At 72.1% G+C, this 112,364-nt stretch carries 109 protein-coding genes and 2 pseudogenes (2 of these 111 cut by a window edge); 68 read left to right on the top strand and 43 right to left on the bottom strand.

What is annotated here, in order from left to right; genetic code table 11:
• From ACWC5C_RS23575 to ACWC5C_RS23560, 4 genes are all read right to left on the bottom strand, one after another.
• Window positions 1-1,928, bottom strand: partial view of a Tex family protein gene (locus tag ACWC5C_RS23575; RefSeq protein WP_450878190.1) — the 5' portion only. 460 nt of this gene lie to the left of the window's left edge; 1,928 of the gene's 2,388 nt are visible here — the first part of the coding sequence; it begins with the start codon at window positions 1,926-1,928; its stop codon lies beyond the left edge, outside the window.
• Between the two features lie 117 nt (window positions 1,929-2,045).
• Complete coding sequence (locus tag ACWC5C_RS23570; protein ID WP_450878188.1) at window positions 2,046-2,189, bottom strand: LPFR motif small protein; 144 nt, start codon at window positions 2,187-2,189, stop codon at window positions 2,046-2,048.
• Window positions 2,190-2,379: 190 nt separating this feature from the next.
• Complete coding sequence (locus ACWC5C_RS23565) at window positions 2,380-3,243, bottom strand: SCO6745 family protein (protein WP_385442576.1); 864 nt, start codon at window positions 3,241-3,243, stop codon at window positions 2,380-2,382.
• Between the two features lie 79 nt (window positions 3,244-3,322).
• On the bottom strand, window positions 3,323-4,081 hold the full coding sequence (locus tag ACWC5C_RS23560; protein ID WP_385442579.1) for an enoyl-CoA hydratase/isomerase family protein: 759 nt from the start codon (window positions 4,079-4,081) through the stop codon (window positions 3,323-3,325).
• Between the two features lie 243 nt (window positions 4,082-4,324).
• Between ACWC5C_RS23560 and ACWC5C_RS23555 the strand changes: the two genes are divergently transcribed.
• Window positions 4,325-4,903, top strand: a complete 579-nt coding sequence (locus tag ACWC5C_RS23555; protein WP_450878185.1) for an ATP-binding protein — start codon at window positions 4,325-4,327, stop codon at window positions 4,901-4,903.
• Here the strand turns inward: ACWC5C_RS23555 and idi are convergent.
• From idi to galE, 3 genes are all read right to left on the bottom strand, one after another.
• Window positions 4,836-5,447, bottom strand: coding sequence for an isopentenyl-diphosphate Delta-isomerase (gene idi, locus ACWC5C_RS23550; RefSeq protein ID WP_450878183.1), 612 nt, complete (start codon window positions 5,445-5,447; stop codon window positions 4,836-4,838). The two genes, ACWC5C_RS23555 and idi, sit on opposite strands and share 68 nt — an antisense overlap.
• A 55-nt stretch (window positions 5,448-5,502) precedes the next feature.
• Complete coding sequence (locus ACWC5C_RS23545; protein ID WP_450878181.1) at window positions 5,503-6,414, bottom strand: cation diffusion facilitator family transporter; 912 nt, start codon at window positions 6,412-6,414, stop codon at window positions 5,503-5,505.
• A 98-nt stretch (window positions 6,415-6,512) separates the two neighbouring features.
• A complete protein-coding gene (galE, locus tag ACWC5C_RS23540; RefSeq protein WP_450878179.1) occupies window positions 6,513-7,499 on the bottom strand; it encodes a UDP-glucose 4-epimerase GalE in 987 nt (328 codons plus the stop codon).
• A gap of 269 nt (window positions 7,500-7,768) precedes the next feature.
• On the opposite strand from galE, the gene ACWC5C_RS23535 reads away from it, so the two are divergent.
• From ACWC5C_RS23535 to ACWC5C_RS23450, 18 genes are all read left to right on the top strand, one after another.
• Window positions 7,769-9,688: a DUF5941 domain-containing protein gene (locus tag ACWC5C_RS23535; protein ID WP_450878299.1), complete on the top strand. Its 1,920-nt coding sequence runs from the start codon at window positions 7,769-7,771 to the stop codon at window positions 9,686-9,688.
• On the top strand, window positions 9,685-10,422 hold the full coding sequence (locus ACWC5C_RS23530) for a phosphocholine cytidylyltransferase family protein (protein ID WP_361479031.1): 738 nt from the start codon (window positions 9,685-9,687) through the stop codon (window positions 10,420-10,422). The genes ACWC5C_RS23535 and ACWC5C_RS23530 overlap by 4 nt, the downstream gene beginning before the upstream one ends.
• Window positions 10,410-11,483 carry an iron-containing alcohol dehydrogenase family protein gene (locus tag ACWC5C_RS23525; RefSeq protein WP_450878176.1) on the top strand — a complete coding sequence of 358 codons (1,074 nt, stop codon included), beginning with the start codon at window positions 10,410-10,412 and terminating at the stop codon, window positions 11,481-11,483. Before ACWC5C_RS23530 ends, ACWC5C_RS23525 begins: the two co-directional genes overlap by 13 nt.
• A complete protein-coding gene (locus tag ACWC5C_RS23520) occupies window positions 11,449-12,240 on the top strand; it encodes a CDP-alcohol phosphatidyltransferase family protein (protein WP_450878174.1) in 792 nt (263 codons plus the stop codon). The genes ACWC5C_RS23525 and ACWC5C_RS23520 overlap by 35 nt, the downstream gene beginning before the upstream one ends.
• A gap of 11 nt (window positions 12,241-12,251) precedes the next feature.
• Window positions 12,252-13,124 carry a glycosyltransferase family 2 protein gene (locus tag ACWC5C_RS23515; protein WP_450878297.1) on the top strand — a complete coding sequence of 291 codons (873 nt, stop codon included), beginning with the start codon at window positions 12,252-12,254 and terminating at the stop codon, window positions 13,122-13,124.
• Window positions 13,125-13,203: 79 nt separating this feature from the next.
• Window positions 13,204-14,139 carry an ABC transporter permease gene (locus tag ACWC5C_RS23510; RefSeq protein WP_385442593.1) on the top strand — a complete coding sequence of 312 codons (936 nt, stop codon included), beginning with the start codon at window positions 13,204-13,206 and terminating at the stop codon, window positions 14,137-14,139.
• Window positions 14,132-14,938: an ABC transporter ATP-binding protein gene (locus ACWC5C_RS23505; protein ID WP_450878172.1), complete on the top strand. Its 807-nt coding sequence runs from the start codon at window positions 14,132-14,134 to the stop codon at window positions 14,936-14,938. Before ACWC5C_RS23510 ends, ACWC5C_RS23505 begins: the two co-directional genes overlap by 8 nt.
• A 333-nt stretch (window positions 14,939-15,271) precedes the next feature.
• Window positions 15,272-16,012, top strand: a complete 741-nt coding sequence (locus ACWC5C_RS23500) for a TetR/AcrR family transcriptional regulator (RefSeq protein WP_450878170.1) — start codon at window positions 15,272-15,274, stop codon at window positions 16,010-16,012.
• A gap of 396 nt (window positions 16,013-16,408) precedes the next feature.
• Window positions 16,409-17,278, top strand: a complete 870-nt coding sequence (gene hpnC / locus ACWC5C_RS23495; protein WP_450878296.1) for a squalene synthase HpnC — start codon at window positions 16,409-16,411, stop codon at window positions 17,276-17,278.
• Window positions 17,275-18,225 carry a presqualene diphosphate synthase HpnD gene (gene hpnD / locus ACWC5C_RS23490; protein ID WP_450878168.1) on the top strand — a complete coding sequence of 317 codons (951 nt, stop codon included), beginning with the start codon at window positions 17,275-17,277 and terminating at the stop codon, window positions 18,223-18,225. Before hpnC ends, hpnD begins: the two co-directional genes overlap by 4 nt.
• Before the next feature lie 55 nt (window positions 18,226-18,280).
• Window positions 18,281-19,810 carry a hydroxysqualene dehydroxylase HpnE gene (hpnE, locus tag ACWC5C_RS23485; protein ID WP_450878166.1) on the top strand — a complete coding sequence of 510 codons (1,530 nt, stop codon included), beginning with the start codon at window positions 18,281-18,283 and terminating at the stop codon, window positions 19,808-19,810.
• Window positions 19,807-20,904, top strand: a complete 1,098-nt coding sequence (locus ACWC5C_RS23480; protein ID WP_385442606.1) for a polyprenyl synthetase family protein — start codon at window positions 19,807-19,809, stop codon at window positions 20,902-20,904. Before hpnE ends, ACWC5C_RS23480 begins: the two co-directional genes overlap by 4 nt.
• A 124-nt stretch (window positions 20,905-21,028) precedes the next feature.
• Window positions 21,029-22,972, top strand: a complete 1,944-nt coding sequence (shc, locus tag ACWC5C_RS23475; RefSeq protein ID WP_450878164.1) for a squalene--hopene cyclase — start codon at window positions 21,029-21,031, stop codon at window positions 22,970-22,972.
• On the top strand, window positions 22,972-23,721 hold the full coding sequence (locus ACWC5C_RS23470) for a phosphorylase family protein (RefSeq protein WP_450878162.1): 750 nt from the start codon (window positions 22,972-22,974) through the stop codon (window positions 23,719-23,721). Before shc ends, ACWC5C_RS23470 begins: the two co-directional genes overlap by 1 nt.
• On the top strand, window positions 23,672-24,697 hold the full coding sequence (hpnH, locus tag ACWC5C_RS23465; RefSeq protein ID WP_450878160.1) for an adenosyl-hopene transferase HpnH: 1,026 nt from the start codon (window positions 23,672-23,674) through the stop codon (window positions 24,695-24,697). The genes ACWC5C_RS23470 and hpnH overlap by 50 nt, the downstream gene beginning before the upstream one ends.
• A 9-nt stretch (window positions 24,698-24,706) precedes the next feature.
• A complete protein-coding gene (dxs, locus tag ACWC5C_RS23460; protein WP_450878158.1) occupies window positions 24,707-26,617 on the top strand; it encodes a 1-deoxy-D-xylulose-5-phosphate synthase in 1,911 nt (636 codons plus the stop codon).
• Window positions 26,614-28,014 (top strand): aspartate aminotransferase family protein, encoded by a 1,401-nt coding sequence (locus ACWC5C_RS23455; RefSeq protein WP_450878156.1) that lies wholly within the window; start codon window positions 26,614-26,616, stop codon window positions 28,012-28,014. Before dxs ends, ACWC5C_RS23455 begins: the two co-directional genes overlap by 4 nt.
• Window positions 28,015-28,034: 20 nt before the next feature.
• Window positions 28,035-29,249, top strand: a complete 1,215-nt coding sequence (locus ACWC5C_RS23450) for a serpin family protein (protein ID WP_450878154.1) — start codon at window positions 28,035-28,037, stop codon at window positions 29,247-29,249.
• A 14-nt stretch (window positions 29,250-29,263) separates the two neighbouring features.
• Here ACWC5C_RS23450 and ACWC5C_RS23445 read toward each other — a convergent pair whose 3' ends face one another.
• Complete coding sequence (locus ACWC5C_RS23445; RefSeq protein ID WP_450878152.1) at window positions 29,264-30,079, bottom strand: tyrosine-protein phosphatase; 816 nt, start codon at window positions 30,077-30,079, stop codon at window positions 29,264-29,266.
• Between the two features lie 173 nt (window positions 30,080-30,252).
• On the opposite strand from ACWC5C_RS23445, the gene ACWC5C_RS23440 reads away from it, so the two are divergent.
• Both ACWC5C_RS23440 and ACWC5C_RS23435 read left to right on the top strand, forming a co-directional pair.
• Window positions 30,253-32,385: an alpha-galactosidase gene (locus tag ACWC5C_RS23440; protein WP_450878150.1), complete on the top strand. Its 2,133-nt coding sequence runs from the start codon at window positions 30,253-30,255 to the stop codon at window positions 32,383-32,385.
• A gap of 66 nt (window positions 32,386-32,451) precedes the next feature.
• Window positions 32,452-33,246, top strand: coding sequence for an SGNH/GDSL hydrolase family protein (locus ACWC5C_RS23435; RefSeq protein WP_385442625.1), 795 nt, complete (start codon window positions 32,452-32,454; stop codon window positions 33,244-33,246).
• Window positions 33,247-33,295: 49 nt separating this feature from the next.
• On the opposite strand, the gene ACWC5C_RS23430 is transcribed toward ACWC5C_RS23435, so the two are convergent.
• Complete coding sequence (locus ACWC5C_RS23430; RefSeq protein ID WP_234364982.1) at window positions 33,296-33,739, bottom strand: ATP-binding protein; 444 nt, start codon at window positions 33,737-33,739, stop codon at window positions 33,296-33,298.
• A gap of 136 nt (window positions 33,740-33,875) precedes the next feature.
• On the opposite strand from ACWC5C_RS23430, the gene ACWC5C_RS23425 reads away from it, so the two are divergent.
• The 3 genes from ACWC5C_RS23425 (at window position 33,876) to ACWC5C_RS23415 (ending at window position 35,931) form a co-directional block, all read left to right on the top strand.
• A complete protein-coding gene (locus ACWC5C_RS23425; protein ID WP_450878147.1) occupies window positions 33,876-34,742 on the top strand; it encodes a helix-turn-helix domain-containing protein in 867 nt (288 codons plus the stop codon).
• 3 nt (window positions 34,743-34,745) lie between these two features.
• Complete coding sequence (locus ACWC5C_RS23420) at window positions 34,746-34,997, top strand: DUF397 domain-containing protein (protein WP_385442628.1); 252 nt, start codon at window positions 34,746-34,748, stop codon at window positions 34,995-34,997.
• 190 nt (window positions 34,998-35,187) lie between these two features.
• Window positions 35,188-35,931: an SAM-dependent methyltransferase gene (locus tag ACWC5C_RS23415; protein ID WP_450878295.1), complete on the top strand. Its 744-nt coding sequence runs from the start codon at window positions 35,188-35,190 to the stop codon at window positions 35,929-35,931.
• Here ACWC5C_RS23415 and ACWC5C_RS23410 read toward each other — a convergent pair.
• The 6 genes from ACWC5C_RS23410 to ACWC5C_RS23385 form a co-directional block, all read right to left on the bottom strand.
• The gene (locus ACWC5C_RS23410) at window positions 35,904-36,779 is read right to left on the bottom strand and encodes an STM4011 family radical SAM protein (RefSeq protein WP_450878145.1); all 876 of its coding nucleotides are present in this window, start codon (window positions 36,777-36,779) and stop codon (window positions 35,904-35,906) included. The genes ACWC5C_RS23415 and ACWC5C_RS23410 overlap by 28 nt on opposite strands.
• Before the next feature lie 17 nt (window positions 36,780-36,796).
• Window positions 36,797-38,143, bottom strand: a complete 1,347-nt coding sequence (locus ACWC5C_RS23405) for an STM4012 family radical SAM protein (protein WP_450878143.1) — start codon at window positions 38,141-38,143, stop codon at window positions 36,797-36,799.
• Complete coding sequence (locus tag ACWC5C_RS23400; protein ID WP_450878293.1) at window positions 38,140-38,943, bottom strand: STM4013/SEN3800 family hydrolase; 804 nt, start codon at window positions 38,941-38,943, stop codon at window positions 38,140-38,142. Before ACWC5C_RS23400 ends, ACWC5C_RS23405 begins: the two co-directional genes overlap by 4 nt.
• Before the next feature lie 67 nt (window positions 38,944-39,010).
• Window positions 39,011-40,177 (bottom strand): STM4014 family protein, encoded by a 1,167-nt coding sequence (locus ACWC5C_RS23395; protein ID WP_450878141.1) that lies wholly within the window; start codon window positions 40,175-40,177, stop codon window positions 39,011-39,013.
• Window positions 40,125-41,102 carry an STM4015 family protein gene (locus ACWC5C_RS23390; protein WP_450878139.1) on the bottom strand — a complete coding sequence of 326 codons (978 nt, stop codon included), beginning with the start codon at window positions 41,100-41,102 and terminating at the stop codon, window positions 40,125-40,127. Before ACWC5C_RS23390 ends, ACWC5C_RS23395 begins: the two co-directional genes overlap by 53 nt.
• Before the next feature lie 54 nt (window positions 41,103-41,156).
• Complete coding sequence (locus ACWC5C_RS23385; RefSeq protein ID WP_450878137.1) at window positions 41,157-42,119, bottom strand: STM4015 family protein; 963 nt, start codon at window positions 42,117-42,119, stop codon at window positions 41,157-41,159.
• Window positions 42,120-42,292: 173 nt separating this feature from the next.
• Here ACWC5C_RS23385 and ACWC5C_RS23380 point away from each other — a divergent pair, with 173 nt between their 5' ends.
• From ACWC5C_RS23380 to ACWC5C_RS23345, 8 genes are all read left to right on the top strand, one after another.
• Window positions 42,293-42,619 (top strand): hypothetical protein, encoded by a 327-nt coding sequence (locus ACWC5C_RS23380; RefSeq protein WP_450878135.1) that lies wholly within the window; start codon window positions 42,293-42,295, stop codon window positions 42,617-42,619.
• A gap of 34 nt (window positions 42,620-42,653) precedes the next feature.
• A complete protein-coding gene (locus ACWC5C_RS23375; protein ID WP_450878291.1) occupies window positions 42,654-43,757 on the top strand; it encodes a DUF6745 domain-containing protein in 1,104 nt (367 codons plus the stop codon).
• A 100-nt stretch (window positions 43,758-43,857) separates the two neighbouring features.
• The gene (locus ACWC5C_RS23370) at window positions 43,858-44,772 is read left to right on the top strand and encodes a glycoside hydrolase family 19 protein (RefSeq protein WP_385442646.1); all 915 of its coding nucleotides are present in this window, start codon (window positions 43,858-43,860) and stop codon (window positions 44,770-44,772) included.
• 53 nt (window positions 44,773-44,825) lie between these two features.
• Complete coding sequence (locus ACWC5C_RS23365) at window positions 44,826-45,692, top strand: GNAT family N-acetyltransferase (RefSeq protein WP_450878132.1); 867 nt, start codon at window positions 44,826-44,828, stop codon at window positions 45,690-45,692.
• Between the two features lie 144 nt (window positions 45,693-45,836).
• Window positions 45,837-47,051 (top strand): MBL fold metallo-hydrolase, encoded by a 1,215-nt coding sequence (locus ACWC5C_RS23360; RefSeq protein WP_450878130.1) that lies wholly within the window; start codon window positions 45,837-45,839, stop codon window positions 47,049-47,051.
• Window positions 47,052-47,150: 99 nt separating this feature from the next.
• A complete protein-coding gene (locus tag ACWC5C_RS23355) occupies window positions 47,151-47,999 on the top strand; it encodes a chitosanase (RefSeq protein ID WP_450878128.1) in 849 nt (282 codons plus the stop codon).
• Window positions 48,000-48,057: 58 nt separating this feature from the next.
• Window positions 48,058-48,366 (top strand): trypco2 family protein, encoded by a 309-nt coding sequence (locus ACWC5C_RS23350; RefSeq protein WP_450878126.1) that lies wholly within the window; start codon window positions 48,058-48,060, stop codon window positions 48,364-48,366.
• Between the two features lie 38 nt (window positions 48,367-48,404).
• Window positions 48,405-48,572, top strand: coding sequence for a hypothetical protein (locus ACWC5C_RS23345; RefSeq protein WP_450878125.1), 168 nt, complete (start codon window positions 48,405-48,407; stop codon window positions 48,570-48,572).
• A 102-nt stretch (window positions 48,573-48,674) separates the two neighbouring features.
• On the opposite strand, the gene ACWC5C_RS23340 is transcribed toward ACWC5C_RS23345, so the two are convergent.
• The 3 genes from ACWC5C_RS23340 to ACWC5C_RS23330 all read right to left on the bottom strand — a co-directional run bounded on the left by ACWC5C_RS23340 (window position 48,675) and on the right by ACWC5C_RS23330 (window position 51,734).
• Window positions 48,675-49,364 (bottom strand): gamma-glutamyl-gamma-aminobutyrate hydrolase family protein, encoded by a 690-nt coding sequence (locus tag ACWC5C_RS23340; RefSeq protein ID WP_450878123.1) that lies wholly within the window; start codon window positions 49,362-49,364, stop codon window positions 48,675-48,677.
• 16 nt (window positions 49,365-49,380) lie between these two features.
• A complete protein-coding gene (gene eat, locus ACWC5C_RS23335) occupies window positions 49,381-50,850 on the bottom strand; it encodes an ethanolamine permease (protein ID WP_450878289.1) in 1,470 nt (489 codons plus the stop codon).
• Window positions 50,851-50,978: 128 nt separating this feature from the next.
• Entirely contained in the window at window positions 50,979-51,734 is a 756-nt protein-coding gene (locus tag ACWC5C_RS23330) for a FadR/GntR family transcriptional regulator (protein ID WP_450878121.1), read from the bottom strand.
• A gap of 130 nt (window positions 51,735-51,864) precedes the next feature.
• Between ACWC5C_RS23330 and ACWC5C_RS23325 the strand changes: the two genes are divergently transcribed.
• The 4 genes from ACWC5C_RS23325 (at window position 51,865) to ACWC5C_RS23310 (ending at window position 56,511) form a co-directional block, all read left to right on the top strand.
• Window positions 51,865-53,232: a glutamine synthetase family protein gene (locus tag ACWC5C_RS23325; RefSeq protein ID WP_450878119.1), complete on the top strand. Its 1,368-nt coding sequence runs from the start codon at window positions 51,865-51,867 to the stop codon at window positions 53,230-53,232.
• 14 nt (window positions 53,233-53,246) lie between these two features.
• Complete coding sequence (locus ACWC5C_RS23320; protein WP_450878117.1) at window positions 53,247-54,653, top strand: aldehyde dehydrogenase family protein; 1,407 nt, start codon at window positions 53,247-53,249, stop codon at window positions 54,651-54,653.
• A gap of 1 nt (window position 54,654) precedes the next feature.
• Window positions 54,655-55,449: a 3-oxoacyl-ACP reductase gene (locus tag ACWC5C_RS23315; RefSeq protein WP_450878115.1), complete on the top strand. Its 795-nt coding sequence runs from the start codon at window positions 54,655-54,657 to the stop codon at window positions 55,447-55,449.
• Between the two features lie 93 nt (window positions 55,450-55,542).
• Window positions 55,543-56,511 (top strand): DUF2510 domain-containing protein, encoded by a 969-nt coding sequence (locus tag ACWC5C_RS23310; protein ID WP_450878287.1) that lies wholly within the window; start codon window positions 55,543-55,545, stop codon window positions 56,509-56,511.
• 22 nt (window positions 56,512-56,533) lie between these two features.
• Here the strand turns inward: ACWC5C_RS23310 and ACWC5C_RS23305 are convergent, their stop codons facing one another.
• Window positions 56,534-57,730, bottom strand: a complete 1,197-nt coding sequence (locus ACWC5C_RS23305) for an amino acid deaminase/aldolase (protein WP_450878113.1) — start codon at window positions 57,728-57,730, stop codon at window positions 56,534-56,536.
• 495 nt (window positions 57,731-58,225) lie between these two features.
• Here ACWC5C_RS23305 and ACWC5C_RS23300 point away from each other — a divergent pair, with 495 nt between their 5' ends.
• Window positions 58,226-59,182 (top strand): hypothetical protein, encoded by a 957-nt coding sequence (locus ACWC5C_RS23300; RefSeq protein WP_450878111.1) that lies wholly within the window; start codon window positions 58,226-58,228, stop codon window positions 59,180-59,182.
• A complete protein-coding gene (mycP, locus tag ACWC5C_RS23295; protein ID WP_450878109.1) occupies window positions 59,179-60,381 on the top strand; it encodes a type VII secretion-associated serine protease mycosin in 1,203 nt (400 codons plus the stop codon). Before ACWC5C_RS23300 ends, mycP begins: the two co-directional genes overlap by 4 nt.
• Before the next feature lie 26 nt (window positions 60,382-60,407).
• Here the strand turns inward: mycP and ACWC5C_RS23290 are convergent, their stop codons facing one another.
• On the bottom strand, window positions 60,408-61,385 hold the full coding sequence (locus ACWC5C_RS23290; protein ID WP_450878107.1) for a serine hydrolase: 978 nt from the start codon (window positions 61,383-61,385) through the stop codon (window positions 60,408-60,410).
• A 132-nt stretch (window positions 61,386-61,517) separates the two neighbouring features.
• On the opposite strand from ACWC5C_RS23290, the gene ACWC5C_RS23285 reads away from it, so the two are divergent.
• Window positions 61,518-62,252 (top strand): SseB family protein, encoded by a 735-nt coding sequence (locus ACWC5C_RS23285; RefSeq protein WP_450878105.1) that lies wholly within the window; start codon window positions 61,518-61,520, stop codon window positions 62,250-62,252.
• A gap of 130 nt (window positions 62,253-62,382) precedes the next feature.
• Window positions 62,383-63,177, top strand: a complete 795-nt coding sequence (locus ACWC5C_RS23280) for an MIP/aquaporin family protein (protein ID WP_450878103.1) — start codon at window positions 62,383-62,385, stop codon at window positions 63,175-63,177.
• 29 nt (window positions 63,178-63,206) lie between these two features.
• On the opposite strand, the gene ACWC5C_RS23275 is transcribed toward ACWC5C_RS23280, so the two are convergent.
• On the bottom strand, window positions 63,207-63,569 hold the full coding sequence (locus tag ACWC5C_RS23275) for a DUF1844 domain-containing protein (protein ID WP_385442679.1): 363 nt from the start codon (window positions 63,567-63,569) through the stop codon (window positions 63,207-63,209).
• A gap of 421 nt (window positions 63,570-63,990) precedes the next feature.
• Between ACWC5C_RS23275 and infC the strand changes: the two genes are divergently transcribed.
• The 8 genes from infC (at window position 63,991) to pheT (ending at window position 71,715) form a co-directional block, all read left to right on the top strand.
• Entirely contained in the window at window positions 63,991-64,620 is a 630-nt protein-coding gene (gene infC / locus ACWC5C_RS23270) for a translation initiation factor IF-3 (RefSeq protein WP_450878285.1), read from the top strand.
• Window positions 64,617-64,766, top strand: coding sequence for a hypothetical protein (locus ACWC5C_RS23265; RefSeq protein WP_450878101.1), 150 nt, complete (start codon window positions 64,617-64,619; stop codon window positions 64,764-64,766). Before infC ends, ACWC5C_RS23265 begins: the two co-directional genes overlap by 4 nt.
• 8 nt (window positions 64,767-64,774) lie before the next feature.
• Window positions 64,775-64,969: a 50S ribosomal protein L35 gene (rpmI, locus tag ACWC5C_RS23260; protein WP_385442681.1), complete on the top strand. Its 195-nt coding sequence runs from the start codon at window positions 64,775-64,777 to the stop codon at window positions 64,967-64,969.
• A 105-nt stretch (window positions 64,970-65,074) separates the two neighbouring features.
• The gene (gene rplT / locus ACWC5C_RS23255) at window positions 65,075-65,458 is read left to right on the top strand and encodes a 50S ribosomal protein L20 (RefSeq protein WP_385442683.1); all 384 of its coding nucleotides are present in this window, start codon (window positions 65,075-65,077) and stop codon (window positions 65,456-65,458) included.
• A gap of 406 nt (window positions 65,459-65,864) precedes the next feature.
• Entirely contained in the window at window positions 65,865-66,698 is an 834-nt protein-coding gene (locus tag ACWC5C_RS23250) for a TrmH family RNA methyltransferase (protein ID WP_450878099.1), read from the top strand.
• A gap of 41 nt (window positions 66,699-66,739) precedes the next feature.
• Window positions 66,740-67,930 carry a sensor histidine kinase gene (locus tag ACWC5C_RS23245; RefSeq protein ID WP_450878097.1) on the top strand — a complete coding sequence of 397 codons (1,191 nt, stop codon included), beginning with the start codon at window positions 66,740-66,742 and terminating at the stop codon, window positions 67,928-67,930.
• A 153-nt stretch (window positions 67,931-68,083) separates the two neighbouring features.
• Window positions 68,084-69,205 carry a phenylalanine--tRNA ligase subunit alpha gene (gene pheS, locus ACWC5C_RS23240; protein WP_450878095.1) on the top strand — a complete coding sequence of 374 codons (1,122 nt, stop codon included), beginning with the start codon at window positions 68,084-68,086 and terminating at the stop codon, window positions 69,203-69,205.
• Window positions 69,205-71,715, top strand: coding sequence for a phenylalanine--tRNA ligase subunit beta (pheT, locus tag ACWC5C_RS23235; RefSeq protein WP_450878093.1), 2,511 nt, complete (start codon window positions 69,205-69,207; stop codon window positions 71,713-71,715). Before pheS ends, pheT begins: the two co-directional genes overlap by 1 nt.
• Window positions 71,716-71,802: 87 nt before the next feature.
• Here pheT and ACWC5C_RS23230 read toward each other — a convergent pair whose 3' ends face one another.
• Both ACWC5C_RS23230 and ACWC5C_RS23225 read right to left on the bottom strand, forming a co-directional pair.
• A complete protein-coding gene (locus ACWC5C_RS23230; RefSeq protein ID WP_450878091.1) occupies window positions 71,803-72,795 on the bottom strand; it encodes a DUF6207 family protein in 993 nt (330 codons plus the stop codon).
• An 8-nt stretch (window positions 72,796-72,803) separates the two neighbouring features.
• Window positions 72,804-73,616, bottom strand: a complete 813-nt coding sequence (locus ACWC5C_RS23225; protein ID WP_450878089.1) for an XRE family transcriptional regulator — start codon at window positions 73,614-73,616, stop codon at window positions 72,804-72,806.
• A gap of 723 nt (window positions 73,617-74,339) precedes the next feature.
• On the opposite strand from ACWC5C_RS23225, the gene ACWC5C_RS23220 reads away from it, so the two are divergent.
• The 3 genes from ACWC5C_RS23220 to ACWC5C_RS23210 all read left to right on the top strand — a co-directional run bounded on the left by ACWC5C_RS23220 (window position 74,340) and on the right by ACWC5C_RS23210 (window position 77,240).
• Window positions 74,340-75,254: a PP2C family protein-serine/threonine phosphatase gene (locus tag ACWC5C_RS23220; protein ID WP_450878087.1), complete on the top strand. Its 915-nt coding sequence runs from the start codon at window positions 74,340-74,342 to the stop codon at window positions 75,252-75,254.
• A gap of 26 nt (window positions 75,255-75,280) precedes the next feature.
• On the top strand, window positions 75,281-76,618 hold the full coding sequence (locus tag ACWC5C_RS23215) for a transcriptional regulator (RefSeq protein ID WP_385442697.1): 1,338 nt from the start codon (window positions 75,281-75,283) through the stop codon (window positions 76,616-76,618).
• A 91-nt stretch (window positions 76,619-76,709) separates the two neighbouring features.
• Window positions 76,710-77,240 carry an NUDIX hydrolase gene (locus ACWC5C_RS23210; protein ID WP_385442699.1) on the top strand — a complete coding sequence of 177 codons (531 nt, stop codon included), beginning with the start codon at window positions 76,710-76,712 and terminating at the stop codon, window positions 77,238-77,240.
• A gap of 50 nt (window positions 77,241-77,290) precedes the next feature.
• Here ACWC5C_RS23210 and ACWC5C_RS23205 read toward each other — a convergent pair whose 3' ends face one another.
• Window positions 77,291-77,548: a hypothetical protein gene (locus tag ACWC5C_RS23205; protein WP_385442702.1), complete on the bottom strand. Its 258-nt coding sequence runs from the start codon at window positions 77,546-77,548 to the stop codon at window positions 77,291-77,293.
• A gap of 246 nt (window positions 77,549-77,794) precedes the next feature.
• Between ACWC5C_RS23205 and ACWC5C_RS23200 the strand changes: the two genes are divergently transcribed.
• Window positions 77,795-78,577: an MgtC/SapB family protein gene (locus ACWC5C_RS23200; RefSeq protein ID WP_450878084.1), complete on the top strand. Its 783-nt coding sequence runs from the start codon at window positions 77,795-77,797 to the stop codon at window positions 78,575-78,577.
• A gap of 19 nt (window positions 78,578-78,596) precedes the next feature.
• Here ACWC5C_RS23200 and ACWC5C_RS23195 read toward each other — a convergent pair whose 3' ends face one another.
• The gene (locus ACWC5C_RS23195; protein WP_385447712.1) at window positions 78,597-79,457 is read right to left on the bottom strand and encodes a 3-hydroxybutyryl-CoA dehydrogenase; all 861 of its coding nucleotides are present in this window, start codon (window positions 79,455-79,457) and stop codon (window positions 78,597-78,599) included.
• A 142-nt stretch (window positions 79,458-79,599) separates the two neighbouring features.
• A complete protein-coding gene (locus ACWC5C_RS23190) occupies window positions 79,600-81,876 on the bottom strand; it encodes a xyloglucanase (protein ID WP_450878283.1) in 2,277 nt (758 codons plus the stop codon).
• Window positions 81,877-82,133: 257 nt separating this feature from the next.
• Here ACWC5C_RS23190 and ACWC5C_RS23185 point away from each other — a divergent pair, with 257 nt between their 5' ends.
• Window positions 82,134-83,369 carry a glycoside hydrolase family 10 protein gene (locus ACWC5C_RS23185; protein ID WP_450878082.1) on the top strand — a complete coding sequence of 412 codons (1,236 nt, stop codon included), beginning with the start codon at window positions 82,134-82,136 and terminating at the stop codon, window positions 83,367-83,369.
• A gap of 24 nt (window positions 83,370-83,393) precedes the next feature.
• On the opposite strand, the gene ACWC5C_RS23180 is transcribed toward ACWC5C_RS23185, so the two are convergent.
• Entirely contained in the window at window positions 83,394-83,600 is a 207-nt protein-coding gene (locus ACWC5C_RS23180; protein ID WP_450878080.1) for a DUF1918 domain-containing protein, read from the bottom strand.
• Window positions 83,601-83,714: 114 nt separating this feature from the next.
• The gene (locus ACWC5C_RS23175; protein WP_450878079.1) at window positions 83,715-84,683 is read right to left on the bottom strand and encodes a DMT family transporter; all 969 of its coding nucleotides are present in this window, start codon (window positions 84,681-84,683) and stop codon (window positions 83,715-83,717) included.
• Between ACWC5C_RS23175 and ACWC5C_RS23170 the strand changes: the two genes are divergently transcribed.
• From ACWC5C_RS23170 to ACWC5C_RS23160, 3 genes are all read left to right on the top strand, one after another.
• Window positions 84,682-86,127: an aminotransferase-like domain-containing protein gene (locus ACWC5C_RS23170; protein WP_450878077.1), complete on the top strand. Its 1,446-nt coding sequence runs from the start codon at window positions 84,682-84,684 to the stop codon at window positions 86,125-86,127. The two genes, ACWC5C_RS23175 and ACWC5C_RS23170, sit on opposite strands and share 2 nt — an antisense overlap.
• Before the next feature lie 53 nt (window positions 86,128-86,180).
• A complete protein-coding gene (locus ACWC5C_RS23165) occupies window positions 86,181-86,762 on the top strand; it encodes a histidine phosphatase family protein (protein ID WP_450878075.1) in 582 nt (193 codons plus the stop codon).
• A gap of 100 nt (window positions 86,763-86,862) precedes the next feature.
• On the top strand, window positions 86,863-87,393 hold the full coding sequence (locus tag ACWC5C_RS23160) for an allene oxide cyclase barrel-like domain-containing protein (protein ID WP_450878281.1): 531 nt from the start codon (window positions 86,863-86,865) through the stop codon (window positions 87,391-87,393).
• A 6-nt stretch (window positions 87,394-87,399) separates the two neighbouring features.
• Here the strand turns inward: ACWC5C_RS23160 and ACWC5C_RS23155 are convergent, their stop codons facing one another.
• The 5 genes from ACWC5C_RS23155 to ACWC5C_RS23135 form a co-directional block, all read right to left on the bottom strand.
• Window positions 87,400-87,888, bottom strand: a complete 489-nt coding sequence (locus tag ACWC5C_RS23155; RefSeq protein ID WP_450878073.1) for a nucleoside deaminase — start codon at window positions 87,886-87,888, stop codon at window positions 87,400-87,402.
• Between the two features lie 36 nt (window positions 87,889-87,924).
• Window positions 87,925-88,428: a GNAT family N-acetyltransferase gene (locus ACWC5C_RS23150; protein WP_450878279.1), complete on the bottom strand. Its 504-nt coding sequence runs from the start codon at window positions 88,426-88,428 to the stop codon at window positions 87,925-87,927.
• Between the two features lie 34 nt (window positions 88,429-88,462).
• The gene (locus tag ACWC5C_RS23145; protein WP_450878071.1) at window positions 88,463-89,704 is read right to left on the bottom strand and encodes an RNA polymerase sigma factor; all 1,242 of its coding nucleotides are present in this window, start codon (window positions 89,702-89,704) and stop codon (window positions 88,463-88,465) included.
• 42 nt (window positions 89,705-89,746) lie between these two features.
• Window positions 89,747-90,103 carry a YciI family protein gene (locus tag ACWC5C_RS23140; protein ID WP_450878069.1) on the bottom strand — a complete coding sequence of 119 codons (357 nt, stop codon included), beginning with the start codon at window positions 90,101-90,103 and terminating at the stop codon, window positions 89,747-89,749.
• Between the two features lie 149 nt (window positions 90,104-90,252).
• The gene (locus ACWC5C_RS23135; protein WP_450878067.1) at window positions 90,253-91,791 is read right to left on the bottom strand and encodes an MFS transporter; all 1,539 of its coding nucleotides are present in this window, start codon (window positions 91,789-91,791) and stop codon (window positions 90,253-90,255) included.
• Between the two features lie 108 nt (window positions 91,792-91,899).
• On the opposite strand from ACWC5C_RS23135, the gene ACWC5C_RS23130 reads away from it, so the two are divergent.
• On the top strand, window positions 91,900-92,889 hold the full coding sequence (locus ACWC5C_RS23130; RefSeq protein ID WP_450878065.1) for a helix-turn-helix transcriptional regulator: 990 nt from the start codon (window positions 91,900-91,902) through the stop codon (window positions 92,887-92,889).
• 53 nt (window positions 92,890-92,942) lie between these two features.
• Window positions 92,943-94,943 carry a helix-turn-helix domain-containing protein gene (locus ACWC5C_RS23125; protein WP_450878063.1) on the top strand — a complete coding sequence of 667 codons (2,001 nt, stop codon included), beginning with the start codon at window positions 92,943-92,945 and terminating at the stop codon, window positions 94,941-94,943.
• A 144-nt stretch (window positions 94,944-95,087) separates the two neighbouring features.
• Here the strand turns inward: ACWC5C_RS23125 and ACWC5C_RS23120 are convergent, their stop codons facing one another.
• Window positions 95,088-96,047, bottom strand: coding sequence for an NmrA family NAD(P)-binding protein (locus ACWC5C_RS23120; RefSeq protein ID WP_450878061.1), 960 nt, complete (start codon window positions 96,045-96,047; stop codon window positions 95,088-95,090).
• Window positions 96,048-96,214: 167 nt separating this feature from the next.
• Here ACWC5C_RS23120 and ACWC5C_RS23115 point away from each other — a divergent pair, with 167 nt between their 5' ends.
• From ACWC5C_RS23115 to ACWC5C_RS23085, 7 genes are all read left to right on the top strand, one after another.
• Complete coding sequence (locus ACWC5C_RS23115; RefSeq protein WP_450878059.1) at window positions 96,215-97,105, top strand: helix-turn-helix domain-containing protein; 891 nt, start codon at window positions 96,215-96,217, stop codon at window positions 97,103-97,105.
• A 71-nt stretch (window positions 97,106-97,176) separates the two neighbouring features.
• On the top strand, window positions 97,177-98,259 hold the full coding sequence (locus ACWC5C_RS23110) for a hypothetical protein (protein WP_450878057.1): 1,083 nt from the start codon (window positions 97,177-97,179) through the stop codon (window positions 98,257-98,259).
• 100 nt (window positions 98,260-98,359) lie between these two features.
• Window positions 98,360-99,388, top strand: a complete 1,029-nt coding sequence (gene argC / locus ACWC5C_RS23105) for an N-acetyl-gamma-glutamyl-phosphate reductase (RefSeq protein WP_450878056.1) — start codon at window positions 98,360-98,362, stop codon at window positions 99,386-99,388.
• Window positions 99,385-100,542: a bifunctional glutamate N-acetyltransferase/amino-acid acetyltransferase ArgJ gene (gene argJ, locus ACWC5C_RS23100; protein ID WP_450878054.1), complete on the top strand. Its 1,158-nt coding sequence runs from the start codon at window positions 99,385-99,387 to the stop codon at window positions 100,540-100,542. The genes argC and argJ overlap by 4 nt, the downstream gene beginning before the upstream one ends.
• Window positions 100,539-101,483, top strand: coding sequence for an acetylglutamate kinase (gene argB, locus ACWC5C_RS23095; protein ID WP_450878052.1), 945 nt, complete (start codon window positions 100,539-100,541; stop codon window positions 101,481-101,483). Before argJ ends, argB begins: the two co-directional genes overlap by 4 nt.
• Entirely contained in the window at window positions 101,480-102,682 is a 1,203-nt protein-coding gene (locus ACWC5C_RS23090; protein ID WP_450878050.1) for an acetylornithine transaminase, read from the top strand. Before argB ends, ACWC5C_RS23090 begins: the two co-directional genes overlap by 4 nt.
• 19 nt (window positions 102,683-102,701) lie before the next feature.
• A complete protein-coding gene (locus ACWC5C_RS23085; RefSeq protein ID WP_450878048.1) occupies window positions 102,702-103,277 on the top strand; it encodes an arginine repressor in 576 nt (191 codons plus the stop codon).
• Between the two features lie 344 nt (window positions 103,278-103,621).
• On the opposite strand, the pseudogene ACWC5C_RS23080 reads toward ACWC5C_RS23085, so the two are convergent.
• Window positions 103,622-103,762: pseudogene (locus ACWC5C_RS23080) on the bottom strand (recombinase family protein); the annotation flags it as partial.
• Between the two features lie 261 nt (window positions 103,763-104,023).
• Entirely contained in the window at window positions 104,024-104,914 is an 891-nt protein-coding gene (locus ACWC5C_RS23075; RefSeq protein ID WP_450878046.1) for a helix-turn-helix transcriptional regulator, read from the bottom strand.
• Between the two features lie 173 nt (window positions 104,915-105,087).
• Here ACWC5C_RS23075 and ACWC5C_RS23070 point away from each other — a divergent pair, with 173 nt between their 5' ends.
• Window positions 105,088-105,957 (top strand): oxidoreductase, encoded by an 870-nt coding sequence (locus ACWC5C_RS23070; protein ID WP_450878044.1) that lies wholly within the window; start codon window positions 105,088-105,090, stop codon window positions 105,955-105,957.
• Window positions 105,958-106,096: 139 nt separating this feature from the next.
• Here the strand turns inward: ACWC5C_RS23070 and ACWC5C_RS23065 are convergent.
• The 3 genes and pseudogenes from ACWC5C_RS23065 to ACWC5C_RS23055 all read right to left on the bottom strand — a co-directional run.
• Window positions 106,097-106,278: pseudogene (locus ACWC5C_RS23065) on the bottom strand (DUF4158 domain-containing protein); the annotation flags it as partial.
• 159 nt (window positions 106,279-106,437) lie between these two features.
• Window positions 106,438-107,430, bottom strand: coding sequence for a bile acid:sodium symporter family protein (locus tag ACWC5C_RS23060; RefSeq protein ID WP_450878042.1), 993 nt, complete (start codon window positions 107,428-107,430; stop codon window positions 106,438-106,440).
• Between the two features lie 57 nt (window positions 107,431-107,487).
• Window positions 107,488-108,075, bottom strand: a complete 588-nt coding sequence (locus ACWC5C_RS23055; protein WP_450878040.1) for a pyridoxamine 5'-phosphate oxidase family protein — start codon at window positions 108,073-108,075, stop codon at window positions 107,488-107,490.
• A gap of 51 nt (window positions 108,076-108,126) precedes the next feature.
• Between ACWC5C_RS23055 and ACWC5C_RS23050 the strand changes: the two genes are divergently transcribed.
• Complete coding sequence (locus ACWC5C_RS23050) at window positions 108,127-108,513, top strand: DUF488 domain-containing protein (RefSeq protein ID WP_450878038.1); 387 nt, start codon at window positions 108,127-108,129, stop codon at window positions 108,511-108,513.
• A 15-nt stretch (window positions 108,514-108,528) separates the two neighbouring features.
• Here the strand turns inward: ACWC5C_RS23050 and ACWC5C_RS23045 are convergent, their stop codons facing one another.
• From ACWC5C_RS23045 to ACWC5C_RS23035, 3 genes are read right to left on the bottom strand one after another with little or no spacing between them, the layout of a single operon-like run.
• Window positions 108,529-109,272, bottom strand: coding sequence for an FAD:protein FMN transferase (locus ACWC5C_RS23045; RefSeq protein ID WP_450878277.1), 744 nt, complete (start codon window positions 109,270-109,272; stop codon window positions 108,529-108,531).
• Between the two features lie 53 nt (window positions 109,273-109,325).
• Entirely contained in the window at window positions 109,326-109,775 is a 450-nt protein-coding gene (locus ACWC5C_RS23040) for an FMN-binding protein (RefSeq protein ID WP_450878036.1), read from the bottom strand.
• A 29-nt stretch (window positions 109,776-109,804) separates the two neighbouring features.
• A complete protein-coding gene (locus tag ACWC5C_RS23035) occupies window positions 109,805-111,175 on the bottom strand; it encodes a ferredoxin reductase family protein (protein ID WP_450878034.1) in 1,371 nt (456 codons plus the stop codon).
• A gap of 133 nt (window positions 111,176-111,308) precedes the next feature.
• On the opposite strand from ACWC5C_RS23035, the gene ACWC5C_RS23030 reads away from it, so the two are divergent.
• Entirely contained in the window at window positions 111,309-111,860 is a 552-nt protein-coding gene (locus ACWC5C_RS23030) for a hypothetical protein (RefSeq protein ID WP_450878032.1), read from the top strand.
• On the opposite strand, the gene ACWC5C_RS23025 is transcribed toward ACWC5C_RS23030, so the two are convergent.
• Window positions 111,844-112,364, bottom strand: partial view of a Cmx/CmrA family chloramphenicol efflux MFS transporter gene (locus tag ACWC5C_RS23025; RefSeq protein WP_450878030.1) — the 3' portion only. The gene runs 658 nt beyond the window's last position; 521 of the gene's 1,179 nt are visible here — the last part of the coding sequence; the start codon falls outside the window, past its right edge; its stop codon occupies window positions 111,844-111,846. The genes ACWC5C_RS23030 and ACWC5C_RS23025 overlap by 17 nt on opposite strands.

Below are 112,364 nucleotides of genomic sequence, written 5' to 3'. Positions count from 1 at the left end.
TCGACGCCCTCCTTGAAGGTGGCCGTCTTGAAGGCGGGGCGCGGGTCACGGCCCGGCTTCTCCAGCTCCCGCAGGATGTCGGTGACGGTCGGCAGACCGAAGGCGTCGTCCACGAAATCATCCGCCCGAAGCGACCGCAGCGTGGCCGTGTTGCCGATGAGCGCGGTCACGTCGCCACCCGTGGAGGCGATCATGCGGCGCACCACCGGGTAGGCCTCGGGGTGGACGCTGGAGCCGTCCAGCGGGTCGTCGCCGCCGCGGATGCGGAGGAAGCCCGCGCACTGCTCGTACGCCTTGGGGCCGAGCCGGGCCACGTCCTTGAGGGCCTTGCGGCTGCGGAAGGGCCCGTTGGTGTCGCGGTGGGTGACGATGTTCTCCGCGAGCCCGGCGCCGATGCCCGAGACCCGGCTGAGGAGCGGCGCGGAGGCGGTGTTGACGTCCACTCCGACCCCGTTCACACAGTCCTCGACGACCGCGTCGAGCGAACGCGACAGCTTCACCTCGGACAGATCGTGCTGGTACTGACCGACCCCGATCGACTTCGGATCGATCTTGACCAGCTCGGCCAGCGGGTCCTGGAGCCGCCGCGCGATCGACACCGCACCGCGCAGCGAGACGTCGAGGTCCGGCAGCTCCTGGGAGGCGAAGGCGGAGGCGGAGTACACGGAGGCGCCCGCCTCGGAGACCATCACCTTGGTCAGCTTCAGCTCCGGGTGCTTGTCGCACAGGTCGCCCGCGAGCTTGTCGGTCTCCCGGGAGGCCGTGCCGTTGCCGATGGCGATCAGGTCGACGTCGTGCTCGCGGGCCAGCTTGGCGAGCCGGTCCAGCGACTCCTTCCACTGGTTGCGCGGGACGTGCGGATAGATCGTGTCGGTCGCGGCCACCTTGCCGGTCGCGTCGACGATGGCCACCTTCACGCCCGTACGGAAGCCGGGGTCGAGACCCATCGTGGCGCGCGTGCCCGCCGGGGCGGCGAGCAGCAGATCGCGGAGGTTGGCGGCGAAGACCCGCACGGCCTCGTCCTCGGCGGCCTGCCGCAGCCGCAACCGCAGATCGATACCGAGGTGGACCAGGACACGGGTGCGCCAGGCCCACCGCACGGTGTCGGCCAGCCACTTGTCGGCCGGACGGCCTCGGTCGGCGATGCCGAAGCGGTGCGCGATGGACCGCTCATACGAGGTGGGGCCGGGGTCCTCGGACGGCTCCTCCGGCTCCAGGGCGAGGTCCAGGACCTCTTCCTTCTCACCGCGGAACATCGCCAGCACCCGGTGCGAGGGCAGCTCGGTGAAGGGCTCGGAGAAGTCGAAGTAGTCGGCGAACTTGGCGCCCGCCTCCTCCTTGCCCTCCCGCACCTTGGTGGCGGCCCGCCCGCGCGACCACATGCGCTCGCGCAGCTCACCGATGAGGTCCGCGTCCTCCCCGAACCGCTCGGTGAGGATCGCCCGCGCGCCCTCCAGCGCGGCGGCCGGGTCCGCGACGCCCTTCTCGGCGTCCACGAACGCGGCGGCGGCGGCCGTCGGCTCCACGGTCGGATCGCCGAGCAGCCCGTCGGCGAGCGGTTCGAGACCGGCCTCGCGGGCGATCTGCGCCTTCGTGCGGCGCTTCGGCTTGTACGGGAGGTAGATGTCCTCCAGCCGGGCCTTGGAGTCGGCGGCGAGGATCTGCGCCTCCAGCGCCTCGTCCAGCTTCCCCTGCGACCTGACCGATTCGAGGATCGCGGTGCGCCGCTCCTCCAGCTCGCGCAGATAGCGCAGCCGCTCCTCCAGGGAGCGCAACTGCGCGTCGTCGAGCATTTCCGTCGCTTCCTTGCGGTAGCGCGCGATGAACGGCACGGTAGAGCCGCCGTCGAGCAGCTCGACGGCGGCCTTGACCTGCCGTTCCCGTACGCCGAGTTCCTCGGCGATCCTGCCTTCGATGGTCGTCGTCACGATCACGCTCCGCTTTCGGTCTGCACTGCCTCTGCATTGTGGCAGGTAGCACTGACGAAGCGGTCATGGACGACGTGTTCGGCGGGTGTCGGAGGGGCCCGGAAGGGGGCGTACGGGTCAGACGTGCCTGCGGCGGCGTGCGCCGCCCGCCGTGTCGGCGGCCCCGCCGAACAGCCGGGCAAGGGCACGGAACGGAAGCGTCACCACCGTGGCGATGGCGGATCCGATGGCACGGAGCACATCGGCGATAGCTCGCAACACTTCAGACCTCCCTACGAGGGTCGGGAGCAGGTCGGCAGCCGCCGCCGGGCGCCGCACGTACGCGGAGCACGGGCACTCGCCTGCGTGCGCGGCGCGCGGTTGGGCGCCCGGTGAAAGGGCGGCCGATCACTCATCAGCCGGGTATCCCGCTCCGCTCCCCGCAAACCCGCCCCGACCCTCGGGGGAAGCGTCAGCCCTTGCCCAGGAGGTCCGCCGGGAAGGCGCCCGACTCCATGGCCTGCGTCGTGAACGCCCCGGCCAGCTCCGCCAGCCGGGCCACCCCGGCCGCGCCCAGGTGCTCGTACGGGGCGGCGTCCAGGCGGTCCGTCTCGGCCTCCAGCCACTCGCGCTGGTCGATCCCCGCCTGCGTCAGCTCGCCCGCCTCGTCCAGCAGCCCGCGTGCCCGCAGCCGGTCCTGCCCGGCGGCCAGCTCCTCGGCCGACCAGCCACGGGTCGCCAGAAGCCACTTCGGGGACATGCCCTTGCCGGTCGCCGCGTGGCTGACCATGGCCTCCACCCCGTCGAGCCCGGCGGCGACGAGGGTCATCAGATGGGTGTCGCCGCGGTGCTCGCGCAGCAGCGTGGCGGCGTGCCACAGGGCCAGGTGCGGGGCCTCGGGCACGGGCAGGTCGGCGTGGGCGGCGTACAGGGGGCGCGCGGAGCGGGAACACGCCTCGGTGGCGCGCAGCGCCAGCTCGGCCGCCTCGGCCATCTCCTTCGAGGCCAGCGCGTCGTCCCCGAGCAGCCGCCGCAGTACGGAGTCGGCGGCCCGCAGCCGGGCCGCCAGGGCGGCCTCGGGGGAGACCACGTCCCAGGCGCGCGGGATGTGGCGGGCGACCAGGTCGTGCTTGAAGTTGTAGAAGGTCGCGGTGACGGTCCCCGCGCCCACCCGGCCGAACGCCGCCGCACGGCCCACGAAGTAGACGGCGCCGCGCTCCTCCAGGCCCAGTTCGGCCAGCTCCTTGGCGTAGTCCGGGGCGAAGTAGACGCAGGAGTGCAGCGGATTGACGACGGAGTGGCAGCGCCGTACGGCGCGCTCGGGAAGAGTGGTCATGGGCCGCACGCTACCGGCTGGTAAGAAACGCTGTCAGCCGGGTCCGGAAGCCCAGGTCCGGGGTGGGCTCCGGCGACCGTCAGGCGACCGGCGGGGTCCATCCGAAGCGCGGCGCCCGGCGCTCCAGGAAGGCGGCGATCCCCTCCCCGGCCTCCCCGCTGGCCCCCGCCTGCGCCTGCCAGTACGCGACCCGCTCCGCGTCGGCGGGCCCGGCGGCGAACTCCTTGGCCGCCGCTTGGGTGAGCTGCGACCGGGACACCAGCACCCGCGTGAACTCCGCGGTCCGCTTGTCCAGCTCACCGGTCGGCAGCACCTCGTCGACCAGCCCGGTGCGCAGCGCCCGCGCGGTGTCGATCAGCTCGCCCGAGAACAGCAGGTACTTGGCGGCGGCCGGGCCGATCAGCTCCACCAGCCGCCGGGTGGAGCCGGGGGAGTAGACGATGCCGAGCTTGGCCGGGGTGATCCCGAAGAGCGTGCCCTCCTCCGCGAACCGCAGATCGCAGGCGGCCGCCAACTGGCAGCCGCCGCCCACGCAGTAGCCGCGCACCGCGGCCAGCGTCGGTTTGGGGAACGCCGCGAGGGCCTCCTCGGCGGGCAGCGCGAGGCCCGTCGTCTCCTCGTACGTCGCGGTGAGCGAGCCGATGTCGGCGCCCGCGCAGAAGGTGTCCCCGTGGCCGGTGAGCACGAGGGCCCGTACGGCGGGGTCGGCCGCGAACTGGTCGAGCAGCGGGGGCAGCGCCCGCCACATGGCGGGGGTCAGCGCGTTGCGCTTGGCGGGATTGCGGATGACGACGGTCGCTATGCCGTCCGAGACGTCGTGCCGCAGGCAGGGCTCCATGCGGCGGATCGTATCCGGGCCGGAGGGGCCGGAGGGGCCGGAGCACTGGGCGAGGGTCAAGCCATAGGCACCAGGGGACGTCATTCAGGCGGGCAGGAACAGTCGAGCGAGTGACCCTGGCATACGCCAACGAGCAAAAGCGGTCGATAGGCGTGAAGTTACGTCAACTCCGCCGGTCCGTACCTGACCGTTCCCAACACTCGACCCGAGAGGTCGAGCCGTGGCGATGGGTGGGTGTCGGGCATGGAGATCGTCGGGAGAGCCGAACAGGGGCACGCCCCGCCGCGCGGACCGGCGGTCGGCGCGGTCGGTGAGGGGGTGTGGCGGTTCACCGCTCCGGCCCTGGAGACCTCCGTACCGCAGGCCCGGCACGCGGTGCGGGATCTGCTGATCCATCAGGGGGTGTCCGGACACGGCGATCTGGTGCCGAATCTGCTGCTGATCGTCTCCGAGCTGGTCACCAACGCGGTGCGGCACGCGGCGCTGCTCTCCCCGCAGATCGCCGTCGAGGTGTCGATCCGCCGGGGCTGGGTGCGGGTCGCCGTCGAGGACAACCATCCGTACCGGCCCAGACCCCTGGAGCTGGAGACGGACCAGGACCGGACCGGCGGCCGCGGACTGCTGCTGGTGCGGGCGATCGCGGAGGAGTCCGGCGGGCGGTACGACGTCGATCACACGGCGAGCGGCGGCAAGGCGGTCTGGGCGACCCTGCCGCTGAACCACACCGTCCCAGGACCCACCCCGGGCGGAGGGCTCACCAGCCTGCGGCCGCCCCGGTCAGCTCCCGGATCGCCGGCCGGGCCGCGTCCAGCACGGTCATGAACCAGGCCGAGAACGGGCCCTCCGCGTGCAGCTTCGCCAGCTCGTCCGCCGTGACGAAGGCGGTCTCGCCGATCTCCTGCGGATCCGGCCGAGGCGTGTCCTTCAGCAGCCCGACGAACAGGTGGTTGTACTCCTGCTCGACCAGCCCCGAGGCGGGGTCCGGATGGTTGTAGCGGACCGTGCCCGCCTCACCGAGCAGCGCGGGCGCGACGCCCAGCTCCTCGCCGGTCCGGCGGGACGCGGCCACGAACGGCGGCTCGCCGGGGTACGGATGGCCGCAGCAGGTGTTCGACCACACGCCGGGGGAGTGGTACTTGCCCAGGGCGCGGCGCTGGAGCAGCAGCCGTCCCTGCGCGTCGAAGAGGAAGACGGAGAACGCCCGGTGCAGCTGCCCGGGCGCCAGGTGCGCGGACAGCTTCTCCGCGGTGCCGATCGTGGTGCCGTCCTCATCGACCAGTTCAAGCATGATCGATTCCGGCGAGCCGTTCGTCGCGGGGGACGCGGCGGTCTCGGCGGAAGGGCCGCTGGCGGGTGTGATCGGCATGACCGTCCTCATAGTTCCGACTTTGGCCCCCAAGTCTGCCGCACCCATGCACGTGTCACTGGCACAGCCGGGCTTCGTGATCAGCATGTCCACCCGGTTCCAGCTGAAACGTGCAGTGTGTGACGTCGAAATGCTTCCCTAGACATCCCTGGAGATCGTGCAGCAGCCGCTCATGACTCACCGCGTCGAGCACCGGCCGATCGACCACCACATGGGCGGAGAGCACCGGCATTCCGGAGGTGATCGTCCATACGTGGAGATCGTGCAGCCCCTCCACTCCGGGCAGGGCGAGGATATGGGCGCGCACCGCGGCCATGTCGACATCCCTGGGCGCCGCCTCCAGGAGCACGTTCAGCGTCTCCCGGAGCAGGGCGTACGTACGCGGCACGATCATGAGCGCGATCCCGAGCGAGGCGATCGGGTCCGCCGCCTGCCACCCCGTGGCCAGGATGATCCCGGCCGACACCAGCACCGCGACCGACCCGAGGGCGTCCGCCAGCACCTCCAGGAACGCGCCCCGCACGTTCAGGCTCTCCCGCTGGCCGCCCCGCAGCAGGGCCAGCGACACCAGGTTCGCGGCCAGCCCGACCGCCCCGTAGACGATCACCAGACGGCCCTGGGTGGCGGCGGGGTCGAGGAGGCGCAGCACCGCCTCGCAGAGGATGTAGCCGCCGACGCCGAACAGCAGCAGACAGTTCGCCAGCGCCGCCAGGATCTCGGCGCGCGCGTAGCCGTACGTACGCCGCGGGCTCGGCGGGCGCCCCGCGAAGTGGATCGCCAGCAGCGCCATGGCCAGGCCGAGCGCGTCCGTCGCCATGTGCCCGGCGTCCGCCAGCAGCGCGAGCGAATCGGCGAGCAGTCCGCCGACGATCTCCACGAGCATCACGGTGACGGTGATGACCAGCGCGAGCCGCAACCGCCACCGGTGTCCGGCGCCCGCGGTGCGGTGGTCATGACCTGCGCCCATGTCGGTACGGCCCTCCTGCCCGGCGCGGCCCCCGCACCCAGTGAACTACGCGGGGACCGTGGCCCGGGCGGGCCGTACCGCCGACCGGCCGCAGCCGTTTACTCCTCGCCCGCCTCGGGGTGGTGGAGACGCCAGCCCTCCCAGGCCGACTCGACCATCGCGCGCACCCCGTGCCGGGCGCTCCAGCCCAGCTCCTTGGTGATCAGTTCGGTCGATCCGACGACCCGGGCCGGGTCGCCCGGGCGGCGCGGCCCGACCACGGGGGCGGGCTCGCGGCGGCCGGTGACCTCGGCGATCAGGTCGGCCATCTCGCGCACCGAGACGCCCTGGCCGGTGCCGATGTTCACCGTCAGATCGCCCGCGCCCGGGGACGCGGCCAGGCGGCGGGCCACGGCGAGGTGGGCGGAGGCCAGGTCCTCGACATGGATGTAGTCGCGGATACAGGTGCCGTCCGGGGTCGGATAGTCGTCACCGAAGATCCTCGGGGCCTCCCCATCTGTGATCCGCTCGAACATCATCGGGATGATGTTGAACACTCCGGTGTCGGACAGCTCGGGCCGCGTGGCACCCGCCACATTGAAGTAGCGCAGACACGCAGTCGAGATCGAATGCGCCGCTCCCACGGCCCTGACCAGCCATTCTCCGGCGAGCTTGGTCTCTCCGTACGGGTTCATCGGCACGCACGGGGTGTCCTCGGTGACCAGTTCCACATCAGGCATGCCGTAGACGGCGGCGGAGGAGGAGAAGAGGAAGCTGCCGATCCCGGCGTCGGCCACGGCCTCCAGCAGCACGGTGAGTCCGTGCACATTTTCCCGGTAGTACCGCAGCGGCTGCTCGACCGACTCTCCGACCTGCTTCTTCGCCGCGAGATGCACCACGCCGGTGATGTTCAGCTCGGCGAACGTACGGTCCAGCAGCTCACGGTCGAGCGTGGAGCCGCGTACGAGCGGAACGTCCTCGGGCAGCCGCCCGGGGTTTCCGCTGGAGAGGTCGTCGAGCACGGCCACCCGCTCACCGGCCTGGGCCATCGCCCGCACGACATGCGCCCCGATATATCCGGCACCACCTGTGATCAGCCACGTCATGACGGCACCCTATCCACAGGTCAGGGCGGCGTCCGTTTGTCGAGGGGACACGCCATCCACCATGATGATCGGCGGCGCGCGGAAGCGGTCGTTCCCCCGATCGTGTGGTGAATGCGCGGTGAACGGCTGCTTCCATCGATCCGATAGCCTCTGCCGACATGCCGCCCGCCCCACCCGGGACCGGGATGCGCGATGCCCCCTGTTCCGAGGGCTCCAGGCCTGTGCCAGAGCGGCGCGGCCACATGTCAGCTGCCAAGGAGTGAGTTCGTCTGTCGACCGCGATTCTCACCGGTGCTCCGGTCGCCGGCTCGTCTCTCCAGGACGACCTGCGGTCGCTGGGTTTCGACGTGCGCACGACGACCGACGCGGCCGGGGTGGCGACGGAGCTGGCCGCCGTCCCGCCGCGTGAGCGGGTGGCCCTCGTCGATCCCCGTTTCGTCGGTCACGGCCACGCCCTGCGGCTGGCGCTGACCGACCCCCGCTTCCCCGCGGCCGCCGTGCCCGGCGCGCTGACGGCGCAGCCGGAGGCACGGGCCGCGCTCACCCGCGCGGTGACGTCCGCCACGGAGGCCCCCGGCGCCGCCGGGCCGAGTGCGCCCGTGGCCGCCGGATCGGTGGCGACGATCGCCAGCGCGGAGGAAACGAGGGCCGAGGAAGCGACGGCCGAGGAAGTGGCGGAAGCCCGTACGCCCTCCCTCGTGGACGACATCGCCACCGCCCTCGACGCCGAAGGCGTCGCCCCGCACCGCCCCGAGCTGGGCGTGCTCGTCGCCACCGTCCCCGCGGACGCGGAGCGGCGGGCGACGGCGCTGGCGCAGACCTCGGCCGTGGACGAGGAGAAGGTGCGGCTGCGCACCGCCGTGAAGGGGCGCGACGGCTTCTTCACGACCTTCTGTGTCAGCCCCTACTCCCGCTACATCGCCCGCTGGTGCGCCCGGCGCGGACTGACGCCCAATCAGGTCACCACGGCCTCCCTCCTCACCGCCCTCATCGCGGCGGGCTGCGCCGCCACCGGCACCCGGCCCGGGTTCATCGCGGCCGGGCTGCTGCTGATCGCCTCGTTCGTCCTCGACTGCACCGACGGCCAGCTGGCCCGCTACTCGCTGCAGTACTCCACCCTCGGCGCCTGGCTGGACGCGACGTTCGACCGCGCCAAGGAGTACGCGTACTACGCGGGCCTCGCCCTCGGCGCGGCGAACGCCAATGGCGACGACGTATGGGCGCTCGCGCTGGGCGCGATGGTGCTCCAGACCTGCCGCCATGTCGTGGACTTCTCGTTCAACGAGGCCAACCACGACGCCACCAACAACACCAGCCCCACCGCCGCCCTCTCCGACCGCCTCAACAGCGTCGGCTGGACGGTCTGGGTGCGGCGCATGATCGTGCTGCCGATCGGCGAGCGCTGGGCGATGATCGCGGTGCTGACCGCGCTCACCACGCCCCGGATCACCCTCTACGTCCTGATCATCGGCTGTGCGCTGGCCGCCTGCTACACCACCGCCGGGCGGGTGCTGCGCTCGCTCACCCGCAAGGCGCGGCGCACCGACCGGGCCGCCCAGGCCCTCGCCGACCTCGCGGACTCGGGCCCGCTGGCGGAGCTGGGTGCCAAGGCGGCCCCGCGCAAGCCGAGCCGTTTTCTGGCGCCCTGCCTCGCGCTCTGCGGCGCCGTCATGATGGTCACTGCCGCGGACACGTTCGCCTTCGGCTCATGGCAGCTCGTCCTGCTGGCCGCCTTCTACGCGGCGTGCGCGGACCGTGCCGTGGCCGCGCCCCTCAAGGGCCCGCTCGACTGGCTGGTGCCGCCGCTCTTCCGGGCCGCCGAGTACGGAACCGTCCTCATCCTCGCCGCCCGGTCGGAGGTAAACGGAGCGTTGCCTGCTGCTTTCGGGCTGGTGGCGGCCGTCGCCTACCATCACTACGACACGGTGTACCGCATCCGCGGCGGCACCGGGGCGCCCCCGCACTGGCTGGTGCGGGCGATAGGCGGGCACGAGGGGCGGATCCTGGTGGTCACGGCCATCGCCGCGCTGTCGCTCGGCCGGAGCCAGGGCGGCCCGACCCAAGGTTTCACCATCGCGCTGACCGCGCTCGCCGGGGTCATCGCGCTGACGGTGCTCATCGAGAGCATCCGCTTCTGGGTGTCCTCCGGAGCACCCGCTGTCCACGACGAAACAGGAGAACCCGCATGATCGGCCTCGTGCTGGCGGCCGGCGCCGGACGGCGTCTGCGCCCCTACACCGACACCCTCCCCAAGGCCCTGGTGCCGGTCGACGGTGAGACCACCGTCCTCGACCTCACCCTCGGCAACTTCGCGGAGGTCGGCCTGACCGAGGTCGCGATCGTGGTCGGCTACCGCAAGGAAGCGGTCTACGAGCGCAAGGAGGCCCTGGAGCAGAAGTACGGCCTCAAGCTCACCCTGATCGACAACGACAAGGCCGAGGAGTGGAACAACGCCTACTCCCTGTGGTGCGCGCGTGACGCGATCAAGCACACCGTGATCCTCGCCAACGGCGACACCGTGCACCCGGTCTCCGTCGAGAAGACCCTGCTCGCCGCGCAGGGCAACGGCCAGAAGATCATCCTCGCGCTCGACACGGTGAAGCAGCTCGCCGACGAGGAGATGAAGGTCGTCGCGGACCCCGCCAAGGGCGTCCAGAAGATCACCAAGCTGATGGACCCGGCCGAGGCGACCGGCGAGTACATCGGCGTCACCCTCATCGAGGGCGACGCCGCGGCCGACCTCGCCGACGCCCTGAAGACCACCTTCGAGCGCGACCCCGACCTCTACTACGAGGACGGCTACCAGGAGCTGGTCAACCGCGGCTTCAAGGTCGACGTGGCCCCGATCGGCGACGTCAAGTGGGTCGAGATCGACAACCATGACGACCTGGCGAAGGGCCGTGAAATCGCGTGCCAGTACTGACGAGGCTCATCCCCTCGCCGCTCGTCGTCGACATCCGCGCGGGCGCCCTGGACGACCTGGCGGACGTCCTGGCCGACCAGCGGATCTCGTCCTCCGGCAAGCTCGCCGTCGCGATCAGCGGCGGCTCCGGGGCCCTGCTGCGCGAGCGGCTGGCCCCGATGCTGCCGGGCGCGAGCTGGTACGAGGTGGGCGGCGGCACCCTCGATGACGCGATCAAGCTCGCCGACCGGATGAAGTCCGGGCACTACGACGCGGTCGTGGGTCTCGGCGGTGGCAAGATCATCGACTGTGCGAAGTTCGCCGCGGCGCGCATCGGCCTCCCGCTGGTCGCCGTCGCCACGAACCTCTCGCACGACGGTCTGTGCTCACCGGTCGCGACCCTCGACAACGACGCGGGCCGTGGCTCGTACGGCGTGCCGAACCCGATCGCCGTGGTCATCGACCTCGATGTGATCCGCGAGGCCCCGGTCCGCTTCGTCCGCTCCGGCATCGGCGACGCGCTCTCCAACATCTCGGCGGTCCGGGACTGGGAGCTGTCCAACCGCGAGACGGGCGAGCAGATCGACGGACTCGCGGCCGCCATGGCACGCCAGGCGGGCGAGGCCGTGCTGCGCCACCCCGGCGGCGTCGGCGACGACAGCTTCCTCCAGGTGCTGGCCGAGGGCCTGGTCCTCACCGGCATCTCGATGTCGGTCGCGGGCGACTCCCGTCCGGCGTCCGGCGCCTGCCACGAGATCAACCACGCCTTCGACCTCATGTTCCCCAAGCGCGCGGCGAGCCACGGCGAGCAGTGCGGGCTTGGCGGGGCGTTCGCGATGTACCTGCGCGGGGAGCACGAGCAGTCGGCGTTCATGGCCGAAGTGCTGCACCGGCACGGTCTTCCGGTGCTGCCCGAGGAGATCGGCTTCACCGTGGACGAGTTCGTCCAGGTCGTGGAGTACGCGCCGAAGACCCGCCCCGGGCGCTACACGATCCTCGAGCACCTCGACCTCTCTTCCGACGCGATCAGGGACGCTTACGCCGACTATGCCAAAGCAGTCAGTCAAGCCATCAGTGGCTGAACTCCGCCCGGTCGTTCACCCCGTGGGGGTGAAGGACCGGCGGAGCGGTGAGCACTGGGCCGGGCGCCTGTACATGCGGGAGATCTCGCTGCGCTGCGACCGGCACCTGGTGAACACCCGGGTGACGCCCAACCAGCTGACGTATCTGATGACCGTCTTCGGCGTCCTCGCGGCCCCGGCACTGCTGGTGCCGGGGATCGCGGGCGCCGTGCTCGGCGTGCTGATGGTCCAGCTCTACCTGCTGCTGGACTGCGTCGACGGCGAGATAGCCCGCTGGAAGAAGCAGTTCTCGCTGAACGGTGTGTACCTGGACCGGGTCGGCGCCTACCTGTGCGACGCCGCGGTACTCGTCGGCTTCGGGCTGCGCGCCGCCGACCTGTGGGGCTCCGGGCGGATCGACTGGCTGTGGGCGTTCCTCGGCACCCTCGCCGCGCTCGGCGCTGTCCTGATCAAGGCCGAGACCGACCTCGTCGGGGTCGCCCGGCACCAGGGCGGTCTCCCCCCGGTCAAGGAGGCGGCGTCCGAGCCGCGCTCGTCCGGGATGGCGCTGGCCCGCAAGGCGGCCGCGGCGCTCCAGTTCCACCGGCTGATCCTGGGGATCGAGGCGTCGCTGCTCGTCCTCGCGCTGGCGGTCGTGGACCAGGTGCGCGGCGACCTCTTCTTCACCCGGCTGGGTGTGGCCGTGCTCGCCGGTATCGCTTTGGTGCAAACACTGCTTCACCTGGTGTCCATCCTCGCGTCGAGCAGGCTCAAGTGACGGGCGGCACGATGAAGGTCGGAGCGGTTGTCCTGACGATGGGCAACCGCCCCGAAGAGCTGCGCGCGCTGCTCGACTCGGTCGCCAAGCAGGACGGCGACCGCGTCGAGGTGGTCGTCGTGGGCAACGGCTCACCGCTTCCGGCGCTCCCCGAGGACGTACGGACCGTCGAGCTGCCCGAGAACGTGGGCATCCCGGCGGGGCGCAACGTCGGCATCGAGGCGTTCGGACCGGGCGGCCGCGACGTCGACGTGCTGCTGTTCCTGGACGACGACGGGCTGCTGCCGGGCACCGACACGGCCGAGCTGTGCCGTGCGGCGTTCGCCGACGACCCGGAGCTGGGCATCATCTCCTTCCGTATCGCCGACCCCGACACGGGCGTCACCCAGCGCCGCCACGTGCCCCGGCTGCGCGCCGCCGACCCGATGCGGTCCTCGCGGGTCACCACCTTCCTCGGTGGTGCCAACGCGGTCCGCACCGAGGTCTTCGAGCAGGTCGGAGGGTTGCCGGACGACTTCTTCTACGCCCATGAGGAGACCGATCTGGCCTGGCGGGCGCTGGACGCGGGATGGATGATCGACTACCGGTCGGACATGGTGCTGCACCACCCGACCACCGCGCCGAGCCGCCACGCGGTCTACCACCGCATGGTCGCGCGCAACCGGGTCTGGCTGGCCCGGCGAAACCTTCCGGCCCTGCTCGTACCCGTGTATCTGGGCGTCTGGCTGCTGCTCACGCTGGCCAGGCGTCCCTCCAAGACCGCGCTGCGTGCCTGGCTGGGCGGGTTCCGCGAAGGCTGGAAGACCCCTTGCGGTCCACGGCGCCCCATGAAGTGGCGTACGGTATGGCGCCTGACCCGACTGGGCCGGCCTCCTGTCATCTGACAAGCTCGTATCAGATACGCATCGAGCGCGACCGGGGCGCGGCCCCGCTCAGCGCACCCTGAAGACGAAAGTGTCAACTGTGAGCGAGACTACGCACGACAGTGCGGTCGCCGTGAGTGCTCCGCCCTCACCCGACGACGGCCTGTCCCCGGCCGAGCTGGCGAAGAAGTACGGCCTGTCGGTGAGCGGCGCCCGGGTGGGCCTCGGGGCGTACATCCGCCAGATGTGGGGCCGCCGCCACTTCATCCTGGCGTTCTCCCAGGCCAAGCTGACCGCGCAGTACAGCCAGGCCAAGCTGGGGCAGCTGTGGCAGGTGGCGACGCCGCTCCTGAACGCGCTGGTGTACTACCTCATCTTCGGGCTGCTGCTGAGCACCAGCCGGGGGATGTCGCACGAGGTCTTCATTCCGTTCCTGGTGACCGGTGTCTTCGTCTTCACCTTCACCCAGAACTCGGTCCTCGCGGGTGTGCGGTCGATCTCGGGCAATCTCGGTCTGGTCAGGGCGCTGCACTTCCCCAGGGCCTCGCTGCCGATCTCGTTCTCGCTCCAGCAGCTCCAGCAGCTGCTGTTCTCGATGATCGTGCTGGTCGTCATCATGGTGTCCTTCGGCAGCTACCCCGGTTGGTCGTGGCTGCTGGTGATCCCGGCGCTGACGCTGCAGTTCGTGTTCAACACCGGTCTCTCGCTCATCGTCGCCCGGATGGGCGCCAAGACGCCGGACCTCGCGCAGCTGATGCCGTTCCTGCTGCGGACGTGGATGTACGCGTCCGGGGTCATGTTCAGCATCCCGCACATGCTGGAGGAGAAGAACGTGCCCGGCTGGGTCACCGATATCCTGCAGTGGAACCCTGCGGCCGTCTACATGGACCTCATCCGGTTCTCGCTGATCGACGGATACGGCGCGTCGAACCTGCCGGACCACGTCTGGGCCTTCGCGCTCGGCTGGGCGGTCGTGATCGGCGCGGCGGGTTTCGTGTACTTCTGGAAGGCGGAGGAGCAGTACGGCCGTGGCTGAACAGACACTGGAAACCGTCGAGCCGCCCGCGCCCGCCGAGGCGCGGGTGCCCACCGTCATCGCGGACGATGTGCACATCGTCTACCGCGTCAACGGGGGACCCAAGGGCCGTGGCAGCGCCACCGCCGCGCTGAGCCGCATCATGCGCCGCAAGGGTTCTCCCGGTCTGCGTGAGGTGCATGCCGTGCGCGGGGTCACCTTCGTGGCCTACCGGGGTGAGTCCATCGGCCTGATCGGGTCCAATGGCTCCGGCAAGTCGACCCTCCTGAAGGCCGTGGCGGGGCTGCTGCCCGCCGAGCGGGGCAGCGTCTACACCGACGGTCAGCCGTCGCTGCTCGGCGTCAACGCGGCCCTGATGAACGACCTCACCGGGGAGCGGAACGTCATACTGGGCGGTCTGGCCATGGGGATGTCGCGCGAGCAGGTCCGCGAGCGGTATGAGGACATCGTGGACTTCTCGGGCATCAACGAGAAGGGTGATTTCATCACCCTCCCGATGCGGACGTACTCCTCCGGTATGGCGGCGCGGCTGCGGTTCTCCATCGCGGCGGCCAAGGACCACGATGTGCTGATGATCGACGAGGCCCTGGCCACCGGTGACCGGAAGTTCCAGAAGCGCTCGGAGGCCCGCATCCGGGAGCTGCGCAAGGACGCCGGAACGGTCTTCCTGGTCAGCCACAACAACAAGTCCATCCGGGACACCTGTGACCGGGTGCTGTGGCTGGAGAAGGGCGAGCTGCTGATGGACGGCCCGACGGACGAGGTCATCAAGGCCTACGAGAAGGAGACCGGCAAGTAACCGGCAGCTCGCCGGTGTGCGGCCGAAAACTCACGAAGGGCCGGGGCCGCTGGGCGGTCCCGGCCCTTCGGCGTGCACCCGTCCTGTGGAAAAGCTCACGCACTGTCACCCCGCCCACTAAGGTGGTGGTCAGAAGGGTCCATCAGGCTTACGGGGGATGACATATGCAAAGCGGAAGCTGTATTCCGCATCGGGGGAGGGACCTGGTGAACACACGTCCACCAGGTCGTGACGCAGAGGTACTGCCGCTGCCGCTGTTCACTAAACGGAGGCGCTGTATCGTGTGCGTGTACGCCGGGTTGCCGAGCGGCGGGGTATGAGGGAGGGGGACGCGTGTCGCCAGGGGAAGCGCACGTCGCACCGTACTCACGGCGTGAGCGGTTGCGCATCGCGACCATCCGCGAAATCAAGGACGTCGCCCGGACGCTCCTGGTTCAGGAGGGCCCGGAGAATGTGACCATCCGGGCCATCGCCCGTGAGATGGGCATGACCGCGCCGGCCGTCTATCGCTACTTCAGCAGCCGGGACGCGCTGATCCTGCAGTTGCGGGTGGACATCTTCGCGGAAATGGCCCGCTATATGCGCGGGGTCATCGGGCAGCTCCCCGAGGGCGAGCCCGGTCGCAGACTGATCGGCGGCGCCCGGGCGCTGCGCGTCTGGGCCATCAAGCACCCCCATGAGTTCGGGCTGATCCTCGGACCCTGGGCCCCGGGCCTCGGGCGCGAGGAGACCAAGCCGGAGCGCACCATGGGCTGGGTCTTCGGGTCCGTCTTCTCCGACCTGGTCTCCGACCTGTGGCGGGTGCGGGGCTTCCCCGCCCCCGAGGAGGACGAGCTGGATCCGGCGCTCGCCCGTCAGCTGGGGGCGCTCAGCGAGGACCAGGGCGTCGACATGCCGCCGGGTGCCATCGCCGTCATGCTGCGCTGCTGGGCGCGGTTGTACGGGGTGATCTCCATGGAGGCGCTGGGGCATATGTCGTTCGGGCTCTCGGAGGGGAAGTCCTTCTTCGAGTTCGAGCTGCGCGACCTGTGCACCATGCTGGACATCACCGAGTTCTACGACGAGGACGCCTGACCCGGCCGCTGCCGGGCAGGTCCGGGGGTCTCGGCCGGGGTGTGGTTCCGTACGCGTGTGCGCCGGGGGCGTAAGCTGTGCCCATGCCCAACCGGATCATGTCGGACGTGTGCGGCTGTCCCCTGTTCGGGGGTGCGCGGCCGTCCGCCGCCCACGTATCGGCGCGGCGTGTCCGGATCGTGCCGACCCTGGTAACCGGTGTAGAACGGGGGATGTGACGGCATTGGCTCCACGGCCCATTTCCAGTACGCCCACGGGCCCCGGTCACCGGGATCCGCGCGGCGTGCTGGTCCTCGCCCGTACGCCTGGCTGCCCACGGTGACCGCGGAGGACGAGCGCAGCGGGTCCTCCACCACGTCGGGCAGCCTGAGCGGCGGACAGAAAGCCGCCCGCGCCGTGCTCGACAAGGCCGCGCACGAGAACTTCCCCGTGGCCCCCTTCTTCATCCCCCGCGCCTGGCGCGCCGACCTCATGGCCGTATACGGCTACGCCCGACTCGTGGACGACATCGGCGACGGCGATCTGCCTCCCGGCGGCGCCGACGCCGAGCTGCTGGGCCTGGACCGGTCCCTCGCCGACGACCGGGTCGCCATGCTCGACGCCTTCGAGGCCGACCTCGGCCGCGTCTTCGCCGACACCCCCGCCGCGCCGCCCCGCCATCCGCTGCTGCGCGCGCTGCGCCCCACCGTCCGCCGCCACGGCCTCACCCCGGCGCCCTTCCGAGGGCTGATCGAGGCCAACCGCCAGGACCAGCGGGTCCGGCGGTACGGCTCCTACCAGGAACTGCTGGACTACTGCGAGCTATCCGCCAACCCGGTGGGGCGGCTCGTCCTCGGCATCACCGGCACCGCCACCCCCGAGCGGGTCCGCCGCTCCGACGCGATCTGCACCGCCCTGCAAATCATCGAGCACCTTCAGGACGTCACCGAGGACCTCGGCAGGGACCGCGTCTACCTCCCGGCGGAGGACATGAAACGCTTCGGGGTGACCGAGGCCGACCTCGCCGCCCCGAAAGGCGGCGCATCGGTGTGCGCCCTGGTCGCGTACGAGGCGGAACGCGCCCGAGACCTGCTGAATGAAGGCACCCCGCTGGTGGGTAGCGTCCACGGCAGGCTGAAGGTGCTGCTCGCCGGATTCGTGGCCGGGGGGCGGGCCGCCTTGCGGGCGGTCGCGGCCGCGGGACATGACGTACTCCCTGGACCGCCCAGGCCCACCAAGCTCAGCCTGCTGCGCGAGGTGGGGGCGACACTGCGAAGAGAGGGGTGAGCCGGACCGTGGACGGATCTCCGCACGCGTCCGCGCCAGTGCTCGCGGCATACCGCTACTGCGAGGCCGTGACCGGGCACCAGGCCCGCAACTTCGCCTACGGCATCAGGCTGCTGCCCACCGAGAAGCGCCACGCGATGTCGGCGCTCTACGCCTTCTCGCGCCGTATCGACGACATCGGCGACGGCGCGCTGCCCGACGACGCCAAGCGGGCCCGGCTCGACCAGACCCGCGCCCTGCTCGACCGGATCCGCGGCGGTGCGATCGAGGACGACGACACCGACCCGGTGGCCGTCGCGCTCACCCACGCCGCCCGGCGCTTCCCGATCCCGCTCGGCGGGCTCGACGAGCTGATCGACGGCGTGCTGAAGGACGTGGCCGGGGAGACGTACGAGACCTGGGACGACCTCAAGGACTACTGCCGCTGTGTGGCGGGGGCCATCGGGCGGCTCTCCCTCGGCGTGTTCGGCACCGTACCCGGCGCGCGCGACCCCGCTCGCGCTCCCGAATACGCCGATACCCTCGGCCTCGCGCTCCAGCTGACCAACATCCTGCGCGACGTCCGCGAGGACGCCTCGACGGGGCGTACCTATCTGCCCTCCGACGACCTCGCCAAGTTCGGCTGCGCCGACGCCTTCCACACCTCGGCCGTGCCGCCCGGCGCCGACTTCACCGGGCTGGTGCAGTTCGAGGTCCGGCGCGCCAGGGCGCTGTTCGCCGAGGGATACCGGCTGCTGCCGATGCTGGACCGGCGCAGCGGGGCGTGTGTGGCCGCCATGGCGGGCATCTACCGCAGACTCCTGGAGCGGATCGCCGAAGACCCCGCTGCCGTGCTGCGCGGCCGCGTTTCGCTGCCGGGCCGTGAGAAGGCGTACGTCGCGCTGCGCGGCCTCGCCGGGCTCGACTCCCGCGCCGCCGTCCGCCGAGGGGCCGGGGGGATCCGGTGATCGACGCAACCTCGCGGCCCGGTGCCGCGTCGTGTTCACCCGAGGAGGTGACCACATGACGGCCCGCACCGCACACTCCGCCGACCGCCCGGACCCGGACCCGGCAGGCCGCCCCGAGGGGGCGGCCGCGCTCGTCCGGCAGCCAGGTGAGGGGCAGCACACCCCGCGCACCGCCGTCGTCATCGGCGGCGGGCTCGCCGGGATCACCGCCGCGCTCGCGCTCGCCGACGCCGGGGTGCGCGTCACGCTGACCGAGGGGCGCCCCCGGCTCGGCGGGCTCGCCTTCTCGTTCCGCCGCTCCTCACCCGTAGGCGAGCTGACCGTCGACAACGGGCAGCACGTCTATCTGCGCTGCTGCACCGCCTACCAGTGGTTCCTGGACCGGGTCGGCGCCACCCCGCTCGCCACGCTCCAGGGGCGGCTGGACGTACCCGTCGTGGATGCCGCCGCGCGGCCCGGGCGGCGGCTCGGACGGCTGCGCCGCACCGGCCTGCCGGTGCCGCTGCACCTGGCCGCCAGCCTCGCCACCTACCCGCACCTCTCGCTCGCCGAGCGCGCCCAGGTGGGCCGCGCCGCGCTCGCCCTGGGGCGGCTCGACCCGCTGGACCCGGCGCTCGACGGCGAGGACTTCGCGGGCTGGCTGCGCCGCCACGGCCAGTCGCCGCGCGCCGTCGAGGCGCTGTGGGACCTGGTGGGCGTGGCCACCCTCAACGCCACCGCCGAGCACGCCTCGCTGGGCCTGGCCGCGATGGTCTTCAAGACCGGGCTGCTCTCCGAGGCCGGTGCCGCCGACATCGGCTGGGCCCGCGCCCCGCTCGGCGAGCTGCACGACACCCAGGCCCGTGCCGCGCTGGACGCGGCGGGCGTACGGACCGAGCTGCGCACCCGCGTGAGCGCCGTCACGCGCGCCCCCGAGGGCCCCTGGACCGTGCACACCGACCAGGGCCCGCTGCGTGACCCGGTGGACACCGTGGTCCTCGCCGTACCACAGCGGGACGCGCACGCGCTGCTCCCCGAGGGCGCCCTCGACCATCCGGACCGGCTGCTGCGCATCGGCACCGCGCCCATCCTCAACCTGCACGTCGTCTACGACCGCACCGTGCTGCGCCGCCCGTTCTTCGCCGCGCTCGGCAGCCCCGTCCAGTGGGTCTTCGACCGCACCGACGCCTCCGGGCTGCGGGGCGCGCCGGGCGCCGGGGACAGCCAGTACCTCGCGGTGTCGCAGTCCGCCGCCCAGGACGACATCGACCGTCCGGTGGCCGAGCTGCGCGCCCGCTATCTCCCCGAGCTGGAGCGGCTGCTGCCGGCCGCCCGCGGCGCGGAGGTACGGGACTTCTTCGTCACCCGGGAGCGCACCGCCACGTTCGCCCCGGTCCCCGGCGTCGGCCGCCTGCGGCCCGGCGCCCCCACCCGCGCACCCGGCCTGTACCTGGCCGGCGCGTGGACCGCCACCGGCTGGCCCGCGACCATGGAAGGCGCCGTGCGCAGCGGGCTCACCGCGGCCCGGGCCGCCCTTTCCGACGGCCGCCCGCATGTGATTCCGCTTCCCGCCTTCGGCGGGGGGACGCCCAAGGAGGCGGCATGAGCACCACCACAGAAACCAGAGGAGAGACCGTGACCCCGGCGACCCCAGCTGTCGACTCAGCAGGCGTCAACGCGCTGCTGGAGCGCGGCCGTACGCTTGCCACGCCGGAGCTGCGCGCGGCGGTGGAGCGGCTGGCTCCGCCCATGGACACCGTCGCGGCCTACCACTTCGGCTGGATCGACGCCGATGGCCGCCCCGCCGCGGGGGACGGCGGCAAGGCCGTGCGCCCGGCGCTCGCGCTGCTGTCCGCGCAGGCGGCCGGGGCGGACCCGGAGGTCGGAGTGCCCGGCGCGGTCGCGGTCGAGCTGGTGCACAACTTCTCGCTGCTCCACGACGACCTGATGGACGGTGACGAGCAGCGCCGCCACCGCGACACGGTGTGGAAGGTGCACGGACCGGCCCAGGCGATCCTGGTCGGGGACGCGCTCTTCGCGCTGGCCGGGGAAATACTGCTGGAGCTGGGCACCGTAGAGGCGGGGCGCGCCACCCGGCGGCTCACCTCCGCGACCCGCAAGCTGATCGACGGCCAGGCGCAGGACATCTCGTACGAGCACCGGGAGCGGGTCACCGTCGAGGAGTGCCTGGAGATGGAGGGCAACAAGACGGGCGCGCTGCTCGCCTGCGCCACCTCCATCGGCGCCGTCCTCGGCGGCGCCGACGACCGCACCGCCGACACCCTGGAGCGGTACGGGTACCACCTGGGCCTCGCCTTCCAGGCCGTGGACGACGTGCTCGGCATCTGGGGCGACCCGGTCTCGACCGGCAAGCAGACCTGGAGCGATCTGCGCCAGCGCAAGAAGTCGCTGCCGGTGGTCGCCGCGCTCGCCGCGGGCGGCCGGGCCTCCGAGGACCTGGCGCAGATCCTCGCCGCCGACGCGCACAAGCCGGAGGAGGAGTTCGCCGACTTCAGCGAGGAGGAGTTCGCGACCCGCGCCGCGCTGATCGAGGAGGCGGGCGGCCGGGACTGGACCTCGCAGGAGGCCCGCAGGCAGTACGCGAAGGCCATCGAGGCCCTCGACGAGGTGGACATGCCGGGCGCGGTGCGAGAACAGTTCGTGGCGCTCGCGGACTTCGTCGTCGTCCGGGAGAGATGATCACAATCGACCGCGCCTAGGCCCGTAGCACGCAGGACCAGGCTCGCAGTCGCCGGCCGGCACCAGCCCGGTGCCGGCCGACGGAGGCCCCAACGACGGCAGATCACACTGCAGAGGGGAAGCCATGACAGCGACAACCGTCCAACCGTCCGAGTCATCCGAGTCCGAGACGTTAGTGCTCGCCCGTCAGGCCACGGACCGCGCGGTCCGGCAGCTGCTCTCCCGCCAGGACGAGCAGGGCTGGTGGAAGGGCGACCTGGAGACCAACGTCACCATGGACGCCGAGGACCTGATGCTCCGGCAGTTCCTGGGCATCCAGAGCCCCGGCGTGCTCGACGCCGCGGGCCGCTACATCCGCTCGCAGCAGAACGCGGACGGCACCTGGGTCACCTTCCACGGCGGCCCGCCGGACCTGTCCGCCACCATCGAGGCGTACGTCGCCCTCCGGCTGGCCGGTGACGCGCCCGACGCACCCCATATGGCGGCCGCCTCCACGTGGGTGCGCGACCAGGGCGGGGTGGCGAACGCCCGCGTCTTCACCCGCATCTGGCTGGCGCTCTTCGGCTGGTGGCGGTGGGAGGACCTGCCCGAGCTGCCGCCGGAGATCATCTACTTTCCGGCCTGGCTGCCGCTCAACCTCTACGACTTCGGCTGCTGGGCGCGGCAGACCATCGTGCCGCTCACCGTCGTCTCCGCGAAGCGCCCGGTGCGCCCCGCCCCGTTCTCCCTCGACGAACTCCACGCCGACCCGCGAAGACCCGGTCCGCCCCGGCCCGCCGCCCCCCTCGCCTCCTGGGACGGCGCCTTCCAGCGCCTCGACCGCGCCCTGCACCTCTACCGCAAGGTGGCGCTGCGCCCGCTGCGCCGGGCCGCGCTGCGCTCCTGCGCCCGCTGGATCGTGGAGCGGCAGGAGAACGACGGCTGCTGGGGCGGCATCCAGCCACCCGCCGTCTACTCCGTGATCGCGCTCCACCTCCTCGGCTACGACCTCGACCACCCGGTGATGCGCGCGGGGCTCGCCTCGCTGGACCGCTTCGCCATCCAGCGCGAGGACGGCAGCCGCATGATCGAGGCCTGTCAGTCCCCGGTCTGGGACACCTGTCTGGCCGTCATCGCGCTCGCCGACGCCGGACTCGCCCCCGGCCACCCCGCCCTCGTCAAAAGCGCCGACTGGATGCTCGACGAGCAGATCGACCGGCCCGGCGACTGGTCGGTCAAGCGGCCCCGGCTCGCCCCCGGCGGCTGGGCCTTCGAGTTCCACAACGACAACTACCCCGACATCGACGACACCGCCGAGGTCATCCTCGCGCTGCGCCGCGTCGACCACCCCGAGCCGGAGCGGGTCGCCGCGGCCGTGCGGCGCGGGGTGCGCTGGACGCTCGGCATGCGGTCCCGGAACGGGGCGTGGGGCGCCTTCGACGTCGACAACACCAGCCCGCTGCCCAACCGGCTGCCGTTCTGCGACTTCGGCGAGGTCATCGATCCGCCGTCCGCCGACGTCACCGCCCATGTCGTGGAGATGCTGGCCCACGAGGGCGGCGCCCGCGATCCGCGCACCCGGCGCGCCGTCCGCTGGCTGCTGGCCGAGCAGGAACCGGGCGGCGCCTGGTTCGGCCGCTGGGGCACCAACTTCGTGTACGGGACGGGCTCCGTCGTCCCCGCCCTGGTCGCCGCCGGGATCCCCATCTCCCATCCGGCCGTCCGCCGGGCCGTGCGCTGGCTGGAGAGCGTGCAGAACGAGGACGGCGGCTGGGGCGAGGACCAGCGCTCGTACCCCGACCCCGAGTGGATGGGGCGCGGCGCCTCCACCGCCTCGCAGACCGCGTGGGCGCTGCTCGCGCTGCTGGCGGCGGGGGAGCGGGAGAGCAAGGCGGTCGAGCGCGCGGTCGGCTGGCTCGCGGCCACCCAGGAGCAGGACGGCTCCTGGGACGAGCCGTACTTCACCGGCACCGGCTTCCCCTGGGACTTCTCCATCAACTACCACCTGTACCGGCTGGTCTTCCCGCTCACCGCGCTCGGGCGCTATGTGAGCGGTGAGGCCACCGGGGCGCGGCCGCGGAGGACGTGATGTCCCCGCGACCGGCCCGGGACCCGGCCCCGGACACCGGCGGTGCCCCGCTGCTGATCGCCTGCGCGCTCGGCATCGAACGCTTCGCCCTGCGGGGGGCCGGTCCCGGGGCCGCCGCCGGGCCGGTGACGGTGCTCCGTACCGGCATGGGACCGCAGGCGGCCGAGCGGGCGGTGAGCCGCGCGCTGGCCGAGGGCCCGGCCCCGGCTGGGCCGCTCCGCACCGCCGTGGTCGCCACCGGTTTCTGCGCCGGGCTGGCCCCCGGGATGCACCCGGGGGATCTGGTGGTGGCCGACGAGACCCGCGACCCGGTCGGCCGTACGCCGTGCGACGGCAGCCGGATCCTCGCCGAGGCGCTGGCCCGCCACGCCCGGCGGGCCCGCGGCGGCCTCGGGCGCACCGTGCACATCGGGCCGGTCGTCGGCTCGAACCATGTGGTGCGGGGCGCGGAGCGGGCCGAGCTGCACGCCACCGGGGCCATCGCGGTCGACATGGAGTCCGCCGCCACCCTGCGCAGCGCGGTGCGCGGCGGCGCACGCCCGGTTGCGGCCGTCCGGGTGATCGTGGACGCTCCTGAACATGAGCTGGTCCGCATCGGGACACTGCGCGGTGGAATATCGGCCTTCCGGGTACTACGAACTGTTCTTCCCGCATTCTTCGACTGGCACCGTTCCTCTTCCCTCTCAGGAGGTGAGCTAGATGGCCATGCCGCTCCGCCAGACCATCCGGGTCGCGACGTATCTCTTTGACCAGAAGGTGATCAAGCGGCGGGACAAGTTCCCGCTCATCGTGGAGTTGGAGCCGCTGTTCGCGTGCAACCTCAAGTGCGAGGGCTGCGGCAAGATCCAGCATCCGGCGGGGGTGCTGAAGCAGCGCATGCCGGTGGCGCAGGCGGTCGGCGCGGTGCTGGAGTCGGGCGCTCCGATGGTCTCCATCGCGGGCGGCGAGCCCCTGATGCATCCGCAGATCGACGAGATCGTCCGGCAGCTGGTGCAGCGGCGGAAGTACGTCTTCCTGTGCACCAACGCGATGCTGCTGCGGAAGAAGATGGAGAACTTCACCCCCTCCCCGTACTTCGCGTTCGCCGTCCACATCGACGGGCTGCGCGAGCGGCACGACGCGTCGGTGGCGAAGGAGGGCGTGTTCGACGAGGCGGTGGCGGCGATCCGGGAGGCCAAACAGCGTGGCTTCCGGGTCACCACCAACTCCACCTTCTTCAACACCGACACCCCGCAGACCATCGTCGAGGTGCTCGACTTCCTCAACGACGAACTCAAGGTGGACGAGATGATGATCTCGCCCGCCTACGCCTACGAGAAGGCACCCGACCAGGACCACTTCCTGGGCGTGGAGCAGACCCGCGAGCTGTTCCGGAAGGCGTTCGCAGGCGGCAACCGGCGCCGCTGGCGGCTCAACCACAGCCCGCTCTTCCTGGACTTCCTGGAGGGCCGGACCGACTTCCCGTGCACCGCGTGGGGCATCCCCAACTACTCGCTCTTCGGCTGGCAGCGGCCCTGCTACCTGATGAGCGACGGCTACGTCCCCACCTACCGCCAGCTGGTCGAGGAGACCGACTGGGACAAGTACGGCCGGGGCAAGGACCCGCGCTGCGACAACTGCATGGCCCACTGCGGTTACGAACCCACCGCCGTCCTGGCCACCATGGGCTCGCTCAAGGAGTCGCTGCGCGCGGCCCGCGAGACCGCGGCCGGAAGCCGGGGGTGACGGGAGAGCATGCCCTTGCTGGAGAACATCCGGAGCCCGCACGACCTGAAGGCGCTGACCGGGGAGGAGCTGGCCGCGCTCGCCCGGGAGATCAGGGAGTTCCTGATCACCGCGGTCGCCAGGACGGGCGGGCACCTCGGCCCCAACCTGGGCGTCGTCGAGCTGTCCATAGCCCTGCACCGCGTCTTCGACTCGCCGGTGGACCGCGTCCTGTGGGACACCGGCCACCAGTCCTACGTCCATAAGCTGCTCACCGGCCGCCAGGACTTCTCCAAGCTCCGCGGCAAGGGCGGGCTCTCCGGCTATCCGTCGCGCGCCGAGTCCGAGCACGACGTCATCGAGAACAGCCACGCCTCCACCGTGCTGGGCTGGGCCGACGGTCTCGCCAAGGCCAACGAGACCCTCGGCCGCACCGACCACGTGGTCGCGGTCATCGGCGACGGCGCGCTCACCGGCGGCATGGCCTGGGAGGCGCTCAACAACATCGCCGCCGCCCGCGACCGCCCGCTGATCATCGTCGTCAACGACAACGAACGCTCCTACGCGCCCACCATCGGCGGCCTCGCCGGCCACCTCTCCACCCTCCGCACCACCGACGGCTACGAACGCTTCCTCGCCTGGGGCAAGGACGTCCTCCAGCGCACCCCCGTCGTCGGACAGCCGCTGTACGGGTCGCTGCACGGCGCGAAGAAGGGGTTCAAGGAGACCTTCGCGCCGCAGGGCATGTTCGAGGACCTGGGGCTGAAGTACGTCGGACCGATCGACGGACACGACATGGCGGCGGTCGAGGGGGCGCTGCGCCGCGCCAAGCGGTTCCACGGCCCGGTCCTGGTCCACTGCCTCACCGAGAAGGGGCGCGGCTACCGGCCCGCCCTGGAGGACGACGCCGACCGCTTCCACACGGTCGCCGCGATGGACCCGCTCACCTGCGCGCCCCTCATCCCCTCCGGCGGCCGGTCGTGGACGTCGGTGTTCGGCGAGGAGATGGTACGGATCGGGGCCGAGCGGCCCGATGTGGTGGCCCTCACCGCCGCCATGCTCGACCCGGTGGGCCTCGCGGGCTTCGCCGAGGCGTACCCGGACCGGGTGTGGGACGTCGGCATCGCCGAGCAGCACGCGGCGGTATCGGCGGCCGGGCTCGCCACCGGCGGGCTGCACCCGGTCTTCGCCGTCTACGCGACCTTCCTGAACCGCGCCTTCGACCAGCTGCTGATGGACGTCGCCCTGCACCGCTGCGGTGTCACGTTCGTCCTCGACCGGGCCGGGGTCACCGGCACCGACGGGGCCAGCCACAACGGCATGTGGGACATGTCCGCCCTCCAGGTGGTGCCCGGTCTGCGGATCGCCGCCCCGCGCGACGCGGACCAGCTGCGCGCCCAGCTGAGGGAGGCGATCGGCGTGGACGACGCGCCGACCGTCGTCCGCTTCCCCAAGGAGTCGGTGGGGCCCGCCATTCCGGCCCTGGAGCGGGTCGGCGGGATGGACGTGCTGCGCCACGGGGAGGACGTCCTGCTCGTGGTGGCCGGGGTCATGGCGCCGGTCGGGCTGCGCGCCGCCGAGCTGCTGGCCGAGCGCGGCATCGGCTGCACCGTGGTCGACCCGCGCTGGGTCAAGCCCGTCGACCCGGAGCTGCCCGCGCTCGCGGCCCGCCACCGCGCGGTGGCCGTCGTCGAGGACAACGTACGCAGCGGTGGGGTGGGCGCGGCCATCGGCCAGGCGCTGCGGGACGCGGACGTGGACCTGCCGCTGCGGACCTTCGGCATCCCCGAGGCGTTCCTGCCGCACGCCAAGCGCGCCGAGGTGCTCGCCGACATCGGACTCACGCCCGCCGAGATAGCGGGCCACATCGGTGCGGCCCTCGCCCGTATCGATGCGCGCACCGCCGCCGGGGAGGCCGCCGCCAAGGAGAGGGACGCATGACAGCAGCCGAGCAGCGCTCGGGTTTCGACGTGGGCGAGCTACTGGCCAAGCGCGGGTCCGAGCGCTACGACCTGCACACCCGGTACCTCAACCACCAACTGCCGCGCATGCTGCACACCATCGGCTTCGACAAGGTCTACGAGCGGGCCGAGGGCGCGTACTTCTGGGACGACGGGGGCCAGAACTATCTGGACATGCTCGCCGGGTTCGGGGTGATGGGCCTGGGCCGCCACCACCCCGTCGTCCGCAAGGCGCTGCACGACGTACTGGACGCCTCGCTCGCGGATCTGACCCGCTTCGACTGCCAGCCGCTGCCCGGGCTGCTCGCCGAGAAGCTGCTCGGCCACGCCCCGCACCTGGACCGGGTCTTCTTCGGCAACAGCGGTACGGAGGCCGTCGAGACCGCGCTCAAGTTCGCCCGCTACGCGACCCGCAAGCCCCGCGTCCTCTACTGCGAGCACGCCTTCCACGGGCTCACCACCGGCTCGCTGTCGGTCAACGGCGAGGACGGCTTCCGCGACGGCTTCGCACCGCTGCTGCCCGACACCGCCATCGCGATGGGCGACCTGGGCGCGCTGGAACGGGAGCTGGCGCGCGGGGACGTCGCCGGGCTCGTCGTCGAACCGATCCAGGGCAAGGGCGTGCACGAGGCGCCGCCGGGCTTCCTGCGGGCCGCGCAGGAGCTGCTGCGCCGCCACAAGGCGCTGCTCATCGCCGACGAGGTACAGACGGGGCTCGGCCGCACCGGGGACTTCTTCGCGTACCAGCACGAGGACGGCGTCGAACCGGACCTGGTGTGCGTCGCCAAGGCGCTCTCCGGCGGCTACATCCCGGTCGGCGCGACCCTCGGCAAGGACTGGATCTTCAAGAAGGTCTACTCGTCCATGGACCGGGTGCTGGTGCACTCCGCCAGCTTCGGGGCCAACGCCCAGGCCATGGCGGCGGGGCTCGCCGTCCTCGCCGTCATGGAGGACGAGCAGATCGTCGCGAACGCCCGCCGCACCGGCGAGCTGCTGCGCGACCGGCTCGCCGCGCTGATCGACCGCTATGAGCTGCTGCACGACGTACGCGGCCGGGGGCTGATGATCGGCATCGAGTTCGGCAAGCCGTGCTCACTCGGGCTGCGCGGCCGCTGGGCGATGCTGCAGGCCGCGCGCAAGGGCCTGTTCGCGCAGATGGTCGTGGTGCCGCTGCTGCAGCGCCATCGCATCCTCACCCAGGTCTCCGGCGACCATCTGGAGGTCATTAAGCTGATTCCGCCGTTGATCATCGGCGAGCGGGAAGTGGACCGTTTCGTCGAGGCGTTCACGGCGGTCATGGATGACGCACACGGGGGCGGCGGGCTGATGTGGGAGTTCGGGCGGACTCTCGTCAAGCAGGCGGTCGCCCACCGCTGACGAGAGTGGGGGACCGGGAAATGGCCGACGCGACCGCGACAGAGGCCGTCAACGCGCTGACCGGGCGGTGGGTGCGGGCCGTCGTCTCGGACACGGAGTCCACGGCCCTCACCGGCCCCGGGGTCTGGCCGCTGCTCGCCCTGCTCGCGGGCGCCGCCGACGGCCCGGCCCGCGCCGAGCTGGAGAGCGCGCTCGGCGTCGGCGCGGACGGCGCGACGGCGCTCGGCCGCGAGGTCGTGGAGGCGATGGGCGCGATGGACGGCGTGGCGGCGGCCACCGGACTGTGGACCCATCGCGACCTGCCGGTACGGCCCGAATGGGAGGCTCAGCTTCCGCAGGGCGTACGGGGCCTCCTGACCGGCGACTCCGAGCGCGACCGCCGGGAGCTGGACGCGTGGGCCGCCCGGCACACCGACGGCGCGATCGCCAAGATGCCCGCGCCGCTGACGCCCGACACCCAGCTGGTGCTGGCCGGGGCGCTCCTGCTGAAGACGGCCTGGCGGCTGCCGTTCCACCCCGGGATGCTGACGCCTACGAGCGGGCCGTGGCACGGCCGGTCGCTGGCCGGTCTGCGCCGGACGACGGACGATGTGGACGGGGTGCTGCGGGTCATCCCCGAGACCCCGGCCGGACCGCTCACCCTGTCCGGGGTCGCGGGCGACAACGGGCTCGACGTCCACCTCGTCCTCGGCGCCGAGGGCGTACCGGGCGGCCAGGTGCTGGAGGCCGGGATCGGCGCGGTGGCCGGGCGGTACCCGGGGTGGGGCGGCGCGTCGCTGCCGTACGGCGAGGTGGGGCCCGGCGTCGCGGTCGAGGCGGCTCCGAGCTGGGACGACACCCCGACGGTCGCCCTCACCACCCCGCAGTTCACCGTGTCCGCCGAGCACGATCTGCTGCGGCACGCGGAGCTGTTCGGGCTGGGCAGCGCCCAGGACGACTCCCGGGGACACTTCCCGGGGATCAGCCCGAGCCCGTTGGCGATCTCCTCCGGGCAGCAGTCCATCACCGCGTCGTTCAGCGCCGAGGGCTTCTGGGCGGCGGCCGTGACCGCGCTGGCGATGGCGCCGGGCGGGGGCCCGCCGCAGCGGACGGCGAAGCGGATCTCGGTGACGTACGACCGCCCGTTCGGCTTCCTGGCCGTGCACCGGGCCAGCGGTCTGGTGCTGACGGCGGGCTGGGTCACCGAGCCCGAGGCGGGGGTCGACACACCGTGGGGTCCTCCGGGCCTCGGCTGACTCGCCCGGTCGCGTCAGCCGGTGAGCATCCGCTCCCGCAGCCGCATCCGCTGCGGGGCGGTCAGGCCCAGGCCCTCGGCGAGATAGCGGTCGGGGGTGCCCCAGGTCTCCTCTATCGTCTCGAAGGCCGCCGCGAGATACGCGGGGCGCGCGTCGAAGAGCGGGCTCAGCAGGTCCAGCACCTCCGGGGACATGGGGTCGGAGCCGTCCGAGGGGCCCTTGCGCCAGATCTTGTAGCGCCGGTGGGCGGCGGCCGACTCCAGATAGTCGGCCTCGATGGCCTCCCGCTCGACCCCGAGCGCCAGCAGGGTCACCGCGACCGAGAGACCGGCCCGGTCCTTGCCCGCCGAACAGTGCATCAGCGCGGGCGAGCTGTCCTCCGCCATGGCGCTGAGCACCCGGCCGTGCTCGACGATGCGGCTGGTGATGATGGCCCGGTACGCGTTGATCATCCGCCGCTCGGCGCGCCCGTCGTCCAGCAGCTCGCGCAGGGTGTTGAGGTCGCCCTCGCGCACCATGGTCCAGAACCCGGCGCCGTCGGCCGGGTCGGACAGCGGGAGGTTCACGTTCCGCACGCCGGTGAGGGAGACGTCCGGGCCCTCCAGCTTGATGTCGGCCGCGTTGCGGAAGTCGAAGACGGTGTGCAGGCCGAGCGAGTCGAGGAAGGCCGCGTCGCTGTCGGTGGCGTGGGCGAGGTGGCCGCTGCGGAACAGCACGCCGGGCCGTACGCGACGGCCGTCGGAGGTCGGCAGCCCGCCGACGTCGCGGAAGTTGCGGACCCCCACCAGCTGGGGTTCGGCCTGCGGGACCTGCGGCGACGGCTGCGTCACGGGCGCTCCTCACGATCGAACCGCCACGCCGCTCGTCGACGAGGCGGGCTCTGCTGACCATACGACATTGGGTTCCTGCTGCAATCAGTTCGGCCGACCGTGACGCAGGCCATTGCCGTGCGAACGCACCCTGCCCGATGATGTTGATACCTGTTGGGAATTGGGGACGTGTGATGATTGAAACCGGCGGAAACGGTCGGCTCTGGCTGCTCTCGGGGCGACGCGGCAGCTACGCCCTGCACCTCACCGACGAGGACGCCCTGCTCCATCTCCACTGGGGCCCGCGCCTCACGGTCCCGGACGCCGAGGCCCTCGCCGCCGAACCTCTGCCCGCCGACCGAGGCTTCGAATCACCGCTGGACGGGCGCGAGGAGTACCCGGTCGAGGGCGGCCCGCGCTTCGTACGCCCCGCCCTGTCCGTCCGCTCCGTCCGCGCGGCGGGCGTACGGGGCACCGAGTGGCGCTTCGAAGAGAGCGCCATCAGCGGCGATGAGCTGCGGCTGCGCTTCCACGACCCGCTCCACCACCTCGACATCACCCTCCACTACCGGATGCGGGACGACGGCGACGTCATCGAGCGCTGGACGACCCTCACTCACGCCCGAGCCCACACCGGCACCGAGGGCGACGCCCCGCTGGAGCTGCTGCGCGCCGACTCCGCCGCCTGGTCGCTGCCGGTCGGCGAGCACCGGCGGCTGAGCCATCTGTACGGGCGGTGGGCCGCCGAGAGCCAGCTCGCCCGCACCGACCTCACCCCCGGCGAGAAGGTCATCGGCAGCCGCCGTGGCCACACCAGCCATCAGCATCTGCCCTGGATCGCGATCGACGACGGGACGGCCACCGAGGAGAGCGGCGAGGTGCACAGCTGCGCGCTCGCCTGGTCCGGGTCCTGGCGGATCGCCGTCCAGCGGCTCGCCGACGGCACCGTACAGACCGTCGGCGGCGTCGGCCACGACGAGTCGGGGCTGCTGCTCCTGGCCCCCGGCGAGTCGTACACCACCCCGGTCTTCGCGGGGCTGTGGACCGACGGCGGCTTCGGGGCCGCGAGCCGCGCCTGGCACGCCTGGCAGCTCGCCCACGTGATCCCCGGCGCGGACGAGGACCGGCCGGTCCTCTACAACTCCTGGGAGGCCACCGAGTTCGAGGTGAGCGAGGAGCAGCAGCGCTCCCTCGCCCGGCTCGCCGCCGGTCTCGGCGTCGAGCTGTTCGTTGTCGACGACGGCTGGTTCGGGTCCCGTACCAGCGACCGGGCCGGGCTCGGCGACTGGACCCCCAACCCGGACCGCTTCCCGCACGGGCTGAAGCCGCTTGCCGACGAGGTGCACGCGATGGGCATGCGGTTCGGCATCTGGGTCGAACCGGAGATGGTCAACGCCGACAGCGACCTCTACCGCGCCCACCCCGACTGGGTGCAGCACCACCCCGGCCGCACCCGCACCGAATTCCGCAACCAGCTGGTGCTCAACCTCGCCCGGCCCGATGTCCGCGCGTATCTGTGGGAGCGGCTGGACACCCTGCTCAGCGGCGCCCCCATCGACTATGTGAAGTGGGACTTCAACCGCTCCTTCACCGACCCCGGCTGGCCCGGCGACCCGTATCCGCAGCGGCTGGGCATCGAGCATGTCCACGGGCTGTACGAGCTGCTGGAGCGGCTGCGCGCCGCCCACCCCGGGGTCGCCTTCGAGTCCTGCTCGGGCGGCGGCGGCCGGATCGACCTGGGCGTCCTCGGCCGCACCGACCAGGTGTGGACCTCGGACAACACCGACCCGCTGGACCGCCTCGCCATCCAGCACGGCTTCAGCCAGCTGCACCCGGCCCGGGTGATGGCCGCCTGGGTCACCGACAGCCCCAACGTCATGGGCAACCAGCGGCAGAGCGGGCTCCGCTTCCGCTTCATCAGCGCGATGGCCGGGGTGCTGGGCGTCGGCGGCGACCTGACGAAGTGGAGCGAGGCCGAACTGACCGAGGCCCGCGACTGGGTGGCGCTCTACAAGCGGATCCGGCCCGTCGTCCAGCACGGTGAGCAGTACCGGCTGCGGCCGCCGGGCGGCGGCGGGCTCAGCGCGGTGCAGTACGTACGCGGCGAGGAGACCGTGGTGCTGGCGTGGCTGCACGCGCAGCGCTTCGGCGAACCCCCGCTCCCGCTGCGGCTGCGCGGCCTCGACCCGGCCGCGCAGTACGAGGACCTGGCCACCGGGACCGTCCACCGAGGCGCGGTGCTCGCCCATCACGGTCTGCGCACCGGGCTGCGCGGCGACCTGGACGCCGCCGTATTCCACCTCCGCCGAACTGACCAGGTGGGATAACTCACCCCTGGTCAGCGGCTGGTTACGGTCGCGTAGGTCACCTGTTCGGGTGAATGATGTCCGGATGTGGCAGACGATTCGCAAAGACTCAACCGTGAAGTGATCGGGTCGTACGCAGCCATCGGGGACAGTTTCACCGAGGGCGTTGGCGATCCCGGACCGGACGGCGTGTTCATCGGCTGGGCCGACCGGCTCGCCGTCCTGCTCTCCGACCGACGGCCCGAACACGATTTCCGCTACGCCAACCTCGCCGTGCGCGGCCGGCTCCTGGATCCGATCGTCGAGGAGCAGGTGCCCCGGGCGGTCGATCTCGGCCCCGACCTGGTCACCTTCTGCGCGGGCGGCAACGACATCCTGCGGCCCGGCAGCGATCCCGACGATGTCGCCCGGCGCTACGAGGCCGCCGTCGCCGACCTCACCTCCCGGGTGCCCACCGTGCTGTTGTGCACCGGCTTCGACACCCGGGGGATCCCGGTCCTCCGCCATCTGCGGGGCAAGATCGCCACGTACACCGCCCATGTGCGGGCGATCGCCGACCGCTACGACTGCCCGGTGCTCGACCTGTGGTCGCTGCGCTCGGTGCAGGACCGGCGGGCGTGGGACGACGACCGGCTCCATCTGTCGCCGGACGGACACACCCGGGTCGCGCTGCGCGCCGGTCAGGTCCTCGGCCTTGAGGTGCCCGCCGACCCCGACCAGCCGTGGCCGGACGACGGGCAGCGCACCCCGGCCGAGGTGCGCCGGGACAACATCCACTGGGCGCGCGAGTATCTGGTGCCGTGGATCGGGCGGCGGCTGCGCGGGGTGTCGTCCGGAGACCATGTGGAGCCCAAGCGCCCGGACTTGCTGCCGCTGCGGTGAGGGCGTTCGCCGCAGCGTTGAGGGTGTTCGCCGCTGAGGTGAGGGTGTTTCAGGCCAGGTAGGCCCATACGGCGCGGCCCGCGCCGCCCGTGTGGGGCCGTACGCCCCAGGCCTGGGACAGGGCCTCGACCAGCATCAGCCCGCGTCCGCCCTCCTGGTCCACGCTCACCGACGACCGCGCCTGCGGCACCGTGCGCGCGCATCCCTGGTCGGCCACTTCGAGCCGCAGCCGGGTCCCCATCAGCTGCAACGAGCAGCGCACCTCATCGCTTGAGGTGTGCCGGACCGCGTTGGTGAACAGCTCGGAGACCACCAATTCGGCGCTGTCACGGGTGTCCTGGTCGACACCCCATGAGCGCAGCCGCAGGACGACATGCCTTCTCGCCTCCGCGACGGACGTGCTCAGCGCCGGGAGACGAAACGCGTCCTGAAGGCACGCAGCGACCGTCGAGCCGCTGTGCCCTAACCGGAGAGCCTCGTAGGAAGGAGCCACACCGTAACTATGCTCTGTCACGATCGCTTGTGACAAGGTTCAGTCTGTAAATTACAGAATCGCAAGGACAGACTGTTCCGAAAGCTGAGCCCGTGCCAGACTGCTGTGCTGTGACAGTAAGTGGAGGGGGACGATAGTGGCGGATGCGCGGTCGGGCGGTGCCCCGACCGTCCTGCGGGTCGTGCTCGGCAAGCGGCTCCAGGACCTTCGCGAAAAGTCCGGACTCTCCTTCGAACAGGCCGGGCGGGCGCTCGACGTCACCCATGCCACGATCCGGCGCATGGAGAAGGCCGAGGTCGGCCTGAAGCTCCCGTACGTCGAGAAACTGCTGCGCACCTACGGCGTCACCGACCCCCAAGAGGTCGAGGCCTTCCTCTCCCTCGCGAAGGAGGCCAACAAGAACGGCTGGTGGCACCGGTTCCGGGACGTCCTGCCCGACTGGTTCAACACGTTCGTCAGCCTTGAGGTCGAGGCCAACCTCATCCGGGCCTACGAACCGCACTACATCCCCGGGCTGCTGCAGACCGAGGACTACTCCCGCGCGGTGCTCCGCGCGGGCATGCCGCACGCCCCCGAGACGGAGATCGAGCGCAACGTCGCGCTGCGGATGGAGCGGCAGGCCCTGCTGCGCCGCCCGGATCCGCCCATGCTGTGGGTGGTGATGGACGAGACGGTGCTGCGCCGTCCCATCGGCGGGGCCGAGACCATGCGGGCCCAGATCGGGCGGCTCATCGAGGTCGCCGACTCACCCCAGATCAGACTGCAGGTCATGCCGTTCGACGCCGGACCGCACCCGGCGATGTACGGCCCCTTCCATATCTTCCGGTTCCCGATCCCGGAGCTGCCCGACATCGCGTATACGGAGACGCTCGTGAGCGGCTCCTACTTCGACCAGCGCGATGATGTCTCGGCGTTCCTGGAGGCCCTGGACCGGATGTGCGCGCAGGCCGCGCCTGCACAGACCACTCAGGCCATTCTGAGTGGCATTCGCAAGGAGATCTGAACGATGGATCGCATATGCGCGAGCCGCGTCTACAGCGGCATGCCGGCCAGGGACCTCGGTTCCGAGGGCTGGCACAAGCCGTGGAGTGGTGGCAATGGGGGAAGCTGCGTCGAGGCGATGAGGCTCAAGGACGGCCGGGTGGCGCTGCGCCAGTCGACCGACCCGGACGGACCGGCTCTGATCTACACGCACCTGGAGATGAAGCGCTTCATCCAGGGGGCGAAGGCGGGCGACGCCGACTTCCTCCTCTTGTGACGCCCGGGCGCGACGAGGGCGACCGAGGGCGGCCGCGGGGGAACGAGGGGGACTGACAAGGGGACATGGTGTGACCGACCGACCAGCAGCGGACCAGCGATTACCCGGCCAGCGATTATCCGCGTCGCGCATCTCCGGTACGGGGGTGTCCGGCCAGGACATCGACACCAGCAGACCGCATCCGGCCCGGATGTACGACTACTACCTGGGGGGAAAGGACAACTACGAGATCGACCGCGAGGCCGCCGAGCGCATCATCGGGCAGTCCCCGGACATCCTCGACAGCGCCCGCGCCAACCGCGCGTTCCTGCTGCGCGCCGTCCGTACGGTGGTGGCGAGCGGCATACGGCAGATCATCGACATCGGGACGGGCATACCGACCTCGCCCAACACCCATGAAGTGGCCCGGGAGATCGCCCCGGACACCCGCGTGGTGTACATCGACAACGACCCGATCGTCGCCGCGCACGCGGACGCCAAGCTGACCAGCACCCCGGGCACCCACTTCGCGCTGGCCGACACGCGCGGACCCGCCGACATCCTGGCGCATCCGGCGGTGCGCGACAACATCGACTTCACCGAACCCGTGGCACTGCTGCTGGTCGCGGTCCTCCACTTCGTCTCGGACGCGGAGGATCCGGCGGGGATCATCGCCACCCTGACCGAGCCGATGGCCTCGGCAAGCCATCTGGTCATCAGCCACGGCACCCTGGACTTCCACGGCCCCGACGAGGTGGCCGACGCGGTGTACCGGAAGTCCACCGCAGAGCTGAGCCTGCGCCGTCACGCCGAGATCCTTCCGTTCTTCGACGGGTTCACGCTGCTCGAACCGGGGCTGGTGCGGGCGCCGCTGTGGCGCCCGGACGGGCCGCCGCCCGAGGCCGGGGCCCATGGGTCCGTCGGCATCTACGGCGGCGTCGGGCGCAAGGACTGAACGGGGAGGCGGGCGGGGATCCGCTCCAGGACCCCGCCCGCGAACACGTCGTACAGCGGCAGCGACTCCAGATGGACGTAGCCGATGTGGCAGTCGCACACGGCGAGCGGACAGGCCCGGGGCCGCAGCGCCGCCCGGTACGAGCCGTCGTACAGATTGCCCAGCTCCGTGCGGACGAAGTGGCAGCGGCGCACCGTGCCGTCGCCGTCCACCGAGATCACCGAGGCGCCGGTCCGGCACGGCAGACCGGCGCTCCGGTGCGGATGGCGGCTGTAGCCGAAGAGCGGATCGAGCGCCGTCCAGTCGGCGGCCTCCGCGTCCGTGTAGGTGTGGCCGTCCGCCGCGTTCACCCACAGATAGACCTGCTCGGGCAGTTCGGCGCGCAGCCTGCGGGCCGCGTCGAGATGGTCCGGGAGACCGACGATCCCCACGCTGTGGCGTATTCCGCGCGCGGCCAGCTCCCGGCACTTGGTCAGGAACCGGTCGTACGGCGTCTGGCCCGGGTGGTACGTGCACCACAGCGCGAGCGTGTCCGGGTCGGCCCCGGCCGTCCAGTCGGTGCGGCAGCTCAGATTGGTCTGGATCGCCACCCGCTCGATGTGCGGAAGACGGCTCAGCTCGGTGAGCGCGCGGCGGTACCAGGAGCGCGTCAGCCCCTCGCCCCACGGCGTGAACAGCACCGACAGCCGGTCGCCCGACTGCTCCCTGGCCCACGCCGTGAAGCGCTCCAGCGCGGCCCGGTCAGCGCGCAGCGCCTCCCGGCTGTCGCGCCGCTTGGCGAACGGGCAGTACGGACAGTCGTAGTCGCAGGAGGCCAGCGGGCCCCGGTAGAGGATGGTGAGATCCATGTTCTTGGTGTCTCGGCTCACTTCGCCTCGTACGCGGCCATCGCGGCGCGCACGGCGGGGGAGAACAGCTCGGGGCCGAGCGCGTCGGAGTGCGCCAGGCCCTCCGGCGACAGCCTCAGCCTGCCGTGGGGCGGGGCAGGGTCCAGCCAGCCGCGCGCGGCGAACCGGGCCAGCTCCTCGGGGAAGTCCTCGGCCGGGTCGGCGGCGAACCGCGCCCGGTACGCGGCCACGTCCAGGCCCTCGGCCTGCAGGACGGACTGGAGCAGATGGCGGCGGCGGGCCTCGTCGCCGGTGATCGCCCGCCCGTGCTCGGCGTGGCCGAAGTCGGCCTCGGGGCGGGAGACATAGTCGTCGATGATGCCGCGTATCTCGCGCATGTCGACCGCGTAGTCGAAGGAGTAGTGCAGCCCGGAGGTGTACGAGCGGGCGCCGCAGCCCAGGCCGATCATGCCGTCCGTCTGGCAGGCGTAGTCCTCGCCGCCGGACGCGGGGGCGGGGGTGTCCGTACGGCGGAACATGCGCATCGAGACCTGCTCATAGCCGCGCGCGAGGAGATGGTCCCGGCCCAGCCGGTACAGCCGCAGCCGCCGCTCGTCCCACTCGTCATCCGTCTCGGCGGCCTCCTTGCGGCCGAGGCCGGTCAGCGGGCGGACGTAGAGGGGATAGAGATACAGCTCCTCGGGGTGCCAGGCGAGGGCCGCGTCCAGGGAGCGCAGCCAGCTGCGCTCGGTCTGGCCGTCGATCCCGTAGATCAGGTCGATGTTGAGGACGGGGATGCCCGCCTCGCGGATCCGGGTCAGCGCGGCCTCGACATCGGCCCGGCGCTGCGGCCGGACCGCCGAACGCGCCTCCGCGTCCACGAAGCTCTGCACACCCAGGCTCAGCCGTGTCGTACCGCGCGCGGCGAGCACCGCGAGCCGGTCGGCGGTGGCGGTGGCCGGGGACGCCTCGACGGAGAGCGGCACGGCGGCCAGATCCGCGCCCATCCGCTTCTCGGCGATGTCGCACAGCCGCTCCAGCTCGGCCGCCTCCAGAAACGTCGGGGTGCCGCCGCCGAAGGCCGCGGCGGCGAACCGGGCCCCGTCCCCGAGCGCGTCGGACACCGCGTCCGCCTGGCGCTCCAGGGCGTCCAGATACGCCGTGGTGAGGCCGTCCGGGGCGCCGATCCGGGTGAAGAGATTACAGAAGCCGCAGCGCACCTCGCAGAACGGGATGTGCAGGTACAGCGACAGCGCGTCCTTCGGCTCGTCCGCCCACAGCCCGCGCAGCGCGGGCCGGTCCGGCAGCTCGTCGTACGCGGTCTTGTGCGGATAGGCGTAGACGTACGACTGGTACGGGCGGACGGTGGTGGTGGTGATGGTCATGGGGTCCCAAGGAAGAAGTGGGTGTACGGCACGGTCCAGACGGCCTCGTGGCCGAGCCGGTGGCCGGTGTAGCCGCCGTCGCCGTACGCGGTGCCGTGGTCGGAGCAGACGATCGCGAAGCCGGGGCCGCGGCCGCTCATCGCGGTGAAGAGACGGCCGATGTGGCGGTCGACGTACTCCAGCGCGGCGGCGTGGGAGGCGCGGGTGTCCCCGCTGTCGCGGGTCGCGCCCGGCAGATGGAACCAGTTGGGCTGGTGCAGTGCGGACACGTTGATGAAGAGGAACAGCCGCCGCTCCGGGGCCAGATCCCCGATGACCCGCTCGGCGCAGGCGATCTGCGCCTCGAAGGAAGTGGGGGAGGGGACGCCGAACTCCGGCTCCCAGTGGCTCTCCTGGAAGTAGCCGGGCAGCACCGAGCCCATCGGGGGCCGCTTGGTGAAGAAGCCGACACCGCCGATACACACCGTGTGGTACCCGGCCGCCGCGAGCCCGGTCACCAGATCCGGGGCGTCGTAGACGTACGTACCCTCCGCCGTGGTCTCGCTGCCCGCGAAGCGTGCCGCGAACAGCCGCGGGTGCGGGCCCGGCCGGGCCGGGGTGGGCAGGAATCCGGCGAACATGGCCTGGTGGGAGGCGTAGGTGAAGCTGCCGGGGGCGTGCCGCTTCTCCCAGACCCCGCCCGGCATCCGGGCGGTCAGGTGGGGGAGCCGCCCGGCGGCGGCGAGTTCGGCGGCGACGTCGTAGCGGAGGGTGTCGAGGGTGACCAGCAGCAGATCGTGGCTGCCCACGACCGCGTTCATATCAGGCTCGGCCAGGGTCGGTTCAGACACTTCTGGTTCAGACACTTCTGGTTCAGACAGTTCCGGTTCAGGCATCGTGGCTTGCCTCCCCGGGTGCGCGGATCACGGCGGCGATCTGCGCCGCGTACGTGTCTTGGCCCTCGGCGCCGCTGCCGGGCAGCCCGGTCAGCCGGGGCAGCAGATCGCCGAAGGCGTTGACCTCGCCGACCGCGAACCGCCGCCACCCGGTGCCGGGCAGCAGATCCACCCCGACGCACAGGGTGTCCGGGAAGCAGGCCGCCGCCCGCTCCGCCGTGCCCAGCACCGTGCGCCACTCCACCCCGGCCCCCTCCGCGGCCGCGCGGGCGGCGGCCAGATCGCCGCGTACGCCCCCGAGGTGGAGATTGGTCATGGGGGAGCGGCTGGTCCGCACGACGGCGTGGGTCGCCCGGCCGCCGATCACCACCACCCGCAGATCGGCGGCGCGCTTGTGCTGGGACGCCTTGGGCAGCCAGCGCTCGATGTGCAGCCCGTCCGGGGCCAGCGTGTCCAGGATCGCGGCGATCTCCCGCTCCGTGTCATACCGCCGCACCCGCAGCGAGTTGAAGAGCGCGCCGTCCTCCGCGCGCTCCACCGAGGTGGTGGCGCGGATGCGGCCCGGGCCCGCGTACTCGATCGCGAGCACCCCGGAGGCGGACGAGCCGTGCGCGAGCTTGATGAACGCGCGGTGCATCCCGCCCTCGCCGAGCGCCGCCCGTACGTCGTCCCAGCCGCGCACCGGTGGCGCCCCGGGACCGGAGGTCGGCGAGAACGGTACGGGGACACCGGCCGCGTCCAGCACCCCGTGGCACAGCCGCTTGTCGAACAGGACGGCCAGCTCACCGGGGTCGTCCAGCAGCGTCGCGTCCGCCGTGTGCGCGGCCTTCGCGACGGCCCGTACGGCGTCCATGAGCCGGGCGTACCAGCGGGCGGTGCCCTCGACCCGGGTCGGGTCCCCGGCGCCCCGCAGCAGCGCGTCCACCTCGGGGTCCTCGCCGGGCGAGTCGATCCGTACGGTCTCGCCCGGCTCGAACTCCACGCCGCCGCACAGCACATCGCGCCAGGCCAGCACCCGGGGCGCGGCCAGCCCGGCGGCCAGGGCGGCGTCGGTGAACATCTCCACGCGGCGATGGCCGGGATTGCCGACGACGGCGAACCGTGGGCTATTCGGAGACGGCGACAAAGCGGAACTCCTCCTCACCGTCACCGAGGTCATCCCAGACATCGGTCTTTTCCGGATCCGAGACGTCGACCGCGACCCCGGACGGCTCCAGGGCGTCGCACATCCGGCGCGTCATCGCGTCCGACAGATAGTGGTGGTGCAGGTCGAGCCGCTGGAGGTGGGTGAGCGGCTGGCCGTCGAGCAGTGCCGCCGCGCCCTCGTCGCCGAGCGTGCCCATGGACAGGTCGAGCGAGGTGAGCTGGGCGACGACGGGTGCGGCGGCGACGGCGGCGGCGATCTCGTCCTGGATCTCGCTGTCCTGCAGCCCGAGATGGGTCAGCGCGGGGAAACGGCCACTGGTGAGGATCGGCGCGAGATCGGCGACCGTGGCATCACCCCCGTACTGCTCCACCCCCAGCCACAGCGCGAGGTGTTCCAGCCGGGGCAGTTCGCTCGCGCCCACCGCGCGGACGATCTCGCCCGGCAGCCCGCCGGACTCGAACCTCAGCGACCGCAGCCGCTCGTGGCGCACCGGCCGGAAGCCGAGGTCTCCCATGCCGCAGCCGCGCACCGTGAACTCCTCCAGGAGCGGGTACGCCGCCAGGACGGGCGTGACGTCGTCCATCGGCAGCCAGGACAGCTCGCACTCCTCGGACATCACGTCGGCGAGGAACAGCCCGCGCAGCGCGGGCAGCCGGTCGGCGGAGGCGATCAGGGCGTCGAGCACCGGACGCACAGTGGAGTAGTCCTCGCTGCCCCACCAGCTGCCGACGATCACTGCGCGGACATGCTCGGCCGCCACGGTGTCCAGGAAGTCCGCCCACAGCTCGATGAACGGGCGGCTGTCCTCCCAGTCGAGGGAGAGCCGCCAGGCGACCGAGTCGGCGGGCGGCAGATCGTCGGCATCGGCTCCGATATCCGTGCTGGCGAAGTCGGAGACGGGCAGACCGGCGAAGGACTCCCGATGATGGCCGATCATGGCTGGATGCTCCTCACCTAAATCCTGATGTCTGTGGTCGGGTGCGGGCGGCCGTCACTCGGCGACGGCCGTGTAGCGGTCGACTTCGCCGTCGTATTCGTCCTCGTCGCCCTTCTCGGACAGTGCGACCTCCACCCCGGACGGCCCCAGGGCGTCGCGCAGCCGCTGCTCCAGCGCCTCCGAGAAGTAGTTGTGGTCCAGGTCGAGCCGCCGGAGGTGGGTGAGCGGCTGGCCGTCGAGCAGCGCCGCCGCGCCCTCGTCGGTGAGCACGCCCATGGACAGATCGAGCGAGGTGAGCTGGGCGACGACGGGCGCGGCGGCGACTGCGGCGGCGATCTCGTCCTGGATCTCGCTGTTCTGCAGGCCGAGATGGCGCAGCGCGGGGAAGCGGCCACCGGAGAGCAGCGGCGCGAGGTCGCCGACGGTGGCATCGCCTCCGTAACCCTCGACGCCCAGCCACATCTCCAGGTACTCCAGGGCGGGCAGCTCGCTTCCGGCGACACCGCGCACCACCTCGCCGGGCAGCCCGCCGGTCTCGAAGCGGAGCCTGCGCAGATTCTGGTGGGTGACGACAGGGAACCGCAGGCCGCTGCCGCCGCGGATGCCCAGCTCCCGCAGCCCGGGGTAGGCGTCCAGGACCGGGGTCACATCGGACTGCTGGATCCAGGAGATCTCGGCCTCCTCCGGCTCCAGATCGCCGATGAAGACCGCTTCGAGGGCGGTCAGCCGGTCCTTGGCGGCCACCAGCAGGTCGACGATCATCGCCGAGTCGTCCTCCTCCTCCGCCTCGCCCCACTGGCCGATGATGAGCGCCCGCACCCGGGAGGGGGCGACCGTGGTCAGGAACCGCTCGAAGCGCTCCTCGAAGTTCTCGTCCGACTCCTCGGTGTAGGGGTTGTAGGAGATGCGCCAGGCCGCGGCCTCCGGTGCGGGCAGCCGTGACTCCTCCTCGTCGGGGCGCGGGAAGTCGAAGGCCGGAAGGCCGTGCAGTTCTGTCAGGTGGCCGATGAAGGACATGGGCGCGAGTTCTCCTGGTGGGTTCGATGGGGCGTGATTGATTCCCCACGGTGTGCGAAGAGTTGTATCAAGCGCCACCGACAGCCGCCCTGGCGGCTGTTGATGGCGGGCGTTGTCGGCGGCGTTGTCGGACCCCCTGCGTACCGTCAGGACCATCGACGGAAGGGGAGGGCATGTACCGACAGGGAGACGTCCTGATCGTGCCGGTGGCGCGGGAGTCGCTGCCGCCGGGCGCCGACGCGCTGCCGCAGCAGCCCAGGGACGGGCGGGGGCGGCTGGTGCTGGCGCTCGGCGAGGTGACCGGGCACGCCCACGCGGTGGTCGGGCCGGGCACGCTGGTGCGCGAGGCGGGGCCGTTCGGCGCCTCGTATCTCCATCTGCCGGACGGCGGGCGGGTGGTGCACGAGGAGCACGCGGCGATACCGCTGCCCAAGGGGTGGTACCGGGTGGTGCGTCAGCGGGAGTACGTGCCGGGCGCCGTGCGCGTCGTGGCGGACTGAGAGCGGGGGACGAGGACTCATGACGATGACGCAGATGGCGTTGGGTGTGGACTGGCGCGCGGTGGCCGCGGCGACCGGGCACGCGGACCGGGCGGCGGCTGAGGCGGGCATCCGGCTGGCGTACGAAGCGGCAGGGCTGGCGCCGCCGGAGCGGATCGTGTGGACCGGCTCGCCGCTCGCGGCCACGGTGGTCGCGCTGCTGCTCACCGGGCAGGGGGAGGGGCTGCCGGGCGACGTCGCCGAGCGGGCCGCCGACACCCTCGCCGCCGCCGGGATCGAGCCGGTGGCGGGCGCCGCGGGCGCCTCGGTGCGGGACGCCGTGCGCACCCGCCCCTGGGCGCGCGCCCGGGAGCGGGCTCACACCGCGCTGGGCCCGTCCGGGTGGGCCGAGCGCTGGACGCTGACGGGGGCGCCGCTGTGGGACGTCACCCGGGCGCTGACCGAGCGCATCCGCACCGGCGTCATCGAGTCCCTGGCGGAGGGTTCGCGCACGGAGCGCGCGGACCAGGAGACGGCCATCCGGCTCGCCCTGCTGGACGCGGTGCTGGGGCAGCACGACGCGCCCTGGCTGGCCTCCGTCGCCGACGATTCGGACGGCGGGCTCGACGGGCCCGCCGAGGTCGCCCGCGCCGCCGGGTGGTGGTGGCCGTACGAGAAGGCCGTGGTGATCGCGGAGCGCCCGGTCGAGCTGCACCGCGACGAAGCGGGCCGCCTCGACCGCGGCGACGGCCCCGCGCTGGCCTTCCCCGACGGCTTCGCGCTGTACGCCTGGCGCGGTATGCCGGTGCCCGCGGCCTTCCTCGACCAGCTGGGTGGGCTGACCCCGGACCGCATCCGCGCGGAGGAGAACGCGGAGCTGCGCCGGGTGATGCTGGAGCACTACGGCTACGAGCGCTATCTGGACGAGTCCGGGGCGCAGCCCGTGCACCGGGACGAGACGGGTGTGCTGTGGCGCATCGACCTGGTGGACGACGAGCCGGTGGCGATGGTCGAGGTGGTCAACTCCACGCCCGAGCCGGACGGTACGAGCCGTACGTACTGGCTGCGCGTCCCGCCCCGCACCCGGACCGCCCGTGAGGGCGTGGCCTGGACCTTCGGCCTGGACGCCGAGACGTATGTGCCGGAGCGCGAGACCTGAGCCGGACGCTCACACCCCACATCGGCTTGGTCTGGACCTTGACTGGTATAGACCAAGCCGATTGAGTGTCCTCCGACAACACGAGCATTGGGGTGGTCTCATGTGGAGAAGACGCGCCACGACGTGGTTCGCCGCGCTGGCGGCGGTGTGCGCCTTATTGTTTGGCATGCCCATGGCTTCCGCATCGGCGGATTCGGCCGACGCGGCGGGCACGGCCGCACCCGCGGCCTGCACCTATCCGAACTGGGTCGCGGGCAAGTGGTACGTGACCGGTGACATCGTCCGGTACACCGACGGCAAGTACTACCGCGCCGAGCACGACAACCCGGGCTACGACCCGGTGATCAGCACCTGGTACTGGGAGCCGTTCGACTGCGGCGGCGGGGGCGGGAACTCCGGCTTCGTCGTGAGCGAGGCGCAGTTCAACCAGATGTTCCCGAACCGGAACGGCTTCTACAGCTACCAGGGCCTGACCGCCGCCCTGAGCGCCTACCCCGGCTTCGCGAACACCGGCAGCGACACCGTGAAGCGGCAGGAGGCCGCCGCCTTCCTTGCCAACGTCAGCCATGAGACCGGCGGTCTCGTCCACATCGTCGAGCAGAACCAGGCGAACTACCCGCACTACTGCGACGGGAACCGGCCGTACGGCTGCCCGGCGGGCCAGGCGGCGTACTACGGCCGCGGACCGATCCAGCTCAGCTGGAACTTCAACTACAAGGCCGCGGGCGACGCCCTGGGCATCGACCTGCTGGGCAACCCCTGGCTGGTGCAGAACGACTCCGCGGTGTCCTGGAAGACCGCCCTCTGGTACTGGAACACCCAGACCGGCCCGGGCACCATGACCCCGCACAACGCCATGGTCAACCAGCGCGGCTTCGGCGAGACCATCCGCAGCATCAACGGCAGCCTGGAGTGCAACGGCGGCAACCCGGGCCAGGTGCAGAGCCGGATCAACGCGTACCAGCGGATGGTCCAGATACTCGGCACCACCCCGGGCTCGAACCTGAGCTGCTGATGCGGCGATAAATAAGGTGCGCCGGGCGTGCCGCGCCCGCCAGCCTGGGACGCATGCCGTGGACGACGACCTCCGACCTCGATGCGTTCCAGGCCGCCGCGGGCGCGTTCCTGCGCGCCCGCCCGGTCCGGCACACCCTGCTCCTCACCGTCGTCTCCTCGCTGGCGGCGGCGGGCAGTGGCCGTTACGGCGACCAGCCGCCGGTCTACGGCTGGTGGCGGGCGCCCTCGGGCGCCGTGGACGGTGCGTACGTCCGCACCCCGCCCCGTCCGCCGCTGCTCTCCGCCATGCCCGCCGAGGCGGCGGACGCGCTGGCCCGCACCCTGGCCGGGGCGCGTCTCACCGAGCCCCGTCTCACTGGGGTGAACGGCGTACGCCCCGTCGCCGAGGCCTTCGCGGACGCCTGGGAGCGGCACACCGGGGAGGTCCGCCGGGCCGAGGACGTCCAGCGGCTGTACCAACTCGACACCCTGACCCCGTCCGGGCCCGCGATACGGGGGCGGGCCCGGGCGGCCACCACCGCCGACCGCGATCTGCTGCTGAGCTGGTACGCGGCGTTCGGCCGCGACACCGGAGCGCTGCCCGAGGACGAGGTGGCGCGCACGGTGGACGACCGGCTCAGCCACCACGGCGCCCTGCTCTGGGAGGTGGACGGCGAGCCGGTGGCCACCGCCGCGGTGAGCCGCACGGTCGCGGCCACCGTCCGGGTCTCGTTCGTCTACACCCCGCCCGAGCTGCGCGGACACGGTTACGGAGGCGCGGTCACGGCCGCCGTGAGCCGGGCGGCGCGCACGGCGGGAGCCGAGCGGGTGCTGCTCTTCACCGACCTGGCCAACCCCACCAGCAACGCCCTCTATCAGCGGATCGGCTACCGCCCGGTCGAGGACCACCTGCTGCTGACGTTCACCGGTGATCGCTGACGTTCACACGCCCTGAAAACGAGCTGAACAGACCCGGTGCCCCCTTCCGGAACAAGGTCACCCATCGGGAGAGTTGTCACAGTGCAGCAGCACAACAGCACAGGCCATGGGGTGCCCGTCGCTCCCCATCACCCAGGAGGTGCCGTGACCGGTTCCAGCCCCCAGCGTGCCCGGCTCGCCGCAGCCCTGCGCCCCGCCGCCTTCGGGGCGGACCCGGCCGGGGAGCGGATGGAGCGCATCCGGCAGTCGCCGAACTTCGCGAACGGTGTGTTCACCAACCCCGGCGGCAACGGCCGCACCGCGCCCTCGGGCTCGATGCTGAAGTTCCTGCCCACGTACTTCCGCAAGGAGAACCGCATACGCCGGGCGCCCGCCGGGACCATTCCGGTGTACCCCACCACCCTCGCCGAACTGGCGGCCCCGCCCGCCTCCGGGCTGCGGCTGACCTGGATGGGCCACTCCAGCGTGCTCGCCGAGATCGACGGGCGGCGGGTGCTGTTCGATCCGGTGTGGGGCCAGCGCTGTTCGCCCTTCGCGTCCGTCGGGCCCAAGCGGCTGCACCCGGTCCCGGTGCCGCTCCGGGAGCTGGGACCGGTCGACGCGGTCGTCATCTCCCACGACCACTACGACCACCTGGACATGCCCACGATCCGCGCGCTGGTGCGCACCGGCACGGTGTTCGTCGTCCCGCTCGGCGTCGGCGCGCACCTGGAGCGCTGGGGCGTACCGGCGGACCGGATGACGGAGCTGGACTGGCACGAGTCCACCGATGTGGCCGGGCTGCTGCTCACCGCCACCCCCGCCCGCCACTTCTGCGGCCGCGCGCTGCGCAACACCCAGCACACCCTGTGGGCCTCCTGGGTGGTGGCCGGGCCCGAGCACCGGATCTTCCACAGCGGGGACACCGGCTACTTCCCCGGCTTCGCGGAGATCGGGGCGTCGTACGGGCCGTTCGACGCGACCATGATCCAGATCGGTGCCTACAGTGAGTTCTGGACGGACATTCATATGACGCCGGAGGAGGGCGTCCGCGCCCACCTCGACCTCCAGGGCGGCGAGCCCACCCGGGGGATCATGCTGCCGATCCACTGGGGCACCTTCAATCTGGCCCCGCACCCGTGGGAGGAGCCCGCCGAGGGCACCGTCACCGCCGCCCGGGCGGCGGGCGCGAGCGTGGCCGTGCCGCGCCCGGGGCAGCCGTTCGAGCCGGGGCGCGGGCTGCCGCTGGAGACGTGGTGGCGGGCGGTGGCGGTGCCGGGCGCCGCCGGGGGCGCCCCCGACGAGGTCCGTACGCCCACGCCTCCGGTCCGTAAGTCGGACGGCGACACCGACCAGCCGGTGCCCATTCCGCAGCCTTAGTAGGCGAGTTGAGTCGAAAGCCTTGTGGGTGGTGTGGCGCGCTCGCTTCAATGGTTAGGAAACATTCCTAACGGACGGCTCAAGCGAACGGAGTCCCCCATGTCCAGAAGGATCGGTCTGACGGCGGCGGCCGTGGCCTTACCCGCCGCGCTGGTGTTCACCGGCGTCGGCATCGGAGTCGGAGTGGGCCAGGCCGCCACCCCCGTACACTCCTCGGCGCAGGAGACGGGCGTGGCGGCCAACCTGGACGATCCGGCCAAGAAGGAGATCGCCATGAAGCTGGTCTCCAGCGCCGAGAACTCCTCGCTGGACTGGCGCGGCCAGTTCAAGTACATCGAGGACATAGGCGACGGCCGCGGCTACACCGCCGGGATCATCGGCTTCTGCTCCGGCACCGGCGACATGCTGGAACTCGTCGAGTACTACACCGAGAAGAAGCCCGGCAACGTCCTCGCCAAGTACCTCCCCGCCCTGCGCAAGGTCAACGGCAGCGACTCCCACAGCGGCCTCGACCCCAACTTCACCAAGGACTGGAAGACGGCCGCCGCCGACAAGGTGTTCCAGGACGCCCAGGAGCACGAGCGCGACCGCGTCTACTTCAACCCGTCCGTCAAACAGGGCAAGGACGACGGCCTGGGCACGCTCGGTCAGTTCATCTACTACGACGCGATCGTCATGCACGGCCCGGGCAGCAGCAAGTACAGCTTCGGCGGCATACGCAAGACGGCCATGTCCAACGCCAAGACCCCGGCCCAGGGCGGCAACCAGACCACGTATCTGGGCGCCTTCCTCGACGCCCGCAAGAAGGCCATGCAGAGCGAGGAGGCGCACAGCGACACCAGCCGGGTCGACACCGCGCAGCGCGTCTTCCTCAACGCGAAGAACTTCGACCTGAACCCGCCGCTGAAGTGGAAGGTCTACGGCGACTCCTTCGAGATTCCGTCCTGACCGGCGGTGTCGGTGTCCCCTTGTAGAGTTTTGTCCCGCGTGACAACGAGGGGGGACCATGGTGGAACTGTCGGAGATGATCCGTGAGTTGCGGGCGCAGCTCACGGCCGCGGCGGCGGAGGGCGCGGGGGAGTCGCTGCGGTTCGACGTCGGCCCGATCGAGATCGAGGCCACGGTCGCGGTCACCAAGGAGGCGGGCGGCGGCGGGAAGGTCCGCTTCCTTGTGGTCGAGGCCGGTGGCGACGCCAAGTACGCCTCGTCCGAGACCCAGCGCATCACCCTCACCCTCCAGCCGACCGCCCCGGGCGCTGACGGCACCCGTACGACGGCCAGGATCTCCGGCGCCGAGGTGACCGGCGAGCGCTGACCGATCGGTGATGGGCCTGAGGGGCGAAGGCTGTACGGGTGCGGTTCCCCCGCGTAGCCCGGGGCACCCTGCGCCCGGAGGGCCTGCGCGACCTGACGGGGCAGCGGTTGTACGAGCTGCAGCACCGGGCGGACGGGGTGTGCCGCGCCCCGTCCCGGACGCTGCACGGCTCGCGGAGGCCCGGCGTCATCTGCGGCAACTGCTGACCGGACCGGGCTGGTACCTGGCCCTTCCCATCCTCGCCCACCTCGACCCGGACGCCGTGCGCGGCGTCCGGGATGTGGTGTTCGCGCACCTCGGGCTGGACGTCAGCGGCTTGCCGCTGCCACCAGCGCCTGCATGACGCGTAGGTCGTCGCCCGCCTCCGGGTGCCACTGCACGCCCAGGACGAAGCCCTCCGCGTCAGGCAGCTCCACCGCCTCCACCGTCCCGTCATCCGACGTGTACGCGCTGGCGATCAGGCCCTCGCCGAGGCGGTCCACCGACTGGTGGTGGTAGGTGGGCACGGAGAGGAGTTCCGGCAGGGTCTTGGCCAGCAGGGTGCCGGGGACCGGCTTCACCTCGTGTTGGTCGAAGACCCCCGGTGGGCCCGCGTGGGCGTCCAGGTGCTGGTGGAGGGTGCCGCCCAGCGCCACGTTGAGGAGTTGGTGGCCCCGGCAGATGCCCAGTAGGGGGACGCCTGCGGACAGCGCCGCCTCGATCAGGGCGAGTTCCCACGCGTCGCGCTCCCGCGCGGGTGGGCCTGTCCGGGGGTCGGGGGCGGCGCCGTACCGTACGGGCTCCACATCGGGGCCGCCGGAGATCACGACTGCGTCCAGGCGGGAGACCACGGCGGCCGCCGATCCCCCGGCGGCGTCCGGGGGCAGCATGGCGGCCAGGCCCCCGGCGCGCTGGACGAGTTGGTGGTACCCGGCGGGGAGCAGGGCGGCGGGGAGGTTCCAGACGCCCCAACTCGCCGCGGATTCCAGGTAGGTGCTGATACCGATAAGAGGGGGCAACGGTCCGTCCGTTCTCTCAGTCGCGGGACAGTTCGGCCTCGGCCTCCGCCAGCGCGGCGAACTCTTCCTCCGGCGCCGACGCGACCAGCCGGTGGCGGCTGTAGAAGGCGAAGTAGGCGAGCGCCACGGCGTAGACGCCGAGTGCGATGAAGGCCGCGTCCTTGTCCACCAGGAAGGTGGCCAGCAGCGCCAGGCAGGCCAGGACGAAGGCGATGGACGAGGTCACGAGGCCGCCGGGGGTGCGGTACGGGCGTACGAGGCCCGGCTCGCGGCGGCGCAGCACGATGTGGGAGAGCGACATCAGGGCGTACGAGATGGTGGCGCCGAAGACCGCGACGTTCAGCATCCGGGCGCCGTCGCCCGACCAGGCGGCGAGGCCGAAGCCGATGGCGCCGGGGACGAGGAGGCCCAGGTAGGGGGCCTTGCGGCGGCTGGTCAGGGAGAGGAAGCGGGGGAGGTAACCGGCCCGGGAGAGGGCGAACAGCTGCCGCGAACCGGCGAAGATCAGCGAGAAGAAGGAGGCGACCAGACCGGCGAGACCCGCGTAGTTGACGACGCGGGACAGCGTGGTGGGCTCACCGTCCGGCTGCAGCGCCTCGACCAGCGGGTTGCCCGCGTCCTGCACGGCGTCCGGGCCGCGCGCGCCGGTCGCGGCGAGGAAGGTGAGCAGGGCCAGGAGCAGCAGGATGCCCATCGAGCAGGCCATGGCCTTGGGCAGGGTGCGCGCGGGCTCGCGGGTCTCCTCGGCCGCGAGCGGAACGCCCTCCACGCCCAGGAAGAACCACATGCCGAAGGGGAACGCCGCCCAGATGCCGAGCAGCCCGAACGGCAGCCAGGAGTTGGCGCCGAACGCCGAGTGGTCGACCGCGATGTCGTTCAGCGAGCCCGAGTCGAACTCGGTGAAGGCCGCGGCGGCGAAGATCAGCAGCGCGGCGACGGCGATGGCGGTCACGATGAGGCTGAACCGCAGGGCCTCGCCCACGCCCCACAGATGGATCCCGATGAAGATCGCGAAGCAGGCGAGATAGACCGGCCAGCCCGACTCCAGGCCGAAGAGGCCGAGCGATTCGACGTAGTCGCCGATGAAGATGGAGATGGCTGCGGGCGCGAGGACGTATTCGATGAGGATCGCCGTGCCGGTGAGGAACCCGCCCCAGGGGCCGAGGGCGCGCCGCGCGAAGCCGTAGCCGCCGCCCGCGGTGGGGAGGATCGCGGCGAGTTCGGCGAGGGCGAAGACCATGCAGGTGTACATCAGGCCCATGAGCACGGCGGCGATGGCCAGCCCGCCGAAGCCGCCCTCCGCGAGGCCGAAGTTCCAGCCGGAGAAGTCGCCGGAGACCACATAGGCGACGCCGAGACCGGTCAGCAGCAGCGGACCCGCGCTGCCGCGCCGCAGAGTGCGCCGCTCCAGATAGCCGGATTCACCGGGTTCACCAGATGAGCCGGGATCGGGGGCGGTGCGGGAGGTCTCGGTTCCTTCGGCCATGTCAGCCATGGGCACTCCTGGCTTCGCACGAGAGGGGACGGGCGCAATCGGATGAGGCAGATTGGTGTGGGGGCATACCTTTGCCGTAGGGGGAGGGTCCGCGCAAGACCCTCCGCACAAAACAGGGGCTACGGCAGGAACCCGCGCAGCAGCGCCGCCGTGCCCTCGCAGTGCTCCCGCATCACCTCGCGCGCCCCGTCCGCGTCCCCGTCCAGCACCGCTTCCACCAGCGCGCCGTGCTGGGCCTGGGAGTGCTCCAGGTTCCGTACCAGCAGCGGGATGCAGTCCAGCAGATCGTTGACGGTGGCGCGGACGCCCGCGTACTGGGCGGCCAGCGACGGTGAGCCCGCAAGCTCCGCCAGGGTCAGGTGCAGCATCGTGTCCAGCCGCCGGTAGTCGGCCAGTGGGGCGTCGCGCGTCGCGTCGAGGGCGGCGCGCAGCCGCGCGGCCTGGCCGCCGTCCAGGCCGTGGGCTGCGCACAGCCCGGCCGCGCCGACCTCCAGGACCTCCCGGAAACGCAGCGTGTCCTCGACGTCCACCGCCTCGATCCGCCGCCGCAGCTCGTCCTCGCCGCCCGCGGCGGGCTCCGGCCGGGCCCGTACGAAGGTGCCGCCGTACCGGCCGCGGCGGCTCTCCACGACCCCCTGGTCCTGGAGCACCTTCAGCACCTCGCGCAGGGTCACCCGGCTGATCCGCAGCCGCTCCGCCAGCTCGCGCTCGGCCGGGAGGCGGCCGCCGTCGGGGACCAGCCCCAGCCGTACGACCTGGAGTATCTGCTCCAGCGCCTCCTCGAAGCCGTTCCCGGCGCGCACTGGGCGCAGCACCGGCGCCAGCCGGTCGCCGCCCACGCCCCTGCCCGCGCCCCCGCTCTCACTCCCGCTCATGGAACTCCCGCTCATAGAACTCCCGCTCATGAACCGTCCGCACCTCCTTCCCAATCAATGGTCTGCGGTATTACCTTAAGGCCACCCCGAGCCCCCCACCCCCGTCCGTCCGCAGCCAGGAGGCACCACCGTGGCAGACCGCACGCCCCCGCTCTCGGTCGACGAGCTGACCAGGCTCGTCGCCGCCGGGGAGATCGACACCGTCGTCCTGGCCTTCACCGATATGCAGGGCAGACTGGCAGGCAAACGGTTCGCCGCCCGCTTCTTCCTGGACGATGCCCTGGAGCACGGCACCGAGGGCTGCAACTACCTGCTCGCCGTCGACGCCGACATGAACACCGTCGGCGGCTACGCCATGTCCTCCTGGGAGCGCGGCTACGGCGACTTCGCCCTCCACGGCGACACCGCCACCCTGCGCCGCACCCCCTGGAACCCCGGCACCGCGATGCTCACCGCGGACCTCGCCTGGCACGACGGCTCACCGGTCGTCGCCTCCCCGAGGCAGATCCTGCGCCGCCAGCTCGACCGGCTCGCGGAGCGCGGCTGGACCGCGTACGCGGGCACCGAGCTGGAGTTCATGGTCTTCAACAACACCTATGAACAGGCCTGGGACAGCGGCTACCGAGGGCTGACCCCCGCCAACCAGTACAACGTCGACTACTCCATCCTCGGCACCGGCCGCGTCGAGCCCCTGCTGCGCCGCATCCGCAACGAGATGGGCGCCGCCGGGATGACCGTCGAGTCGGCGAAGGGCGAGTGCAACCTCGGTCAGCATGAGATCGCCTTCCGCTACGACGACGCGCTGACCACCTGCGACCAGCACGTCATCTACAAGACCGGCGCCAAGGAGATCGCCGCCCAGGAGGGCACGGCGCTCACCTTCATGGCCAAGTACGACGAGCGCGAGGGCAACTCCTGCCACATACACCTCTCGCTGCGCGACGAGGCCGGGCACCCCGTGTTCGCGGACGACGAGGGCCCGTACGGCATGTCGAAGACCATGCGCCACTTCCTGGCCGGGCAGATCGCCGCGATGCGCGACTTCACCCTCCTCTACGCGCCCAACATCAACTCCTACAAGCGCTTCCGGCCCGGTTCCTTCGCGCCCACCGCCGTCGCCTGGGGTCCGGACAACCGCACCTGCGCGCTGCGCGTCATCGGCCACGGCCAGGCCCACCGGCTGGAGAACCGGCTCCCCGGCGGCGACGTCAACCCGTACCTCGCCGTCGCCGGAATGGTGGCCGCCGGGCTCTACGGGATCGAGCACGAGCTGGAGCTGCCCGAGGTCTGTACCGGCAACGCCTACACCGGCGACGCCGAACACGTGCCGACCTCGCTGCGCGACGCCGCCGACCTGTGGCAGGCCAGCCCCATAGCGCGGGCCGCCTTCGGCGACGAGGTGGTCGAGCACTACCTCAACATGGCCCGCGTCGAGCAGGAGGCGTACGACACCGCCGTCACCGACTGGGAACGCTTCCGGTCCTTCGAGCGCATGTGATGAGGAACGCGACCATGCCCCACGAGAACCCTCACGAGAACCCCCACGAGCACCACATCCTCAACCCGGCCACCGAGGAGGTCATCGCCACCGTCCCGGCCGCCACCCCCGGCGACGTGGACGCCGCCGTCGCCCGCGCCGCCACCGCCCAGCGCGGCTGGGCCGCCCTCGCCCCCGCCGACCGGGCCCGGCTGCTGCGCCGCTTCGCCGCCGCCGTGGACGACCACATCGGGGAACTGGCCGCGCTGGAGGTCCGCGAGGCGGGCCACCCCATCGGCAACGCCCGCTGGGAGGCGGGCAACGTCCGCGATCTGCTGGAGTACGCGGCTGGGGGCGTGGAGCGCCTCAGCGGCGCCCAGATCCCGGTCGCGGGCGGCCTGAACGTCACCTTCCACGAACCGCTCGGCGTGGTCGCCGTCATCGCGCCGTGGAACTTCCCGATGCCGATCGCCGGATGGGGCACCGCGCCCGCCCTCGCCGCGGGCAACGCCGTCCTCCTCAAGCCCGCCGAGACCACCCCGCTGACCGCCCTGCGGCTCGCCGAACTCGCCCTCGCGGCCGGGCTGCCCGAGGGGCTGTTCCAGGTGCTGCCCGGCGCCGGTCCGGTGGCCGGGGCCGCTCTGGTCGAGCACCCGGGCGTGGCCAAGGTCGTCTTCACCGGGTCGACGGCCGTCGGCAAGGAGATCATGGCGAAGTGCGCGGCGGGCGTGAAGCGCGTGACGCTCGAACTCGGCGGCAAGAGCCCCAACATCGTCTTCGCCGACGCCGATATCGAGGCCGCGGCGAGCGCCGCACCCGGCTCGTTCCTGGACAACACCGGCCAGGACTGCTGCGCCCGCAGCCGGATCCTGGTCCAGCGCCGTGTCTACGACCGGTTCATGGAGCTGCTGGAGCCCGCCGTACGGTCCTTCGCGGTCGGCGATCCGGCCGACCCCGCCACCGCCATGGGCCCGCTGATCTCGGCCGCGCAGCGGGAGCGCGTACGGTCCTACGTACCCGAGGACGCGCCCGCCGCGATCCGTGGCGAGGCCCCCGGCGGCAAGGGCTTCTGGTACCCGGCCACCGTCCTGGAGGCCACCGCGCCCGGTGACCGCACCGCCGTGGAGGAGATCTTCGGACCCGTCGCCGTCGTCCTCCCCTTCGAGGACGAGGCCGACGCCGTACGGCTGGCCAACGCGACCGAGTACGGCCTCTCCGGCTCGATCTGGACCCGCGACGTGGGCCGCGCGCTGCGCGTCTCGCGCGCCGTCGCCGCCGGGAACCTGTCCGTCAACTCGCACAGCAGCGTGCGCTACGCGACCCCGTTCGGCGGCTACAAGCAGTCCGGCCTCGGCCGGGAGCTGGGCCCCGACGCGCTGACCGCCTTCACCGAGACCAAGAACGTGTTCATCAGCACCGAGAACAGCACCGAGGAGCAGTGACGTGAGCAAGACCGAAACCGACACCCCCGTGTGCCGCCGCCTGGTGGGCCGTACCGCCGTCATCACCGGAGCGGGCAGCGGCATCGGCCTGGCCACCGCGCGCCGCTTCGCCTCCGAGGGCGCGCACGTCGTCTGCGCCGACATCGACGAGTCCGCGGGCAAGGCGGCGGCCGACGAGGTCGGCGGGCTGTACGTCCCGGTGGACGTGACCGATCAGGAGCAGGTCGAGGCGCTGTTCCAGACCGCGTACGACACCTACGGCTCGGTCGACGTGGCGTTCAACAACGCGGGCATCTCGCCGCCCGACGACGACTCGATCCTCACCACCGGGCTGGACGCCTGGAAGCGGGTCCAGGAGGTCAACCTCACCTCCGTCTATCTGTGCTGCAAGGCCGCGCTGCCGTACATGCGGCGGCAGGGGAGGGGCTCCATCATCAACACGGCGTCCTTCGTGGCCGTGATGGGCGCCGCGACCTCGCAGATCAGCTACACCGCCTCCAAGGGCGGCGTGCTGGCGATGTCGCGCGAGCTGGGCGTGCAGTTCGCGCGCGAGGGCATCCGGGTCAACGCGCTGTGCCCGGGGCCGGTCAACACTCCGCTGCTGAAGGAGCTGTTCGCCAAGGACCCGGAGCGGGCGGCGCGGCGCTTGGTGCACGTACCGGTGGGGCGGTTCGCCGAGCCGGAGGAGATCGCGTCCGCGGTCGCCTTCCTGGCCAGCGACGACTCGTCGTTCATCAACGCGGCCGAGTTCCTGGTGGACGGCGGCATCGCCGGGGCGTACGTCACGCCGCTGTAGACCGCCTCGTGGCACCGCATTGTGGCCGGGCGCGCAGTCCGCGCAACCCCGGTGTACGGAGCCGATCCGTGGCCATAGGGTGACCGCGTGAGCATGAACACGCCCCCGGGCTGGTATCCCGATCCCGGTTACACAGGTAACGGCCCCGCGCTGCATCGGTGGTGGGACGGGTCCACCTGGACCGAGTACACGCGCGGCGCCAACGCCCCGGCGGACTCGCCCTTCGGCCCGGACTCGCCCTTCGGCCCGCCGCCCGTGCCCGGCTATCTGCCGGGCCAGGACGACGGCCGGGGGCTCGGCCGAGGCCCCCGGGTCGCGGTGCTCGCGCTGTCGGTGGGGGCCGTGGTCGCCGCGATCATCGGCGGCATCGTGCTGCTGGGCGACAGCGGGGACAGCGCCGACGGCGACCGCGCGAACCCGCTGCCGACCGCCCCCGCCCCGCCCGGGGGCGGCGGCGACGCTCCCTCGGACGCCCCGTCCGGCCTGCCCACCGACGGTCCCAGCGCGCCGCCCACCGACGATCCGAGCGCCGCCCCGGACGCCGCCAGCGGCATCACCCTGCCCGTGCTGTCGGGCTGGCAGGCGGGCCGCAGCAGCGCGGGCGGCGCGGGCGTGACCACCTCGCGCTACCCGTGCCCGAACGACCCGTCCACCGACTGCGTACGCGGCGGCGCCTTCTCCCGGACCGCCAGCGGCTTCAAGGCGGACACCGCCAAGGGCATCGCCGAGGAGGACATAGCCCAGAACGCCGAGGAGTCCTACGGCACGGACGAGGACACCGACCGCAAGGCGTACGGCGGGATCACCTCGCACAAGCCGCTCAAGGAGGAGGCGGTCGACGTCGCGGGGGAGAAGGGCTATCTGGTGCGGTGGAAGGTGATGACGAAGAAGGGCGACGACGGGTACGTCCAGTCGCTCGCCTTCCCGTCGCCCACCGTCCCCGACACCATGGTCCTGGTGCGCTTCGGCTTCGACGTGAGCGACGAGGCGCCGCCGCTCGGCGACATGGACGAGATCGTCAAGGGCATCGAGGCGCTGGCGGGCGACGGCCGGTCCATCTAGCGCCGTTCTAGAGGAAGGCGTCCTAGAGGAAGGTGTGGCCCTCGCCCCGGTACGTCGGTACGGAGTCCACCACCCGGTCGTCCTCGACGAGGTGCAGCGCCGCGAAACGCTCGCACAGCTCACCGGCCTTGGCGTGCCGGAACCACACCTTGTCGCCGATCAGCAGATCGTCGGCGGGCGTGCCCAGCAGCGGGGTCTGCACCTCGCCCGGGCCCTCCTGCGGGTCGTAAGCCAGCCCCTCCGGCAGATACGGCACCGGCAGCCGGTCCGGGCCCGCCGCCCCGGACGCCGGGTAGCCGCCGCCCAGTACGGTCACCACGCCCACGCCCGGACGGCGCACCACCGGCTGGGCGAAGAGGGCGGCCGGGCGGCCGCGGAAGGACGTGTAGTTGTCGAACAGCCGCGGCTGGTAGAGCCCGGACCCGGCGGCGATCTCCGTCACCGCGTCCTCGGCGGCGGTGTGCTGCACGCTGCCCGTGCCACCGCCATTGACGAACTCCAGGTCCGCCACCGCCCGGACCGCCCGGACCGCCGCCGCCCGGCGGGCCGCCAGCTCCCGGCGCGCCGTGCTCTGCATCAGCCGGATCGCGCGGGAGCGCAGCGGACGGCCGCTCACCGCGTCGCCGACCCCGGCCACATGGCCCTCGTAGCCCATCAGGCCGACCAGCCGGAAGCCGGGGCGGCGCTCGACCGCCCGCGCCAGCGCGGCCAGCTGCTCGGGGGTGCGCAGCGGTGAGCGCAGGGCGCCGACGCGGATCCGGCCGCCCAGCATCCGCAACGAGGTGTCCAACTCCAGGCAGACCCGGACCACTTCGGTCCCGGCGCGCACGCTTTCGATCAGGTCGAGCTGGCTGATGTCGTCCACCATGACGGTCACGGCGGCGGCGAGCTTGGGGTCGCTGGTCAGGGTGGCGTAGCCGTCCCGGTCGGTGGACGGGTACGCGAGCAGGACGTCGTCGAAGCCCTCGCGGGCCAGCCACAGGGACTCCGCGAGCGTGAAGCTCATGATCCCCGCGAAGCCGTCCCGGGCCAGGACCCGTTCCAGCAGCGCCCGGCACCGTACCGACTTGCTGGCGACCCGGATCGGCTTGCCTCCCGCCCGGCGTACCAAGTCGCGTGCGTTGTCGTCGAAGGCCCTCAGGTCGACAATCGCCACAGGCGCTTCGAGATGGGAGGTGGCCCGGTCGTAACGGGCCCGGTCAGCGGCGGAAGCGGACATGCGGTGAAGCTTGCCAGACCGCGATTACCGCTGGGTAGAGGGCAGCCGATGCGGAGGGTGCCCGGTGCCCCGTAGAGTGTCGCGCACGCCACGACCGGCAGGTCAGCGGCGTGATGTCCGTATTCGGGCCCGCCTGCCCGAAAGGCGGTGGGGCGGCGCGAGAACCGGACGGAGCGACGTGGACCAGGTCTCGATGGGCGCATGGGGGTGCCGGTGAGCGCGGACGCGGAACAGGCGCACTCTTCTCGTCGTACGCCCCCACCTCGCCCTGCGCACCCCCCGCGCACCGCGCCCACGCCCCGGTCCGCGCCCCCCTCGCGCACCGCGACCCCGCCGCGCACCGCGCCCTCGCAGCCGCGCAACGCGACCCCGCCCAGCGCCTCGCCCGGCTTCGGGCCACCGCCCCGCGTGGGCCCGCCCGGTTTCGGCCCGCCACCGCGTGTCGGGCCGCCCGGCTTCGGCTCCCCCGATTTCGTACCTGACCCGGACACCCCCGTGTTCGGCGCCCCGGCGAAGGTCCCCTTCCCCCGGGGCGCCACCCGGGGCGGACGCGACACCGGCCCGCACGCAAGGAACACCGGCCGTCCCGGCGGCCGGTACGCCCCCGACGCCGACCCGACCCGCCTGCCGCCGCCGCCCGGCGCCCCGCCGCGCCCCGCCACCGCGCCGAGCGCCGGAACCGGCCACCACCGCCCGCGCAGCCGCACGGTGGCCGCCGCCGTCGCCCTCGTCCTCGGCCTCGGACTGCTCGGCGGCGCCGCCGCGGGCACCTGGCTCGGCGACAGCCCCGATACGGCGCCCTCGACCGCCGACAACTACGCCACCGCGCGCGCCGCCTGGCACAGCGCCCCGGTGGACGACCTCTTCCCCCGCACCCTGCGCGGCAAGGGCGAAGGACCCGGCGGCGCCGACCGCCTCTGGACCCGGATCGCGGTCGCCCCCGACAGCAGCTGCGGCGGCGGCTTCGACCCGCTGCTCACCAAGGCGCTCTCCCCGGTGGGCTGCGAACGCCTGCTGCGCGCCACCTACACCGACGCCACCAGCACCAGCGTCACCACCGTGGGCCTGCTGATCACCTCGGCCGACCCCGCCGGGATGAAGGCCCTGCGGGAGCGCTTCACCGCCGACAAGCTGGCCGAACGCACCGACCTGATGCCCCGTCCGTACGCCGGGAAGGGCACCGCCGCCGCCCGCTTCGGCGACGACCAGCGGGCGAGCTGGCGCATCCGCGTCCTGACCGACGCCCCCGCCGTCATCTTCTCGGTCTCCGGCTTCGCCGACGGCCGTAAGGTCACCGACCCGCAGTCGGCGGACGAGGCGACCCGGCGCGGCGCGACCTCCGCCCCCGCCCAGTCCGGCCTCGGCAACGACGCCCGCGGCATCGCCGACGCGACCGAGGACGCCTTCCGCCGCGCCCTGTCCCGCACCCCCGAGCAGGGGAGCGGCTCATGAGGACCGCGCGGCGCGTCGCCGTGAGCCTCGCCGCCGCCGGGCTGACCCTGATACCCGTCACCCCCGCGCAGGCCGACGGCATCCAGGCCCAGGAGTGGGCGCTCGACGCCCTCCACACCCGCCAGGCGTGGCAGACCACCCAGGGCGCGGGCACGACCGTCGCCGTCCTGGACACCGGAGTCGACGACCAGCACCCCGACCTCAAGGGACAGGTACTGCCCGGCAAGGACCTCATCGGCTTCGGCGCCGAGCGCGGCGACCGCCCCTGGGCCCGCCACGGCACCGCGATGGCGGGCATCGTCGCCGCCAGCGGCCACGGCGCGGGCGACAACGAGGGCGTCATGGGCGTCGCGCCCAAGGCCAAGATCCTGCCGGTGCGGGTGATCCTGGAGGACGGCGACCCGCAGCGCGCCAAGGCCCGCAGCTCCCGGGGCTTCGCGCTCGCGAAGGGCATCCGCTGGGCCGCCGACCACGGCGCCGACGTGATCAACCTGTCCCTCGGCGACGACAGCGCCTCGGCCCACCCCGAGCCCGCCGAGGACGCCGCCGTGCAGTACGCGCTGCGCAAGGGCTCCGTCGTCGTCGCCTCCGCGGGCAACGGCGGCGACAAGGGCGACCGCGTCTCCTACCCGGCCGCCTACCCCGGCGTGATCGCGGTGACCGCCGTCGACCGCTACGGCAACCGCGCCGCCTTCTCCACCCGCCGCTGGTACGCCACCGTCGCCGCGCCCGGCGTCGACGTGGTCATAGCCGACCCCGACAAGCGCTACTACGAGGGCTGGGGCACCAGCGCCGCTGCCGCGTTCGTCTCCGGCGCCGCCGCCCTCATCCGCTCCGCCCACCCCGACCTGAGCCCACGCCAGGTCCGGCAGCTGCTGGAACAGACCGCCCGAAGCCGCCCCTCCGGCGGCCACAGCGAAGAGCTGGGCGCGGGCGTGGTGGACGCGGCGGCCGCCCTCAAGGCGGCGAAGACGATGAAACCCGAACCCCAGCAACCCGCCGCCGCGTCGTCCTCCCGCCGCTTCTTCGGCTCCGGCCCCACCCTGACCGGCACCTCCGACGACAAGTCCGGCCTCAACGAGACGGCCCTGTTCGCGGCCCTCGCCGGTGCGGCCCTGGTGGCAGCCGCGATAACCCTATGGCGAGGCAAGGGCCCCCTCCCCACCCCCCGCACCCTGCGCCGCTTCACGGCCCGCTGAGCACCATCCGAACGCGCTGGCCGCCGCTACGCCCGCAGCTCGGTGGCCGCGCCTACGGCGGCTCGGGCGGCCTGTTCCACCAGGGCCACGCCGGTGTTCATGTTCTTGCTGCCGTCGGAGAGCACCGCCACCAGGTAGGTGTGCCCGCTCGCGGTGACCTGGCCGATGCTGTTGACGTCCCACAGGCCGGTCGTGCTGCGCGGCAGCCAGCCGTTCTTCAGGCGGGTGCCCGCGCCCGCGTCGGCGGCGGCCGAGACGCCCCAGTCCTGGCCGCTGGCTATCCGGCCCATCAGCTTCCGGATGTACGCCTGGGAGTCCGCGTTCAGCGCCGAGCCGTCACCGAACACCGCGCGCAGCAGCTTCAGCTGATCCGCGGCGGTGGTCCGGGTCAGCCCCCACAGGCCCGCCCGGCCGCCGTGGGTGCGGGTGAGACCCAGCCGGTGCTGCGCCGCGTCGAGGCCGTCGGCGCCGCCGATCACGTTCCACAGGGCGGTCGCCGCCTTGTTGTCGCTGTGCTCGATCATCACGGTGGCGGCGTCGCGCTCCTTCGCGGTCAGCCCGCGCCGCTCGTCCTGCGCCTTGAGCAGCAGCGACGCGAGGATGCCGACCTTGACGATGCTCGCCGTGTCGTACGCGCGGTTCCCGTACGACGCGCTCGCGCCCGACCGGGTGTCCAGGAGGGCCACCGCGAACTCCCCGTCGCAGTCGCGCGTCACCGGGGCCAGCGCGTGCGTGAGCGCCGTACGGAGCGTACGGGCCGATGCGGCGGGCGGTGCCGCCGATGCCGCCTCGGGCGTCACGGCCCCGGTCACCCGCTCCACGCCGCCTCCCTGGATGTCGCCCGCCGCACAGCGCGGCCCGGCGCTCGGCCGCAGCTGGGCCTTCGCCGGAGTATCGGTGGCCGCCCCGCACCCCAGCAGGGTCGCCGCGAGCGCCGTCACGGTCGCGATCACGGCCGGGCGGCGCGCTCTTCGACCGGGGCCGCGGCCCCGGTCCGTCCCCATCCCCCCAGACATCCCCCCGGACGTGTCGTTCTCCATGAGGGGCGAGGCTAGACGGCCCACCCGCGCGACGGGGGCCAAGGTGATGAACAACCCATGAGAAAGACCTCACGGCGGCCCCGATACCCTCGTGGAGTGGCGCTCAAGAACATTCCCGACCCCGGCTTCTCCGGCGACGACGGCTCCGCCGACGCCCGCCTGACCGCGGCGCTCGCCGCCTGGGCCGACGACCGCTCCGCCGAACCCGAGGTGCTGGCCGCCCTCACCGAGGCGCGGCTGCTCGTGCCCGTCGTCGCCCTGCTCGGCGAGGTCGAGGAAGGGCCCGACGGGCTGCGCCGCGAGAAGACGAGTGACATGGCCGTGCCCACGCTGGAGGCGCCCGGCGGCCGCCGCGCCCTGCCCGCGTTCACCTCGCTGGAGACCCTGGCGCGCTGGCGCCCGGACGCCCGCCCCGTCGCCGTACCGCTGCGGCAGGCGCTGGAGGCGGCCGCGCACGAGAAGGCGGACACCGTGGTGCTGGACCTCGCGGGACCGGTGCCGTACCAGCTCACCGGGCCCGCCCTGCTCGCCCTCGCCGAGGGCCGGACCAGCGCCGACCCGCTGGCCGACCCCGCGGTCGCCGAGGCGGTACGGACCGTACTGGCCGCCGAACCGGAGGTCGTACGGGCCCATCTGGCCCCGGCCGCCGACGCCGACGGCATGCTGGCGCTCGCCCTGTCCCCGCACGCCCCGGCGCGCGAGACGGCGCAGCGGGTGGCGGGCGCGCTGGCCGCCGATGAGACGCTGCGGGCCCGGCTGGTGCGCGGGCTGAACCTGGCGCTGCTGCCGCCGGACGCGACGGTGCCCGGGGAACCCCTCTTCAGCCGCTGAAGCCGCTGACGCAGGCCCCGCCGAAACCACCGCTGACCTGCGGCGGAGCGGTCACCGGCAGGCGAAATCCCCCGATACGCCCCACAATGCATAGGGCAACTGGCGGTCCGAGCGATGCGAGGAGAACGCCATGGAGACGAGAACGGTCGTATCGGAGTTCACCGGAACCGCGCTGCTGGTCCTCTTCGGGGTCGGCTCCCTGGTTCTGGCGGGCGACTACATCAACGCCGTCGGCATCTCGCTCGCCTTCGGCTTCATCCTCATCGCGATCGCCTACGCGTTCGGCCGCATCTCGGGCTGCCACATCAACCCGGCGGTGACCCTGGGCGTGCTGCTGGCCGGGCGGATCGACATCCGCAAGGCCGCCGAGTACTGGATCGCGCAGCTGGTCGGCGGGATCGTCGGCGCCGCCGTGCTCTATCTGCTCGCCAAGCAGGTGCCGAGGCTGCGCACGGACGACGCGTTCGGCAGCAACGGCTACGGCGGCCGCTCCCCGGTGGGTATCGGCGCGGGCGGGGCGTTCCTGGCCGAGGTGCTGCTGACGTTCCTGCTGGTCTTCGTCTTCCTCACGGTGACCCAGAAGCTGACGATGACCGGGATCGAACCGGTGCCGGTGGGGCTCGCGCTCGCCGCCGTGAACCTGGTCGGCATCCCGCTGACCTGGACGTCCGTCAACCCGGCGCGCAGCCTGGGCCCGGCGCTGTTCGCGGGCGGCGGGGCGCTCTCCCAGCTGTGGGTGTTCCTGATCGCGCCCCTGGTCGGCGGGGTGCTCGCGGCCGTCGTCCACCGGTTCACCCATCTCCGCCCGGCGGCCCAGGCCGAGGAGCAGGCCACCGAGCCACGGCCCGGCCCGTGGGGCCGGATGCGCGGCGGGCACCGCCCGGAGGCGGGCGGCCCCGAGGCGAAGGGCCCGGAGGCGGCGTGACCCGGGGCCTTACGGAGTGACCGGCCCGGTTACGGGTAGACCGGGCCGGTGAACTTCTCGCCCGGCCCCTGCCCCGGCTCGTCCGGGACGGCCGACGCCTCGCGGAAGGCGAGCTGAAGCGACTTGAGGCCGTCCCGCAGCGGGGCCGCGTGGAAGGAGCTGATCTCGGTGGCGCTCGCCGTGATGAGACCGGCGAGCGCGCTGATCAGCTTGCGCGCCTCGTCCAGGTCCTTGTGCTGCGGGCCCTCCTCGGCCAGCCCCAGGTTCACCGCCGCGGCGCTCATCAGGTGCACCGCGACCGTCGTGATCACCTCGACCGCGGGTACGTCCGCGATGTCACGGGTCATACGGTCGAAGTCGGGGGTCGGCTGCCCGCTGTTGGCGTCGCTCATGGTGGTCGAAGGCTCGCTTCCTGGTGGATGATGGGCTCCACCCTAGGACGCCGCTCGAGGACCGCTCGTACCGGTCGGGGGAACCGGGTGTGTGACATGGACGACGAGCCCCCGGCCGCTGCCCGGCGACCGCCGGGTGAGCATCCCGCGAGGGTCCTGGTATCGTAGATAAACGACCGGCCGGTCACTCGCGTGTCCGGCCCACAAGTGGAGGCTCCGCACTCCCACCTCCCGACCTCAGGTCGGCAGGTCATCGGTCAGGCTGCGCCCCGCGGTGACATCGCGGCGGTGCTCCCGGTCAGTGAGGAGCCCCGCATGTGTACCGTCCGGGGCATTTTGTGTTTTCTCGGCTCGGTGGTCTCTATACAGACGTAACGCGGCAGTCCGCCAGGCGGTCGCGTGGTGCAACCGAGGAGGATCCATCAGCGCCGAGCCCCGCATCAACGACCGGATTCGCGTCCCCGAGGTGCGACTCGTCGGTCCCAGCGGCGAGCAGGTCGGCATTGTGCCGCTTGCCAAAGCCCTGGAGCTTGCGCAGGAGTACGACCTCGACCTCGTCGAGGTGGCGGCGAACGCTCGCCCGCCGGTCTGCAAGCTCATGGACTACGGAAAGTTCAAGTACGAGTCGGCTATGAAGGCCCGTGAAGCGCGCAAGAACCAGGCGCACACGGTCATCAAGGAGATGAAGCTCCGGCCGAAGATCGACCCGCACGACTATGACACCAAGAAGGGTCACGTCGTCCGGTTCCTCAAGCAGGGCGACAAGGTCAAGATCACGATCATGTTCCGCGGCCGTGAGCAGTCCCGGCCGGAGCTCGGCTTCCGGCTGCTGCAGCGGCTCGCCGAGGACGTCCAGGACCTGGGCTTCGTGGAGTCCAACCCCAAGCAGGACGGCCGGAACATGATCATGGTTCTCGGTCCGCACAAGAAGAAGACCGAGGCGATGGCCGAGGCCCGTGAGGCCCAGGCCGCCCGCAAGGCCGAGCGCCAGGGTGTCGGCCACGCGGAGGAGACCGCCACGGAGCCCGCCGAGGAGCCCGCCGAGGCGTGACCACGAGGCGCGAGCCTCGACCGCCCACCCGTACGGGACTCTGCCGGGTCCCGGACACCAACCGAAACACAGGACGCTTCCGTACGCCGGACCGCGGTACCCGCCGCGCCTCCGGCCGCCCGGACAGCGCCTCCGACGAGGAGTGAACGGCGACATGCCGAAGAACAAGACGCACAGCGGTGCCAGCAAGCGTTTCAAGGTCACCGGCTCCGGCAAGGTCATGCGCCAGCGCGCCGGTCGCCGCCACCTTCTCGAGCACAAGCCGTCCACGCTGACGCGTCGCCTGGCCGGTAAGACCGAGATGGCCCCCGCCGACGCCAAGAAGATCAAGAAGCTTCTCGGCAAGTGACGCACCCGCCCCGCCGAACCGGCGGGGCGCGCGTCAGGCCGACCGGGACCTATTCGTTTCCGGGCCGTGTGAGTCAACCGCGGCCCCGTACAAGGAGTTAAACAAGTGGCACGCGTCAAGCGGGCAGTCAACGCCCACAAGAAGCGCCGGGCGATCCTCGACCAGGCCAGCGGCTACCGGGGCCAGCGCTCCCGCCTGTACCGCAAGGCCAAGGAGCAGGTCACCCACTCTCTGGTCTACAACTACAACGACCGCAAGAAGCGCAAGGGCGACTTCCGGCAGCTGTGGATCCAGCGCATCAACGCCGCTGCCCGCGCCAACGGCATGACGTACAACCGCTTCATCCAGGGTCTGAAGGCCGCCAACATCGAGGTGGACCGTAAGATCCTCGCCGACCTCGCGGTCAACGACGCCAACGCGTTCGCCGCGCTGGTCGAGGCGGCGCAGAAGGCGCTGCCGAGCGACGTCAACGCCCCCAAGGCGGCCTGACCTCACGCCGACGGACCCGCAGGTGCCCTGTGCACCTGCGGGTCCGCGCGTGTAGGCGCCCCTGCCGCCTTGCGGCCGTCGTCGCCGGGCGCGGCGTCCGCCGGTGCCCCCTGGGGTTTCGTCGCCGGGTGCGGCCTCCGCCGGTGCCCCCTGGGGTTTCGTCGCCGGGTGCGGCCCGGTGGCCCGGTTGTGCCCACCCGTTCCTCCCCCAGCTACCGCTGGGAGGTGCCCCCCGGCGGAACGATTGCCCACAACCGGGGTTGCGGCGCAACGCCACCCACCGGCCCGCACCCGGCAGCGAGACCCGGGGTCCGGGGGCCTGCTCCCGGTTTCGGGAAGGGGCGGGGTGGGGGAAGAAGCCGCCCGCACCCACCACCACACCGCACGACACACGAAGGCGCACCCCATGGCGACCCCCGAGCTGACGTCCCTGCGATCGCCGCGCGTCACCGCGGCCAGACGGCTCGCCAAGCGCAGCTTCCGCGGCAAGGAGCGCCGCTTCATCGTGGAGGGCCCGCAGGCCGTCCGCGAGGCCATCGCGCACCTGGTCGAGGTGTACGCGACCCCCGAGGCGGCGGACCGCCACACCGCCATCGTGGAGGCCGCCCACGCCGCCCGCATCCCGGTCCTGACCGCCTCCGACGAGGTGATCGCGGAGATGTCCGACACGGTCACCCCCCAGGGCATCGTCGGCCTCTGCCGCTTCCTGGACTCGCCGTTCGAGGAGGTCCTGCGGGCCCGCCCCCGCCTGGTCGCCGTGCTGGCGAACGTCCGCGACCCGGGCAACGCCGGAACCGTGCTGCGGTGCGCGGACGCCGCCGGGGCGGACGCGGTCGTGTTCACGGACGCCTCCGTGGACCCGTACAACCCCAAGGCGGTGCGCGCCTCCGTGGGCTCGCTCTTCCACCTCCCGGTGGTCACCGGCGTCCCCGTGGAGCAGGCCGTCGACGGCCTCCGCACGGCCGGTGCGCGGGTGCTCGCGGCGGACGGCGCGGGGGAGCGCGATCTGGACGAGGAGCTGGACGACGAGCGGCTCGGCGCGCCCACCGCCTGGATCTTCGGCAACGAGGCCTGGGGCCTCCCGGAGGCTACCCGCGCACTCGCGGACGAGGTGGTGCGCGTTCCGATCCACGGCAGAGCCGAAAGCCTCAACCTCGCGACGGCCGCCGCCGTGTGCCTCTACGCCTCCGCTCGTGCGCAGCGCGCTCCCACAGGGTGCCGTTCCGTGACCGGGACCTAGTAGGGTTTGCCCCCACACGAGGCCCAGGAGGGGGTGTGGGGATGGACGTCAGGACCTCCGGCGCCGGGGCGGCCGCTGCCGATGCCCACGCGCCCGGACGGACGCTGCCGAGCCCCGGCGCGGAGCCCAGCACGAGGGCGCACGACCCGTACGAGGCGCTGGCCGCGCTCGGCCTGCACCCGGACGATCTGCCCGACGGCCTGGTGGTCGCCGACGAGACGGGCCACGTCACCTGCTTCAACGCGGCGGCGGCCCGCATCACCGCCATCCGCCCGGCGGACGCCATCGGCCAGCGGCTGGAGCGCGCGCTCCCGTTAGAGGACCTGGACGGCCGGCGCTGGTGGGCGCTGACCGATCCGTACGGAGGGCTGGCCACCCGCGTCGGCCAGCCCGAGCGCAATCTGCTGTTGCCCGGCGGCCACGAGGTCCTGGTCTCGGCCCGTTACGTACGTGAGCGGCCGACCGGACCCGTGCGCCGCCTCGTTGTTTCTCTGCGCGGTACCGAGGCCCGGCGGCGCACCGAGCGCAGCCACGCCGAGCTGATCGCGACCGTGGCGCATGAGCTGCGGTCCCCGCTGACTTCCGTGAAAGGTTTCACGGCCACGCTGCTGGCGAAGTGGGAGCGGTTCACCGACGACCAGAAGCGGCTGATGCTGGAGACGGTCGACTCCGACGCCAACCGCGTCACCCGCCTGATCGCCGAGCTGCTGGACATCTCCCGGATCGACTCCGGCCGCCTGGAGGTGCGCCGTCAGCCGGTGGACGCCGCGGCCGCCGTGCGCCGCCATGTGCAGGCGCTCAGCGCGGCCGGGCAGACGGCCGAGCGGTTCCTGATCAAGGTGCGGGGCCCGCTGCCCGGTCTGTGGGCCGATCCGGACAAGATCGACCAGGTGCTGGGCAACCTGCTGGAAAACGCGGTGCGCCACGGCGAGGGAACCGTCACCATCGAGGTGGCCCCCGCACCGCACCGCCCGGCGGCGGACGGCCCGATCGTGGAGAGGACCGCCATCACCGTGAGCGACGAAGGCGCCGGTATCCCGGAGGAGTCGATGAGCCGCGTGTTCACCCGCTTCTGGCGGGGCAGCAAGCGCGGCGGCACCGGCCTCGGGCTCTACATCGTCAAGGGCATCGTCGAGGCGCACGGCGGGGCGATCACCGTCGGACGGGCCGCCGGGGGCGGCGCCGAGTTCCGATTTACGTTGCCCGTGGGCACCCCGGCCTATCTGGCCTGACCGTCCCCACGGGCTTCCCGCGCAACAGCGGACACCCCGCGCCCCTTAGACTCGGGCCTTGGCACCTTTGGCGTCCCTCTGCGGTCGCTCGTGGTAGCAAGCGTCGCAGCGGTCGAGTGGGGTCGCGCAGCCAGCAACGAAACACGGGAAGAGATGTCGGCACCCAATAAGTCGTACGACCCTGTCGAGGTCGAGGCACTGAAACCGGAAGAGATCGCCCGGATGCGGGACGAGGCGCTGGACGCCATCGCCGCCGCGGGGGATCTCGAAGCGCTGCGCGAGGTGAAGGTCGCCCACACCGGCGACCGCTCGCCGCTCGCCCTCGCCAACCGCGAGATCGGCGCCCTGCCGCCGCACGCCAAGGCGGACGCGGGCAAGCGCGTCGGCCAGGCCCGTGGCCAGGTGACCCAGGCCCTGAAGGCCCGGCAGGCGCAGCTGGAGGCGGAGCGCGACGCCCGGGTGCTGGTCGAGGAGGCGGTGGACGTCACACTGCCGTACGACCGCACCCCGGCCGGGGCCCGCCACCCGATCACCACGCTCTCCGAGCGCATCGAGGACGTCTTCGTGGCCATGGGCTACGAGGTGGCCGAGGGCCCGGAGGTCGAGGCGGAGTGGTTCAACTTCGACGCGCTCAACTTTCCGCCGGACCACCCGGCCCGCGAGATGCAGGACACGTTCTTCGTCCGGGGGGCCGAGAAGGACGAGCCGTCCGGGGTGGTGCTGCGCACCCACACCTCGCCGGTGCAGATCCGGTCGATGATCGAGCGGAAGCCGCCGATCTATGTGATCTGCCCGGGCCGCACGTTCCGCACGGACGAGCTGGACGCCACCCACACCCCCGTCTTCAGCCAGGTCGAGCTGCTGGCCATCGATGAGGGCCTGACCATGGCCGACCTCAAGGGCACGCTCGACCACATGGTGCGGGCGCTGTTCGGCGAGGGCATGACCACCCGGCTGCGACCGAACTTCTTCCCGTTCACCGAGCCGTCCGCCGAGATGGACATGCGGTGCTACGTGTGCCGGGGCGAGTCCGTCGGCAACCCGGACCGCCCGTGCCGCACCTGCTCCAGCGAGGGCTGGATCGAGCTGGGCGGCTGCGGCATGGTCAACCCGCGGGTGCTCATCGCCTGCGGCGTCGACCCGGAGAAGTACAGCGGGTTCGCCTTCGGCTTCGGCATCGAGCGGATGCTGATGTTCCGGCACAACGTGGAAGACATGCGAGACATGGTCGAGGGTGACGTGCGCTTCACCCGGCCCTTCGGGATGGAGATCTGATGCGGGTCCCGCTTTCGTGGCTGCGGGAGTACGTCGACCTGCCGGCCGGTGAGACCGGCCGCGACGTGCAGGCCAAACTCGTCGCCGCCGGCCTTGAGGTCGAGACGGTCGAGCAGCTCGGCGCCGGTCTCAAGGGCCCCCTGGTGGTCGGCCAGGTGCTGGCCATCGAGGAGCTGGAGGGGTTCAAGAAGCCCATTCGCTACTGCCAGGTGGACGTGGGCCAGGCCAACGGCACGGGCGAGCAGCAGAACATCGTCTGCGGCGCCCGGAACTTCGCCGTCGGCGACAAGGTCGTCGTCGTCCTGCCCGGCGCCGAACTGCCCGGCGGTTTCGCGATCTCCGCGCGCAAGACGTACGGCAAGACCTCGCACGGCATGATCTGCTCCGGCGACGAGCTGGGCATGGGCGACGACGGCAGCGGCGGCATCATCGTGCTGCCGCCGGAGTACGAGGTCGGCACCGACGCGATCGAGCTGCTGCAGCTCGTCGACGAGGTCCTGGACATCGCGGTCACCCCCGACCGCAGCTACTGCCTGTCGATGCGCGGCATCGCCCGCGAGGCCGCCACCGCGTACGAACTGCCGCTGCGCGACCCGGCCCTGCTGGACGTGCCCGCGCCCAACAGCCACGGCTACCCGGTCAAGGTCGCCGACCCGGTCGGCTGCGACCGCTTCACCGCCCGTACGGTCACCGGGATCGACCCCGAGGCGCACTCGCCGATCTGGCTCCAGCGGCGGCTGCAGAAGGCGGGCCTGCGGCCCGTCTCGCTCACCGTCGACATCACCAACTACGTGATGCTGGAGATCGGCCAGCCGCTGCACGCCTACGACCGCTCCCGGGTGACCGGCGCGATCGGCGTGCGCCGCGCCGAGCCGGGCGAGAAGCTCACCACCCTCGACGGCACCCAGCGCGTCCTGGACGGCGAGGACCTGGTCATCACCGACGACAGCGGGCCGATCGGCCTCGCCGGTGTCATGGGCGGCGCCAACACCGAGATCGCCGACGCCACCGAGGCGGCCCGCACCACCGAGGTCGTCATCGAGTCCGCGCACTTCGCCCAGGTCTCGATCGCCCGCACCGCCCGCCGCCACAAGCTGTCCTCCGAGGCGTCCAAGCGGTTCGAGCGCGGCGTCGACCCGGAGGCCACCTCCGCGGCCGCGCAGCGCACCGTCGACCTGCTGGTGCTGCTCGCGGGCGGCACCGCCGAGGCGGGCGTCACCGAGATCCTCTCGCCCAGCGCCCCGCACACCATCACGCTGCGCGCCGACCACCCGGACCGGGTCGCGGGCGTCGCGTACGGCCGCGAGACCGTCGTCCGGCGCCTCCAGCAGATCGGCTGCGACGTCTACGGCGCGGACGACCTCACCGTCACCGTGCCCAGCTGGCGGCCCGACCTGCGCGACCCGAACGACCTCGCCGAGGAGGTCATCCGGCTGGAGGGCTACGAGAACCTGCCCGCCACCCTGCCGCAGCCGCCCTCCGGCCGTGGGCTGACCGAGCGTCAGCGGCTGCACCGCCGGGTCGGCCGGGCGCTGGCCGGGGCCGGGTACGTCGAGGCGCTGAACTACCCGTTCATCGGCGAGGAGGTGCTGAACCAGTTCGGTCTCGCCGCCGACGACCCCCGGCGCGACCTGGTCCGCCTGGTCAACCCGCTCTCCGACGCCGAGCCCGCGCTGCGCACCACCCTGCTGCCCGGGCTGCTCGCCGCGCTGCGGCGGAACGCCGGGCGCGGTGAGCACGACCTCGCGCTCTTCGAGACCGGCCTCGTCTTCCGCGCCACCGGCGACGAGCCCCCGGCCGTCCGCCTCCCCGTCGACCACCGGCCGACGGACGAGGAGATCGCCCAGCTCGACGCCGCCCTCCCGAGCCAGCCGCGCCGCGCCGCCACCGTCCTCGCGGGCGACCGGCAGCAGGCCGGTTGGTGGGGCCAGGGCACCCCGGTCAGCTGGGCCGACGCCGTCGAGGCGGGCCGTACCGTGGCCCGCGAGGCGGGCGTCGAGCTGATCGTCCGCCAGGACCAGCAGGACCCCTGGCACCCGGGCCGCTGCGCCGCGCTGCTCGCCGTCGTCGACGGCGAGGAGATCCTCGTCGGCAACGCGGGCGAGCTGCACCCGCGCGTGACCAAGGCGCTCGGCCTCCCGGAGCGCACCTGCGCGATGGAGATCGAGCTGGACCGCCTGGAGCGGGCGGGCGGCGGCGCGGTGACGTCGCCGCGTGTGTCCACGTTCCCGGTGGCCACCCAGGACGTCGCCCTCGTGGTGGACGACTCGGCCGCGGCGGCCGACGTCGAGAAGGCGCTGCGGGAGGGGGCGGGCGAACTGCTCGAATCCCTGCGCCTGTTCGACGTCTTCACCGGCGAGCAGCTCGGCGAGGGCAAGAAGTCCCTCGCGTACGCGCTCCGTTTCCGCGCGCCGGATCGCACCCTGACCGCCGATGAGATCGCGGTGGCCCGCGACGCGGCGGTGGCCGTGGCGGCGGACCGCACCGGCGCCACCCTGCGTGGCGCCTGACGCTGACGTACCGCCCAAGGGGCGTACCCCGGATTCCGGGGTGCGCCCCTTGGCGTTTCGCAGGAGCTGATCGTGCTGGCCAGCGGATCACGTTGTGGTGCTCGTGGGGGATGCGTCGAGGGTGCTGATCAGCGCGCGCCGGTCCAGGGTGTACCGCAGCCGCAGGCCAGCTTGGCCCTTCCGCCACGCGGTGAGATCAGCGATGGCGGTGTCCCAGAAGGCAGCCATGGCTTCTCTGAAGGCTGATGCGGATTCGTCGTCATCCGCTTTGAACTCCATGAGTACGTGTTCGGGTTCTTCGTCGTGGGCCTCGCCCGGCCGGTCGCCGACGTCGGAATCGAAGGGGAGGCGGTTGGGCAGGTCGGCGAGGCCTGGTTTCCCCGGGCGAGAGGACCCAGAGACGGTTGATGCCGAGCTGAGCAAGCAGCCGACGCGTGCGGCGAAGTGGGCTCCGGGCAGGGGAATTTCGCAGTCGGGATGCCGGTCGTAGCCAGCGAGGACGGCCTCGGCGACGTAGTTCATGACGGCGGTGGCCGCTTCGGTGTGGCTGCGTTCCGCGGTTGAGGTGAGGTGGCTGAGGACGCGTAGGACGGTAGGGATGCTGGTGTCGACGCCGTTGCCGTCGTCCGTCTCCTGGTTGATTTCCAGGCTTGTCTGTTCGCGCCAGAGGGCGGCCGCGTGGCGGTCGCCCAGGGCGAGGTGATGGAGGTGGAGGAGGTAGGCGGCGGCCTCGTCGCCGGCGCCGGCGGCGTACTGCCACCAGAACCGAGCGCCGTCCTCGACGTCGGCGAGGTGCAGGGCGCAGCCGAGGATCCAGGCGGCATGGGGACCGGGCAGCTGTTCGGTGATGAAGTCGGCGAGCTGGCCGGGTGCGGAATGGGTGACTACCACCTCGCAGAGGGTGCGCAGGTTCCCTGCGGCGGTGCTGTCCGCGGGACCGCGAGCACCGCACTGCTGTGATGGCCCGCCCCAGAGTGTGCAGGCGGGGTATGCGGTGTCTTCGTAGGGGACGGTGTCCTCGGGGGTCTGGGGCTCTTTCAGGAGCAGAGAGCGGGCAAGGAGATGGTCGATGGAAGCCATAGCGGTGATCACTCCGGGTTTTCGTGACGGTGATAGATGCGTTCGAGGGCCCCTCGGGCGTGGTGGTCCATGGCGTGGGCGACGGCCGGGGACAGGCCGACCACGGTGGGAATCGTGTCTTCGCTGATACCGCACAGGTAGCGCAGGACGGTGACGTCCCGCTGGTCAGCGGGCAGGCGGGCGATGGCGTCGAAGAAGTCCGCCTGCTGGTGGATCTGTCCGATACGAGCTGCCAAGTCCTCGATCTTGCTCTGCGCGAGGGTGGAGAACGCCGCCGGCCGCAGGTCGGGGTGCCCGTCGTGCTGGTGGGCGCGCAGCAGGACGCGGTGACGCAGCAGGCGCCAGGCGTGGCGGCGCGCGTTGTCGCTGGCGGTGGCCTTGTCCCAGCCGAGCCACAGGATGTCGAAGACCTCCCTGACGGTCCACCGGGCGCGCCCCTCGGTTTGGAGGAAGGCGCGGGCGTAGGCGGTGTACGGCTCGCGCATGTCATTGGTGAAGCCCTCGTAGGCCACAGGCGGCTTTTCCGGCTGAATTCGCTGAACGGGGACGGCGTGTATACGGCTCTCGATCCAAGCGGTGTCCTTGCGGGCTTCACGGGCGGCGGCCGTCCACAGCCGGCGCAGCGGCAGGACGGGGATGTCCAGGGAGCGCACCACGCTGTAGGTGATCTCCCATCCGGGGTAGTAGCCCTTGCCGCGCAGCAGCTCGGAGATGCGGGTCTTGGAGTATCCGGAGCGGCTGACGAGGTCATCAAGGGTGAGGCCGCTGGCGAAGTACCGGCTGCGGACCGATTCCAGCCACGCACGGTGAGAGTGACCCACGTCGTCCGCGATCGCATCCGGCTTGCGGCCGCGCCTACTCGGAGGCTCCCCGCCAGCGGGGTCCGGAACAAAGGAAGGGGTCATCGGGGCAGCTCCTCATCGACCGCCACCAGTACGGCCACGGTCGACACCTGCTTTTTGGACATCGCACCTTTCCCTGAACTCATGTCTGTCGGCCTGTTTCCCCGGCGGTGCTGAAGCGCCGTGGAGGAAGGGGAGGTTCAGCATGGCTGCCCAGTGCCAACCACTCAACGTGATCAAGGTGTTACGGAACAAAAGCGATGGGGCAAAAGGCAATCAGAGAGCAACCGCATTACGTCACCGCGCTCGCCCTCGGGGTCAAAAGACGTCTTCACTACCGCTTTTGACGACGGAAACGCACTTCGCCTTGCGGCGGCACCGGCAGGACGCACCATGGGCTCAGGCACCCCTTTCGGGTGTCGGACCTTCCCGTCTGGAAGGCCTCGCTGTCCCCTTGTGCTGAAGCAGGACCGGAGGGGACGGCACTGCTCCCGCCCAGCGCCCCGCGCCGGGCGGGAGTCCCTTCCGTCTCAGGACGCCATCCCTCCAGCGAGCCCGGCCCTACTGACCGGGCGCGTCCGGCGCGACCGGCAGAACGATTGCCCACAAGTTCACCTGATCGGGTGGGAATCGGAGGGGGCTGGTCCTTTTGGCAGTCGCTGTCGCGAGAATCGTTGCGGTTGGCTGGAGTGGGGGCTGCGCATGATCGGGATCGAGGTGGGCCTCGCGCTCGCGGGGTTGTGGCTGCTCTGGGCCGTCGTCTCGTACGCGTATCGCGGCCGCTGGTCGCGGCTGGTCCGGGAGCTGGAGCGGGCGCGTGAAGTGGCCGCCGCCGCGCAGGGAGCGGTGCTGCGGCCGCTGCCGTCCCGGCTGGACGGGATCGAGATGGCGGGCGGCTATCTGTCGGCCAGCCGTGGCGCCTCGGTCGGCGGCGATCTGTACGAGGTGCTGGCCACCGCGCACGGCGTCCGCGCCGTCATCGGGGACGTACGCGGCCACGGCCTCGCCGCCATCGGCACCGTCGCCGCCGTGCTCGGCAGCTTCCGCGAGGCGGCCCACGAGGAGGCCGAACTCGCCGGTGTCCTGCGGCGGCTGGACCGCGCGCTGCGCCGCCACCTCGGCGACGACCACGGCGAGGAGTTCGTGACCGTCCTGCTGCTGGAGATCGGCCCCGGCGGCGAGGTGGCCGCGCTCAACTGCGGCCACCCCTGGCCGTACCGGCTCCACGAGCAGCCCGTGGGCCCGGCGACGGCCCGGCAGACCACCCCCGGCGACGTACTGCCCCCGCTCGGCCTCTTCCCGCTCCCCGCCGAACTGCCCCTGGCACGCTGCACCGCCCTGCGCCCCGGGGACGCGCTCGTCCTGCACACCGACGGGGCCGAGGACGCGCGCGACGCCCACGGCACGTTCTTCCCGCTGCGCCACGCCCTCGGCGAGGCCGCGGGCAGCGGCCCCATCATCCCCGCGGCGGTCGTGACCGCGGTGCGGGCGGCGGTGCTGCGCCATACCGGCGGGCGGCTCGCCGACGACATCGCCCTGGTGGCGCTGCGCAACGACCGCTGCCCGCTGCCCGCGAGCTTCACACCCCGTGTGAAAGGGACTTCACTACGCTCATAGGCGCAGAGTCCACCGGGGAGGGCGACATGGAGCCCAACACACTGCTCGATTCCGTACTCGACGAGGCCGGAATCTCCCACGCCGGGCTGGCCGCGCACATCAACGAGGCGGGCCGGGCCAGGGGCATGAAGCTGCGGTACGAACACACCGCGGTGGCCCGCTGGCTGAAGGGGCAGCGGCCGCGCGGCCAAGTGCCGGACCTCATCTGCGAGGTGCTCGGTGAGCGGCTGCACCGTGCCCTCACCCTGGACGACATCGGCCTCGGCACCCCCGGCACCCCGCGCGCCCCCGCCACCTCGCTCTCCGGTTTCGTCGAGCGCGCCACCGCGCTGTGGCGCTCCGACGAACAGCAGCGCCCGCATGTCATAGGAGCCGCCGCGGTCACCGGCACGCCCGCCGTGATCCCGGTGTGGGAGTGGGAGAACCCGCCCGAGGACTCCGACGTCTCCCGCCACGGCCTCACGCGCGTGTCCATGACCGACGTCGAGATGCTGCGCGCCGCCCGCGCCCACTACGAGCAGATGTACCGCAAGGCGGGCGGCATCGCGACCAGAACCCGCGTCGTCGGCTTCCTCAACTCCGAGACCGCGCCCCTGCTGCGCGGCGCCTACGCCGACGACATGGGCCGCCAGCTGCACCGGGCGACCGGCGGACTCGTGGCCATCGCCGGGATCTGCGCGTACGACTCCAACGCCCACGGCCTCGCCCAGCGCTACTTCCACCAGGCGCTGCGGCTCGCCAAGGCCAGCGGGGACCGGGGGCTCGGCGCGTACGTGATAGCGCTGCTCGTCACCCAGTCCCTGTTCATGAAGGAGTACCGGCAGGCCGTCGCGTTCGCCGAATCGGCCCTGCGCGCCGCCGGTTCCCAGATCACCCCGGCGCTCGCCGCCGACCTGTACGCGATGCAGGCCAAGTCGTACGCACGGCTCGGCGACGGCCACAGCGCGCTGGCCTGCATCCGCCGCGCCGAGACCGCCGCCGACCGCATCAGACCCGGCCAGGAGCCGGACGAGACCGGCTATGTGCAGCCGGGCCTGGTCAACATCCAGGTCGCGGAGGCCCTGCTGAGCCTCGGCGACCTCGGCGCCGCCCGGGAACACGCCACCGCCGCGGTCGGCACCCCCGCCCACGACCGGGGGCGGGTGCACCGGCTCGCCATGCTCACCCACATCGAACTGCGCCAGGGAGACGCGGACCGGGCGGGCGCCACGGCCGTCGAGATGACCGAACGGGCCCGCGGGATGGAATCCCAGCGGTTACGCGACCGGCTCCGCGCGGTACGCGAGCACCTGGCTTCCAGTGACTGCGCCGCGACGTCCGAGGCCGCGGAACTCATCGACGGGGCCCTGCGCGTTCCGTTCTGACCGTGGCCGCCACCGCGGCCCGAATAGGGGCCGCGCCCTCGTCAGCGGGTGGCCGAGGATTGCCATCTCTCCGACGGAAGGTGGCCTACCAGTGCGATGGAAGAATCTCACGGAGCAGACCGTGTATGAGAACCGATGGTTCCGGGTCAACCTCGCTGACGTCAGACTCCCCGACGGCCGTCATCTGGACCACTATCTGATCCGGCTGCGTCCGGTGGCCGTGGCGACGGTCGTGAACGAGGCGAACGAAGTACTGCTGCTGTGGCGGCACCGTTTCATCACCGACGCCTGGGGCTGGGAACTGGCCGCGGGCGTCGTCGAGGACGGTGAGGACATCGAGGGCGCGGCGGCGCGCGAGATGGAGGAGGAGACGGGCTGGCGGCCCGGCCCGCTGCGCCATCTGCTCTCCGTAGAGCCGTCCAACGGGCTCACCGACGCCCGGCACCACATCTACTGGGCCGAGGACGCCGAGTACGTCGGCCCCCCGGAGGACGACTTCGAGTCGGACCGCCGCGAATGGGTTCCGCTCAAGCTGGTGCCCGACCTGGTCGCGCGCGGTGAGGTGCCCGCGGCGAACATGGCGGCTGCCCTGCTGCTGCTCCACCACATCCGCCTGGGCTGAACCCCACCGCGCGGGCCACGGCGGGCGTCGGGGCGCTCGTACGAACGCGACTAGCGCCCCGCCGCCTGCCACACCGTCAGCGCCAGCGCGGATACCCCCGTCAGAGCGGCGATGGAGGGCAGCGGCCAGCGTCCGTGCTCCAAGGTGCGGACGCGCCCGCCCAGTTGGTTCAGCTCCTCCTCCGACTGCTCTCCGCGGTGGTCGTGCAGGATGAGCCGGCCGTCGACGCGGGCGAAGCCCACTTCGACGCTCCGGCGGAGTTCCGCGAGCTCCACGGCTAACGCGGTCTGCTCGGGCTCGGTGGTCACGGGTTTGCTCCCCTTCCGGATGTACGTCCGTGCTGCACTGTTCACGCTCCGAGTCAATCGCATCACCAAGGGGTGCGGGAGCGTGTGTGGGGATTGTGTGTGAGTCACCGGCGCACACCCCGTGCGAACAGCGCCGCGCACCCGGCGGCGACAGCTTCCTGTGCCGTGCCGCGGCCAGAGTGGCGCGACGGCCCCCGGGTAGCTCTGGGGGAGGAGAGGGGCCGGGCAACCGAGGGAAGTGGTCGCATGATCGCCGCTCCGATGTGGGACTTCGCCGACCAGGGAGCACGGCAGTTCGCCGCGCTCGGTCTGGCACTGCTCCTGTCCACCCTGATCGGCCTGGAGCGGGCCGTGCTGCAGAAGAGCGCCGGGCTGCGCACCCACACCCTGGTGGGCGTGGGCAGCGCGCTGTTCATGCAGGTGTCCCAGTACGGCTTCGGCGATGTGCTCTCGCGCGAACACGTCGACCTGGACCCCTCGCGGGTGGCCGCGCAGATGGTCTCGGGCATCGGCTTCATCGGCGGCGGCCTGATCTTCGTCCGGCGGGACGCCGTCCGTGGTCTGACCACCGCCGCGACCATCTGGCTGACCTGCGCGGTCGGCATGGCCTGCGGCGGCGGCCTGCCCCTGCTGGCCACCGCCGCCACCGCGGTCCACTTCCTGGTGGCGCGCGGCTATCCGCTGGTCACCCGCCATATGCCGGGGATCCTGTCGGCCGAGCAGCGGGAGCTGCAGCTGTCCTACCGGGTCGGCGGCGGACTGCTGCCCCGCGTCCTGGAGTTGTGCACGGCCGCCGGTTTCCGGGTGCTGCGGGTACGGGTGAACCGGGCGCCCTGGAAGGGCCTGGACCGGCTGACCCGCAGCGTCCGCGCGGAAGGGGAGGAGGCCGGACCGGGCGAAACGGACATCGTCGAGGTGCTGATCACCCTTGAGGGCCGAGGCGACGTCCTGCGCCTGGTAGGCCAGATCACCGAACTACGTGGCGTGCTCACCGCCGACGCGGGCGCGGAGCTGGACACCGCGGAGTGAGCCCCTACGCGTTGAGCACTTACGCGTACTCGTAGAAGCCCGAGCCCGTCTTACGCCCCAGCCGACCCGCGTCGACCATGCGCAGCAGCAGCGGGGGAGCGGCGTACAGCGGCTCCTTATATTCGCTGTACATCGAGTCGGCGATCGCCGCGATGGTGTCCAGGCCGATCAGGTCGGACAGCTTGAGCGGGCCCATGGGGTGGGCGCAGCCCATCTCCATGCCGTTGTCGATGTCCTCGCGGTTCGCGACACCGGACGCGAACATCCGGATCGCGGACAGCAGATACGGGATCAGCAGCGCGTTGACGACGAAACCGGCCCGGTCCAGGGCGTGGATCGCGTGCTTGCCGAGCACCCCCTCGACCAGCGCCTCGGCCCGCTTGATGGTCTCCTCGCCGGTGGTGAGCGCCGGGATCAGCTCGACCAGCGACTGCACCGGGGCCGGGTTGAAGAAGTGGATGCCGATGACCTGGTCCGGGCGGGAGGTCGCGACGGCCAGCTTGACCAGCGGGATGGACGAGGTGTTCGAGGCGAGGATCGCGTCCGGGCGGGTCACCACCTGGTCCAGGACCTGGAAGATCTGCGTCTTGATCTGCTCGCTCTCCACGACGGCCTCGATGACCAGATCGCGGTCGGCGAACTCCCCGAGGTCGGTGGTGAAGCTCAGCCGCTCCAGCGTCGCGTCCCGCTCCTCCTCGGTCATCTTGCCGCGCTCGACGGCCTTGTCGAGGGAGGTGGTCAGGCGGGTGCGGCCGATCTCCAGGGCCTCGCCGGTGGTCTCGGCGACCATGACCTCCAGGCCGGACCGCGCACACACCTCCGCGATGCCCGCACCCATCTGGCCGCAGCCCACTACTCCGACGCGTTCGATGTCGGTCACATCGTGCCTTTCGCTGAGCTAGCTGTCTGTGTGATCCCCCTGTCGACCCAGACGTTACCTGTCGGTTGGAAACGGCGGACGGGCCGGGGCCGCATTGCCGCCGCCCCGGCCCGCCCGTGTTCACGGTGCGCCGACGACGCCGTTACGAGACGTCTCCGCGCAGGATGCCGCGGCCGTTCGTACCGACGTAGACCCGGCCGTAGACCCGGGGGTCGCCGGTGATGGTGGCGCCGGTCCAGCCCCACTGGTGGGCGTCGTCGTTAACGCGGGTCCAGGTCTTGCCGGTGTCGGTGGAGCGGAAGATGCCGCGTACTCCGCCGATCTTGGCGCTGGTGTAGAGCGTCTGGTACGAGGCGCCGGGGGCGGCCTTGCCGAAGCCGATGGTGTCGGCCTGCTGGACGCCCGGGAGCTTGGTGAAGGTGGCGCCGGAGTCCGTGGAGTGCCACAGCCCGTACGCGCCGGTCGCGGTGCCGCCCGCGAGCCAGATGTCGCCCTCCGTGCCCGGTACGGCCTTGAAGCGCACGCTCTCGGCGGGCAGCCCGGACGACGCCTTGGCGGCGAAGGTGGCGCCGCCGTCGGTGCTCACGTAGAAGGTGCCGGACTTGTAGCCGTAGAACTTCTTGGGGTTCTTGCGGTCGGACTCGACCACAGCCCCGGCCGGGATGCCGCTGGAGGCCGTCCAGGAGTTGCCGAAGCCGGTGGTGCGGTAGACGGCCGAGGCGCCGTCGGGGCTCCAGACGAAGCCGCTGCCGTCCGCCGCCGAGGCCACCGTGCCGCCGCCGGTGACGCCGGGCGGTTCGGTGCCCTGGAACCAGTTGGCGCCGTTGTCGGTGGAGAAGGCGATGCGCGGGGCGGTGTCGTTGTTGCCGACCCGCACGACGGTGTTCGGGCTGGTCTCGGCGTAGTCCAGGCTGGTGGCCGTGGTGAACGACGGCGAGGTGTAGATCTTTGACGGCACCGCGTCGAGGTCGGTGTGGCGGAAGCCGCCGAGGTCGCCGAGCGCGCTCAGCAGCGGGGCGCCGGACGGCGGGCTGACCAGGTCGTTGACGGCCGTCTCCTCCAGACCCTTCACCATCGGCGTGATCTTCGCCTGGCCGCCGGAGTCCCACGCGGACAGGTTCTCGGTGCCGTAGATGGTCGCGCCGGTCCCGTACATCATCCGGTTGGAGTCGAACGGGTCGATCTCCAGTGCCTCGGTCATCCAGCCCAGCTTCGGGGTGACCTCGGGCGGGGCCGGGTTGGTGCCGAAGGTCAGCCAGGGGACCGAGGAGATGTCCTGGGTATAGCGGAAGGAGCGGTTCGGGTAGCTGGTGAAGTCCCAGGCCCGGGTCCAGGTGGCGCCGGAGTCGGTGGAGCGGAAGATCTGGGTGTCCGGCCACCAGGAGCTGTAGCCCGTCACCATGAGGGTGCCGGGCTTCTGCCGGTCCACGGTGAGCCCGCTGTAGCCGAAGGTGGTGTCGGCGTCCGCCGTGGGGCTGATGTTCTTCCACTCGCCGGTCGCGGTGGCGTACCGCCACACCTGGCCCTTGCCGCCGTCGTACGGGCCGCCCTTGTCGCTCGTGGTGAGGTAGAGGTAGCCGTTCTTCGCGTCGAGGACGCCCTTGTGGGAGAGGTAGCCGGTGGGCTGCCCGGCGATACGGGACCAGGTGGCGCCCGCGTCGGTCGAGCGGTAGACCGTGTTGTCCTTGTCGGCCACGCCCACGTAGATGGTCTTCGTGGCGCTGCCGGACGAGCCGGTGCGCTCGTCGAACGTCACCCACACCACGCCCTGGTTGTCGCTCGCGTAGCCGCTGCTGTCGTTCGGGTTCTCGACGTAGTTGCCGGGGTTCGGGAAGGCGGTCACCTTCGACCAGCTGACCCCGGAGTCGGTGGAGCGCCACAGGCCGTTGCCGCTGGGCGCGCCGAGGTACAGCACGCTGTTCCGGTTGGGGTCGACCGCCAGCCGCTCGCCCATGCCACGGCCCGGCATGTTGCCGCCGAGCTTGAAGGGGAGCGCGGTGGACTGCCAGGTGGCGCCCCGGTCGGAGGAGCGCAGGATCGCGCCGTTGCCCGGGTCCCAGCTGTTGGTGTACGTACCGGCCGCCACGTACACCTTCTCCGGCGCGACCGGGTCGCTGGCCAGGCTGACCACGCCGGTCCAGCCCCAGCGGTCCCAGCCCACCGAGTCCAGCAGCGGCACCCACCGCTTGCCGGACTGGTCCCAGCGGTACGCGCCGCCGATGTCGGTGCGGGCGTAGGCGAGGTTCTTCTCCTTGCGGTTGAAGACGATGCCGGGGACGAAACCGCCGCCGTCGATGCGGACGTTCTTCCAGCTGTAGGCGAGACGTTTCGCCGGTGGGGTGGGGGAGTCGTCGGGGCGGGCCGCTGCGGGGGCGGCGGCCGCGGTCAGTAATCCGCCGACGAGCGCCAGCGCGGTCATGAGCGCGCCGAGCGGTGTTCTCCTGCCTCTGCTGCTGCCTCTGCTGCGCACGGGAACTTCCTCTCCGGGCGTGGGGGTGTGGGGTGTGCGGGAGGTGCGGTGAGGGTGTTGGGAGCGCTCCCATGCGTGCGTGCTTTCGATGCTAACGGCCGGATGGCCCTGCGAGAAGAGTGAAGTCAGGGGGTACCCATTGCCGCCCGCCCCCAAGGCGCCCATCATCGGCGGGAGTTGTGGTGTGGCGCGAGCGAGGAGTGAGCATGGGTCGGATCACGGGCATCACACGGCGAAGTCTGACGGCCGCGGCCGCCGGGGCGCTGGCCACGGCCGCCTGGCCGGGCGAGGCGGCGGCCGAGGAGCAGGGGAGCCGCAGACAGTTCCGGGGCATGTGGCTGGCCTCGGTCGCCAACCGCGACTGGCCCGCGCGCCCCGGACTCCCCGCCGCCGAACAGCGGGCCTCGCTGCTCGCCTTCCTCGACACCGCCGTCGAGCGTCGGCTCAACGCGGTCGTCTTCCAGGTCCGGCCCACCGCCGACGCGCTGTGGCCGTCCCCGTACGAGCCCTGGTCGGAGTGGCTGACCGGGGTGCAGGGCCAGCACCCGGGCTGGGACCCGCTGGGCACGGCGGTGCGCGAGGCGCACCGGCGCGGTCTGGAGCTGCACGCCTGGTTCAACCCGTACCGCGTCGCGAACCACGCCGACCCCACCCGGCTGCTCCCCACCCATCCGGCCCGGGTGCACCCCGAGTGGGTCGTGCCGTACGGGGGCAAGCTCTACTACAACCCCGGGCTGCCCGAGGTCCGCCGCTTCGTCCAGGACGCGATGCTGCACGCGGTCGCGCGCTACGACATCGACGCCGTCCACTGGGACGACTACTTCTACCCCTATCCGGTGGCGGGCCAGGTCTTCGACGACGACGCGGCGTACGCGGCCCACGGCGCTGGCTTCCCCGACCGGGCCGCGTGGCGGCGGAACAACATCGATCTGCTGGTGCGCGAGACCGCCGCCCGCGTCAAGCGGCTGAAGCCGCGCGTGCGGTTCGGCGTCAGCCCCTTCGCGGTGTGGCGCAACCGCGCCACCGACCCGCTGGGCTCGGACACCCGGGCCGGAGTGCAGACGTACGACGATCTGTACGCGGACACCCGGCGCTGGGTGCGGGAGGGCTGGATCGATTACGTCGTCCCGCAGGTCTACTGGAACATCGGCTTCGCCGCCGCCGACTACGCCAAGCTCGTGCCCTGGTGGGCGGAGGTGGCGCGGGGGACCGGTGTCCAGCTCTACATCGGCGAGGCGCTGTACAAGGCGGGCGATCCGGCGCAGCCCGCGCCCTGGCAGGACCCGGCGGAGCTGTCCCGCCACCTCACGCTCTGCGCGGACTATCCGCAGGTGCGGGGGAACGTGTACTTCTCGGCGAAGGAAGTGGCCGCCGACCGCAACGGCGCGATGGCGCGCGTGGTCGCCGACCACTATCCGTGCCGGGTACGTCCGCCCCGCTGAGCCTGAGCCTGCGCTCGGACCGCGTTAGCGCGGCCGCTGTCCGGCGGGCAGGTGACGTACGACGGAGTCGGGGCCCGGGGAGAACAGGCATTCGTGACCGTCGTCCTCGTAACGGACGCGGTACGGCGGTTCCCCGTGGTTCCCGAGCACTTCGATGATCTCTGCGGTCCGGTCGTGAACTCCGACAACCCTGCCGTGCACCAGCAGCTTGTCGCCTACGGTCGCCTCCATCTGCGTGACCTCCTGTAGTGGCTACCCGGAGGGCAAATGCGATCCCTGTGGCCAGTCTATGGCCGGTGCACCCGGATCGCGCCCGCCGGGTTCGCCCCGGTTCGCTCCCGTTGTTCACCCCCGCTGCGTCACCCCGATGCACACCAGCACCGCGACGGCGGCGATCGGCGCGGCCGGGCCGATGTGTTCGCCGAGCAGCAGCACCGACCACACCAGGGTCAGCAGCGGCTGGGCCAGCTGCAGCTGGCTGGCCCGGGTCACGCCGATGGCGGCCATGCCCCGGTACCAGACCACGAGCCCCACGAACTGCGAGCCGACCGCCAGCCACAGCAGCCCGGCGACGGCGTGGCCGCCGAGCTGCACCGGCTCGGCGTACAGCGCGATCGCCGCGCCCGGAACCGCCACCGGTACGCAGGCCACCAGCGCCCAGCCGATCACCTGCCAGCCCGGCATGGAGCGGGCCAGCCGCCCGCCCTCGGCGTAGCCCGCCGCGCACACCAGCAGCGCGCCGAACAGATACAGATCGCCGGTGGTCAGCGCGCCGCCGCTCTGCTGCACCGCGAAGCCGATCACCACGGCGGCCCCGGCCAGCGCCGCCGCCCAGAAGCGGCGCGAGGGCCGCGCCCCGGTGCGTACGGCGGAGAACACGGCCGTGGTGAGCGGCAGCAGCCCGACGACCACGGCGGCGTGCGAGGTGGTGGAGGTCTGCAGCGCGAGGGTGGTCAGCAGGGGAAACCCGACCACCACCCCGGCCGCGACCACCAGCAGTCCGGGCCAGTGGCGCCGCTCCGGCGGTGCTGTCCGCCGCGCCACCAGCGCGCTCCCGGCCACCAGCGCGGCGAGCACCACCCGGCAGGTGGTCACCGACCAGGGGCCGAGCCCTTCCAGCGCCCAGGCGGTGCCGGGGAAGGTGAGGGAGAAGGCGACCACGCCGAGGGCGGCCAGCAGCGTGCCGCTCCGGGCGGTGCCTTGGGAATCGGCCGCGATGGTGGCGGTGGCGGGGGCGGTGGGGCCCGGTTCGGGGGCGGCGGCACCGCTCACCGCTATCGTGCCGTCGTCAGTAGCGCTATCCTGTGCTCTCATGCAAGAGCGTAGCAGTGTCGCTGAGCTGGTCGAATCCCTCCGCCGGGATCTGAACCGCTACTCTCCAGGTGAGAAGCTGCCGTCCAGCCGTACCCTCGTCGAACGCCACCGGGTGAGCCCGGTCACCGTCTCCCGCGCCCTGGCCGCGCTCGCCGCCGAGGGGCTGGTCGTCACCCGGCCCGGCGCCGGTGCCTTCCGGGCCGCGCCGCGCGTCGAGGCGCCACGGGCCGGGGACACCTCCTGGCAGGAGGTCGCGCTGAGCGTCGAGACGCCGGGCGAATCCGTCCCGCGCTCGGTCGACGCCTCGGGCGTGCTGGCCACCCTCGCCGCCCCGCCGCCCGGGATCCTGGAGCTGAACGCCGGGTATCTCCACCCCTCGCTCCAGCCCGAGCGCGCCATGGCCGCCGCCCTGGCCCGCGCCGGACGGCGGCCCGGCGCCTGGGGCCGCCCGCCCATGGAGGGCCTTCCCGAGCTGCGCGCCTGGTTCGCCCATGAGATCGGCGGGCGCGGCGGCGCGGTCGCCGCCGCCGATGTGCTGGTCACGGCGGGCGGCCAGTCCGCGCTGACCTGCGCGCTGCGCGCCCTCGCCCCGCCCGGCGCGCCCGTCCTGGTCGAATCGCCCACGTACCCCGGCATGCTCGCCGCCGCCCGCGCCTCCGGGCTGCGACCGGTCCCCGTCCCGGTCGACGCGGACGGCATCCGCACCGATCTGCTCGCCGAGGCGCTGCGGGCGGGCGGCGCCCGTGTCGTCGTCTGCCAGCCGCTGTTCCAGAACCCGACCGGCACGGTGCTCTCCGCCGAACGGCGCCGCGAGGTGATCCGGATCGCGCGCGAGGCGGGCGCGTTCGTGATCGAGGACGACTTCGCGCGCCACCTCGTCCACGAGGGCGCGCCCCCGCTGCCCGAAGCCCTTGCCGCGGACGACCCCGATGGAGTCGTGGTCCACGTCCGCTCCCTCACCAAGATCACCTCGCCCAGCCTCCGGGTGGGCGCCCTCGCCGCCCGTGGCCCGGCGCTGGAGCGGCTGCGCGCGATCCAGGTCGTGGACAGCTTCTTCGTCCCGCGCCCGCTGCAGGAAACCGCGCTGGAACTGGTCGGCGCGCCGTCCTGGCCGCGCCATCTGCGGACCGTCGCGTCCGAGCTGCGCACCCGGCGCGAGGCGCTGGTCACGGCGGTGCGGCGGGAGCTTCCCGAACTGCCCGCACCGCATGTGCCGCCCGGCGGCTACCACCTGTGGCTGCGTCTGCCGCACGGCACCGACGAGGGCGCGCTCGCCTCCGCCGCGCTGCGCGCCGGGGTCGCGGTGGCCCCCGGCCGCCCGTACTTCAGCGCGGAGCCGCCCGCGCCGCACCTCCGGCTGAGCTTCGCGTCGGTGGCGGGCACGGGCGAACTCGCCGAAGGCGTACGGCGGTTGCGTGCCGCGTGCGACGAGGCGCTGGGGTAACACCTTCCGCCGAGGGCCCTCCCCGGGGACCCGCTGAACCGTACGATGCGCGAATGACGTTTCGGCTGACGCTGGTCGCCGCAGGCGCGACCTCCTCGCCGCTCGGGGAACGCTTCGGCGACGACCGACCGCTGGATCCGGCGGGCCGCCGCGCCGCCGAGCGCGCCGCGCCCGTCCTCCTGCCGCTGGCCGCCGCCGAGCTGCGCTACTGCTCACCGTCACCGCGCAGCCGCGAGACCGGCCTCGCGCTCGGCTTCACCCCGCTCGTCCAACTCGCCCTGCGCGACTGGGACATGGGCCGCTGGGTCGGCCGTACCCTCGCCGATGTGATGGCGCGCGAGCCGCGCGCGGCCGACGTATGGCTCGCCGACCCCCGCGCGGCGCCGCACGGCGGCGAATCGCTGCTGGCGTTCATCACCCGGGTCGGCGGCTGGCTGGACACCCGGCCGGTCGAGGAGCACGTCAAGATGCTCGCGGTGGCCGACCCCGGGGTGATACGCGCCGCCCTGATGTACGCCATCAAGGCGCCGCCGCACTGCTACTGGAACATCGACGTGATCCCGCTCTCCACCGTCACCCTCACCGGCCGCGCCGGGCAGTGGCGCCTGCGGGTGGACAGCGAGGCGCCGGGCTGAGCGGGCGGCATTCACTCGGATGATCTTGTGGAGTCGCCGCGTTGCGCGCGCCCCGCAACGCTGATGCCGGAGCCCCTACGACCTGATGGGAACCGTCATCATGCGCCTCCTCCGGCATCTCGGCCTGAGCGCCGCCACCGTCGTGACCACTGCCCTCCTGTGCGCCGCCCCCGCGGCGGCCGCCGTCCCGGTGCCCCTCTGGGGCTGGGGCAGTGGCCATCCGCCGTACCCGATCGGGCGCGAGCGAGTCTTCGACCTGGTCGCGCACCAGACGCAGTTCAGCTTCGTCGACGTGGGCCCGCCCGGGCCCAGCCAGGGGGACGAGTTCGTCATCAGTGGGGACCTCCTCCAGGGCAGTGCCGTGGTGGGCCACTACGGCGAGGTCTGCACGCTCACCCGAGTCGGTCCCGTCGTCGACTCGTTCGACCAGCAGTGCGTGGGCACGCTCACCCTTCCTGACGGGGACATCACCATTCAGGGGCTGATCTCCGTCACCGCGGCCGGACCCGAGGCCGACATCAACCTCGCGATCACCGGCGGCACCGGGCGCTACCGGACGGCGCACGGATTCGTCCACGCCGTCCCGGTCGACGCCACGGACACCTCCTTCACCGTGCACCTCATCCTCTGACCGAACTCACGCCGCTCCGTGAAAGCGGTGGTGCAGCGTACGGACCTGCTCGGCGAGGGCGGGGTACGGGCCCTCCACCACCGCACCCGGCACCACCTCCCGGATCGGCAGGGTCCGCACCGGCGGCGCGGGTACGCCGAGTTCGGTGAGCCAGGCCGACAACTGCTCCGACGAGCTGGCGTACACGATGCGGCCGAGCCCGACCCAGCCGTGCGCGGCCGCGCACATCGGGCAGTGCTCGCCCGAGGTGTAGACGGTGGCCGCGGCCCGCTCCTCGGGGGTCAGCCGCGCCGCCGCCCAGCGGGCCAGCGCCAACTCCGGGTGGCGGGTGTGGTCGCCGCCCGCGACCCGGTTGTGGTCCTCGGCCAGGACGGTCCCGTCGGCCGCGACGAGCAGCGAGCCGAACGGCTCGTCGCCCACCTCCAGCGCCTCGGTCGCCAGTTCCACGCAGCGGCGCAGATGCCGCAGGTCGTCGTCGGTCGTGTGGTCCGCCACGATGCCTCCCCGCCCGGTGGTGTTCAGGACCGCATGCTAATCCGTCAACTCCTCGGCCAGCAGGTCCATCAGGAGGGCGTCGTGCCAACTGCCGTCCGGCCCGCGCTCGTAGCGGCGCATCACACCCACCGGGCGGAACCCCGCCTTCTCGTACGCGCGGATGGCGGCGGCGTTGTCCGTGGCCGGGTCGATCACGATGCGGTGGTGGCCGTGGTCGGTGATCAGGTGGCGGGCCAGGGTGCGGACGGCGTCGGTGCCGAGGCCCCGGCCGTGCACCGCCGGGTCCAGGTAGATGTCGATGCTCGCGTGCCGGTAGTCGGGGTCGGGTTCGGCCGACCACTGGATCACGCCGACCACGGCCCCCTCGTACAGGACCGCCAGCGTCTCGGTGTCCGCGTCGGTCAGGTCCTCGATCACCGCCGCCACCAGGTCCGCGCCGCCCCGCCAGCGGGCGTACACCTCGGGCCGCGCGCGGATGGCGGCGAGCCGGGGGATGTCGGTGGGGAGGGTGGGGCGCAACGCAACCCGCGCGCCGTGCAGCGTCGTCCGCGTCTCAGGCACGCGCGGCCCGTTCTCAGGCACGTGCGGCCCGTTCCCGCAGCAGGCGGCGCTCGGGGGCGTTGCGGGTGAGGGAGGCGGCGCGTTCGAACTCCGCGCGCGCCTCCTCCCGTCGCCCCAGCCGCTCCAGCAGATCGCCGCGAACGCTCGGCAGCAGGTGGTAGTCGCGTAGCGCGGGGTCCGCCACCAGGGCGTCGACCAGTACGAGGGCGGCCGAGGGACCCTCCGCCATCGAGACGGCCACCGCCCGGTTCAGCTCCACCACCGGGGACGGGGTGAGGGCGGCCAGCCGGTCGTAGAGGGTGGCGATGGTCGTCCAGTCGGTGTCCTCGTAGCGGACCGCCCGCGCGTGGCACGCGGCGATGGCGGCCTGGAGGGCGTACGGGCCGTGGCCCGCGTGGTGCAGGGCCTCGACGCCACGGTGGATGAGCAACCGGTTCCACTTCGCCCGGTTCTGGTCGGCGAGCAGCACCGGCGCGCCGTCCGGGCCGGTACGGGCCGGGATGCGGGAGGCCTGGAACTCCAGCAGCGCGGCCAGCCCGTGCACCTCGGGCTCGTTGGGCATGAGCCCGGCCAGCACCCGGGCCAGGCGGAGCGCGTCCTCGCACAGGGCCGGGCGCACCAGATCGTCCCCGGCGGTCGCGGAGTAGCCCTCGTTGAAGATCAGGTAGATGACTTCCAGGACCGAGGAGAGCCGGGCGGCCCGGTCCTCCCCGTACGGCACCTCGAAGGGAACCCGGGCCTTGGCCAGCGACCGCTTCGCCCGCACGATCCGCTGCGCGACGGCCGCCTCGGAGGCCAGGAAGGCGCGGGCGATCTCCTCCGTGGTCAGCCCGCCCAGCAGCCGCAGGGTCAGGGCGATACGGGCCTCGGGCGACAGCACTGGATGGCAGGCGGTGAAGATCAGCCGCAGCAGGTCGTCGTCGATGTCGTCGGAGTCCACGGGATCGGGCGGCGGTACGTCCTCCAGGGCCCGCCCGACCTCGGCCAGCTTGCGCGCGTACGTCTCCTTGCGGCGTACGAGGTCGATCGCGCGGTGCTTGGCGGTGGCCATGAGCCAGGCTCCCGGCTTGTCCGGGACGCCCGACTCCGGCCACTGCTCCAGCGCGGCGATCAGGGCATCCTGCGCGAGTTCCTCGGCGATGCCGACGTCCCGCACGATGCGGGTGACACCGGCGATGATCCGCGCGGATTCGATCCTGAAGACCGCTTCGACCGTTCGGGTCGCTTCGGTCGCGTGTGCTGCCGTCACGGCCACCCATCAGAGCAGCCTCACAACACCCCGGCAAGCGGAACCGGATCAGCCCTCTTCGATCTCGCGGACCTCGGCGGTGATGGTCCAGTAGTCCTCGTGGGTCTCCAGGAACCGCTTGGTCCACTCCAGCGCCTCGGCCTTGTCCTTGGCCTGGACGAGGGAGTAGCCGCCGATGACCTCCTTGCTCTCGGTGAACGGCCCGTCGGTGTAGCTGATCTTGCCGCCGGACCAGGTGACCCTGGTCCCCTCGGAGGTCGGCTTGAGCCCGGCGGTGTCGAGCATGACGCCCGCCTTGGTGATCTCCTCCAGCAGCGCGCCCATGCGCTCCATCAGCTCGGGGCTGGGGCCCTCGGCGGGCGCGTTCTTCTCGTCGATACGGATCATGGTCAGGAAGCGCGGCATGGTGACTCCTCGGTCGCCGGGCGGGGTCTTTCCCCGCCTCTCACCCGTGCGTCGAACGGGAGACGCCCGGATCGACAGCTCCCCGGAAAAATCTTCGGGGATTTTTCCGGGGAGCGCGATCAGGGGGAGCGCCAGCACAGAGCAGCAGCTCAGCCCATGTGTACCGGCCCCGCCTCCTCGCCGTGCTGCTGCTTCTTCGCGTTGATGGCGAACGCGGTGACCGCGAGCCCCGCCAGGAACATGACGGCCGCGGCGGCGAAGGCCCGGGTGTAGCCGTGGGTCAGCGCCTCACCGGCCCTCGCCACCAGGGCGGCGTCGTGCGTGGCCAGCCCCCGGTAGAGGGCGGCGGCCGCCCCGGGCAGCCGGTCGGTCGCCGCCGAGGTGGAGAGCGTCGACATGACCGCGAGCCCGAGGGCGCCGCCGACCTGCTGCGCGGTGTTGAGCAGCGCGGAGGCGATGCCGGTGTCCTCGTGCCGCACCCCGCTGACCGCGCCCAGCGTCATCGGTACGAAGCCCATGCCGAGGCCCAGCGCGGTGACGAACATCGCGGGCATCAGCTGGCCCGCGTACGACGAGTCCGGCTCCAGGGTGGAGAACCACACCATGCCCGCCGCCGCGACCGCCAGCCCCGGCCCGGCTATCAGTCGCGGCGCGAGGTGGGCGACCAGCTTGGAGCTGAGCCCCGCCGCCAGGGCCATGCCGAAGCTGAAGGGCAGATACGCGAACCCGGTCCTGACCGGGCTGTAGCCCAGGATCAGCTGCATGTAGAGCGTCAGGAAGTAGAAGGTGGCGAACATGCCCGCGCCGATGCACAGCATGGTGGCGTAACTGCCCCACCGGCTGCGGTCCCGGAACAGCCGCAGCGGCATCATCGGGTGCCCGGTCCGGGCCTGGACCAGCAGGAACGCGGCCAGCAGCACGGCCGCCGAGGCGAAGGAGCCGAGCGCGGGCCCATCGGTCCAGCCGTGGTCGCCGCCGCGGGTGATGCCGTAGACCAGGGCGATCAGCCCGCCCGTGCCGGTGATCGCGCCGGGCACGTCCAGCCGCCCGGGGCTCCGGTCGGCCTCGACCAGGGTCCGGGTCCCGGCGAGGACGGCCAGCCCGATCGGGATGTTGACGAAGAACACCCAGCGCCAGTCGAGAACGTCGGTGAGCGTGCCACCCAGCAGCAGACCGACCGTGGCGCCGACGCCGCCCATGGCCGCGTACACGCCCATCGCCATGTTGCGCGCCTTGCCCGCCGGGAACGTCGTGGTGATCAGGGCCAGCGCGCTGGGCGCGGCCATCGCCGCGCCCACGCCCTGCAGCACCCGGGCGCCGATCAGCAGCCCCTCGCCCGGCGCGAGCCCGCCCAGCACCGAGGCCACGGTGAAGACGGCTATCCCGGTACGGAACATCCGCCGCCGCCCGAACAGGTCCCCGGCCCGCCCGCCGAGCAGCAGCAGCCCGCCGAAGGCCAGCGCGTACGCGTTGACGATCCACGCCAAGTTGCCGTCGGACACCGCCAGATCGGTCTGGATGCTGGGCAGGGCGATATTGGTGATCGTGGCGTCCAGCACCACCATCAGCTGCGCCGCGGCGATCACGAACAGGGCCAGCCCGAGATGGCGGCCCCCGCCCCCGGGCGATTTCCCGGCGGTCTCCGGCCGCGCCGGGGCGGCGGCGGTGGTGGTGGTGTCTGCGGACATCGAAGTCTCCATGAAATGAGCTGAATCGCGGACCGGCGTCGGTCCGCGCGCCCACCTTCCCCGCAATACATGACATCCGCCGTCAAGTTTTTCGGCGATCCTCGGAGCATGAAATCCGACCGGATGCTGTCGATCCTGCTGCTGTTGCAGACGCGCGGACAGGTGCCCGCCACCGAGCTGGCCGAGCGCCTGGAGGTGTCCGTACGCACGATCTTCCGCGACGTCGAGGCGCTGTCCTCGACCGGAGTGCCCGTCTACGCCGAGCGCGGGCGCAACGGCGGCATCGCCCTGCTGCCCGGCTACCGCACCGATGTGACCGGGCTGACCGCCGACGAGGCGCGGGCGCTGTTCGTACTGGTCACCGACCGGGCCCACGCCGATCTGGGGCTCGGCCGGGCGATCGGCTCGGCGCTGCGCAAGGTCATGGCCGCACTGCCGCCGCCGCACCGCGACGCCGCCGCGCTGACCCGCCGCCGCATCCTGGTGGACCCGGTCCGCTGGCGCAGCGGACCCCCGGCGGTGGCCGACCTGGGGGTGCTCCAGGACGCAGTCTTCACCGACCGGCGGCTGCGGCTGCGGTACCGGCACGGCCGCGACGACCGCGAGGCGTCGTACACCCTCGATCCGTACGGTCTGGTCGACAAGGCGGGCGTCTGGTACCTGGTGGCCGATCACCGCGCCCGGCCGCAGCTGTTCCGGGTGGACCGCATCCTGGCGGCGTCGGTCGCCGACGAACCCGTACGGCGGCGTGAGGGCGCCGAACTGGCCGATGTGTGGGACACCTTGCGCCGCCAGATCGACGACCTCCCCACGGGGGTGGACGTGGTGGTGCGGGTCCGGCGGGCGTCCGTGCGCCGCTTCCTGAGCATCTACCGCGCCGACCTGTCCGCACCGCCGCCCGCCGAAGCGGACCCCGCCCAAGGCGAGGGCGAGGAGCGGGTGGAGTTCCAGCTGCGCTTCCGCTCCCTGGGCGCGGCCCAGCCCCTGCTCGCCTTCGGCGCCGACGTCGAGGTGATCTCACCGGAGCCGCTGCGCGAGGAGCTGGCCCGCCTCGCGGCGGAGACCGCGGCCCTCTACTCCGGCGGACAGCGGCACTGAGTCTCGGCCCTACGATCGGTGGCCTGTGCGGGGGCTGTACAGAAAGGGACACGATGCTGACGCTGGGCGCCATCTGCGGTGAACTGGACTTCTCTCTCCGGTTCGCCGGTGAGCACCGCCCCGCCGACCGGACGGTGGACTCCGTACGCGTCCTCCCGGGCACCGCATGGAGCGGCGACGCGCTCGGCGAGGTGCTCGGCGACGTGGGCGACGCGCTGGTGGTGATACGCCTGCCCTCGGCCGGTCAGGCCGGTCAGGCCGGTCCGGGCGGGCGGGACGGACAGGGCGCGCTGGAGCGGCTGCTGCGCGCCCTCGCCCGGCAGCGCGCCGCGGGCCTCGCCTTCGCCGTCGACCGGCACGGCCCGCAGGCCACCCCGGTCGCGGTCCGCAGCTGGGCCGCCCGTCTCGGCGTACCGCTGCTGACCACCACCCGGTCCCTCGAAGCGTGGCAGCAGCTCCTCCCGCGCCTGCGCGACTACCGCCACCGGTACGCCGAGTGGCACGCCGAACAGCTCACCGCCCTGCTCAACCGGCTGCCGTCCCGCCTCGCGGACGCCGGTCCGGACGCCACGCAGCGGATCGCCGACTGGCTGGCCGCGGCGCTGGACGCCGAGGTGCTGGTCAGCGACGAGCAGCGGGGCGTCCTGGCCGCCTCGCCCGAGTCCGCGCCCGGCGCGCTCGCGCCCCTGCTCGCCCGGCGGACCGTGACCCCGTGGACCGTGACCCCACGGCTGCCCGTGGCCCCGGCCGACGACGCGCTCCACACCCGCTTCCTGCCGCTCGGCGCCACCGGCCCAGGACCGGTGCTGTCGGTGGGCTCCCGCCGCCCGTTCGACGACATCGCCACCGAGCTGATGCACCACGCCGCCCGCGTCCTCAGCCTGGTCGACCAGGCCCAGCGGCAGGACCGGGCGGTGGCCTCCGCCGAGCAGGGGGTACGGCTGGGCGCGCTGCAGCTGCTCATGGTCGGCGACGAGCTGGCCGCCCAGCGCGTGATGGTCGGGCTCGCGCCGGGCCTGCTGGCGACCGAGCACATCCGGGTGTACGTGGTCGACTGCGCCGCCGCGGACCGGGAGCCCGCCGCCCTGCACGGCGAGACGGCGCTCGGCGGGCGCGCGATGCTGGTGCGCTGCCCGGCGTACAACCACCTGATCGTGGTGGACCCCCTCCACGATCAGGGCGAAGAAGCGGGCGGGGACGACGGCCCGCTGAGCGTCCGGAGCGCCCTGCGGCAGGTGGTCGCCGCGCTGCCGGACCACCGGGTGGGCGGCAGCCGCGTACACAAGCTCGGCAACGTCGCCGACGCCTACGCGGAGGCGCTGACCGCCCTGGTGACGGCCCGGCAACTGCCCGACCGGGTGGCGCTGTCCGAGGAGCGGGCCGGTCTCGTCGAGCTGCTGGACCCGGATACGGCACGCCGCTGGGCCGCGACCGTCCTCCACCCGCTGCTGACCCTGCCCACCGGCCGCCGCGACCGGCTGCTGCGCACCCTGGACCTCGGTCTTGAGGTGCAGCACAAGGCGGCCGGGCGGGTCCTCGGCATCCACCGCAACACCGTCGCCCACCGCATCAGACAGGGCTTCGACCTGCTCGGCCTCGACCGGAACCGGGTGCTGGACAAGGTGATGGTCTCGATGGCGCTGAAGATCGTCATCACGTACGGACACGACGAGACCTCGGCCGAACCCGCCGCCGACTTCGCCGCCATGGTCTCCGCGCCCGAGGTGCGGGTGTGGGCGGAGTCCTTCCTGAAGCCGCTGAAGAGCGACCGCCGCGACCTGCCGCGCACGCTCCGCGCCTGGCTGGAAAACGACACCCAGGTGGAACGGACGGCCGCCGCCCTCAATCTCTCACCGGTCACCGTGCGCGGCCATCTGCGGGCCGCCGCGCCGCTGATCCAGCGGGACCTGATGGTCGACGGGGACGGCGGCGAGGAGGCCCTGGAGGGGGCTCTGGAGGAGGACGAACAGGTCCTCGGCGGGGTGCGCGCGCTGGCGTTCGCCCTCCACGTGAGCACCGGCCACCCCGAACTGCCGACCGCCCGGTGCCCCTGAATCAGAGGCTGATTGTGCACGCGGGCCCGCCCCCGCGCCCCCCGTTGTGCACCGCCCCCGGCCCGTACGCCCGCACCGTGCACGAATGCGGTGCGGTCCGCTCCGGTTGTGCACGCATGACATGGCGATGGCCAAAGGAATTGCCTAGCGTGACGGTCGTGCCCACGGCATTCCGGACGGGACCCGCGCGGGGGTCGGGCCCCGTCCGGAGGCCGCGTGGTACCGGGGAACGAACTCCTCCTCGATGAACCGCTCGATCGAGGTGGGGGTGGACGTACGGGCGGTACGGGGCTGCCGCATCCGCGCGTGCCGGGAGTTAACGGCCTCTCCGACCTCGGCCATCATGTCCGCGACGCTCACGGACACGCCGTTGCTACGCAGTTCCGCGTAGAAGTCGGCGAGGCTGGTCTGCTCGTAGATGAAGTCGTCCGCGCCCACGGCGTTCGCGATCACGTCCACGGCTTCCCGCATGCTCACGTCGCGTTCGCCCTGCAGCTCCAGGACCTCCGTACCGTGCCAGGCCCCGGTGGCGAGTTCCGCCCCGGCCCGGGCCCCGACATCGCGGGTGGTGACGAAGGGCAGCGGAACGCCGGGTTCGAAGGGGGCGCTGATGCGGTGGTGGGCCCTGGCGGTGTCGACGTGGTCCAGCAGGTTCTCCATGAAGTAGCCCGCCCGCAGCCACAGCGTGTCGACGCCGGGGACGGCCGAGAGGCGCTGCTCGAAGCGGTGGAGCCCCACGACCGGTCCGGTGCCCTCCGCGTGTTGGGCTCCCCAGCTGCTGAGCCCGACGACGCGGGTCACGCCGGACTCGGTGACCGCCTTGGTCAGGGAGGCCGCCACCTGGTCCTGGAAGGCGCCGAAGTCGGGGTGGTCGGGGAGGTAGTTGGGCTGGATCACCGCGTAGACGCCGTCCGCGCCCCGGAAGGCGTCCGTCAGCGCGGCCGGGTCGGCCGGGTCGGCCTCCCACACCTCGGCGCCCCGCGCGGCGAGGTCGGCGAGCCGCGTGGCCGAACGGCCGACGGCTCGGACGCGGTATCCGGCTGCGAGCAGGTGCACGGCGGCGGCCCGTCCGGTGCGACCACTGGCACCGGTAATGACGAACATCGATAAATCTCTTTCCTTGGCGTTCTTCCGCAGGCGTTCTTCCGCAGGTGTTCTTCCGCAGGCGTTCTTCGGCAGGTGTTCGGCACGTTAGGCACCCGGCGAACCGGGCGGGTAGGAGTGCCGCACCCACCCCGGAAACCCCGCCGCCTCGTCCATACGCTGGCGGCATGAAGGGGCCACGGGCGCACAGCGGAGGCGGTGGAGGCGAATCACTGGCGGCCTTCCTGCGGGCCAGGCGGAACCGGGTGCGGCCGGAACAGCACCGGCTGGCCCCGGGGGCGCAGCGCCGGGTGCCGGGGCTACGGCGCGACGAAGTGGCACTCCTGGCCGGGATCAGCACCGACTACTACGTGCGCCTCGAACAGGGGAGGGAACGCCGACCGTCCCACGCGGTGGTGGAGGGCCTGTGCGAGGCATTGCTGCTGGACGCCGTGGCGGCGCGTTACCTGCGTGAACTCTCCGCCCCGGAGACCGCCGCAGCCGGGGAGCGCATCGGCACGGACCGCCTGGCGGCCGTGCACCAGCTGCTCGGCTCCATGACGGTGCCCGCCCTGCTGGTGAACCGGTGGCTCGACATCGTGGGCGGCAACGCGCTCGGCGACCTTCTCCACGAGGGTTTGGAGCCCCGGGACAACTACGCCCGTCTGGTGTTCCTCGCCCCCGGGGCACCGTCATTCTTCACGCAGTGGCCCGAGCTGGCCCGCTGCATGGTGGCGGCCCTGCGCGCTCAGACCGGCTCCGGGGCGGGGTCGGCCCGCCTGACCCGGCTGGTGGGGGAGCTGGCCGCGAGCAGCGATGTCTTCAGAGCCGCCTGGGGCGAGCACCACCTCTACGAGAAGGCGATGGACCGCAAGCTGTTCCGGCATCCGAGGGTCGGACCGCTCGCACTCGACCAGCATGTCCTGGAGCTGCCGGGCAGCGAAGGCCACCGGATCTGGGCCTTCCACCCGGCGGACGACGCGACCGCGAACGCCCTGCGCCGCCTGGCTGCCACGTCGGAACGGCGTACCCCGCAGCAGCTGTACGACGTGATGGGCAAGCTCTCCGGTACGCCCTAGCGGGGGTTGTGCCATTATGCGGACACGTCCCAGGGGAGGGGCGCGGTCTGCTGAGTGCCAGGGGGTTGGGGATGGGTGCGGGTACGGAGCCGGACGGTTCGTCCAGATCCGACGAGGAGTGGGAGCGGTTTCTGCGCGAGTCGGTGGCGGGCACGGCCGACGCGCCCAAGGAGCCGTCGGCGCGGGCCCGCGACGTGGCGAAGCGGCTGAGCGCGGAGCCCGACCGCGCCCCGGAGGGCTGGCGCACCTACACGCCCGCGCGGCCCAAGCGGCGCACCGGCTGGTACGTGGCCGGAGTGCTGGCCTTGCTGGTGCTGCTGGTGGTGGCGCTCGCGCCGGGGCGGGTCGTGGACCTGTTCGCCGGTGACGACCCCGACTCCGCGCCGCCGACGGCCGAGACCCCGGCGGGGACGGCCGGGCGCCCCACCCTGGACGAGCCGTTCCGTGGTTCCCCGGCGGCGAGCTGGGCGAGCGGAGCGGCGGGGATCACCATGCCGAAGGCCAGGGCGGTCGGCTGGATGAGCGCGGCCGAGGTCGAGCAGGCCCTCGCCCGCAGCCGGGACTTCCTCGTCGCGTCGAGCCTGGACCGTGGGGTGCTGCGGGGCGAGCGCCCCGAGAAGGCGATCGCACTGATCAGCCCCCACCAGAAGGACGTCCAGGCCCTGCTGAAAACCGCCTTCCGCAACCCGAGCGAGAAGAGCGACCCGCTCCTCCTCTTCAGCCGCTTCCAGCCCTCCCACGCCCACCTGGTCGGCGACGTCGTGAAGACCCGGGGCAGCCTCACCTACCGGGAGGGCGAGCGCGGCGCGCTCCAGGTGACCGCCGACGTCACCTTCGTCTACCCGGTCACCCGCGCCGACGCGGGCGGCGGCGACGACGAGATCGTGCGCACGATCGTCCGCCGCGAGCTGGTCCTGAGCTGGGACGACCCCGACAAGGTGATCACCGAGCCGGGCACGTTCTCGATCGTCTCGTACAAGTACGACATGACCAACGGCGGCTGCGGCGCCCCCACGGGCTACTTCACCCCGCCCTTCGGCGCGGACCGCCGGGCGGAGGGGAACGGCACGCAGGTCGACCCGTACGACCGCAGCGCGCCGATCGCGCAGGGCGAGTCCACCGGGGACGAGTGCAGGACGGCGACGCGCTCCTAGCAGGCGTTACGAGACGTCGGAGGGCAAGCCTGACCGGAAACTTCTTTGCATAAAGCTGCCGTCGATCGTATAGTCATGCCATCCGTGAGGGAGGATGGCAATGGCGATACGCGCAGCGGTGGCGGGAGCGAGCGGATACGCGGGCGGTGAGGTGCTGCGGCTGTTGCTCGCGCACCCCGAGGTCGAGATCGGCACGCTGACCGGCAACACCAACGCCGGACAGCCGCTCGGCTCCCTCCAGCCGCACCTTCTCCCGCTGGCCGACCGGGTGCTGGCGCCGACCAGTGCCGAGGCGCTGGCCGGGCATGACGTGGTGTTCCTCGCGCTGCCGCACGGCCAGTCCGCCGCCGTCGCCGAGCAGCTCGGCGACCAGGTGCTGGTGATCGACTGCGGGGCGGACTTCCGGCTGGAGGACGCGGCCGACTGGGAGAAGTTCTACGGCTCCCCGCACGCGGGCACCTGGCCGTACGGCCTCCCGGAGCTGCCGGGGGCCCGTACCGCGCTCAACGGCTCCAAGCGCGTCGCGGTGCCCGGCTGCTACCCCACCGCCGTCTCGCTCGCCCTGTTCCCGGCGTACGCGGCGGGGCTGGCCGAGCCCGACGCGGTGATCGTCGCCGCGACCGGGACCTCGGGCGCGGGCAAGTCGCCCAAGCCGCATCTGCTGGGCAGCGAGGTCATGGGCTCCATGAGCCCGTACGGCGTGGGCGGCGGCCACCGGCACACCCCCGAGATGATCCAGAACCTGTCGGCCGCGGCGGGCGAGCGGGTCTCGGTCTCCTTCACCCCGACCCTCGCCCCCATGTCGCGCGGCATCCTGGCCACCTGCAGCGCCCCGGCGAAGCCCGGCGTGACGGCGGGGACGCTGCGGGCCGCGTACGAGAAGGCGCTGGGCGACGAACCGTTTGTCCACCTGCTGCCGGAGGGCCAGTGGCCCTCCACCGCCGCCGTGTACGGATCCAACAGCGCCCTGCTCCAGGTCGCCCTCGACGAGGCGGCGGGCCGGGTCATCGTGATCAGCGCGATCGACAACCTCACCAAGGGCACCGCGGGCGGCGCGGTCCAGAGCATGAACATCGCCCTCGGCCTCCCCGAGGAGCTGGGACTTTCCACGATCGGAGTCGCTCCATGAGTGTGACGGCTGCCAAGGGCTTCACCGCCTCCGGCATCGCTGCGGGGATCAAGGAGAACGGGAACCCCGATCTCGCTCTCGTCGTCAACAACGGGCCACGGCTGGCCGCCGCGGGCGTCTTCACCTCCAACCGCGTCAAGGCCGCCCCGGTCCTCTGGTCCGAGCAGGTGCTGAGGGGCGGCCAGGTCTCCGCCGTCGTCCTCAACTCCGGCGGCGCCAACGCCTGCACCGGCCCGCTCGGCTTCCAGGACACCCACGCGACCGCCGAGAAGACCGCCGACGTCCTCGGGCACAGCGCGGGCGAGATCGCCATCGCCTCCACCGGGCTCATCGGCCTCCGGCTGCCCATGGACCCCCTGCTGTCCGGCATCGGTACGGCCGCCACCGCGCTCAGCGAGCACGGCGGCGAGAAGGCCGCCATCGCCATCAAGACCACCGACACCGTGCACAAGACGGCCGTCGCCCAGGGCCCCGACAAGACGTGGACCGTCGGCGGCATGGCCAAGGGCGCGGGCATGCTCGCCCCGGGCCTGGCCACCATGCTCGTCGTCCTCACCACCGACGCCGACCTCGAAGCCCCCGCGCTGGACACCGCCCTGCGCGACGCCACCCGCACCACCTTCGACCGCATCGACTCCGACGGCTGCATGTCGACCAACGACACCGTGCTGCTGCTGGCCTCCGGCGCCTCCGGGGTCACCCCCGCAGCCGACGACTTCGCCGAGGCGGTCCGTACGGTCTGCGCCGACCTCGCGCGGCAGCTGATCGGGGACGCCGAGGGCGCCTCCAAGGACATCCGCATCGAGGTCGTCGGCGCGGCCACCGAGGACGACGCCGTGGAGGTGGGCCGCTCCATCGCCCGTAACAACCTCCTCAAATGCGCCATCCACGGCGAGGACCCCAACTGGGGCCGGGTGCTGTCCGCGATCGGCACCACCTCCGCCGCCTTCGAGCCCGACCAGCTCAACGTGGCCATCAACGACGTATGGGTCTGCAAGAACGGTTCGGTCGGCGAGGACCGCGAGCTGGTCGACATGCGCTACCGCGAGGTCCGCATCACCGCCGACCTGGCCGCGGGCGCCGAATCCGCCGTCATCTGGGCCAACGACCTGACCGCCGACTACGTCCACGAGAACAGCGCGTACTCCTCATGAGCGAGCCGAATTCGCCCCAGAAGACGGACCAGCCCACCGCCCGCAAGCACACCGCCCAGCCCAAGGCCCGCATCCTCATCGAGGCGCTGCCCTGGCTGACCCGCCACCACGGCAAAACCGTCGTCATCAAGTTCGGCGGCAACGCGATGGTGGACGAGGAGCTGAAGGCCGCGTTCGCCCAGGACGTCGTCTTCCTCCGGCACGCCGGGCTGCGCCCGGTCGTCGTCCACGGCGGCGGTCCGCAGATCAGCGCCCAGCTCGACCGGCACGGCCTGGTCAGCGAGTTCAAGGCGGGCCTGCGGGTCACCACCGACGACGCGATGGACGTCGTACGGATGGTGCTGGCCGGACAGGTGCAGCGCCAGCTGGTCGGGCTGCTCAACCAGCACGGCCCGCTCGCCGTCGGCATGACCGGCGAGGACGCCCACCTCATGTCCGCCACCAAGCACTTCGCCGAGGTCGACGGCGAACAGGTGGACATCGGCCGGGTCGGCCAGATCACCGACATCGACACCGGCGCCATCAAGGCGCTCCTGGACGACGGCCGCATCCCGGTCGTCTCGTCCATCGCCCGCAGCTCGGACGACGGGCACGTCTACAACGTCAACGCCGACACGGCCGCGGCCGCGCTCGCCGCCGCGCTGAACGCCGAGACGCTGATGGTCCTCACCGATGTCGAGGGCCTGTACGCGGACTGGCCGAACAGCGACGAGGTGATCAGCCAGCTCAGCGCGAGCGAGCTGGAGAAGCTGCTGCCGGAGCTGGCCAGCGGCATGGTGCCCAAGATGCGGGGCTGTCTGCACGCCGTACGCAACGGCGTCACCAACGCGCGCGTCATCGACGGGCGGGTGCAGCACTCCATCCTGCTGGAGATCTTCACGGACGAGGGCATCGGCACGATGGTCGTGCCGGACCAGGAGCTTGAGGGGGAGAACCAGTGAGCAACGCGGAACTGACGCAGCGCTGGCAGGGCGCGATGATGGACAACTACGGCACGCCGCGCGTCCCGCTCACCCACGGCGAGGGCGCCACGGTGTGGGACGCGGACGGCAAGAGTTACGTCGACTTCGTCAGCGGAATCGCCGTCAACTCCCTCGGCCACGCCCACCCCGCCGTCGTACGGGCCGTATCCGACCAGGTCGCCACGCTCGGCCACGTCTCGAACCTCTTCGTCGCCGAGCCCCCGGTGGCGCTCGCCGAGCGGCTGCTCCAGCTCTTCGGCCGCGCCGGGCGGGTCTACTTCTCCAACTCCGGCGCGGAGGCGGTCGAGGCCGCCTTCAAGATCGGGCGGCGGACCGGCCGCACCCATATGGTCGCCACCACCGGCGGCTTCCACGGCCGCACCATGGGCTCCCTGGCCCTGACCGGCCAGCCCGCCAAGCAGGAACCTTTCCTTCCGCTGCCGGGTGACGTCACCCATGTGCCGTACGGCGACGTGGAAGCGCTGCGCGCGGCGGTCACCACCGACACCGCGCTGGTCATCCTCGAACCCATCCAGGGCGAGAACGGCGTCATCGTCCCCCCGGCGGGCTATCTGGCCGCCGCCCGCGAGATCACCCGGGCCACCGGGACCCTGCTCGTCGTCGACGAGGTACAGACCGGAATCGGCCGTACCGGACACTGGTTCGAGCACCAGGCGCAGGGCGTCGAACCCGATGTCGTCACCCTCGCCAAGGGCCTCGGCGGCGGCCTCCCCATCGGCGCCACGGTCGCCTTCGGCCCCGCCGCCGACCTGCTGACCGCAGGTCAGCACGGGTCCACCTTCGGCGGGAACCCCGTCTCCTGTGCCGCCGCCCTCGCCGTCCTCGACACCATCGAGGCCGACGGCATCCTCGACCGCGTCAAGCGGGCGGGGGAGCGGCTGCGTGACGGAATCGAATCGCTCGACCACGCGCTGATCGGCCACGTCCGTGGTGCGGGCCTGCTGCTCGGTATCGTGCTCACAGAGTCCCTCGCGCCGCAGGTGCAGCAGGCGGCTCAGGACGCGGGACTCCTGGTGAACGCGACCGGCCCGGATGTGGTCCGGCTCGCGCCCCCGCTCGTCGTCGGCGACGACGAGGTGGACACCGTGCTCCGGGAACTGCCCGCCGTACTGACCGCCGTCCTGAGCGCCGCGTATGAGGGCCAAGGGGAACGATGATCCGGAGACTGACGAGACGATGACCGAGGCGCAGCACACCGACGCGGCGAACGATGCGGCGCACTCCGACGCGGACGCGAACCATAACGGACAGTCCGTGCCGCAGACCCGCACCGCCCGCCACCGCCGGATCGTGGACATCCTGAACCGGCAGCCGGTCCGCTCCCAGAGCCAGCTCGCGAAGCTCCTCGCCGACGACGGACTCTCCGTCACCCAGGCGACGCTCTCCCGCGACCTGGACGAACTGGGCGCGGTGAAGATCCGCAACACGGGCGGCGAGCTGATCTACGCCGTCCCCAGTGAGGGCGGCGACCGCACCCCCCGCGCCCCGCTCGGCGAGTCGGCCAGCGAGGCCCGCATGGCGCGCCTCGCGGCCGAACTCCTCATCTCGGCGGAGGCCTCCGCCAACCTCGTCGTCCTCCGCACCCCACCCGGCGCGGCCCAGTTCCTGGCCTCGGCCATCGACTCGGCCGAACTCCACGTCATCCTCGGCACGATCGCGGGCGACGACACCGTCCTCCTGATCAGCCGAGACCCAGCAGGCGGCCAGGCCCTGGCCGACCACCTCCTCCGCCTGGCCCAAAAGGCCCGCTGACCCGAGGGGCCGGGGGCTGCCCCCTGAGATTCCGCAGCCGGGTGTGGCCCCGGTGACCCGGGTTGTGCCCACGCGGCGTCCAGGGGCGGAGCCCCGGCAGCGGCGCAGGGGGCGGAGCCCTCGCCACGGAGTCTGGGGCGGAGCCCCATTACGGCCCCGGGGATCAATCGAACCGTGGTTATCGATGAGATTGATCGTGGCCGTGCGCTGGACGCCGTGGTGTCGAGCCGGGGCCGGGGGACGTCCGTGCCCCCGAGGGTGGCGAAGTCGGCGTGCGCCTGCTCGACGGCCTCGGGTACGCCTGCCGCGTCTCGTGCCGGCGGCCGGACGCCGTGCTTGCCCTTGCGGGTCGCGGTGTCGAGCCCTTCGAGCGTGGACTCGCGGATGTTCTCCCGCTCGGTCTCCGCCATCGCGGCGACGAAGGCGAACAGCAGGCGGCCGTGCCCGGTGGGGTCGTAGATCCCGGTCAGGGGACCGGCGAGCATCTCCAGGACCGGGCCGTGGGCTGCGGGCATAGCCGATGCGGATGTCCGCGCTCGGTGCCTCCGGGCCGACCGGGGCGGGCACCGGTGTACCGGGCCGCCATGGTTGCCCGGGGCCGCGGCCGGCGGAGGTCGGCACGCGCAGGAGCTTGGCGAGCCGGGCTGGGCCGAGCAGCGCGGGCAGGGCTGGCACTCGACATCGTCCCCGTCGGATGCGTGTGCTGCTCCGGGGAAGGGGCGCGTCGCGGGCGGCTCGTGTGCCGCCTACCGGCGTGTGTGCGAGCTGGTCGTGGTGTCTGGCGGACCAGCAATCGCGGCGAGTTGCAGCTTGGTCTCGTCCGAGCTGCCGGGCGCGGCGGTCAGGATCACAATCTTGAGCTCAGAGTCACCATCGGTCAGCACATCGCAATCCACCGTGACCAGCCCCACCGAGGGGTGCTCGATCGTTTTATGGTCCTCACGGTGAGCGGCCACTGTGCCGCTCGCCCACAATTCGGCGAACCGCTGGTTGCCCGCGCGCAATACCCGGATCAGCTCTGCCAGACGCGCGTCATGCGGGAAGCGGCCGGTGGCGCGGCGCAGATCGGACACGACGGCGGCGTCGGTGGCGTCCCGGTCCACTTCGGTCACCGGCCAGAGCCCGAGGCGAACAGGATCTGCGCTTACCGGGAACCGCTCGCGGGCGAAATTGCGCAGCTGCGGGGGCACCGACGAGGGATCGCCGAACAGCGCAGCCCAACTGCGGTTCCACCACATCAGCTGCCAGTCCGCCGCGAACACGGCGACCGCGACGTCCCCGAGCCGGGTCAGGACACGGTGAACGCCGGGTGCGATGTGGCCGGAGATCGCGCCGTCCACCGGTGGGGCGAGCTGGGCCAGCCGGTACAGGTGATCCCGCTCGGCGGTGGACAGCTGAAGGGCGCGTGCCAAAGACGCGACCACCGATGCCGAGGGCGTCGTGGCCCGGCCCTGCTCCAGGCGCACGACGTAGTCGACCGAGACGCCGGCGAGGTCGGCGAGCTCCTCGCGGCGCAGCCCGACCGCGCGCCGTGTCCGACCCATCGACAGTCCCGCGGCCGACGGGGGCAGCCGTTCCCGCCAGGTGCGGATCATCGCACCCAGCCCGGCGCCCGGTGTCATCGTCATGATGTCCATCGTCCTGCATCCTCGGCCATCAAGGCGATATCGAGGGTGGTACTGCTGCTCCTACCGTTGAAGCGTCCCTGGCGGGGTGCCGCGGGCGTACGCACCATGAACGCACGACGATCATCCACACGCAGCCGATAACAGGTAAACCGCCCACACAGGAACGCAATGGAAGGCACGCCATGACCGGCACCACCCCCGGCGGAACTCTCACCCTCGCCGACGACCTGACCATCAGCCGCATGGGCTACGGAGCCATGCAGCTTGCGGGACCCAATGTGTTCGGGCCGCCCAAGGACCGGGACGAGGCCGTCGCGGTGCTGCGAGAGGCCGTCGAGCGGGGCATCACCCACATCGACACCAGCGACTTCTACGGACCCGCCGTCGTCAACGAAATCATCAAGGAGGCCCTGCACCCCTACCCAGCGGACCTGCGCATCGTGACCAAGGTCGGCAACCGTCGCGGCGACGACGGCAGCTGGAACATCTCGCGGGCCCCCCAGGACCTCAAGGCCCAGGTCCACGAGAACCTCCAGCACCTGGGCCTGGACACGCTCGACGTGGTGAACCTGCGTCTGGGCACCAACGAGGGGCAGACGGACGAGGAGCCGATCAGCGACATGTTCGGCGCGCTGGCCGAGCTGCAGCAGGAAGGCCTGATCCGCCACCTCGGACTCAGCGCCGCCTCCGAGGCCCAGCTCACCGAGGCGCAGACCATCGCCCCGGTCGTCACGATGCAGAACCTCTACAACCTGGCCAACCGCCAGGACGACCCCCTCGTCGAGCGGTGCGCCGCACAGAACATCGCCTTCACCCCGTTCTTCCCCCTGGGCGGCTTCTCCCCGCTGCAGTCACAGACCTTGACCGATGTCGCCGCACGCCTGGACGCCTCACCCCAGCAGGTCGCCCTGGCCTGGCTGCTGCAGCGCTCGGCTGCCATCGCCCTTATTCCGGGCACCTCCACGCGCGCGCACCTGCGCCAGAACATCGCCTCCGCCGACCTGACCCTGCCGGCGAACGCGGTCTCCGAACTCGACACGATCGGCAGCTGACACCAAGCAGGGAAGACTCCAGTCGGCATCGGGCTCAAGGCGGTGGTGGCGACGAGCTCGGCGCGATGGCGATCGTGCTACGCGAATCTGAGTCGCTTCTCGGCCTCAAGGCAGTGAGCAAGCGCAAGGACGCCAGGGACGCCCGGCCGTGCAGGAACGCCCGGAACTTCCGGCCCCACTCCCGGTCCTCGAACGGGTGGTAGCCCTAGGCGTCCCGGATCTCCAGGCGTGGTCGTACGCGGTCTGCCGACGCTCGGTGTACCGCTTCACGCACGACGGATCATCGATCCCCAGTTGCCCGGCCAGATGTGCCGTGGTCGGCGGTCGCGCGGCGGACGCTATGCCTAGCCCATGATCAATCTCATCGATGACCACGGTTCGATTGATCCCCGACGCCGCATTACCCAGCCCCTACGGCGTTCGGGGACACCACCCAGCCCCTCCGTCGACTGAGGAGCGGGGGCCGGGGCGGGGTGGGGGCTACTCCTTCTCGTCGCGGCGGGCGCGGTGGGCCATCCACGCCGCCACTACCGACCCCGACACGTTGTGCCACACCGAGAAGACCGCCGCCGGAAGCGCGGCGAGGGGGCTGAAATGGGCGGCCGCAAGAGAGGCCGCCAGCCCGGAGTTCTGCATGCCCACCTCGAAGGCCATCGCCCGGCTCGCAGGCGCACCCAGTCGGCCCACCTTGCCCGCCGCATACCCCAGGGCCAGCCCGAGACCGTTGTGCAGGACGACGGCCAGCAACACCAGCGCCGCCGCCGACCGGATCGCATCCGCACTGCCCGCGACGACGATCGCCACGATCACCCCGATCGTCACGGCCGAAAGCCACGGCAGCACCCCCAGCACCCGAGCAATCAACCGCCCGGCCAGCAGCCGCACCACCAAGCCACCCACCACCGGCAGCAGCACCGTCTTCACGATGTCCGTCACCATCGACTCCGCGTCCACCGGCAGGAATTCCCCGGCCAGCAGCAGCGTCAGCGGCGGGGTCACCAACGGCGCGACCACCGTCGAGACGGTGGCGACGGAGACGGACAGTGCCACATCGCCCCGCGCCAGATACGTGACCACATTGGACGCCGTCCCGCTCGGCGCGCAGCCGACCAGGATGACACCGGCCGCCAACTGCGGCGACAGCCCCAGGGCATGAGCGATCAGCCACCCCAGACCGGGCATGATCACGTAGTGCGCGACCAGCCCGAGCGCCACCGCCCAGGGCCGCTTCAGCACGCCCGTGAAGTCAGAAGGAGTCATGGTCAGCCCCATGCAGAACATGACGACCCCAAGCAGATAGGGCACATTCGGCGCCCACCCACTGAAGGTGTCCGGCGTGCTCAGGCCCGCCGCCCCGGCGGCGAGCACGAGCAGGGGGAAAACGGTGACGGCCCGCCGGGCCGCCCGGTCATCGGGCGCGGGCTCAGCGTCAGACGACGAGGACGCCACAGGGCTCTTGGGTTCGGATCGCACCGCGCGATCGAACGCCGTACACCGCCCACCACGCAAGACCGTCTCGATATCTGGTCATTACAACGAAAGCGGCGGCAGCGGAAGCGGCAACCCCGGCAACCCGTCCATGCTGCTGGCGACGTGTTCCTTCCGCTCGCAGTAACGACTCAAGGACGCGTCGTCCTCCCGCCGGAACCGCTGGGCGTGCAGCGAGCGATCCTCCCGGTAGTCCATGAAGGGCACCGCGTACCCACACGTGTCCCGGATCAGCTCAGCCGTCACCACGATCACGGCCCGCAGCCCATGCGCCTGCACATCGACCGACGGAAAGTGCGTGACCAGCTCCCCGAAGCGCGCGTCGTCGCGGAACACCGGCTCACCCCGCCCATGCACCCGCACGATGTTCGGCGGCCCGTCAAAGGCGCACCACATCAGCGTGATGCGGCCGTTCTCCCGCAGATGGGCGATGGTCTCCGCGTTGCTCCCGGAGAAGTCCAGGTAAGCCACGGTCAGTTCGTCGAGCACGGCGAACGAACCGGCCACCCCTTTGGGGGACAGATTCACGGTGCCGTCCCCGGCCAGCGGAGCGGTAGCCGTGAAGAAGATCTTCTGCCGTTCGATAAATGTGCGAAGTCTGCCGTCGATACGTTCGTACACCTTGCCCATGTGGCGCATTATCCGCCGATACCGCCGCCACCGGGATGCTTCGATGGAGACATGGCAGACAAGAACGGGAGGCGGGCCCGCCCCGGGATCCGGGTCCGCCGCGTGTACGACGCGCCGGAGCAGGACGACGGCACCCGCGTCCTGGTGGACCGCATCTGGCCGCGCGGCCTGGCGAAGGCCGACGCCCGCCTCGACGAGTGGGCCAAGGCCGCAGCTCCCTCCACAGAGCTACGACGCTGGTACGGGCACGAGCCGGAGCGGTACGCGGAGTTCGCCCGGCGGTACCGCGCCGAGCTGGCACAGCCGGAGCACCGCGAGGCCGTGGACCATCTGCGCGAGCTGGCCGGGCAGGGCACCCTCACGCTGCTGACGGCCGTGAAGGACCTGAGCTACGGCCACGCGGGCCTGCTGGCCGACGCCGTACGCGGCCACCGCTGAGCCCGGGAGCAAATCTCACGACACGCACATCTCAGCCGAAAAACGCGCGAAACCGCTGGTCTGCCACGTCGTCCCCTCCGCCGTCACCACGAACGCCTCCGCGCCCGGCTGCCGCTGCAGCCACGGGCGGGCGCGCTCGGCGCCCATCGCGCAGGCCGCCGTCGCCCAGGCGTCCACCTCGGTGAGGCTGGTGCCGACCACCGTCACGGAGGCGAGCCCGTCCGCCGGGGGGCGGCCGGTGTGGGGGTCCAGGATGTGGCAGCCGCGCTCCGCCGGACCGGACGTGGCCACGGCCAGCTCGCCGTGCGCCTCCACCACCGCCAGCAGCTCACCGCGTCGCACCGGATCGGCGATGCCCACCCGCCACGGACCGCCGTGCAGCTGCACATCGCCGCCGCCGTTGACGCACACCGAACCGGCGCCCGCCGAGGCCAGCATCCGGGCGGCGCGCTCGACCGCCCACCCCTTGACCAGGCCGGTCGGATCGGGCCGCCCACCGGCGTAGCGGGCGGTGAACCAGCCGTCGCTGCGGTACGAGAACTCCTCGCACAGCTCCAGCACGTCCCGCACCTCCGGCTCGCACTGCGACAGCGTCAGCTCCTCGCGCCCGAGACGGCTGATCTGGCTGTCCGCGCGGTACGTGGAGAACAGCTCGTCCACCCGGTGGAGCCCCACCACGGCCCCGTCCAGCGCGGCCAGCACGCGCGGCCGGTCGGCGTCGTGGACCTCGCGCAGGTCGAAGGAGAAGACGGTGCCCATGACGTGTTCGACATGGCGCAGCGGTTCCGGCGAGCCGTACTCGTCGTAGGACGTCACTTGGTACCCGCCTTGTCGAGAGCGCTCTGCAGGGACTTGGAATAGCCCTCGCTGGTGTACGTCGCACCGGACACGGTGTCGACCTTCGCGGCGGACATCGCCTGCTGGTTGAGCTTCGGGATGGAGTCCTTGGCGATCTGTACGCTGCGCGGCCCGGAGTCCGGCGTCTTGACGGCCTGCGCGGCGGTGATCTTCCCGCCGCTCATGGTGACGCTGACCTGCACCGGCCCGTACTGCGTGTCGACGACATCACCAGTCAGGGTCTCTCCACCCTGACCTGGAGCCCCCGGCGCGGTCGCCGCGACCGGCGGCGCCTGCCCGGCAGGCGGAGAGGCGACGGTCTGGCCACCCCCTGCGGGCTGCTTCAGCGCCAGCAGCGCCACCACACCGGCGACGGTGGCGGCGGTGCCCAGCAGGATACGGCGCAGCGGATGCTTCCTCTTCATGGCTCCACCTCAGGTCGCAGGTCGAAAGGTCACAGCTCGAAGGATTCATGATGGATACGGCGGTCGGGGACCCCCGCGTCGTGCAGCGCCTCGTACGCGTGCTCAGTCAGGCCCGGAGGCCCGCACAGATAGACGTCGTGCTCGTCGATGTCCGGCAGCAGCGCCCGCAGCCGCTCCGCGCTGATCTCCGGACGGGCCCCGTCCGGGCCGTTGACGGCGTACAGCAGCCGGGCGTCCCGTTCGGTCGCGATCTGCTTCAGCTCGCCCCACAGCGCCAGGTCCTCGACGGTCCGGGCGCGGTAGAGCAGGGTCAGGTCACCGCCCTTGCCGGGCAGCGTCTCGAACAGGGCACGGATGGGGGTGATGCCCGCCCCACCGGCGATCATCAGCACCTTGCCCTGACTGCGGCGCGACGCGGTCATCGCGCCGTACGGCCCCTCGGCCCACACTCTGGTCCCGGGCTTCAGGTCGGCGAGCCGCGTACTGCCCCCGCCCACCGCCTTCACGGTGATACGCAGCAGATTGGGCCGGGGCGGGGCGGACAGCGAGAACGGATGGGAACTCCACCGCAGCCCCGGGGCCAGGAACCGCCACCGGAAGAACTGCCCCGCCTCCGCGCCGATCCGGTGCAGCTTGCGCCCGCTGATCAGCACCGACACGATCCCGGGCGCCTCCTGGACGACCGCCTCGACCTTCATCCGGTGCCGCATGTTCAGCCGCAGCGGCACCAGCAGCCGGTACCAGATCGCGAGCGCGCTGACCGCGCCGTACAGCACGTACCACGCCGTCTGCGCCGTCATGTTGCCCACGAACTCGGCGCCGTTGGTGAGCTGGTGCCAGAAGGACAGGAAGACGGCCGCGTAGGTGAGCAGATGCAGGTAGTACCAGATCTCGTACGGAATCCTCCGGCGCACCATCCCGGCCGAGATCAGCCCGATCACCACGAGGGTCACCGTGCCGATCGTCGCTTCCAGCATGTCGGGGAAGGTGAGGACCATCGTCTCGGTCTGCGCGACGAACGACGTGCCGCTCTCGGTCGCGTACCCCGCGATGATCAGGCCGACATGGGCGAGGATCAGGCACAGCGCGTACCGCCCGCTCATCGCGTGCCACCGCGCCACCCGGTCAGAACCCACCCGCCGCTCCAGCGCGGGCACCCGCGCCATCTGCAGCACCACCAGCGCCAGCACGTACCCGGCGAGCAGCCCGCTCAGCCGCCCCGCCCCGTTCAACCAGGCGGCGTTGCCGGTGACGTTCGGGGTGTTCATCCACCACAGGGACAGCACCGCAGCCGCCCCCGCCCAGCTCAACAGCACCAGCGGCACGGCGGGGGACCGCCGTGGCCGAATCTGGCGCAAGGCCAGCCTCCGACCGGCCCGGCTGTTCAAAAGCGTCGTCACGGCCCGTCCCCTTCCTATGGGCTCCGGTGCACAGGGGTACGGGCGGGAGCCGAGGATGACTCAAAGGCCGACGAAATTCACAGGTTTCCGTTTCGTATGATCGCTGAACTGGCCATTCTTGCTAAGGAATCCCATGTCCATGCCGCCCCCGCCGCAGGGGAACCCGTACGCCGCCGCACCGCCCCAGGGGAACCCGTTCGCCGCGCCGCCCCAGGCGCCGTACGGGCATCCACAACCGGGCCCCGGCTACAACCAGCCACACCAGATGCCCGGTTACGGCCAGCAGATGGCCGGGGTGCCGCAGGTGCCCGCCTGCCGGATCTGCGCGGCGCAGCCCGCCGCCCAGGTCACCATCCGCAGCCATGTCGGCCTGCTGCTGATGATGCGGTTCAAGAAGTGGGAGGGGCCGTTCTGCCGGACCTGCGGTACGGCGCTGCGCCGGGAGGCGACCACCAACACGCTGTGGCAGGGCTGGTGGAGCCCGTTCTCCGCGGTGATCTTCAATCCGTACACGGTCATCCACAACCTGGTGGTGCGCGGGAAGCTCAACAAGCTCCCGGAGCCGGGGCCCGCCATGTACGGGACGCGCCCCGACCCCGGGAAGGGTGTGCTTCAGCGCCCGCTGTCGTACGTGGCGCTGCTGCCCATCCTGTGGTTCCTGTACCTCGTCATCGTGCAGCCGTAGCACGCCGGTCGGACCGGTCGGCGGGCGCCGCCACGCCCGCCACGCCCGCCACCACGATGGCCAGCGCCACCAGCAGCGCGCTCGCCCAGACCGGAGACCGGTAGCCCAGCCCCGCGCCCAGCGCGAGCCCGCCGAGAGCGGGCCCGACGGCCGCGCCCACGTTGAGCGCCGCCGTCGCGAACGCGCCGCCCAGCGCGGGCGCTTCGGCCGCCGCGTACAGCGCCCGCGTGATCAGCGTCGAGCCGACGCCGAACGACAGCGTCCCCTGTACGAGGACCAGCGCGACCGCCACCCCCGGCCGGTCCGCGCCCACCGACAGCAGCAGCCAGCCGACGAGCAGCGCGAGCCCGCCCGGCACCAGGACCAGCATCGGCCGCGCGTCCGACCACCGCCCGGCGATGGTCACCCCGGCGAACGACCCGATCCCGAAGAGCGCCAGCACGGCCGGGACCCAGGCCTCCCCGATGCCGCTCACGTTCGTGATGAGCGGCGTCAGATAGGTGA

The organism is Streptomyces sp. NPDC001700 (assembly GCF_053596435.1).
Note: the sequence above shows the minus strand (reverse complement) of the source record. Positions and strands in the feature narration are given on the sequence as shown.

Coding starts and splice junctions, on each gene's coding strand:
- argJ (WP_450878054.1), top strand. CDS start 99,385: ATGAGTGTGACGGCTGCCAAGGGCTTCACCGCCTCCGGCATCGCTGCG.
- ACWC5C_RS23030 (WP_450878032.1), top strand. CDS start 111,309: ATGTCCATGCCGCCCCCGCCGCAGGGGAACCCGTACGCCGCCGCACCG.
- ACWC5C_RS23245 (WP_450878097.1), top strand. CDS start 66,740: ATGGACGTCAGGACCTCCGGCGCCGGGGCGGCCGCTGCCGATGCCCAC.
- argB (WP_450878052.1), top strand. CDS start 100,539: ATGAGCGAGCCGAATTCGCCCCAGAAGACGGACCAGCCCACCGCCCGC.
- ACWC5C_RS23175 (WP_450878079.1), bottom strand. CDS start 84,683: ATGAGAGCACAGGATAGCGCTACTGACGACGGCACGATAGCGGTGAGC.
- ACWC5C_RS23185 (WP_450878082.1), top strand. CDS start 82,134: ATGGGTCGGATCACGGGCATCACACGGCGAAGTCTGACGGCCGCGGCC.
- ACWC5C_RS23355 (WP_450878128.1), top strand. CDS start 47,151: ATGTCCAGAAGGATCGGTCTGACGGCGGCGGCCGTGGCCTTACCCGCC.
- ACWC5C_RS23410 (WP_450878145.1), bottom strand. CDS start 36,779: ATGGATCTCACCATCCTCTACCGGGGCCCGCTGGCCTCCTGCGACTAC.
- ACWC5C_RS23320 (WP_450878117.1), top strand. CDS start 53,247: ATGCCCCACGAGAACCCTCACGAGAACCCCCACGAGCACCACATCCTC.
- ACWC5C_RS23440 (WP_450878150.1), top strand. CDS start 30,253: ATGATTGAAACCGGCGGAAACGGTCGGCTCTGGCTGCTCTCGGGGCGA.
- ACWC5C_RS23330 (WP_450878121.1), bottom strand. CDS start 51,734: ATGAGCGGGAGTGAGAGCGGGGGCGCGGGCAGGGGCGTGGGCGGCGAC.
- ACWC5C_RS23075 (WP_450878046.1), bottom strand. CDS start 104,914: ATGGACATCATGACGATGACACCGGGCGCCGGGCTGGGTGCGATGATC.
- ACWC5C_RS23555 (WP_450878185.1), top strand. CDS start 4,325: ATGGAGATCGTCGGGAGAGCCGAACAGGGGCACGCCCCGCCGCGCGGA.
- hpnE (WP_450878166.1), top strand. CDS start 18,281: ATGACGGCCCGCACCGCACACTCCGCCGACCGCCCGGACCCGGACCCG.
- ACWC5C_RS23250 (WP_450878099.1), top strand. CDS start 65,865: ATGGCGACCCCCGAGCTGACGTCCCTGCGATCGCCGCGCGTCACCGCG.
- ACWC5C_RS23165 (WP_450878075.1), top strand. CDS start 86,181: ATGACGTTTCGGCTGACGCTGGTCGCCGCAGGCGCGACCTCCTCGCCG.
- ACWC5C_RS23365 (WP_450878132.1), top strand. CDS start 44,826: ATGCCGTGGACGACGACCTCCGACCTCGATGCGTTCCAGGCCGCCGCG.
- eat (WP_450878289.1), bottom strand. CDS start 50,850: ATGGCCGAAGGAACCGAGACCTCCCGCACCGCCCCCGATCCCGGCTCA.
- ACWC5C_RS23380 (WP_450878135.1), top strand. CDS start 42,293: ATGTACCGACAGGGAGACGTCCTGATCGTGCCGGTGGCGCGGGAGTCG.
- ACWC5C_RS23230 (WP_450878091.1), bottom strand. CDS start 72,795: ATGGCTTCCATCGACCATCTCCTTGCCCGCTCTCTGCTCCTGAAAGAG.
- ACWC5C_RS23385 (WP_450878137.1), bottom strand. CDS start 42,119: ATGTCCTTCATCGGCCACCTGACAGAACTGCACGGCCTTCCGGCCTTC.
- ACWC5C_RS23350 (WP_450878126.1), top strand. CDS start 48,058: ATGGTGGAACTGTCGGAGATGATCCGTGAGTTGCGGGCGCAGCTCACG.
- ACWC5C_RS23450 (WP_450878154.1), top strand. CDS start 28,035: ATGGCCGACGCGACCGCGACAGAGGCCGTCAACGCGCTGACCGGGCGG.
- dxs (WP_450878158.1), top strand. CDS start 24,707: ATGCCCTTGCTGGAGAACATCCGGAGCCCGCACGACCTGAAGGCGCTG.
- ACWC5C_RS23305 (WP_450878113.1), bottom strand. CDS start 57,730: ATGTCCGCTTCCGCCGCTGACCGGGCCCGTTACGACCGGGCCACCTCC.
- ACWC5C_RS23455 (WP_450878156.1), top strand. CDS start 26,614: ATGACAGCAGCCGAGCAGCGCTCGGGTTTCGACGTGGGCGAGCTACTG.
- ACWC5C_RS23310 (WP_450878287.1), top strand. CDS start 55,543: ATGAACACGCCCCCGGGCTGGTATCCCGATCCCGGTTACACAGGTAAC.
- ACWC5C_RS23275 (WP_385442679.1), bottom strand. CDS start 63,569: ATGAGCGACGCCAACAGCGGGCAGCCGACCCCCGACTTCGACCGTATG.
- ACWC5C_RS23140 (WP_450878069.1), bottom strand. CDS start 90,103: ATGCCGCGCTTCCTGACCATGATCCGTATCGACGAGAAGAACGCGCCC.
- ACWC5C_RS23520 (WP_450878174.1), top strand. CDS start 11,449: ATGCCAAAGCAGTCAGTCAAGCCATCAGTGGCTGAACTCCGCCCGGTC.
- ACWC5C_RS23215 (WP_385442697.1), top strand. CDS start 75,281: ATGGAGCCCAACACACTGCTCGATTCCGTACTCGACGAGGCCGGAATC.
- ACWC5C_RS23470 (WP_450878162.1), top strand. CDS start 22,972: ATGTCCCCGCGACCGGCCCGGGACCCGGCCCCGGACACCGGCGGTGCC.
- shc (WP_450878164.1), top strand. CDS start 21,029: ATGACAGCGACAACCGTCCAACCGTCCGAGTCATCCGAGTCCGAGACG.
- ACWC5C_RS23120 (WP_450878061.1), bottom strand. CDS start 96,047: ATGTTCGTCATTACCGGTGCCAGTGGTCGCACCGGACGGGCCGCCGCC.
- mycP (WP_450878109.1), top strand. CDS start 59,179: ATGAGGACCGCGCGGCGCGTCGCCGTGAGCCTCGCCGCCGCCGGGCTG.
- ACWC5C_RS23170 (WP_450878077.1), top strand. CDS start 84,682: ATGCAAGAGCGTAGCAGTGTCGCTGAGCTGGTCGAATCCCTCCGCCGG.
- ACWC5C_RS23050 (WP_450878038.1), top strand. CDS start 108,127: ATGGCAGACAAGAACGGGAGGCGGGCCCGCCCCGGGATCCGGGTCCGC.
- ACWC5C_RS23390 (WP_450878139.1), bottom strand. CDS start 41,102: ATGATCGGCCATCATCGGGAGTCCTTCGCCGGTCTGCCCGTCTCCGAC.
- ACWC5C_RS23395 (WP_450878141.1), bottom strand. CDS start 40,177: ATGACCTCGGTGACGGTGAGGAGGAGTTCCGCTTTGTCGCCGTCTCCG.
- ACWC5C_RS23220 (WP_450878087.1), top strand. CDS start 74,340: ATGATCGGGATCGAGGTGGGCCTCGCGCTCGCGGGGTTGTGGCTGCTC.
- ACWC5C_RS23040 (WP_450878036.1), bottom strand. CDS start 109,775: ATGAAGAGGAAGCATCCGCTGCGCCGTATCCTGCTGGGCACCGCCGCC.
- ACWC5C_RS23110 (WP_450878057.1), top strand. CDS start 97,177: ATGGGTGCGGGTACGGAGCCGGACGGTTCGTCCAGATCCGACGAGGAG.
- ACWC5C_RS23565 (WP_385442576.1), bottom strand. CDS start 3,243: ATGACCACTCTTCCCGAGCGCGCCGTACGGCGCTGCCACTCCGTCGTC.
- ACWC5C_RS23405 (WP_450878143.1), bottom strand. CDS start 38,143: ATGACCATCACCACCACCACCGTCCGCCCGTACCAGTCGTACGTCTAC.
- galE (WP_450878179.1), bottom strand. CDS start 7,499: ATGACGTGGCTGATCACAGGTGGTGCCGGATATATCGGGGCGCATGTC.
- rpmI (WP_385442681.1), top strand. CDS start 64,775: ATGCCGAAGAACAAGACGCACAGCGGTGCCAGCAAGCGTTTCAAGGTC.
- ACWC5C_RS23115 (WP_450878059.1), top strand. CDS start 96,215: ATGAAGGGGCCACGGGCGCACAGCGGAGGCGGTGGAGGCGAATCACTG.
- ACWC5C_RS23135 (WP_450878067.1), bottom strand. CDS start 91,791: ATGTCCGCAGACACCACCACCACCGCCGCCGCCCCGGCGCGGCCGGAG.
- ACWC5C_RS23560 (WP_385442579.1), bottom strand. CDS start 4,081: ATGGAGCCCTGCCTGCGGCACGACGTCTCGGACGGCATAGCGACCGTC.
- ACWC5C_RS23545 (WP_450878181.1), bottom strand. CDS start 6,414: ATGGGCGCAGGTCATGACCACCGCACCGCGGGCGCCGGACACCGGTGG.
- ACWC5C_RS23045 (WP_450878277.1), bottom strand. CDS start 109,272: ATGGGCACCGTCTTCTCCTTCGACCTGCGCGAGGTCCACGACGCCGAC.
- ACWC5C_RS23190 (WP_450878283.1), bottom strand. CDS start 81,876: ATGACCGCGCTGGCGCTCGTCGGCGGATTACTGACCGCGGCCGCCGCC.
- ACWC5C_RS23370 (WP_385442646.1), top strand. CDS start 43,858: ATGTGGAGAAGACGCGCCACGACGTGGTTCGCCGCGCTGGCGGCGGTG.
- ACWC5C_RS23200 (WP_450878084.1), top strand. CDS start 77,795: ATGATCGCCGCTCCGATGTGGGACTTCGCCGACCAGGGAGCACGGCAG.
- ACWC5C_RS23125 (WP_450878063.1), top strand. CDS start 92,943: ATGCTGACGCTGGGCGCCATCTGCGGTGAACTGGACTTCTCTCTCCGG.
- pheT (WP_450878093.1), top strand. CDS start 69,205: ATGCGGGTCCCGCTTTCGTGGCTGCGGGAGTACGTCGACCTGCCGGCC.
- ACWC5C_RS23515 (WP_450878297.1), top strand. CDS start 12,252: ATGAAGGTCGGAGCGGTTGTCCTGACGATGGGCAACCGCCCCGAAGAG.
- ACWC5C_RS23130 (WP_450878065.1), top strand. CDS start 91,900: ATGAAATCCGACCGGATGCTGTCGATCCTGCTGCTGTTGCAGACGCGC.
- ACWC5C_RS23290 (WP_450878107.1), bottom strand. CDS start 61,385: ATGGGGACGGACCGGGGCCGCGGCCCCGGTCGAAGAGCGCGCCGCCCG.
- idi (WP_450878183.1), bottom strand. CDS start 5,447: ATGCCGATCACACCCGCCAGCGGCCCTTCCGCCGAGACCGCCGCGTCC.
- ACWC5C_RS23055 (WP_450878040.1), bottom strand. CDS start 108,075: ATGGGCAAGGTGTACGAACGTATCGACGGCAGACTTCGCACATTTATC.
- ACWC5C_RS23160 (WP_450878281.1), top strand. CDS start 86,863: ATGCGCCTCCTCCGGCATCTCGGCCTGAGCGCCGCCACCGTCGTGACC.
- ACWC5C_RS23070 (WP_450878044.1), top strand. CDS start 105,088: ATGACCGGCACCACCCCCGGCGGAACTCTCACCCTCGCCGACGACCTG.
- ACWC5C_RS23530 (WP_361479031.1), top strand. CDS start 9,685: ATGATCGGCCTCGTGCTGGCGGCCGGCGCCGGACGGCGTCTGCGCCCC.
- ACWC5C_RS23480 (WP_385442606.1), top strand. CDS start 19,807: ATGAGCACCACCACAGAAACCAGAGGAGAGACCGTGACCCCGGCGACC.
- pheS (WP_450878095.1), top strand. CDS start 68,084: ATGTCGGCACCCAATAAGTCGTACGACCCTGTCGAGGTCGAGGCACTG.
- ACWC5C_RS23375 (WP_450878291.1), top strand. CDS start 42,654: ATGGCGTTGGGTGTGGACTGGCGCGCGGTGGCCGCGGCGACCGGGCAC.
- ACWC5C_RS23400 (WP_450878293.1), bottom strand. CDS start 38,943: ATGAACGCGGTCGTGGGCAGCCACGATCTGCTGCTGGTCACCCTCGAC.
- ACWC5C_RS23085 (WP_450878048.1), top strand. CDS start 102,702: ATGACCGAGGCGCAGCACACCGACGCGGCGAACGATGCGGCGCACTCC.
- hpnH (WP_450878160.1), top strand. CDS start 23,672: ATGGCCATGCCGCTCCGCCAGACCATCCGGGTCGCGACGTATCTCTTT.
- ACWC5C_RS23280 (WP_450878103.1), top strand. CDS start 62,383: ATGGAGACGAGAACGGTCGTATCGGAGTTCACCGGAACCGCGCTGCTG.
- ACWC5C_RS23420 (WP_385442628.1), top strand. CDS start 34,746: ATGGATCGCATATGCGCGAGCCGCGTCTACAGCGGCATGCCGGCCAGG.
- ACWC5C_RS23415 (WP_450878295.1), top strand. CDS start 35,188: ATGTACGACTACTACCTGGGGGGAAAGGACAACTACGAGATCGACCGC.
- argC (WP_450878056.1), top strand. CDS start 98,360: ATGGCGATACGCGCAGCGGTGGCGGGAGCGAGCGGATACGCGGGCGGT.
- ACWC5C_RS23180 (WP_450878080.1), bottom strand. CDS start 83,600: ATGGAGGCGACCGTAGGCGACAAGCTGCTGGTGCACGGCAGGGTTGTC.